86 protein-coding genes, 4 pseudogenes and 2 riboswitches are annotated in these 94,493 nt (G+C 66.7%); of the genes and pseudogenes, 54 read left to right on the top strand and 36 right to left on the bottom strand.

Annotated features, from left to right (window positions below; all coding sequences use genetic code 11):
• Window positions 1–176: 176 nt before the first annotated feature.
• The 8 genes and pseudogenes from C5F75_RS29360 (at window position 177) to C5F75_RS29330 (ending at window position 12,381) form a co-directional block, all read left to right on the top strand.
• Window positions 177–1,193, top strand: coding sequence for a hypothetical protein (locus tag C5F75_RS29360; protein WP_059579650.1), 1,017 nt, complete (start codon window positions 177–179; stop codon window positions 1,191–1,193).
• 380 nt (window positions 1,194–1,573) lie between these two features.
• Window positions 1,574–4,648, top strand: coding sequence for an ATP-binding protein (locus C5F75_RS29355; protein WP_059579835.1), 3,075 nt, complete (start codon window positions 1,574–1,576; stop codon window positions 4,646–4,648).
• A gap of 120 nt (window positions 4,649–4,768) precedes the next feature.
• A complete protein-coding gene (locus C5F75_RS37415) occupies window positions 4,769–4,957 on the top strand; it encodes a hypothetical protein (RefSeq protein WP_081059181.1) in 189 nt (62 codons plus the stop codon).
• A 350-nt stretch (window positions 4,958–5,307) separates the two neighbouring features.
• A complete protein-coding gene (locus tag C5F75_RS29345) occupies window positions 5,308–5,967 on the top strand; it encodes a response regulator (protein WP_060316165.1) in 660 nt (219 codons plus the stop codon).
• Window positions 5,968–6,065: 98 nt separating this feature from the next.
• Window positions 6,066–6,296, top strand: a pseudogene (locus C5F75_RS37410) (transposase); the annotation flags it as partial.
• Window positions 6,281–9,286 (top strand): ATP-binding protein, encoded by a 3,006-nt coding sequence (locus C5F75_RS29340; RefSeq protein WP_104013148.1) that lies wholly within the window; start codon window positions 6,281–6,283, stop codon window positions 9,284–9,286. The pseudogene C5F75_RS37410 and the gene C5F75_RS29340, both read left to right, overlap by 16 nt.
• Before the next feature lie 282 nt (window positions 9,287–9,568).
• The gene (poxB, locus tag C5F75_RS29335) at window positions 9,569–11,290 is read left to right on the top strand and encodes a ubiquinone-dependent pyruvate dehydrogenase (RefSeq protein ID WP_059579660.1); all 1,722 of its coding nucleotides are present in this window, start codon (window positions 9,569–9,571) and stop codon (window positions 11,288–11,290) included.
• A gap of 500 nt (window positions 11,291–11,790) precedes the next feature.
• Entirely contained in the window at window positions 11,791–12,381 is a 591-nt protein-coding gene (locus C5F75_RS29330) for a class I SAM-dependent methyltransferase (protein WP_059608813.1), read from the top strand.
• A 173-nt stretch (window positions 12,382–12,554) separates the two neighbouring features.
• Here C5F75_RS29330 and C5F75_RS29325 read toward each other — a convergent pair whose 3' ends face one another.
• From C5F75_RS29325 to C5F75_RS29310, 4 genes are all read right to left on the bottom strand, one after another.
• The gene (locus tag C5F75_RS29325) at window positions 12,555–13,694 is read right to left on the bottom strand and encodes an acyltransferase family protein (protein WP_104013147.1); all 1,140 of its coding nucleotides are present in this window, start codon (window positions 13,692–13,694) and stop codon (window positions 12,555–12,557) included.
• Window positions 13,691–14,497, bottom strand: coding sequence for an OXA-1043 family class D beta-lactamase (blaOXA, locus tag C5F75_RS29320; protein WP_099317018.1), 807 nt, complete (start codon window positions 14,495–14,497; stop codon window positions 13,691–13,693). Before blaOXA ends, C5F75_RS29325 begins: the two co-directional genes overlap by 4 nt.
• 336 nt (window positions 14,498–14,833) lie before the next feature.
• Window positions 14,834–15,187 (bottom strand): hypothetical protein, encoded by a 354-nt coding sequence (locus C5F75_RS29315; protein ID WP_089465323.1) that lies wholly within the window; start codon window positions 15,185–15,187, stop codon window positions 14,834–14,836.
• Entirely contained in the window at window positions 15,184–15,861 is a 678-nt protein-coding gene (locus tag C5F75_RS29310; protein ID WP_258048615.1) for a hypothetical protein, read from the bottom strand. The genes C5F75_RS29315 and C5F75_RS29310 overlap by 4 nt, the downstream gene beginning before the upstream one ends.
• 334 nt (window positions 15,862–16,195) lie before the next feature.
• On the opposite strand from C5F75_RS29310, the gene C5F75_RS29305 reads away from it, so the two are divergent.
• Window positions 16,196–16,546, top strand: a complete 351-nt coding sequence (locus tag C5F75_RS29305) for a hypothetical protein (RefSeq protein WP_099317020.1) — start codon at window positions 16,196–16,198, stop codon at window positions 16,544–16,546.
• Between the two features lie 128 nt (window positions 16,547–16,674).
• The gene (locus C5F75_RS29300; RefSeq protein WP_059579673.1) at window positions 16,675–17,247 is read left to right on the top strand and encodes a hypothetical protein; all 573 of its coding nucleotides are present in this window, start codon (window positions 16,675–16,677) and stop codon (window positions 17,245–17,247) included.
• A 27-nt stretch (window positions 17,248–17,274) separates the two neighbouring features.
• On the opposite strand, the gene C5F75_RS29295 is transcribed toward C5F75_RS29300, so the two are convergent.
• Window positions 17,275–18,150: a LysR family transcriptional regulator gene (locus tag C5F75_RS29295; RefSeq protein ID WP_006485479.1), complete on the bottom strand. Its 876-nt coding sequence runs from the start codon at window positions 18,148–18,150 to the stop codon at window positions 17,275–17,277.
• Between the two features lie 161 nt (window positions 18,151–18,311).
• Here C5F75_RS29295 and C5F75_RS29290 point away from each other — a divergent pair.
• The 3 genes and pseudogenes from C5F75_RS29290 to C5F75_RS29280 all read left to right on the top strand — a co-directional run bounded on the left by C5F75_RS29290 (window position 18,312) and on the right by C5F75_RS29280 (window position 19,981).
• A pseudogene (locus tag C5F75_RS29290) lies at window positions 18,312–19,200 on the top strand (DUF3422 family protein).
• A 34-nt stretch (window positions 19,201–19,234) separates the two neighbouring features.
• Window positions 19,235–19,438, top strand: a complete 204-nt coding sequence (locus C5F75_RS29285; protein ID WP_059579677.1) for a hypothetical protein — start codon at window positions 19,235–19,237, stop codon at window positions 19,436–19,438.
• 108 nt (window positions 19,439–19,546) lie between these two features.
• Complete coding sequence (locus C5F75_RS29280) at window positions 19,547–19,981, top strand: GNAT family N-acetyltransferase (RefSeq protein ID WP_104013146.1); 435 nt, start codon at window positions 19,547–19,549, stop codon at window positions 19,979–19,981.
• Window positions 19,982–20,052: 71 nt separating this feature from the next.
• Here the strand turns inward: C5F75_RS29280 and C5F75_RS29275 are convergent, their stop codons facing one another.
• Window positions 20,053–20,949, bottom strand: a complete 897-nt coding sequence (locus C5F75_RS29275) for a LysR family transcriptional regulator (RefSeq protein ID WP_104013145.1) — start codon at window positions 20,947–20,949, stop codon at window positions 20,053–20,055.
• A gap of 138 nt (window positions 20,950–21,087) precedes the next feature.
• Here C5F75_RS29275 and tam point away from each other — a divergent pair, with 138 nt between their 5' ends.
• On the top strand, window positions 21,088–21,873 hold the full coding sequence (tam, locus tag C5F75_RS29270; protein ID WP_104013144.1) for a trans-aconitate 2-methyltransferase: 786 nt from the start codon (window positions 21,088–21,090) through the stop codon (window positions 21,871–21,873).
• 90 nt (window positions 21,874–21,963) lie between these two features.
• On the opposite strand, the gene C5F75_RS29265 is transcribed toward tam, so the two are convergent.
• From C5F75_RS29265 to C5F75_RS29250, 4 genes and pseudogenes are all read right to left on the bottom strand, one after another.
• Complete coding sequence (locus C5F75_RS29265; protein WP_104013143.1) at window positions 21,964–22,848, bottom strand: helix-turn-helix transcriptional regulator; 885 nt, start codon at window positions 22,846–22,848, stop codon at window positions 21,964–21,966.
• A gap of 503 nt (window positions 22,849–23,351) precedes the next feature.
• Window positions 23,352–24,215: an XAC2610-related protein gene (locus tag C5F75_RS29260; RefSeq protein WP_099317026.1), complete on the bottom strand. Its 864-nt coding sequence runs from the start codon at window positions 24,213–24,215 to the stop codon at window positions 23,352–23,354.
• Window positions 24,216–24,255: 40 nt separating this feature from the next.
• The gene (locus C5F75_RS29255; protein ID WP_104013142.1) at window positions 24,256–24,624 is read right to left on the bottom strand and encodes a hypothetical protein; all 369 of its coding nucleotides are present in this window, start codon (window positions 24,622–24,624) and stop codon (window positions 24,256–24,258) included.
• Window positions 24,625–24,646: 22 nt separating this feature from the next.
• A pseudogene (locus C5F75_RS29250) lies at window positions 24,647–24,862 on the bottom strand (winged helix-turn-helix transcriptional regulator); the annotation flags it as partial.
• A 44-nt stretch (window positions 24,863–24,906) separates the two neighbouring features.
• Between C5F75_RS29250 and gstA the strand changes: the two are divergent.
• From gstA to C5F75_RS29220, 6 genes are all read left to right on the top strand, one after another.
• Complete coding sequence (gstA, locus tag C5F75_RS29245) at window positions 24,907–25,563, top strand: glutathione transferase GstA (RefSeq protein ID WP_104013141.1); 657 nt, start codon at window positions 24,907–24,909, stop codon at window positions 25,561–25,563.
• An 87-nt stretch (window positions 25,564–25,650) separates the two neighbouring features.
• Window positions 25,651–26,037: a hypothetical protein gene (locus C5F75_RS29240; protein ID WP_059579699.1), complete on the top strand. Its 387-nt coding sequence runs from the start codon at window positions 25,651–25,653 to the stop codon at window positions 26,035–26,037.
• Window positions 26,038–26,129: 92 nt separating this feature from the next.
• Complete coding sequence (locus tag C5F75_RS29235) at window positions 26,130–27,422, top strand: TolC family protein (protein WP_104013140.1); 1,293 nt, start codon at window positions 26,130–26,132, stop codon at window positions 27,420–27,422.
• A gap of 11 nt (window positions 27,423–27,433) precedes the next feature.
• Window positions 27,434–28,957 (top strand): efflux RND transporter periplasmic adaptor subunit, encoded by a 1,524-nt coding sequence (locus tag C5F75_RS29230; RefSeq protein ID WP_104013153.1) that lies wholly within the window; start codon window positions 27,434–27,436, stop codon window positions 28,955–28,957.
• Window positions 28,954–32,160, top strand: coding sequence for an efflux RND transporter permease subunit (locus tag C5F75_RS29225; RefSeq protein ID WP_104013139.1), 3,207 nt, complete (start codon window positions 28,954–28,956; stop codon window positions 32,158–32,160). Before C5F75_RS29230 ends, C5F75_RS29225 begins: the two co-directional genes overlap by 4 nt.
• Complete coding sequence (locus tag C5F75_RS29220) at window positions 32,157–32,525, top strand: copper-binding protein (RefSeq protein WP_059579708.1); 369 nt, start codon at window positions 32,157–32,159, stop codon at window positions 32,523–32,525. Before C5F75_RS29225 ends, C5F75_RS29220 begins: the two co-directional genes overlap by 4 nt.
• A 94-nt stretch (window positions 32,526–32,619) precedes the next feature.
• On the opposite strand, the gene C5F75_RS29215 is transcribed toward C5F75_RS29220, so the two are convergent.
• Window positions 32,620–33,630, bottom strand: coding sequence for a sodium:calcium antiporter (locus tag C5F75_RS29215; RefSeq protein ID WP_059579712.1), 1,011 nt, complete (start codon window positions 33,628–33,630; stop codon window positions 32,620–32,622).
• A gap of 64 nt (window positions 33,631–33,694) precedes the next feature.
• A riboswitch (yybP-ykoY riboswitch) is annotated at window positions 33,695–33,868 on the bottom strand.
• Window positions 33,869–33,983: 115 nt separating this feature from the next.
• Here C5F75_RS29215 and C5F75_RS29210 point away from each other — a divergent pair.
• From C5F75_RS29210 to C5F75_RS29195, 4 genes are all read left to right on the top strand, one after another.
• Window positions 33,984–34,259 (top strand): metal/formaldehyde-sensitive transcriptional repressor, encoded by a 276-nt coding sequence (locus tag C5F75_RS29210; RefSeq protein ID WP_059579714.1) that lies wholly within the window; start codon window positions 33,984–33,986, stop codon window positions 34,257–34,259.
• A gap of 12 nt (window positions 34,260–34,271) precedes the next feature.
• The gene (dmeF, locus tag C5F75_RS29205; protein WP_059579718.1) at window positions 34,272–35,279 is read left to right on the top strand and encodes a CDF family Co(II)/Ni(II) efflux transporter DmeF; all 1,008 of its coding nucleotides are present in this window, start codon (window positions 34,272–34,274) and stop codon (window positions 35,277–35,279) included.
• A gap of 2 nt (window positions 35,280–35,281) precedes the next feature.
• The gene (locus C5F75_RS29200) at window positions 35,282–35,467 is read left to right on the top strand and encodes a DUF1289 domain-containing protein (protein ID WP_059579721.1); all 186 of its coding nucleotides are present in this window, start codon (window positions 35,282–35,284) and stop codon (window positions 35,465–35,467) included.
• A 90-nt stretch (window positions 35,468–35,557) separates the two neighbouring features.
• Window positions 35,558–36,766 carry an MFS transporter gene (locus C5F75_RS29195; RefSeq protein ID WP_060011780.1) on the top strand — a complete coding sequence of 403 codons (1,209 nt, stop codon included), beginning with the start codon at window positions 35,558–35,560 and terminating at the stop codon, window positions 36,764–36,766.
• Window positions 36,767–36,789: 23 nt separating this feature from the next.
• Here C5F75_RS29195 and C5F75_RS29190 read toward each other — a convergent pair whose 3' ends face one another.
• Both C5F75_RS29190 and C5F75_RS29185 read right to left on the bottom strand, forming a co-directional pair.
• Window positions 36,790–38,199, bottom strand: coding sequence for a heavy metal sensor histidine kinase (locus C5F75_RS29190; protein WP_059579727.1), 1,410 nt, complete (start codon window positions 38,197–38,199; stop codon window positions 36,790–36,792).
• The gene (locus C5F75_RS29185) at window positions 38,196–38,867 is read right to left on the bottom strand and encodes a heavy metal response regulator transcription factor (RefSeq protein ID WP_059579730.1); all 672 of its coding nucleotides are present in this window, start codon (window positions 38,865–38,867) and stop codon (window positions 38,196–38,198) included. The genes C5F75_RS29190 and C5F75_RS29185 overlap by 4 nt, the downstream gene beginning before the upstream one ends.
• Before the next feature lie 228 nt (window positions 38,868–39,095).
• Here C5F75_RS29185 and C5F75_RS29180 point away from each other — a divergent pair, with 228 nt between their 5' ends.
• The 6 genes from C5F75_RS29180 (at window position 39,096) to copC (ending at window position 43,423) form a co-directional block, all read left to right on the top strand.
• Window positions 39,096–39,452 carry a hypothetical protein gene (locus C5F75_RS29180; protein WP_060011782.1) on the top strand — a complete coding sequence of 119 codons (357 nt, stop codon included), beginning with the start codon at window positions 39,096–39,098 and terminating at the stop codon, window positions 39,450–39,452.
• Window positions 39,453–39,542: 90 nt separating this feature from the next.
• On the top strand, window positions 39,543–39,824 hold the full coding sequence (locus C5F75_RS29175) for a hypothetical protein (protein ID WP_059579842.1): 282 nt from the start codon (window positions 39,543–39,545) through the stop codon (window positions 39,822–39,824).
• The gene (locus C5F75_RS29170) at window positions 39,821–41,317 is read left to right on the top strand and encodes a TolC family protein (RefSeq protein ID WP_060011784.1); all 1,497 of its coding nucleotides are present in this window, start codon (window positions 39,821–39,823) and stop codon (window positions 41,315–41,317) included. The genes C5F75_RS29175 and C5F75_RS29170 overlap by 4 nt, the downstream gene beginning before the upstream one ends.
• A gap of 1 nt (window position 41,318) precedes the next feature.
• On the top strand, window positions 41,319–42,614 hold the full coding sequence (locus C5F75_RS29165; RefSeq protein WP_104013138.1) for a multicopper oxidase family protein: 1,296 nt from the start codon (window positions 41,319–41,321) through the stop codon (window positions 42,612–42,614).
• Window positions 42,615–42,680: 66 nt separating this feature from the next.
• Entirely contained in the window at window positions 42,681–43,028 is a 348-nt protein-coding gene (locus C5F75_RS29160) for a copper-binding protein (protein ID WP_060011799.1), read from the top strand.
• 14 nt (window positions 43,029–43,042) lie between these two features.
• Window positions 43,043–43,423, top strand: a complete 381-nt coding sequence (copC, locus tag C5F75_RS29155; RefSeq protein ID WP_059579847.1) for a copper homeostasis periplasmic binding protein CopC — start codon at window positions 43,043–43,045, stop codon at window positions 43,421–43,423.
• 13 nt (window positions 43,424–43,436) lie between these two features.
• Here the strand turns inward: copC and C5F75_RS37770 are convergent, their stop codons facing one another.
• Window positions 43,437–43,553 (bottom strand): zinc ribbon domain-containing protein, encoded by a 117-nt coding sequence (locus C5F75_RS37770; RefSeq protein WP_456151270.1) that lies wholly within the window; start codon window positions 43,551–43,553, stop codon window positions 43,437–43,439.
• Window positions 43,554–43,589: 36 nt separating this feature from the next.
• Window positions 43,590–43,862 (bottom strand): annotated as a pseudogene (locus tag C5F75_RS37765) (RNA-guided endonuclease InsQ/TnpB family protein); the annotation flags it as partial.
• Window positions 43,863–43,951: 89 nt separating this feature from the next.
• Between C5F75_RS37765 and C5F75_RS29145 the strand changes: the two are divergent.
• The 5 genes from C5F75_RS29145 to C5F75_RS29115 all read left to right on the top strand — a co-directional run bounded on the left by C5F75_RS29145 (window position 43,952) and on the right by C5F75_RS29115 (window position 50,263).
• Window positions 43,952–44,893, top strand: a complete 942-nt coding sequence (locus tag C5F75_RS29145; protein ID WP_060011788.1) for a CopD family protein — start codon at window positions 43,952–43,954, stop codon at window positions 44,891–44,893.
• Window positions 44,894–45,120: 227 nt separating this feature from the next.
• Window positions 45,121–46,935, top strand: a complete 1,815-nt coding sequence (locus tag C5F75_RS29140; RefSeq protein ID WP_060011790.1) for an ExeM/NucH family extracellular endonuclease — start codon at window positions 45,121–45,123, stop codon at window positions 46,933–46,935.
• A 702-nt stretch (window positions 46,936–47,637) separates the two neighbouring features.
• Window positions 47,638–49,485 (top strand): S10 family serine carboxypeptidase-like protein, encoded by a 1,848-nt coding sequence (locus C5F75_RS29125; RefSeq protein ID WP_060011793.1) that lies wholly within the window; start codon window positions 47,638–47,640, stop codon window positions 49,483–49,485.
• 43 nt (window positions 49,486–49,528) lie between these two features.
• Complete coding sequence (locus tag C5F75_RS29120) at window positions 49,529–49,960, top strand: hypothetical protein (protein WP_059579750.1); 432 nt, start codon at window positions 49,529–49,531, stop codon at window positions 49,958–49,960.
• Window positions 49,961–50,095: 135 nt separating this feature from the next.
• Window positions 50,096–50,263, top strand: coding sequence for a hypothetical protein (locus tag C5F75_RS29115; RefSeq protein ID WP_226094112.1), 168 nt, complete (start codon window positions 50,096–50,098; stop codon window positions 50,261–50,263).
• 97 nt (window positions 50,264–50,360) lie between these two features.
• On the opposite strand, the gene C5F75_RS29110 is transcribed toward C5F75_RS29115, so the two are convergent.
• The 6 genes from C5F75_RS29110 to C5F75_RS29085 form a co-directional block, all read right to left on the bottom strand.
• A complete protein-coding gene (locus tag C5F75_RS29110) occupies window positions 50,361–51,839 on the bottom strand; it encodes an aminotransferase class V-fold PLP-dependent enzyme (protein ID WP_059579753.1) in 1,479 nt (492 codons plus the stop codon).
• 155 nt (window positions 51,840–51,994) lie between these two features.
• A complete protein-coding gene (locus C5F75_RS29105; RefSeq protein WP_059579849.1) occupies window positions 51,995–52,309 on the bottom strand; it encodes a TrfB-related DNA-binding protein in 315 nt (104 codons plus the stop codon).
• Between the two features lie 18 nt (window positions 52,310–52,327).
• Window positions 52,328–52,585 (bottom strand): PAAR domain-containing protein, encoded by a 258-nt coding sequence (locus tag C5F75_RS29100; RefSeq protein ID WP_059579755.1) that lies wholly within the window; start codon window positions 52,583–52,585, stop codon window positions 52,328–52,330.
• Window positions 52,586–52,664: 79 nt separating this feature from the next.
• Complete coding sequence (locus C5F75_RS29095) at window positions 52,665–54,146, bottom strand: virulence factor (RefSeq protein ID WP_258048614.1); 1,482 nt, start codon at window positions 54,144–54,146, stop codon at window positions 52,665–52,667.
• Window positions 54,143–56,455, bottom strand: a complete 2,313-nt coding sequence (locus C5F75_RS29090; RefSeq protein ID WP_081075379.1) for a T6SS effector phospholipase Tle3 domain-containing protein — start codon at window positions 56,453–56,455, stop codon at window positions 54,143–54,145. The genes C5F75_RS29095 and C5F75_RS29090 overlap by 4 nt, the downstream gene beginning before the upstream one ends.
• Window positions 56,456–56,474: 19 nt before the next feature.
• Window positions 56,475–59,093 carry a type VI secretion system Vgr family protein gene (locus C5F75_RS29085; protein ID WP_258048613.1) on the bottom strand — a complete coding sequence of 873 codons (2,619 nt, stop codon included), beginning with the start codon at window positions 59,091–59,093 and terminating at the stop codon, window positions 56,475–56,477.
• A gap of 21 nt (window positions 59,094–59,114) precedes the next feature.
• On the opposite strand from C5F75_RS29085, the gene C5F75_RS37405 reads away from it, so the two are divergent.
• From C5F75_RS37405 to C5F75_RS29075, 3 genes are all read left to right on the top strand, one after another.
• Window positions 59,115–59,300, top strand: a complete 186-nt coding sequence (locus C5F75_RS37405; RefSeq protein WP_230971922.1) for a hypothetical protein — start codon at window positions 59,115–59,117, stop codon at window positions 59,298–59,300.
• Window positions 59,301–60,115: 815 nt separating this feature from the next.
• The gene (locus C5F75_RS29080; RefSeq protein ID WP_316252121.1) at window positions 60,116–60,865 is read left to right on the top strand and encodes a hypothetical protein; all 750 of its coding nucleotides are present in this window, start codon (window positions 60,116–60,118) and stop codon (window positions 60,863–60,865) included.
• Between the two features lie 151 nt (window positions 60,866–61,016).
• Window positions 61,017–61,120: riboswitch (SAM-I-IV-variant riboswitch) on the top strand.
• Between the two features lie 42 nt (window positions 61,121–61,162).
• Window positions 61,163–61,519, top strand: coding sequence for a hypothetical protein (locus tag C5F75_RS29075; protein WP_155634581.1), 357 nt, complete (start codon window positions 61,163–61,165; stop codon window positions 61,517–61,519).
• Window positions 61,520–61,567: 48 nt separating this feature from the next.
• Here C5F75_RS29075 and glmS read toward each other — a convergent pair whose 3' ends face one another.
• Window positions 61,568–63,397, bottom strand: a complete 1,830-nt coding sequence (glmS, locus tag C5F75_RS29070; protein ID WP_104013136.1) for a glutamine--fructose-6-phosphate transaminase (isomerizing) — start codon at window positions 63,395–63,397, stop codon at window positions 61,568–61,570.
• Between the two features lie 157 nt (window positions 63,398–63,554).
• Here glmS and C5F75_RS29065 point away from each other — a divergent pair, with 157 nt between their 5' ends.
• Window positions 63,555–64,046 carry an Lrp/AsnC family transcriptional regulator gene (locus tag C5F75_RS29065; RefSeq protein ID WP_104013135.1) on the top strand — a complete coding sequence of 164 codons (492 nt, stop codon included), beginning with the start codon at window positions 63,555–63,557 and terminating at the stop codon, window positions 64,044–64,046.
• A 68-nt stretch (window positions 64,047–64,114) separates the two neighbouring features.
• Here the strand turns inward: C5F75_RS29065 and C5F75_RS29060 are convergent, their stop codons facing one another.
• The gene (locus C5F75_RS29060) at window positions 64,115–64,648 is read right to left on the bottom strand and encodes a methylated-DNA--[protein]-cysteine S-methyltransferase (RefSeq protein ID WP_060316027.1); all 534 of its coding nucleotides are present in this window, start codon (window positions 64,646–64,648) and stop codon (window positions 64,115–64,117) included.
• Window positions 64,649–65,061: 413 nt separating this feature from the next.
• Between C5F75_RS29060 and C5F75_RS29055 the strand changes: the two genes are divergently transcribed.
• On the top strand, window positions 65,062–66,354 hold the full coding sequence (locus C5F75_RS29055) for an MFS transporter (RefSeq protein WP_059579857.1): 1,293 nt from the start codon (window positions 65,062–65,064) through the stop codon (window positions 66,352–66,354).
• Window positions 66,355–66,434: 80 nt separating this feature from the next.
• Here the strand turns inward: C5F75_RS29055 and C5F75_RS29050 are convergent, their stop codons facing one another.
• On the bottom strand, window positions 66,435–67,538 hold the full coding sequence (locus C5F75_RS29050) for a LacI family DNA-binding transcriptional regulator (RefSeq protein ID WP_081083332.1): 1,104 nt from the start codon (window positions 67,536–67,538) through the stop codon (window positions 66,435–66,437).
• Between the two features lie 71 nt (window positions 67,539–67,609).
• Here C5F75_RS29050 and C5F75_RS29045 point away from each other — a divergent pair, with 71 nt between their 5' ends.
• Entirely contained in the window at window positions 67,610–68,446 is an 837-nt protein-coding gene (locus C5F75_RS29045) for an NAD-dependent epimerase/dehydratase family protein (RefSeq protein WP_060316022.1), read from the top strand.
• A gap of 28 nt (window positions 68,447–68,474) precedes the next feature.
• On the opposite strand, the gene C5F75_RS29040 is transcribed toward C5F75_RS29045, so the two are convergent.
• A complete protein-coding gene (locus C5F75_RS29040) occupies window positions 68,475–68,795 on the bottom strand; it encodes a DUF1330 domain-containing protein (RefSeq protein WP_059579788.1) in 321 nt (106 codons plus the stop codon).
• 189 nt (window positions 68,796–68,984) lie between these two features.
• The gene (locus C5F75_RS29035) at window positions 68,985–69,443 is read right to left on the bottom strand and encodes a MerR family transcriptional regulator (protein WP_059579790.1); all 459 of its coding nucleotides are present in this window, start codon (window positions 69,441–69,443) and stop codon (window positions 68,985–68,987) included.
• 77 nt (window positions 69,444–69,520) lie between these two features.
• Between C5F75_RS29035 and C5F75_RS29030 the strand changes: the two genes are divergently transcribed.
• Window positions 69,521–70,753, top strand: coding sequence for an NADH:flavin oxidoreductase/NADH oxidase family protein (locus C5F75_RS29030; protein WP_104013151.1), 1,233 nt, complete (start codon window positions 69,521–69,523; stop codon window positions 70,751–70,753).
• A gap of 94 nt (window positions 70,754–70,847) precedes the next feature.
• Here the strand turns inward: C5F75_RS29030 and C5F75_RS29025 are convergent, their stop codons facing one another.
• The 4 genes from C5F75_RS29025 to C5F75_RS29010 all read right to left on the bottom strand — a co-directional run bounded on the left by C5F75_RS29025 (window position 70,848) and on the right by C5F75_RS29010 (window position 75,652).
• On the bottom strand, window positions 70,848–72,965 hold the full coding sequence (locus C5F75_RS29025) for a TonB-dependent receptor (RefSeq protein WP_104013134.1): 2,118 nt from the start codon (window positions 72,963–72,965) through the stop codon (window positions 70,848–70,850).
• 40 nt (window positions 72,966–73,005) lie between these two features.
• Window positions 73,006–74,475, bottom strand: a complete 1,470-nt coding sequence (locus tag C5F75_RS29020; protein ID WP_104013133.1) for a PepSY-associated TM helix domain-containing protein — start codon at window positions 74,473–74,475, stop codon at window positions 73,006–73,008.
• A gap of 243 nt (window positions 74,476–74,718) precedes the next feature.
• Window positions 74,719–75,204 (bottom strand): hypothetical protein, encoded by a 486-nt coding sequence (locus C5F75_RS29015; RefSeq protein WP_059579802.1) that lies wholly within the window; start codon window positions 75,202–75,204, stop codon window positions 74,719–74,721.
• Window positions 75,205–75,328: 124 nt separating this feature from the next.
• Window positions 75,329–75,652 (bottom strand): hypothetical protein, encoded by a 324-nt coding sequence (locus C5F75_RS29010; RefSeq protein ID WP_034205546.1) that lies wholly within the window; start codon window positions 75,650–75,652, stop codon window positions 75,329–75,331.
• A gap of 588 nt (window positions 75,653–76,240) precedes the next feature.
• Between C5F75_RS29010 and C5F75_RS29005 the strand changes: the two genes are divergently transcribed.
• On the top strand, window positions 76,241–76,873 hold the full coding sequence (locus C5F75_RS29005; protein WP_104013132.1) for a LysE family translocator: 633 nt from the start codon (window positions 76,241–76,243) through the stop codon (window positions 76,871–76,873).
• Window positions 76,874–76,944: 71 nt separating this feature from the next.
• Here the strand turns inward: C5F75_RS29005 and C5F75_RS29000 are convergent, their stop codons facing one another.
• Window positions 76,945–78,573 (bottom strand): NADP-dependent glyceraldehyde-3-phosphate dehydrogenase, encoded by a 1,629-nt coding sequence (locus tag C5F75_RS29000; RefSeq protein ID WP_059579806.1) that lies wholly within the window; start codon window positions 78,571–78,573, stop codon window positions 76,945–76,947.
• 133 nt (window positions 78,574–78,706) lie between these two features.
• Between C5F75_RS29000 and C5F75_RS36945 the strand changes: the two genes are divergently transcribed.
• The 3 genes from C5F75_RS36945 to C5F75_RS28990 all read left to right on the top strand — a co-directional run bounded on the left by C5F75_RS36945 (window position 78,707) and on the right by C5F75_RS28990 (window position 82,060).
• Window positions 78,707–79,249 carry a hypothetical protein gene (locus C5F75_RS36945; protein WP_181035490.1) on the top strand — a complete coding sequence of 181 codons (543 nt, stop codon included), beginning with the start codon at window positions 78,707–78,709 and terminating at the stop codon, window positions 79,247–79,249.
• Window positions 79,250–79,379: 130 nt separating this feature from the next.
• Complete coding sequence (locus tag C5F75_RS28995; protein ID WP_059579808.1) at window positions 79,380–81,509, top strand: TonB-dependent receptor; 2,130 nt, start codon at window positions 79,380–79,382, stop codon at window positions 81,507–81,509.
• 59 nt (window positions 81,510–81,568) lie between these two features.
• On the top strand, window positions 81,569–82,060 hold the full coding sequence (locus C5F75_RS28990; protein ID WP_258048612.1) for a hypothetical protein: 492 nt from the start codon (window positions 81,569–81,571) through the stop codon (window positions 82,058–82,060).
• Between the two features lie 19 nt (window positions 82,061–82,079).
• Here the strand turns inward: C5F75_RS28990 and C5F75_RS28985 are convergent, their stop codons facing one another.
• A complete protein-coding gene (locus tag C5F75_RS28985) occupies window positions 82,080–83,027 on the bottom strand; it encodes a LysR family transcriptional regulator (RefSeq protein WP_060315994.1) in 948 nt (315 codons plus the stop codon).
• Window positions 83,028–83,253: 226 nt separating this feature from the next.
• Between C5F75_RS28985 and C5F75_RS28980 the strand changes: the two genes are divergently transcribed.
• Complete coding sequence (locus tag C5F75_RS28980; protein WP_059579813.1) at window positions 83,254–84,282, top strand: DUF1338 domain-containing protein; 1,029 nt, start codon at window positions 83,254–83,256, stop codon at window positions 84,280–84,282.
• Between the two features lie 239 nt (window positions 84,283–84,521).
• Here the strand turns inward: C5F75_RS28980 and C5F75_RS28975 are convergent, their stop codons facing one another.
• The 3 genes from C5F75_RS28975 to C5F75_RS36940 form a co-directional block, all read right to left on the bottom strand.
• Entirely contained in the window at window positions 84,522–84,719 is a 198-nt protein-coding gene (locus C5F75_RS28975) for a CsbD family protein (RefSeq protein WP_059579817.1), read from the bottom strand.
• A gap of 53 nt (window positions 84,720–84,772) precedes the next feature.
• Window positions 84,773–85,123 carry a BON domain-containing protein gene (locus C5F75_RS28970; protein ID WP_059579819.1) on the bottom strand — a complete coding sequence of 117 codons (351 nt, stop codon included), beginning with the start codon at window positions 85,121–85,123 and terminating at the stop codon, window positions 84,773–84,775.
• 87 nt (window positions 85,124–85,210) lie between these two features.
• Window positions 85,211–85,375 (bottom strand): hypothetical protein, encoded by a 165-nt coding sequence (locus C5F75_RS36940; RefSeq protein ID WP_006484627.1) that lies wholly within the window; start codon window positions 85,373–85,375, stop codon window positions 85,211–85,213.
• 398 nt (window positions 85,376–85,773) lie between these two features.
• Between C5F75_RS36940 and C5F75_RS28965 the strand changes: the two genes are divergently transcribed.
• The 4 genes from C5F75_RS28965 (at window position 85,774) to C5F75_RS28950 (ending at window position 90,534) form a co-directional block, all read left to right on the top strand.
• Window positions 85,774–87,306, top strand: a complete 1,533-nt coding sequence (locus C5F75_RS28965; RefSeq protein ID WP_059640572.1) for a helix-turn-helix transcriptional regulator — start codon at window positions 85,774–85,776, stop codon at window positions 87,304–87,306.
• Window positions 87,307–87,446: 140 nt separating this feature from the next.
• On the top strand, window positions 87,447–87,638 hold the full coding sequence (locus C5F75_RS28960) for a CsbD family protein (RefSeq protein WP_059579825.1): 192 nt from the start codon (window positions 87,447–87,449) through the stop codon (window positions 87,636–87,638).
• Between the two features lie 421 nt (window positions 87,639–88,059).
• Entirely contained in the window at window positions 88,060–89,211 is a 1,152-nt protein-coding gene (locus tag C5F75_RS28955; RefSeq protein ID WP_059640455.1) for a branched-chain amino acid ABC transporter substrate-binding protein, read from the top strand.
• A gap of 150 nt (window positions 89,212–89,361) precedes the next feature.
• Window positions 89,362–90,534 (top strand): NAD(P)/FAD-dependent oxidoreductase, encoded by a 1,173-nt coding sequence (locus C5F75_RS28950; protein WP_059579830.1) that lies wholly within the window; start codon window positions 89,362–89,364, stop codon window positions 90,532–90,534.
• Window positions 90,535–90,628: 94 nt separating this feature from the next.
• Here C5F75_RS28950 and C5F75_RS28945 read toward each other — a convergent pair whose 3' ends face one another.
• Entirely contained in the window at window positions 90,629–91,810 is a 1,182-nt protein-coding gene (locus tag C5F75_RS28945; RefSeq protein ID WP_104013149.1) for a serine hydrolase domain-containing protein, read from the bottom strand.
• Window positions 91,811–92,086: 276 nt separating this feature from the next.
• Between C5F75_RS28945 and C5F75_RS28940 the strand changes: the two genes are divergently transcribed.
• The 3 genes from C5F75_RS28940 to C5F75_RS28930 all read left to right on the top strand — a co-directional run bounded on the left by C5F75_RS28940 (window position 92,087) and on the right by C5F75_RS28930 (window position 94,409).
• A complete protein-coding gene (locus C5F75_RS28940) occupies window positions 92,087–93,214 on the top strand; it encodes an aminotransferase class V-fold PLP-dependent enzyme (RefSeq protein WP_104013131.1) in 1,128 nt (375 codons plus the stop codon).
• Window positions 93,215–93,310: 96 nt separating this feature from the next.
• Complete coding sequence (locus C5F75_RS28935) at window positions 93,311–93,880, top strand: YdeI/OmpD-associated family protein (protein WP_104013130.1); 570 nt, start codon at window positions 93,311–93,313, stop codon at window positions 93,878–93,880.
• Window positions 93,881–93,974: 94 nt separating this feature from the next.
• Window positions 93,975–94,409 carry a lysozyme inhibitor LprI family protein gene (locus C5F75_RS28930; RefSeq protein WP_258048611.1) on the top strand — a complete coding sequence of 145 codons (435 nt, stop codon included), beginning with the start codon at window positions 93,975–93,977 and terminating at the stop codon, window positions 94,407–94,409.
• Window positions 94,410–94,493: the final 84 nt, after the last annotated feature.

The raw sequence follows: 94,493 nt of genomic DNA, 5'->3' as shown, positions 1-94,493 counted from the left end.
GGCGGCCTGGGCCGCGGTGGCCAGCTTCAGGTCAACTGACGCTGACGGGCCGGCGGGATGCCGCCGGCCGCTTGTCGGGCCCCGATTCCTGATTCCTGATTCGTGATGGTCGGTGCGTGCGGTGTGATCCGCGCGTACGGGCGTCGTTCGTCCTGCTCGTTTGAAAGGTGATTCCGATGAAAGCCGTTGCACTGATCGCATTGACCTGCCTCGCGCTGACCGCTTGCGGCGGCGACGACAATTCATCGCCCGCGTCGTCCGGCGGTTCGGGGACGACCAACAACGGCGGCAGCGGCGGCAGCGGCGGGACGGGCGGCGCGGGTTCCGGCGGCAACGGCGGCTCGGGCGGCTCGGGCGGCGGCACGCTGACCTGGCGCTACGAGGCGCAGCCTGTCGCGGCCGATCGGGCCAGTTTCCTGACGCTGGTCAACAACGAAGGCGCGAAGGGCTATCGTTATCTGGGCGACTACTTCTACGCTGCGGGCAATGGCGGCACGCAGTCGATCTTCGTGAATGACGGCACCGCGCAGACCTACACGTATCAGTTGCAGACGGCGCCGGCCGACATGACGTCCTTCGTCAATACGGCCAACGCGCAAGGGGCGAGCGGCTACCGCTACGAAGGGCCGCTCACGTACGGCGATCTCTATCGCAAGGACGGCGGCTCGTCGGCCACCTACACGTACACGACGACCGGGCTGCCGGCCGATGCGAACGCGTTCCTCACACAGGCGAACGGCCAGGGCCAGTCGGGCTACTGGTTCGTCGGCCCGCTGATGGTCGGGGCCGTGCAGGCGAACGTCTACATGAAGAACGACGCGTCGAACGCAACCTATACGTACGACGCGCTGGCGCCGACGTCGACGGTCGGCGACTTCATCGCGCAGGCCAACAGCGAAGGCGCGAAAGGCTACCGCGCGAAGGGCGCGATGGCGTTCGGCACGGCGATCTCGTGGGTCTACGTGAAGGACCAGACGCAGTCGCCGACCTTCACGTACCAGTCGGCCGCGATCCAGTCGACCGGCGCGAACTTCGTGCAGCAGGCGAACACGTTCGGCGCGCAGGGCTCGGCGTATCTGAGCGACATCGCGCTCGGCACCACCGTGCCGCCGGTGATGGCGTCGTTCTATTTCGCGCCGAAGAACTGCACGGGCTTCCTGTGCACGACGCTGAATCCGCTCACGCAGAACTGAGCGGGCGCGCCGCGCGGGGCGTTCATTCGAGAATGATCCGCGCGCACCTCATCGAGTGCCTCAGGTGCGACACGCGATGCGTGGGCGCATCTTTTGCCGCCGGCTTGCCGGCGGTATTTCGTTTCTGCATACGCCGCGCTTTGCCGTTCTCCGCGTGACGCCGCGGCCCGGATCGGTCGAAATGTCGCATCAAAGACTCGGTCAAGTTCAAAACAATTATTCAAATTATTCAGACGAGTACTAAATCGGCCTGACTCGACTGATTTCCCCCGAGTCGTTTGGCATGATCGGGACAACTCCATCCCTTTCATTCCATCGTGACGTCCGTCCGGGCCGAGCATCCGCTCACCGCCGAACCCGACGTGCCGTCGCGCCAGGCCATGCCGTACAGCACGCTTCAGTCCATTCGCCGCTATCAGAGCATTTCGATGTTCGGCGGCGCCATTGTCGTGACGATCCTGATTCTCGTTGCCTGCGGGCTCGGGATCGTGTCGATCGTATACGGCTATCTGGACGGCGAGCGGCGCAATTTCCTGAACGGCGTCGAGGAAACCGTCGACGAGATTCAGGTGAGCGAGACGTCGTTCCGCAACGGCGTCGCGAATACGCAGCTGATCTGGCGAGAGCTCGATGCGGCGCCGGCGTCCGTCGTCGACGCATTCTTCGCCGACGGCGAGAAACTCGCGATCAAGCCGTATCCGTCGCTGGTGGTCGGCGTGCCGGGCCAGACGACGCGGCGCGACGAGGTGGCGCGCTACCTCGCGCTGTCGTTCATGCTGTCGCGTATCTGCGCGGCGAGTTCGCTCAATCGCGGACGCACCTTGGAGGGTTACCACTACAGCACGCGCACGGGGCTGTTCGGTCTGGTGCCGCACCTGTCGGGCGACAACCCGGCGCTGGCCACGGCCGAGGCGCGCGCGCATGTGCTCGACGCGTTGCGCATCGATTTCACACCCACGCCCGAAGTCGGCGCGGACGGTCGCCCGCACGTGCATTGGTTGCCGCCCTACGTCAACCCGGTGACGGGGCAGGCCCGCATCCGGATCGCCGCGCAGGCGCGCGCCGACGGCCAGCCGTTCGCGGTGCTCGTGACGGAGTACGCGCCTGAATATCTGCTGTCGTGGCTGCAGGATCGCCACGCGGCGGGCGTGTTCTTCATCACGACCGCGGACAACCGGCTCATCACGATCGATCCCGGGGTCGAGCGCACGCCGGCGCTCGACGCGCGCCTGCTCGCGCTGGACGTCGCGCACGGGCACGCGGCGCCGGCCGAGGCGATGTTTCGCGACGGCACGATCGTGTTCCGCGGCCCGCTCGCCGCAACCGGCTGGACGATCGCCTATGCGCTGTCGCTGGCCGATGTCGCGGCCGCGATCGGCGTGCAGGCCGGGGCGCTCGTCGCGACGTCGCTGCTGGCGATCGCGGTGATGTGGCTGCTGCTGGTGCGCTTCTACCGGCGCGTGCTCGTGCCCGTCTACTCGCGCTCGGCACGCGTGTTCGACAGCGAGGATCTGTGCCGCAGCGTGATCGGAATGGCGCCCGTCGGCATCGGGCTCGTGTCACGATCCGATCGCCGCGTGATACTGGCGAGCGACGTGCTGGCGCAGATGCTCGTGCCGTACGGCGGCGACCCGCAGGCGCTGGCGGCGCAGGTCCTCGCGCAATACGAGGGGTTCGTCGCGGACGAAGGCGCTGGCCGAACGATGACGACCGAACTCGTGCTCGACGCATCCGGCGCCGCGCCGCTGCATCTCGAGGTCATCGCGCACGGCGCGCGCTATCAGGGCGAGGACGTGATGATCGCGTCCTTCGCCGACACGAGTGCCCAGCGCCGGCTCGTGCATCAGCTCGAGGAAGCCGTGCGCGCGGCCGATTCGGCGAATGCCGCCAAGTCGTCGTTTCTCGCCGCGACGAGCCACGAGATCCGGACCCCGCTCAACGTGATCCTCGGCAACCTCGAATTGCTCGAGCGCACGGCGCTCGATGCATCGCAGCAGAGCCGCGTGCAGACGTTGCGCGCATCGGCGGAGGGCCTCCTCGCGATCGTCAGCGATATCCTCGATTTCTCGAAGATCGAGGCCGGCGCGATGTCGGTCGAGTCGATCGAGTTCGACGTGATCGCGGTGATCGAGCGCGAACTGGCGGCATTTTCCTCCATCGCGAAGGCGAAGGGATTGCCGCTGTTCGCCGACATCGACGCGAGCGGCGCGCAGCGCATGCGCGGCGATCCGACGCGGCTCGCGCAGGTGGTCGGCAACCTGCTGGGCAACGCGATCAAGTTCACCCGCGAAGGCCGCGTCGTCGCCCGTGTGGTGGCGGGGCGAGGCACGGGCGGCGTACCGGAACTCGCGATCGGCATCGAGGACACGGGCATCGGCATCGATCCCGCGCAGCGGGCCCGGCTGTTCAAGCCGTTTTCCCAGGTCGACGCGTCGATCACCCGGCGCTATGGCGGCACGGGGCTCGGCCTCGCGCTGTGCGATCGGCTCGTCGCGGCGATGGGCGGGACGATTTCGGTCGACAGCGCGCCGGGCGTCGGCAGCCGGTTTACCGTTCGGTTGCCGCTGCGCATGGAGATTGCGCCGAAATCCCGGGCCGTGACAGGCGAGCGCCGGACACTGATCGTCGTGTCGCCCGACGACGCGTGGCGCGCGTTCGCCTTTCCGCATCTGCGTGCATGGGGTTTCGATGTCGCGATGCATCCGAGTCCGATCGGGATTGCCGCCGGGTGCCTCGAGCGTGCTCACGCGATCGTACTCTTCGGCGATTCGGAGCAGTGGCGGCGCGACGAGCTCGACAGTCTCGGCGGCGGTACGCCGGTCGTACTCGCGACACCGGACGGCCCGCTGCAGCCGAACGTCGCGGGCCGCACGATCCGCGTGTCGAGCTATTCGTTGAACGGGTTGTGCACGGCGATCGAGCAGGCGCGCGTCGCGACGGCCGAGCAGCGGCGGCCGCCGGCGCGGGAAGGGAGTGACGATCGGCCCGCGGGAACTTCCGGCGCGCGTGTGCCTCGCGTGCTGGTTGCCGACGACGCGTCGGTCAACGGGTCGATTTTCCGCGAGCAGCTCGAGGTGCTCGGTTGCGCGGTCCGGTGCGTGTCGTCCGGCGGCGCCGCGCTCGACACGCTCGCGAGCGGTGCGTGGGACGTGTTGCTGCTCGGCGCCGACCTGCCCGACATGTCGGCATGCGAACTCGCGGAAGCCGTCCATGCGCGCATGTTGCCTGGCGACATGGTCGCGGTCGCATCGCATTTGACGCCCGAGGACGCGCGTCGTTACGCGGCGTCGAACATCGACTGCGTATTGACCAAGCCGGTGACGCTGGCCGACCTGCGTCGCAGCCTGGCCCGTATCGCACGACAGCGCGGAATACGGTTTCCCGCCGTCGCCGCGGACGAACGGCCGACGTCGAGAGCAGCCGTGGCTGCGGCGGCGCACTGGCCAGGACGATAAAAATGAACGATGCGACTGCGGCGTAGATCGCCCGTATCCAGACTGGGAAGGCAGACACGCGGCATCGCCCGGATGCCGCGTGATTTCGATTGAACAAGGAGGGCGAAGGCCGTGCGCTATATGGGGAAGGTGTTCGGGCTGCTGCTTGGATTCGCGACGCTACCGGAGAAATCCAGACGGGATTTTCTCACGAGGCTGAACGAGTTCATGATGATGTCGCCGTCGCAGAAGCGGCGGGCGATCACTGAGTGGCAGCATGCTGCGGACGACAGGATGGATGAACCGGACAAGACCGTGGCCAGGCGTTAGGCAACGGGCCAAGGCGCTTTGCGGGACGGGATGGATCGACGGTGTGGGGGCCGTCGATCGGGTGTGCGTGGGCGTCCGATTGCCGAACGTGCGTGCCGTCGCGGCGCCGTGGTCCAGCCGGCGGCCGGCGCGTCGGCGGTGGCGTCGAAGCTCGACGGGCGCGGACCGGCGGAAGCGCCGCCCGTCCCGATTCTCGGTGGCGACGCCGAACCCGTCTATTATCCTAAAATTACGCTGCGCACCGCCCGGTTCGCTGAACGTCGCAATCCAACCGTTGCGAGATCGATTCGAATCCCGGCGCGTCGCGCAACATGGCACGTCGGGCCGCGTGTATCGGGAGAAGAATAAAGATGGATGAATTTTTTGTGCGAGTGATGGTGGCGGACGATCATCCGTCGTCCGCACTCGGGATGTCGCAGGCACTCGCGGGCAGCAGCACGATCAAGCTGCTCGGCACTGTCTCGAATTCGACCGATCTGGTGGCGATGCTCGACGAGCAGCAGAGCGACGTGCTCGTCGTCGATTACGTGATGCCGGGCGGCAAGTATGGCGACGGCCTCACGTTGTTGTCGTTTCTGCAGCGCCGCTATCCCGCGCTTCATCTCGTCACGATCACGATGATCGACAATCCCAGTGTGCTGCATGCGATCCAGCGGCAGGGCGTGGGGTGCATCCTCAGCAAGTCCGATGCGATTTCGCATCTGGTCGGCGCGGTTCACGCGGCCTATGTCGGCGCGAACTATCTGTCGCCGTTCGTCAAGCAGTTGCTCGAGGGCACCGAGAAATCGACGGGCACGCGTGCGCTGACGGCCCGCGAAATCGAGGTCGTGCGGCTTTACGGGGCCGGCATGACGGTCGGCGAGATCGCCATTCAGCTTCACCGGAGCAAGCAGACGATCAGCTCGCAGAAGTCGAGCGCGATGAAGAAGCTCGGCATTGTCCGCGACGCGGATCTGATCCGCTATGCAAGCGAGGGCCATCTGCCCGACATGCCTGGGACCGATGCGTAGACGGGCAACCGGCGGGCGGTAACCGTGACCCGGGCGGCGCGGGCGGCTGCACCGGCGCCGACGCGACTTCCACGACACCTGGAAAATCCAACAAAAGTATCGCTGCGCAGACCGCCCGTCGACGTGAGCCGCACGGCGGTGGCCTCGGACAAACCCGCTGGGGCGTCGAGCGCCCCTTCGCATGGCTGCGCAACTTCGGGCGCTTGCGTATCCGGTTCGAACGCCTCGCTGCCACACGCGAGGCGTTCATGAAAATCGCCGCATGCATCATCTGCTGGCGGCAACTTCAAAAATCATTCTGCCAGCGTCTCTTATGCCCACCAAACTGAAAGCGCTGATTGCGCACGCTACCGCCCCGGGCCGCAAGCCGTTCGAGCCCGGGCGCGTGCGGCGCCAGCAGCAATGGCTGCTGTACGGAAGCGGTGTGGCGATCACGGTGTTCGTGCTGGTTTGCGCGGCACTTGTCGTGCGACTCGACCTGCAGGAATCGCTTACGCAGTACCGTTCGGAGTTTCTGGTGCGCAAGGCCGACCTGCTCACGGAGATGGAGGTGGTCAGGGCGCTGCAGAACCGCTATGTCGAGAACATCGAGTTGATCGCCAGGAACCGCACGGCCGTGGCGCCCGATACGCTCGGGCGCTTCGCCGACGATCGCGGCAGGCTGGTCGTCGTTGGCGAGGCGGGGCGGGTGGCCTTTGCCGCGTTCGCGGTCGCTTCGTCATCGCAGTCGGCAAAGGCCTACGCTCCGTGGCTGGGCAGGCTGCTCGCGCAGAGCGAGGTCACGGGCACCATGCCGGCACAACAGCCCGGCGATCCGGGAATGGGCGGATATCTGATCGATCCGGAAGGCAATTTCGTCATTGTCGCCGGGTATCCGTTGGTCAAGCAGGTGCTGGCGCTGCCCGCGGGCTTCGACATCAAGGCATTGATCCGGCAGTTGCAGCCGCCGCCCGAGTTCATATCGGCGGCGGCCGAATCGGATTACCGGAAGATCCTGCTGGACCGGCGACAAGACCCGCTCGTCGGGCGTTCGGTGCTGCGGTTCGTGCAGGCAGTACGCGACGCGCAGGGCAAGCCGATCGCCTGGTTTGCCCTTGTCACGCGACCTGCGATCGACGATTTTCTGCGTTCGTCGTCCGTCGGCAAGGATTACGCGCTGGTCGCCCCGGGCGCGCATGTCCTGACGGGGCGCGAAGCGGATCCGGCGCTGACTGCCCGCGCACTCGACTTTGCGCAAGGGGCGCGCGATGAAAGGGCGGCGCTCCATCGCGTCGGCATGAATATCGTCATCGGCGACCAGATGGCGGGGTTCCGCGCGGCGTTGATCGCGACCATCTCGTGGCGCAGCCTGTTCGACGACGTGGCTGCCCGCCTCGGAATCGCGATCGGTCTCGCGGTGCTGGCGATCGGCATGGTGTGGTTCGCGATCGTGATGTTCGACCGACGCGCGCTGCGCCCGATGAACCGTCGTGCAATCCGGCTGATCGAAAGCGAGGCGCTGAACCGCACGCTGATTCGCACGGCGCCGGCCGGGCTCATGCTGCTGTCGCTCGCCAACGGCGACACCATGGTGCGCAACGAGGCCGCGCAGGCATTTGACGACACCCGAACCGAGCCGCCGCTCGGCAAGCGCATCTGGCAGGCCTATCACGACAGTATGGCGGGTGGGCGGACGCCACGTGTCGTCACGCACGAATTGCCGGTCAGTCTCGCCGGCGACGGGACGGCCTTTCTCGCCGCGCACATCGTCCGTACGCGCTATCGCGGCGTCGATGTGTTGCTCTGTACGCTGACCGACATCACCGCGCACAAGCAGATGGAGGGCATGCTGCGCGAGGCCCGGCAGGCGGCGGACGATGCGAACAAGGCGAAGTCGACGTTCCTCGCGACGATGAGCCACGAGATCCGCACGCCGCTGAACGCGATCGTCGGCAATCTGGAGTTGATGGAGCGCGCGCCGTTGCCGGCCGACGAGCGGCGACGCCTGCAGACGGTGATGTCGTCGTCGGATGCGTTGCTGCGCGTGATCAACGACGTGCTCGATCTGTCGAAGGTCGAATCGAACCAGATGGTGCTGGAGGCCGTGCCGTTCGATTTGCGTGCGGTTGTGCGCGACGTCGCGGCGATTTTCCGTCCGCTCGCCGCCGCCCGGCACCTCGCGCTCGAATGCAGGATCGATCCGCGGCTGGCCGACGGTCATGTCGGCGACCCCACTCGCCTGCGTCAGATCGTGTCGAATCTCGTCAGCAACGCAATCAAGTTCACCGAGCGCGGCAGCGTGACGATCGACGCGCGACCGACGGGCGCCGACGGTCGAGCGCATGGCGTCGAGGTGGTGGTACGCGACACCGGTATCGGTATCGCGCCGGAGAGTCTGCCGACGTTGTTCGACGTGTATGTCCAGACCGATGCGTCGATCTACCGGCGCTTCGGCGGCACGGGGCTCGGCCTGCCGTTGTGCCGGCGCCTCGCGCGGCTGATGCATGGCGACCTGGCGGTCGAGACCCGGCCGGGCCAGGGCGCGACGTTCATCGTGTCGCTGCCGTTGCGCGACGCCCCGTCCGGATTGCGCGCCGAGTTCGACGAGACGGATTCCGCCGCGTCGTCGTTGCCGGCATACGCGGCGGGCGAGACGCCGCTGCGCGTGCTCGTTGCGGAGGATCATCCGGCGAGCCGCGCGCTGCTGCGCGATCAGCTCGATGCGCTGCATTGCGACGCCATGCTCGTCGCGAACGGTGTCGAGGCGATGCGCGCGTTCTTCGCGCATCCGTTCGACGTGGTGCTGACCGATCTCGGCATGCCGGAACTCGATGGCTTCGCGCTCGCGAACTTCCTGCGCGAGCAGGGCGCGAAGGTGCCGGTGATCGCGATGACCGCGCATGCGACCGAGGAGGATCGGCGGCGCTGCGCGCAGACCGGCGTCGCGGAGGTCGTGCTCAAGCCGCTGTCGATCGATGCGCTCGGCGCGGTGTTGCGGCGCCACGGAGGGCGCGGCGCTGCGGCGTCGCATCAGGCCGATCGTGCCGCCCGGCCGGTGCCGCCCATGACGGACGAGATACGCGAAAAATTGCGTGCCTCGACGCTGCATTCGCTGGCGACGATCGATGCCGCGCTGCTGCGCGGGGACGTCGCATGCCTTCGCGGCGAACTGCATTCGATGCGAGGCGGTTTCGCGCTGGCCGGCGATGGGGAGTCGAGCGAAGCATGCGCGAAAGGCGAGCGCATGCTGGCTGCGGGCGGTCTCGACGCGCTCAAGCGGGAATGGCCGGAGATACGCGCGGCGATGGAGGCCGCGCTGGCGAGATTGGCCGGCATCTGAACCGAATGGCGCCGCGCCGGGCTGCGCCTCCTGCGCGCGAACTTCGTCCGCGAAACCGATGAAGCCGAGCCCGCCGAGCGGATGCGCGTTCATGGTGCTCGCGGAGATCCTGTCCACGCACGCGTTGCCGCTGTCGCGCGGCGTGACGGCCGGTTTCGCGCGGGTGTTCCGCGCGCAACGGGCCGCGATTGCACCGATCAGACGTCAGTTTGCGTCCTTGACTATCATGCGCCCATGCGGGGCAGATGCCGCATATCGCGATAACCTAACTGTGAGGGCATCATGGCAAGACAGACGATGGCGGAATACCTGGCGAAGACGCTGGCGGCAGCGGGCGTCGAGCGCATCTGGGGCGTGACGGGCGACAGCCTGAACGGCCTGTCGTTCAGCCTGAGCCAGATCGGCTCGATTCGCTGGATGCATACGCGGCACGAGGAAAGCGCGGCGTTCGCGGCCGGCGCGGATGCCGCGTCGACCGGGCGGCTCGCCGTTTGCGCGGGCAGCTGCGGCCCCGGCAACCTGCACCTGATCAACGGCCTGTACGACTGCCACCGCAATCACCAGCCGGTGCTCGCGATCGCCGCGCACATCCCGTCGACCGAGATCGGCCTCGGCTATTTCCAGGAAACCCATCCGCAGGATCTGTTTCGCGAGTGCAGCCACTTCGCCGAACTCGTGACGAACGCGTCGCAGTTTCCGCGCGTGCTGGCGCGGGCGATGCGCACCGCGATCGAGGAACGCGGCGTCGCGGTGATCGTGCTGCCGGGCGACATCGCGCTCGGCGACGGCCCGGACGAGGCGCCTGCCTGGAGCGAATCGGCGCCGCCGTCGATCGTGCCGGCCGATGCCGATCTCGACCGGCTCGCGGCGCTGCTCAACGGGTCCGACGCCGTCACGCTGCTGTGCGGCAGCGGCACGCAGGGCGCGCACGACGAAGTGGTCGCGCTGGCCGACACGCTCGGCGCGCCGGTCGTGCATGCGCTGCGCGGCAAGCAATTCGTCGAATGGGACAACCCGTTCGACGTCGGGATGACGGGGCTGATCGGTTTCAGCTCCGGGTATCACGCGATGGAATCGTGCGACACGCTGCTGATGCTCGGCACGGATTTCCCGTACCGGCCGTTCTATCCGGCGAACGCGAAGGTCGTGCAGATCGACTGGAAAGGCTCGCAGCTCGGCCACCGCGCGCCGCTCGCGCTCGGGCTCGTCGGCACGGTGAAGGAGACGATCGCGGCGTTGCTGCCGCGCTTGACGCGCAAGACGCAGCGGCGCTTCCTCGAGAATGCGCTGAAGCACTATGCGGCCGCGCGCAAGGGGCTCGACGATCTCGCGGTGGCCGAGCCGCCGGGCCGCGCGATTCATCCGCAGTACCTGACGAAAATCATCGACGAAGTCGCGGCCGACGATGCGATCTTCACGGCCGACGTCGGCACGCCGACGCTGTGGGCGGCGCGCTACCTGACGATGAACGGCAAGCGGCAACTGCACGGCTCGTTCAACCACGGGTCGATGGCGAATGCGATGCCGCAGGCGCTCGGCGCGCAGGGCGCGCATCCGGGGCGGCAGGTCGTGTCGCTGTCGGGCGACGGCGGGCTGTCGATGCTGCTCGGCGATCTGCTGAGTGCCCGCCAGCTCAAGCTGCCGATCAAGATCGTCGTGTACAACAACAGCCTGCTCGGCTTCGTGTCGATGGAGTTGAAGGCGGCCGGCTATCTCGACACGAACGTCGACCTGAGCCCGACCGACTTCGCGGCGATCGCGAAAGGCGCCGGCATTTTCAGCGTGCGCGTCGAGCATTCGGAGAACGTCGAGCACGCGTTGCGTACGGCATTCGCGCATGACGGGCCCGCGGTGGTCGACGTCGTCACGTCGAAGTACGAGCTCGCGATGCCGCCGAAGATCGAGCTCGCGCATGCGAAGGGCTTCAGCCTGTTCATGCTGCGCGCGATCCTCAGCGGGCGCGGCGACGAGATCGTCGAACTCGCGAGAACCAACTTGCGGTGACGTGTGCTGCGCGTCGTGCAATCAGCATGGCGCGCGGTGCACAGCGCCGGCAGTGCCGCCTGCTCGCACATGGCATCGAAGACCACCGTCGACGCCGTCGGCGGGTGGGGCGCGGGCGAATGGCACTCCGCATCAATGCCCCCGACCCCATTTCGACCGCCGCCGTGGGGTCGCGGGCCGACGATCTCGCCGCGATCGAGAGACGATGCTGCGGCAGGTCCGGATCGCTGGCGAGCGTTGCGCCGCGCGCTTGCCGCGGCGCGTCGATCGCCGACCGTGGAACGGGCGGGTGGCCAGGCACGAATTGGTCAGGCGAATCAGGGTCAATCTTCACGTCGCCTTAAGTTTGCGTTTCCTAGAATCGATTGATCGTCGCGCGTCCTGCGGCGGACAGATTCGCCGAGGAGGATACGCATGAACCTTGTCCGTGTCGCCGTAACCCTGTTCCGCGCAGTCGTCGGCACGCCGCGGCTCACCGCACAAGCGCTGGAGGCGCGCCTATGACGTGGCCGAACGCGTGGCGTGTCTCGGCACTGTTCGTGCGCGAGTGGGTCGGCCGGCCGGCCTCGGTCGGTGCGTTGTGCCCGAGTTCGCGGCATCTGGCGCGCGAGATGGCCGACGCGGTGCCGGGCGGCGACGGGCTGGTCGTCGAGCTCGGCGGCGGCACTGGCGCGATCACCGCGGCGCTGCTCGAACGCGGCGTCGCGCCGCGGCGCCTCGTCGTGGTCGAACGCTCGCCGGCGTTCGTGCAGCATCTGCGGCGTCGCTTTCCCGGCATCTCGATCGTGTCGGGCGACGCGCGGCAGCTCGAGCGGCTGCTGCCGCCGGGCGCCACGGTCGACGCGATCGTGTCGTGCCTGCCGCTGCGCACGCTGCCGCGTGAGGACGTGGCGGCGATCCTCGGTCAATGTCAACGCGCGCTGTCGGCCGACGGCGTGATGATTCAGTTCACATACGATCTGCGCCCGCCCGGCCGTCATCCGCTCGGCGATCCGGGATTCGTCGCGTGCGACAGCCGGATCGTCTGGGCCAATCTGCCGCCGGCGCGTATCGTCACCGTGCGCTGCGCCGCCGCCGAATACGCCGGCTGAGCTGGCCGCGGCGCGCTGCCGCATCCTAGCAGCGGCCATACCGACTCTTCCAGATTCCATCCATCGTGCCGTCATGTCCGATTCTTGCCGCTGGATGGGTCGACGCGTCGTGAGCAATGCTTGCGATCAGGTCGCCGGTGTCGTGTCGGCGATACCGGCGATACGGTCACGCGCTAGACACGCGCGCTGTCCGTTACCTGCACCCCGGGCCGCGACGCGACCCGCTTGATGAAGCGATCGAGCGGCGTCGCGTAGCCGCGTGCGATGACCGCGCTCACGCCGGCCGACAGCGCCAGATAGGTGACGAGCAGCGCCAGCTTGCCGTTGCCGTGCGTGGCAGACGGCGGCCAGAACGTGCGCAGCGCGCCGAGCACGATCAGGTGCAACAGATACAGCTCATAGCTGAGCCGGCCGCTCCAGCGCAGCGGCGCGAGCGTGCGACCGCGAGCGGCGCCGCATTCCGCATGCGCGCCGATCAGCAGTATGGCCGTGCCGAGCGCCATCGCGGACACGCCGAACACATGGCTTTCGGCGATCGGCCACGCGAGATAGAGCGCGGTCATCAATGCGGCGGCGAGCCATTGCACGGACGCGGCCGCAAGCGACCGCCATCGCGCGCGTGCGGCCAGCAGCGCGGTGCAGCAGCCGATCGCGATGCCGTCGAAGCATGCGAAGTACGCATAGAGGAAGCCGCCTTCGTCACCCTGGTGCGTGTAGCGGTACACGGGACCGATCGCGGCAATCAGCAGCCAGAACGCGAACAACCGCGTGTCGCGGCGCAGCGCGATGCACAGCAGCGGGAACGACAGATAGAACACCTCTTCGACCGACAGCGACCACAGCACGCCGAGCGCGTAGTTGACCCATCCGTACGCGCCGATCAGCACGTTCATCCAGAACGTGAGCGACGCCAGATTCACGAGCCAGTACGACACGGCGATGCCCTGCGGCGCATGGTTCGTGAAGATCGGCACGCCGGCCGCTGCGAGACCGTTGACGAGCGCGAGCAGCAGAAGCAGGCATGGGACGATCCGGGCGACCCGTGACACGTAGAACGCGCGCACGTCGAGCGCGCCGAGGCTGCCCCAGCGGCGGCGCGCGTTCGACGTGATCAGGTAGCCCGAGATCGTGAAGAACATCGTCACGCCGTAGTTACCGTTGCGCACGATCGCATGGATCGTGTCCCAGCCGAGCACGCGCGCGAGCGCGGTGTCGCGCAGCGAATACGCGATGTTGAAGTGATGCAGCAGGACGAGCAGGATCGAGACGCCGCGCAGCAGGTCGATGCGGGCGTTGCGGGGGGCGGTGCTCATTGCGGCCGGGCCGGTTCGGCAAGCGTCGGCAGCGCCGCGAGGAACGTGTCGCGCGAGCGCAGGCCGGCATTCGGCGTCTGCCGCTCGTCGTCCTGGATCAGGTTCGCGAACACCAGCGTGCGCGCGCCCTTCGTCGCCCAGCCGACAAACCAGCCGTATGCGTGCGCGGCGTCGTACTTGATACCCGGCGAGCCGGTGCCGGTCTTGCCGTGCACCGTCCAGCCGCCCGGCTGCGTGTCGATCAGCGTGATGCGTGCGGTCATGTCGTACGCGTGCGCGCTGACGGGCAGCGTCCGTCGCGCGATCCCGCGCATGAACGCGACTTGTTCGAGCGGCGAAATGCGTAGCGACGAATTGACCCACGCGCCCATCACGCCGGGGCGTTCGCCGTCGTTGCTGGTGACGTCGGCGTTGCCGTAGCCGAACGCGCTCGTGTACTGCTGGAAGCGTGCCTGCCCGAGCGCCTGCGCGACCTGCTGCGAATACCAGAAGATCGACAGCTTCATCCAGCGTGCCGGGTCGGTCGGCTCGCGCCACGGCGCACCGCCCCAGTCGGGGTAGCCGGTGTGGAAGTCGAGCGTGGGCGTGTGCTCGTCCTTCAGCACGCCGGCGTCGAAGCCCATCAGGCTGATTGCGACCTTGAACGTCGATGCAGGCGTCACGCGGGTCGTGCAGTCGCCCTGCTGCACGAGCACCGTGCCGGTGTCGGCGTCGGCGACGACGGTGCAAACCGGATGGGCGTGAGACGGCGCGGCGGCCGCGAGGCCGGCGAAGGCGAACAGCGCATGGCGCCAGGGCTTCAAGTGCAACTCCTTGGAAAGCGTGCGGAAGGTGCGCGGGCGGGAAGCGGGAGGGCCGTGCGCAATGGAAGCCGACGGTCGGCATGGGTTAGCGCGATCGAGGCCGTCGGCGTGGCTCACAGTGTATCGGCGGATCGCCGGCTGTCGACCTGTCATGGTTGACGGGGCGCGCATGGCGACGCTCGCCGGGCCCAGCGGCTCGTGTCGATCACACGCATTGTCACGCCGATGAAAGGCTCGCGGCCGTCCTGTGCCTGCGGGCGGACAAAGACACCTCGCGCAGACCGGTGCGGTTATCGCGTGGTGGCAGGGGAGGCGGCGGCCCGGGCTTGCGACGCGTTACAGGTCCGGATCCAACCCGAAGTGCAGGAGCGTTTCGCGGCGGCAACGCGCTTCGGCGTCGGCTATCGAGATGACGCTCAGCGTGCTCTTCGATCGGTCGATCGGCCCCACGTCGAAGACTTTTCGTTGCGGTGGCGCGGGCGAGTGGAGGGCCGGCAGTGTATCGGGCGCGACGGTAGCCGTATTTGACGCCTGCGAGTGTCCGTCATGACGTTCGTGCGTGATGAGCGCGTCGATGAACTGCTTGAACTGCGAGAAGCGAATGGGAAGATGGGTGTTCGGCGCGCGACCGCGTCCGGCCGTGGGCTTCACGATCCGAAAGCCGGCAATTGGACGGTGTTTCCGAGTCATCCGTATATCCCTTTTTCGATCAGGTATCGTTGCAGTGCCAGTACTGACGCGCCATGAGGCGCAACGTTGAATGTCATCACGCGATGCGATCCGGCCGCCCGCCAGAAGTCTCGTCCGGATCGCGTCGCGTAAAGCGCATGCAGAGACCGAAGCGATCCGTCGGCCAAGCCGACCGGATATCCCTGGAAGTACTGGAACAGTGCAGCCTCGTCGCCATGCGTGCCGGGAATGGGCGCATCGAAACCAAACCGCGGCCACGCGTAATATCCGCAGAGCCGAGGCCCGCCGGGTTCGGGTGGTGCTTTGCGGCCGCCTATTGCGAATGCGCTGATCCGCGCGATCTTCAACCTATCACATGCCCTGACGATTCGCCACAGCATCGCCGCGCCGAGCCCGACGACAGCGTTATCGACGAGATCGATGATCCCAAGTTCCAGTATGGACGCTTCGTGGGTTTGAAGCACGGATACGCGGTTCTCGGATCGGATGAGTCCTGGATGCGTCACGGAGAACGTCAGTCGATTCGTGCTATCGAGATACACCTGAACGTCCGACCCGGCAGGCGCACCACACAGCGAAACCAGCAGTTCGTCCGGCACGTCGCCGTCCACGCCGAGGCACGCGGAGATATCCAGATCGTTTCGATCGACCGTGAGCCGATCGTCGAAGTACATCGTCTCGTATGGGAGGACGTGACTGAGATCGACACGCTGAACGGTCATGGCTGCGGGCGACGAGTGGAAAGCGCCCAGCATATCGCCGCGCCCCCGGCGGGCCGAGTCCGCCAAACGGCCGATCGGATGTCGACTCGATTGCCCGTCGTATCCGCCTTGCCCCTGTCGAACGTCGGCAGCGCCACGCGGCAGCTCGGCTCGTAAAACAGCAGGATCCGTCCGTCGCGCGGCATGCCGTTTTTTGCACGACCGCCCCGTTTTTTTGCACGGCTTTTATACGGTCGCTTCTAAGCTGGGGACGTGTCGAACAGCCGGGACGGCTTCCGTCCGCGCCATGACCTTCATTCATCCCTTTCCCGCGCTCGATGTCGCCAGCCGACGGTTACGCGCCGGCGCACCCGACGACGTCGCACCGTTTCCGCCGCCGCGCCCGCGCCTGCAACTGCCCGTCACGCTGACGGCCGACTCCGCCGAGGCCGCGCACGCCCGGCTCGCCGGGTTGCTGCACTCCCCGCTCGGTGTGTATGTCGTCAGCGCGCGCGCCGTGTGCAACGTGATCCACGTGCATGTCGACATCGCACCGGAAGACCTGGATTTCACGCTGCACACGCTGATCGCGCAGCAAGTCGACGCGGTGATCGGGCCGGTCGCGCGCCGCTTGCGCATTCCGCCCGCCGCCCGCTGAGCCGGGAACGCCGATTGCTCGGTTAATCCGCCGCCGATTCGCCGGCCGGCGTGCTGTCCGCCGGCTGGCAACGGCGGCCGTTTGTGCGCTGCGTCGAACGCGGCGCTACCCCTGAACAGGGAGGGCCCATGTACCTTACGGAAGAAGTGCGTATCGCGCGCCCGGCCGCCCGCCGCGCGCACGCCGCGGCGTTGCCGTCGGGCAGGCAGCTTGCCCGGCAATTGATGGTGACGGTTCGCGCGGCGGACGTGCTGCTGCGCCAGGCGATTCGCGTGCCCGATCGCCATCAGTGGTCGGTCGACGCCGAGCGCGTCGATGCGGCCGGCGGGCCGCTCGCCGCGTGGGATTCCCACGTGACGTTCCGCATCGTCAAGTCACTCGCACCGGCGTTCGATGCGGACGGGGATGCGAATGCGGCCGACCCCGATCAAGTCGCGGTCGAGATCCGGTTGTTTCTTCCCGAACAGGCTTATGTGGCCGAGCGGCGCATCGGCATCTTCGGCCGGCGACACGGCCAGCGGTTCAGCGCGACGCTGTCGGTCACGGCCGGCTCGCAGTGGGGCGGCCGGCGCGGCGAGCATGTTCCGCCGGCAGGGCGGCACGTGCACGGCGACACGCTCGAAGCGCTCGTGGACACGGTGGCCGGCATCGTCAACGCGGCGTTGCGCGCGGCCGGACATGGCGCGACGGGCCACGGGTGAGCCCGCGGCGAGCGAGCGCCGGCGGGCTCACGCGTCGCCGGTCTGCCCGGTCTGCCGTTGCAGGTCTTCCATCAATTGTTCCGCGAGGAAGTCGCACGGCGGCCGTTTCGACTTGGTGCTGCGCGCGAGGATCAGCTCGAGCGGCGGCAGGTCGGGCAGCCCGTGCGAGCGGCCGAGCATCGACAGTTGCGCGGGGATCGCGCAGCGGGCGAGCGGCGCGACCGCGAGGCCGGCTTCGACCATGCTGAGCAGCCCGAGCAGGCTCGGGCTTTCATACGACGTGCGGTACGGCACTTTCGCGCGTTCGAGGCTGCGGATGGCGTTCTCGCGCGCGACGCTGCCCGGCATGAACACCGCGATCGGCAGCGGCCGCTCCTCCCACACGCGCGGCCCGTTCGTCATCGCGGCCCACGCCATCGGCTCGTGGCGGATGAAATCGCCCGACAGCCCCTTGATGCGCGTCCCGCACACGAGATCGACGGTGCCCTCCTTGATCAGCGGCGCGAGCGCGCTGCTCGGCAGCCCCATCACCTGAATCTCGACCTTCGGGTAGGTCGCGGAGAATTTCTTCAGCACCGATGGCAGCAGCGACGACGCATAGTCGTCCGGCACGCCGATCACGACCTTGCCGGTCACTTCCGGCCGCACCACGGCCGCCCATGCCTCGTCACGCAGCGCCAGCATGCGTCTGGCGAATCCCAGCAGCACCTCGCCTTCGCGCGTCAGCACGATGCTGCGCGGCTTGCGCACGAACAGCGGCCGGCCGATCGCGTCTTCCAGGCTCTTGATCTGCATGCTCACGGCCGACTGCGAGCGGTTCACGGCCTCGGCCGCGCGGGTCATGTTGCCGGTTTCCGCGACGGCGACGACGGTGGCCAGCACGTCGTGATCGAGCATCTTCATGGGGTATCAGGAAAACTGAACGTAACGATCAGCATTATGCGTTTTTATTGTTGCTGTGTGTCTGCCATAGTGCGATCACGCTGGCGCTTCGCCCGACGAGGCGCGGCACTCGGGCCGGACGATCCGGCGTGCGGGACCGAACAGGGAAGCGTGGTGAATCGATGATGGACCATCCGTTGCGCGCCGCACTGGCCGCGGAATTGCATGCGCGGCCGTTCCTGCGGCTCGCCGAAGCCGTATCGCTCACGCATTACGCGATCTATGCGGACGGCCAGCCCGACATCCACGAAACGCTGCTGCACGCGCTGTGCCGCGACACGGGCATCGACGCGCCGCATGAAGGCGCGACGCACTACGCGGTGCAGTCGCCGTGCGGCTGGCACCTGAAGTGGGAGCGTCACACCGAATTCTCGACCTTCACGTTCGTCGCGCCGCGTCGCGACACCGGTTATTTCGACGATCTCGCGATCACCGGCATTCCGGCTGCGTGGTTCGCGCGGCTGGCCGGCATCCGCTTCGTCGCGGTGCGGATGGAACTGCTGTCGGGCGATGCCGCGCAGCGTGTGTGCGGCGACCTGCGGCGCTGGATCGACGGGCCCGCGCTCGTCGGTAGCCACGTGCTCGGCGGCGGCAAGGTGTTCTGCGACTGGCACGTACGCGACGACGGCTTCATGCGCTTTCTCGTCGTCGACGAGGATTTCCGCGAGGAGCAGGGCGGCCGCCTGCTGCAGCGCCTGTACGAAATCGAAACCTACCGGATGATGGCGCTGCTCGCGTTGCCCGTCGCGCGCCGGATGAGTCGCGAGCTCGACGAGATCCACGCGGCGCTGCACGCGCTGATGCAGCGAATGGCTCGCGACGGCGGCGTTCAAGGCGCTGCACGTGATGAACCTGCCGGTCGATCCCGAACTGGCGGAAGGGCTGCTGATCGCGCCGGTCGTGTTCGCGGTGATCCACATCACGCGACGCACGCGTGCGCAGCTTGCGCGTTCGGAGGCGGCGCATGACGGTGCGCCCGTGCATGCGGCGGCGTTGAAGCGGGCCAGCTAAAACATCAACGACCTATCAAGGCAAAGGAGTGGAGATGACTTTTTCGCAGAAGCAAGCGGCGTTCTATAGCGGTTTCGATGCCGCGTTCGACGAGCCGGCCGCGGATGACGCGGGTATGCCGGAAGAAATGCGCGTGACGTCGTATCAGGCCGTGCTGCAGGAACCGATGACGTCGCTCGTCGGGAATACGCTCGACCGGCCGGAGGTCGCGGCGGTGGCGATTCTCGGGTACAACTGACGCGCGTTTCGTTCGCCGCGATCGTTGTGACCTGACGCGCTATAGTCGTGCGATATCCGCCGCGTGTGCTGCGCAGCCGGCGGCCTATTCACGTACGCGTTCGCTTCCATGACAGCCCATCCCGACGTTACCCTTCAACTGACCGACACCGAGCAGCCGGCCGCCCGAGACTTCATCAGCCGCAAGCTCGGCGAATTCAACCACGCGATGACGGGGTGTGCCGATACAGCCGCGCTCGACGTCTACGTGACCGATCCCGCGACCGGCGAGGTATTGGGCGGCCTCACCGGCCGGACGTCGCTGGGCCTGTTCTTCATCGACCTGTTCTATCTGCCCGAATCGCTGCGCGGCGGCGGCTTCGGCAGCCGGCTGCTACGCGAGGCCGAAGCGGAAGCGAAGCGACGCGGGTGCGCGCGTGCGGTGCTGTACACGATCTCGTTCCAGGCACCGGACTTCTACCGGAAGCACGGTTACGAGACGTTCGGCGAAGTGCCGTGCGAGCCGGAAGGCGCGGCGCGCGTGTTCATGGTCAAAGTGCTCTGAGCGTGAAGGAGCGGCAACGGGCCGCTTCCCGACATCCCATGACACACCGGTTGCCCCGCATCGCTCACGGATCATCGCCCGGGCGCCGCCCGCTCGACGATCATGTCGTACAGCGCGCGTGCCGCGGGTGACAGTTGTGCGTTCCGGCGCATGACGAGCACGAGCGTGCGCGACACCGACGGCTCGATGAGCTCGATCGTGCGGACCATCGGATACGCATTCTTCTGGATCGCGAGCTTCGGCACGACGGCCGCGCCGAGCCCTTCCGCGACGAGCCCGAGCGCCGTCGAACTACGCTGCACCTCGTAGAACGAATGCAGCGACACGCCGCTCGTTTTCAGCGCGCCTTCGAGCAGCCCGCGATTGCCGCTCACTTCGCCGGCGAAGATCAGCGGATGCGGCTGCAGCGTCGCCCAGCGGATGCGCCGCCGCTTCGCGAGCGGGTGATCGTCGCGGCACACGAGTACGTAAGGGTCATGCGTGAGCGGCACGCTGACGAGTTCCGGGTGCTGGTCGCCGGCGATGCCGATGCCGAATTCCGCCTCGCGCCGCAGCACGGCCTGCAGCACCGACGCCGACGCGTGATCGAGAATCTTCACGCGATCGTGCGGACGGTGCCCGGAAAACGCGCGCAGGATGCGCGGCAGGTACTGCACGCCGACCGTCGGCACGCACGCGATCGTGACGTCGCCGCGCTGGCTCAGGCCCGTCTCGCGGATTTCGGTCAGCGCGTCGGAGAGCTCGTTCAGCAGCCGGCGCGCCTGCGGCAGGAAACGCCGGCCGATCTCGGTCAGCGTGGTGCGGCGCGTCGTGCGTTCGACCAGCGCGACGCCGAGATACGCCTCGAGCTTGCGCAGCCGCTGCGTGATCGCCGTTTGCGTGACATGGAGCGTATCGGCTGCCTGCCTGAAGCTGCCGCCGTCGGCAATCGCGACGAAAGCCTGGACACCGAGCGTATCGATTTTCATCAGAATTTTGAATCAATCACGATATTAAATTCATTTTACTGAAGGCCGGCGGCAGTCGCAGAATGCGCTGGACCGATGGCCAGCCGCTTCCCCCGCGCGGATGCGCGGCGGCCGCTCATGCCGACAAGGAGATCTATCGTGACGACCCCGCTCGATCAATACGCGAATCAGTACGTGCAGTTCGAGGACGAACGGACACGGCCGGTGCGCGACCTGCTGGCCGCCGTGCCGAACACACCGATCCATACGGCGATTGATATCGGCTGTGGGCCCGGCAATTCGACGGAAGCGCTGATCGCGCGCGCGCCGGACGCGACGATCCACGGGATCGATGCGTCGGCGGACATGATCGCGGCCGCGCGCAAGCGCCTGCCGGCGCTGCGTTTCGACGTGGCCGATGTTTCCACCTGGGACGATCCGGGCGGCTATGACCTGATCCTGTCGAACGCGGTGCTGCAATGGGTGCCCGCGCACGACGCGCTGTTCCCGATGCTCGTCGGCCGGCTCGCGCGAGGCGGCCACCTCGCGGTGCAGATGCCCGACAATCTCGACGAACCCGCGCACCGGCTGATGCGCGAAGTCGCGGCGGCCGGGCCGTGGGCCGACAAGCTGAAAGGCGCGGCGCGCACCGAGCGGTTCGATGCGCGTTATTACCATGCGCTACTCGCGCCGCTGTGCTCGCGCGTGGACGTGTGGCGCACGACCTATTACCACCCGCTGCGCGGCGGCGCGGATGCGGTCGTCGAATGGTTCAAGGGCAGCGCGCTGCGGCCGTTCCTTGCGGCGCTCGACGCGTCCGAACAGCGCGCGTTTCTCGCGCGCTATCGCGACGCGCTGGCCGGGCCGGACGGTTATCCGGCGCAAGGCGACGGCACGGTGCTGCTGCCGTTTCCGCGCCTGTTCATCGTGGCGACGCGCAAGTAACGTGGCAACGACGCGGCATCGATTAGACCGATGGCCGTGCGTCAGCGCACCGCCTCCACCGATGCCGGTACGCCGACGCGGTGGCGCAGGTCAGCGCAAGATGGCCGGCGGTGCGCCGCCGTCGCGCGCTTCGGCGGCGGGGCGCGCGGCGGTGACCGAACCCCACGCGGCGAGTTCGCGCTTCGTGCGTACGCCGAGCTTCGCGAAAGCACGCTTCACGTAAGACTCGGCCGACGCGACCCGCACGCCGAGAATCCCGGCGGTTTCCGGCACGGTTTTGCCGGAGAGCAGGTGCTTGCAGGTTTCGTATTCGCGCTTCGACAGCTTCACGCCGTCGGCCGCGAGCCGCGCATCGAATTGCGCGAGCGGATGGACGTCGGGCGTCGCGTGCGCGATGCGCCGCGCGGCGGTGGTCGACGCATGCAGTTCGAGCAGCGGGAACAGCATGTCGCTGATGCTGCGGAAGCGGTTCATCTCGGCGAGCGTGAACGGCGGGCGGTCGCGGCCGCGCTCCAGCGCGATCGAATGCTGCGAATAGCGCGTGCCGCGTGCGAGCACGCATTCATGCCCGATATGCACGTCGTCGAACAGGCGCTGGCGGAACTCGCCAGGCGGGATCGCCGCGATGTCGCGCACGACGAGCATCGTGCCCGTCTTGCCGCGCAGCCCCGCGAACAGCGGGTCGCTGTCGAGAAAGCGCTCGTAGTAGAGCGTCATCACGTCGGAGATTTCGGTGGACGCGGCGCCGATGCCGCTGCTGCCGATCCATTCGCAACGGTAGCCGGTCGGCATCGTCGCGTCGACGCGCGAGCGTTCGACGTGTGCGACGTCGAGCGGCACGATATCGTTCAGCAGTTGCATGAGGCGCGGCACGAAGTGCGGCGTGCCGACCGTCTCGATCAGCTCGCCCAATGCCTTGAACGATACGTTGAAGCGGTCGTTGTCGCGGTGGAAGGAATTCACGTTGAGCAGCATGCGGTTCCGAAGGGCCTGTTCCGCCCATGACCCGCGTTCCCCTGATACGAAAAAAACAGGTGTCGGGCCGGCCCTCGGCGGGGCCGACCGCCCGCCCGTCATCCGCGGGAGCACGCCCTTGACGCGGCTGGATTCTAGCGCTTGCCGTTCGCCCCGTAAAACGTCGCGCGTCACCCCGAAGAGGGCATACCGGGGCAGTGTAAACGAGTCACTGCATCTCCACCTTTTTTCTTGCGCGGCTACGCGTCGATGCGTGCCACCTCGCCGACGAGCAGCCCGTACGATGGCTGCCCGCGAGCGCCATCGCGGCGATGCAGGTGGGCCACGGTCGTCTCCTGTGTTCTATGCGCCGGCCGGCGCGCGCGAACGAGGCGGCCGGATCGAATGGCGTTGGAGCGAACGTTGGAGCCGTGGCGCGGCGTGCGTGACATTTGGGCAGGCATCCCGTTAATGGGATGTTCAGCGCCACGATATGTGGCAGCGGGGGAGCACTGCATCGTGCCTCAGTTTCCCATCGCCTCCTTCGCACTGACCCAGCCCTGCACGGCGCCGGCTTGCGGATTGCGATACCGCACCTTCAACCACCGGAAATCGTCGCTCGCGTCGATCACCTCCACCGTGTCGCCCGCGACGACATAGCGGCGCGTGGGTGCGTCGGCCATCGCGACGTGCAGCGGCAGGCGCGCCGGCCGCACCTTGAACGTGACCGTGCCGCCATCATGATCCTGCGGGCGGCGCGACACGCGCCCGCCGTGCTCGTCGTAGGTGAGCAGCATCGACGACGGGCCCGAGTCGCCGTCGAGCAGATCGCGCAGATCGTCGGGGATCGCTTCGCTGGTTTGATACAGATACATCTTGCCGTTGCCGTCGAAGCGGTACGCATCGGTGTACCAGATCGGGCCGCCGCGGCACGAGCTGTACAGCGTGCGCGTTTTCGGCTTCGCTTGGACGTTGATCAGGTCGTCGCAATTGCCGTGCGGCCCGTTGCCCGCCGGCATCTTCAGCGGTTCGAACCGCTGGCGCGCGGGGTCGTACAGGTAGATGCCGTAGTTCTCGTTGACCATGCCGAGCACCGCGCGCATCGCGAGATCGCGATGGCCGTCGAAGTTGTAGTCGTCGGTCGCGAGGTGGTAGCGGCCTTCCTCGTCGGCGGCGGTGACGGCCAGCGTCTGGGTCGTTCCGCTCGGCAGGAAGCGGACCGTGACGTGCGCGCCGTCGGTGCGCTCGACGCGTGCCGTGACGGCATCGTCGACCTTGAACTCGAGCAGCGGCCGGGCGGCGTGCGCGGCGGGTGCGATCGACGCACACGTGGCGAACAGCAGCGCGGCGACACGGGCAAGCGGGTGGAATCGCGGAAATCGTGTCATGGGCGGTTGTCGTGGCGAGGAAGAGCGTGCAGGCGACCGATCAACCACGCGTGCTGTCGTCGCGATAGCCGTCCTTGCCGACGAAGATTTCATTCAACGCGGCGCGCAGCGTGACCGGATCGTACTGACCGGGCGCGAGATGGATCACGTAGCGCGTGTGGCCGTCGAGACGCGCGGCGACGCCCGGTTCGATCTCGACGTCGATCGTGTCGTCGGTCGGCCGCACCGACAGATCCTTGACGCGCAGGTTGAGCTGGTCGCGCACCATCACTTCGATCAGCGTGTCGTCCGGAAAGCGCGACAGCGCGAAGCAATAGTCCTGCTCCGCGTCGTGACAGTAGATGTTGGCGAAGCTTTCGTCGTCGTCGAGGTCGGACGTGGCCGCGCCGACGGTAGCGTGAAGTTCCATGAACGTGGGTTCCTGCGTGGGGTTAGCGGGGGGCATGCGCCGTCGGCTCGATTGCGGCCGGGGCGTTGGGTGTCGCGTCGGCGTGCGCGTCGCGTGCCTTCAGCCACAGCCCGAGTTCGCGCATCACGTCGACCACCGGCCGCAGCCGGTCGCCGTCCGCGGTGAGATCGTACTCGACGCGCACCGGCACTTCCGGATAGACGGTGCGCCGCACGAGGCTCGCGTCTTCCCGGCGCCGTGCCGATGCGAGATATTAGCGCCCGCGTCGCGGCGAATCGATACATGGACAACCCACGAAGGAAACGCACGAAGCTCTATCACGCTCCCGGCAGCTGTTCGCAGGCGATCTGCATCGTGCTGCGCGAAGGCGGGTTCGACGCGGAGATCGTCGAGGTCGACGCGCGCAAGCATGTCGTCGAGGACGGCCGCAATTACTACGACGTGACCGAACTCGGCTACGTGCCGCTGCTCGAACTCGACGACGGCACGATGCTGCGCGAAGGGCCGGTGATCGCGCAGTATCTCGCGGACCAGCGCCCGGAAGCCGCGCTTGCGCCCGCTTACGGCACGCTCGCGCGCTACCGGCTGATGGAATGGCTGAACTTTCTCGGCACCGAGATCCACAAGGGTTTCATCCCGCTGCTGTATGCGGTGCAGGCGGGGAAGTACGTCGAGCCCGTGCGGCAGAAGCTCGACGGTCGCTTCGCGTGGATCGACCGCCAGCTCGACGGCAGGACGTTCGTCACCGGCGACACGTTCACGGTCGCGGATGCGTACCTGTTCGCGCTGACCGGCTGGGGCAAGGCCGACTGGATGCGTTCGGTGTACAACGCGGATATCGACCTGAGCCGGCATGCGCATCTGCGTGCGTGGTACGAGCGGGTGCGCGAGCGGCCGGCCGTGCAGGCCGTGCTGGCGGCGGACGGCCTGCTGCGATGACGCGCGGCGCCCACTGCGGGGAATGCGCATCATTTCGTCGTAGTGACGCAGCGCCATGCCGCGACGGGCCGCGCTATAATCGCCGCCATGAAACTGTTTCGGACTTTCATCCTGCTGCTGCTGTGCGCGGTGCTGCCCATCACTGGGCTGGCAGCCAGCGGCCTGACCGGTGAATGTCCGATGCAGCACACGATGTCGATGGACGCGGATACGGGCATGAACATGGCCATGTCCGCCGACATGAGCAACTGCGATTCGATGCAGCCGCCCTCCGCCGATCACGCGAAGGCCAAAGCCAAGGGCATGGCCTGCAAGGTAACGGCCCAATGCCAGTTCGGCAGTCTCTACCACCCGGCCGCCCGCGTCGACGTCAGCCGTCCCGCTGCCTTCGCCAGCACGATCGTCTTCCACTACACGCAGTCCGTCCCGGCTCGCGACCCGAACGGGTTGTGGCGCCCGCCACGCATCAGCTGATCCCGATTTGACCGGTTCACCGCGCACGCGGTGAGGTTTCGTCCTGTGCGCAGGACGTGGAATCCCTTTGGGTTCCGATTTGGGGTTACACCATGTCATTCGCTTTCCGCACGCCGCGCATGCCGCGTGCATGCCGGCGCGCGCCCGTATCGTGGGCCGCGCTGCTGATGGCGGGCGCGGTTCACGCGCAGCAGTCGCCGCTCACGCTGGACGCCGCGCTGCAGTCCGCCACCGATCGTTCCGCGTCGATGCAGGCCGCCCAGGCTTCCGTGCTCGCGCGTGCCGAAGCGGCCGTCAGGGCCGGCCAGTTGCCGGACCCGATGCTCAAGGCCGGCATCGACAACCTGCCGATCAACGGCGGGCAGCGCCTCACCGTCGGCCAGGACTTCATGACGATGCGCCGCATCGGCATCGAGCAGGAATGGGTGTCCGGCGACAAGCGGCGGCTGCGTACCGCGCTGGCCGACCAACAGGTCGGCCGCGAGCGCGCGGGCTATCTCGTGGAGCTGGCGGCCGTGCGCCGGCAGACCGCGGCCGCGTGGCTCGATGCCGTCTACGCGAAGCAGGCGCTCGCGCTTCAGCAGGCGTTGCTCGGTCACATGAACCATGAACTCGACGCGACGCAGGCGTCGTATCGCGGCGCGAAGGCGAGCGCGGGTGACGTCGTGCAGGCGCGCGCGATGCTCGCGCAGACGCAGGACCAGGTGCTCAAGGCGCAGCAGACGTATCGCACCGCGCTCGTCGCGCTGGCCCGCTGGACGGCGGCGCCCGTGACGGACGTGACGGGTACGCCGCCCGCGCCCGAATCCGTCGTATCGGCATTACCGCCGGACGAGCTGCGCGTGTCGCAGCCGGCGCTCGTCGCCGCCGCGGACGATATCGCGGTGGCCGAAGCCGACGCCGCGGTCGCGAACAGCGAGCGCAGCCCCAACTGGACGTGGGAAATCGCGTACCAGCAGCGCGGCGGCGCGTATTCGAACATGGTGTCGGTGGGCGTCTCGATCCCGCTGCCGCTCAATCGCAAGAATCGCCAGAACCGCGACGTGGCCGAAAAGGCGGCGCTCGCGACGAAGGCGCGCCTGATGTACGAGGACACGCTGCGTCAGGTACAGGCCGACATCCGCACGCAATCCGACACGCTGGCGAGCGGCCGCGAACGTATCGCGAACCTGAGCGCCGCGCTGTTGCCGGCCGCCGATCAGCGCGTGCAGCTCGCGACGGCCGCGTACCGGGCCGGCACGGGGTCGCTCGCCGACACGTTCGCCGCGCGGCGTGCGCAACTCGAAGCGCAGTTGCAGGTGCTCGACCTCAGGCGCGACGTGTCGCAGACCTGGGCGCAGCTCGAATATCAGGTCGTGCCGTCGGCGATGGCCGCCGCTCAGTGAAGGAGACGCTCATGACAAGGCAATCACTGATGCGTGCGGCGCTGATCGCATCCGCCGGCGCGATACTCGTCGGCGCCGGCTATGTCGTCGGCGTCCGCCATGCGATGAACGGCGCGGCGGCGTCCGCCGTGCCCGCTGCCGCGCCGTCGGGCGCGCCGGCGCCGCAGGCCGCGCGCAAGGTCCTGTACTGGCACGACCCGATGGTGCCGAACCAGCACTTCGACAAACCGGGCAAATCGCCGTTCATGGACATGCAGTTGCAGCCCGTCTATGCGGACGAAGGCGGCGACGCACCGGGCGTCCGGATCGATCCGGGCCTGCAGCAGAACCTGGGCATTCGCTATGCGACCGTGCGCCGGCAGCAGACGGCGGCCGGCTTCGACGCGGTGGGCGCCACGCAGTTCGACGAAGCGCGCGCGGCGGTCGTGCAGTCGCGCGTGACCGGCTACATCGACCATCTGTATGCACGCGCGCCGATGCAGCGCATCGCGAAGGGCGCGCCGGTCGCATCGCTGTTCGTGCCCGACTGGCTCGCGCCGCAGGAGGAATATCTCGCGCTGAAGCGCGGCGGGATGGACGGCAGCCTGCTCGACGCGGCGCGCGCGCGGATGCGGGCGCTGTCGATTCCGGACGGCATGATCGCGGCCCTCGACCGCACCGGCCGCGCGCAGACGCACGTCGTGCTGAGTGCGCCGGAGGCCGGCGTCGTCAGCGAGCTGAACGTGCGCGACGGCGCGATGGTCGCGCCCGGCCAGACGCTTGCGAAGATCGCCGGCTTGTCGACGCTGTGGCTGATCGTCGAGGTGCCCGAGGCGCTCGCGCTGAACGTGCAGCCGGGGATGTCGGTCGACGCGACGTTCGCGGGCGATCCGGCGCGGCATTTCAGCGGACGCATCCGCGAAGTGCTGCCCGGCATCAGCACGGGCAGCCGCACGCTGCAGGCGCGCGTGGAGATCGACAACGCATCGCTGAAGCTCACGCCCGGCATGCTGATGCGCGTGCGGGTCGCGGAGAAGGAGACGGTGTCGCGCCTGCTCGTGCCATCCGAGGCCGTGATCGCGACCGGCCGGCGCACGATCGTCATCGCGAAGCTCGGCGACGGCCGGCTCCAGCCGGTGTCGGTGACGGTCGGCAACGACGTCGGCGGCGACACGGAAGTGCTCGACGGGCTGAACGAGGGCGACACGGTCGTCGCGTCGGGGCAGTTCCTGATCGATTCGGAAGCCAGCCTGAAAAGCGTGTTGCCGCGGCTGGAGCGGGCGGCCGGGGCAAGCGCGGCCGCATCGTCCGTGCCGGCAACCGCGCCGGTCTACGAAACCACCGGCAAGGTGGAGAAAGTCACGGCCGACGACATCACGTTCTCGCATCAGCCGGTGCCGGCGCTTGGCTGGGGCGAGATGACGATGGCGTTCGGCAAGCCGTCGGCGCACGCGTTTTCCGACGTGAAGCCGGGCCAGACCGTGCGTTTCGCGTTCACGCAGACCGACGACGGCTACCGGCTGACGAAGGTCGAGCCGCAGCGAGGTGAGCGATGATCGCGCGCATCATTCACTGGTCCGTCCACCACCGGTTTCTGGTGCTGCTGGCCACCGTGCTGCTCGCGGCATGGGGCGTGCATTCGCTGCGACAGACGCCGCTCGACGCATTGCCCGACCTGTCGGATACCCAGGTGATCGTGAAGGCGTCGTATCCGGGCAAGGCGCCGCAGATCGTCGAGGATCAGGTGACCTATCCGCTGACGACGACGCTGCTCGGCGTGCCGGGCGCGAAAACCGTGCGCGCGTATTCGTCGTTCGGCGACGCGTTCGTCTACGTGCTGTTCGACGACCGCACCGATCCGTACTGGGCGCGCTCGCGCGTGCTCGAATACCTGAGCCAGGTGCAGAGCCGCCTGCCGGCCGGCGCGACCGTGTCGCTCGGCCCGGATGCGACCGGCGTCGGCTGGGTCTACGAGTACGCGCTCGTCGATCGCACCGGCCGTCACGATCCCGGCCAGCTGCGCGCGCTCAACGACTGGTTCCTGAAGTTCGAGCTGAAGGCCGTGCCGGACGTATCGGAAGTCGCGAGCATCGGCGGCATGGTGCGCCAGTACCAGGTCGTGCTCGATCCCGACAGGCTGCGCGCGTACGGCATCACGCAGGCGGCGGTCGCGGAGGCGCTCGGCAAGGCCAACCAGGCATCCGGCGGCTCGGTCGTCGAGCTGGCCGAGTCGGAGTACATGGTGCGGTCGTCCGGCTACCTGCGCACGCTCGACGATTTCCGTCGCGTCGTGCTGCGCACCGACGACGCCGGCACGCCGGTCCTGCTCGGCGACGTCGCGCGCATCCAGGTCGGCCCGGCGATGCGGCGCGGCATCGCGGAGCTGAACGGGCAGGGCGAGGTGACGGGCGGCGTCGTCGTGATGCGCTCGGGCAAGAACGCGCTGACGACGATCGACGCGGTGAAGGCGAAGCTCGCCGAGCTCAAGCGTTCGCTGCCGGCCGGCGTCGAGATCGTCACGACCTACGATCGTTCGCAACTGATCGCGCGCGCGGTCGACAACCTGACGGACAAGCTGGTCGAGGAATTCGTCATCGTCGGCGTCGTCTGCGCGGTGTTCCTGTTCCATCTGCGCAGCGCGCTGGTCGCGATCCTGTCGCTGCCGCTCGGCGTATTGGCCGCGTTCATCGTGATGCGCTATCAGGGCGTGAACGCGAACCTGATGTCGCTCGGCGGGATCGCGATCGCGATCGGCGCGATGATCGACGCGGCGATCGTGATGATCGAGAACGCGCACAAGCATCTGGAAGCGTACGACCGCGCGCATCCCGGCGAGCCGATCACGGCCGCGCGCCGCTGGGAACTCGTCGCGGCCTCGGCCGCGGAGGTGGGGCCCGCGCTGTTCTTCTCGCTGCTGATCATCACGCTGTCGTTCGTTCCAGTGTTTTCGCTGGAAGGGCAGGAGGGCAAACTGTTCGCGCCGCTGGCGTTCACGAAGACCTATACGATCGCGGCCGCCGCGGGGCTGTCGGTGACGCTGGTGCCGGTGCTGATGGGCTATCTGGTGCGCGGCCGCATTCCGCCCGAGCACGCGAACCCGATCAACCGCGTGCTGATCCGCCTGTACCGGCCGCTGCTCGACGCGACGCTGCGGCGCCCGTGGGCCGCGATCGGCGTCGCGGTCGTCGCGCTCGTGGTGACGGCCGTGCCGTTGTCGCGCCTCGGCGGCGAATTCATGCCGCCGCTCGACGAAGGCGATCTGCTGTACATGCCGACCGCGCTGCCGGGCATCTCGGCCGACAAGGCGAGCGAGCTGCTGCAGCAGACCGACCGGCTGATCAAGACCGTGCCCGAGGTCGACACGGTGTTCGGCAAGTCGGGCCGCGCCGATACGGCGACCGACCCGGCGCCGCTCGAGATGTTCGAGACGACGATCCGCTTCAAGCCGCGCAGCGCGTGGCGGCCGGGCATGACGCCGGAGAAGCTGATCGACGAACTCGACCGGACGGTGAAGGTGCCGGGCCTGTCGAACGTGTGGGTGCCGCCGATCCGCAACCGGCTCGACATGCTGTCCACCGGGATCAAGACGCCGGTCGGCGTGAAGATTTCCGGGCCGGACCTCGCGGGGATCGACGCGATCGCGACGCAGGTCGAGGCCGCCGTGAAGCGCGTGCCGGGCGTGACGTCCGCGCTCGCGGAGCGGCTGAACGGCGGCCGCTACATCGACGTCGACATCGACCGGCTCGCCGCCGCGCGTTACGGGCTGTCGGTGGCCGATATCCAGTCGGTCGTGTCGTCGGCGATCGGCGGCGAGGACGTCGGCGAAGTGATCGCGGGACGCGAGCGCTTCCCGATCAACATCCGCTATCCGCGCGAGATCCGCGATTCGCTCGAGAACCTGCGGCAGTTGCCGATCGTCACCGCGCGCGGCGCGCAGATCCGCCTCGGCGACGTCGCGCGTATCGCGATCGCCGACGGGCCGCCGATGATCCGCAGCGAGAACGCGCGGCTGTCCGGCTACGTGTACGTCGATCTCCGCGGTACCGACCTCAGCACGGCCGTGCGCGCGATGCAGCAGACCGTCGCGCGGCAGGTTGCGTTGCCGCCCGGCTATTCGATCGCATGGTCGGGGCAGTTCGAGTATCTCGAACGCGCGGCGGCGACGCTGCGCACCGTCGTGCCCGTCACGCTCGTCGTGATCTTCGTGCTGCTGTTCGTCACGTTCGAGTCGGCGGCCGACGCGCTGCTGCTGATGTCGACGGTGCCGTTCGCGCTGGTCGGCGGGTTCTGGCTCGTGTGGGCGCTCGGCCATGCGGTGTCCGTCGCGACGTCGGTGGGTTTCATCGCGCTGGCGGGCGTGGCCGCGGAATTCGGCGTCGTGATGCTGCTGTACCTGAAGGGTGCGCTGCAGCGCCGGCTCGACGCAGGCGAACCGCCGACCGATGCGTTGCTGCTCGATGCGATCCGCGAAGGCGCGGTGCTGCGCGTGCGGCCGAAGGCGATGACGGTCGCCGTCGTGCTCGCCGGGCTCGTGCCGATCATGATCGGCCACGGCGCCGGTTCCGAAGTCATGCAGCGGATCGCCGCGCCGATGGTCGGCGGCATGGTCACGGCGCCGCTGCTGTCGATGTTCGTCATTCCCGCCGCGTGGCTTCTGCTTCAGCGCCGTCGTGCGCGAAGCGCGGGCCGCGCGCGGCATTCCGATGCAGTTCCTTCCGGCACGAACGTGCCATCCCTTCCCACCGGAGAATCACGATGAAGATGAATCAACTGATCGCCACTGCAACCGCTGTCGTCGCGCTGACCGCTTTCGCGGTACCGGCGTCCGCCGCCGGCGACATGTCGGGCATGGACATGCCCGGCATGAAGATGTCGTCGGGCGGCGCGACGGATTCGAACGCCGCGCTGACCGACGCCGAAGTGAAGAAGGTCGATGCCGCGAGCGGCAAGATCACGCTGAAGCACGGCGCGCTGGAGAATGTCGGGATGCCGCCGATGACGATGGCGTTCAAGGCTAAGGATGCGGCGATGCTCGCGCACGCGCGTGCGGGCGACAAGGTCAAGGTGCGGATCGAGAAGGTCGACGGCACGTTGACGATCGTCAAGCTCGTCAAGGCTTCCTGAGCGTCCGGATGCGGATGGCGCCGCCGCCCGCGACCGGCGCCATGAAACGCGCCGCGCCGACGTGTCCGTCGGCCGGCGCGCCCGCCCGGCGCATTCAGCGCGTGAGCGTCAGCACCAGATATCCCGCATAACCGGCACCGTTCGCCAGCAGCGCCCAGATCGCAAGCCCGCGCGTGCGCGCGTTGATGCGCAGCCACGCGGCCGCGGCGAGCGTGATGATCACGCCGGTCAGCACTTCGGGGCGCGGCTCCCACGGCGTCAGCATGATGCCGATCGCGGGCAGCAGCGTGCCCTGGAACACCATCGCGCCGGTGATGTTGCCGAACGCGAGCGTGTCCTTCCCGCGGCGGATCCACAGCACGCTGTTGACTTTCTCCGGCAGTTCCGTCGCGATCGGCACGATGATCAGCGACAGCAGCAGCGCCGAGATGCCGAGCGCATGCGACACGCCTTCCACGCCGTGGATGAAGCCCTTCGCGCCGCCGACCAGCAGCGCGACGCCGATCAGCAGTTGCAGCACGATCGTCGCCAGGTTGGCCGGCAGACCGACGCGCGACAGGAACATCGCGTGCGGCGCCTCGGTGCCATGCCCGGCATCGACGAGCCCGGTCGACGCGCGCAACGTCAGCACGACGTACATCACGTAGAGGCCGACCAGCATCGCGGCGAGCAGCGCGCGCACGGCCCAGTTGTGATGCGGGACGAACATCGCGGCGGCCGCCAGCGAGAACGCGGCGAGGAAGGTGTTCATGTCGCGCGCGAAGCCCGTGCGTTCGGGCGCGAGCGTGCCGCGCAGCCCGCGCGAGCGGATCACGGCGAGCGTCATCAGGAACGTGGTGAGCGTCGCGAGCATCAGCGGCGCGCCCAGGATCGCGCCGACGCCGATCTCCTCGTTCACGGCCTGGTTCGATGTGCCGCCGGCCAGCGCGAGCAGCGGCACCATCGTTTCGGGCAGCGCGGTGCCGACGGCCGCGAACAGCGAGCCGGTCACGCCTTCGGAAATCTTCAGGCGTTCGCCGAGATGTTCGAGCGCATTGGTGAAGAGTTCGGCCGCGACGAGGATGACGATCAGCATGAACGCCAGTTCGACGAACATGAACGTCATGCGGCACCTCCGCAGGCAGCGGTGGCGTGGGGGAGGTGAGCAGGGAGGGACATGGGGACTCCGTGGTCGGACGCTGACGAACCATGACACATCCGCCGCCGTCCGACCAGGAACGACGCGACGTGCCGATGGTCTCGCCAGGCCGATCAGGCTGAACGCGCCACGGCCGCAGGCCGAGTGTGTTGACGCGTTCGCTTTCCGGCGGACGGAAAGCAGGCTACTCCCCAAAGACGGAAATCAGTCTAGCCGAGCGGTTTTCCTTCGACAAGCCTTCGTCTCGAAAAATATACCCCTCCACCCTATAGGGTCAGCCTTCCGGATATATACTCCCCTACCCTATACCGGAGCCGCCGATGAGTCATACCGTTCGCGAAAAACAGAAGCTGCTGAACCGCGTGCGCCGTATCAAGGGGCAGGTCGAGGCGATCGAGCGGGCGCTGGAAGAAGAGCGCGGCTGCAACGACGTGCTGCAATTGATCACGAGTTGCCGCGGCGCGATGAACGGCTTGCTGGCCGTCGTGCTGGAAGACCACATCCGGTCGCATCTCGTCGATGCGGACACGGCCGACGCGCACGAGGGCAGCGCGACCGAGCAACTGATCGACGTCGTGCACAGCTATTTCAAGTAACCGGGCCGGAACATGAACGAATTCAATGGCTCGCCGGCCGGCGGTGCGCACAGCCACGCGTTTCTGGGCGCCGCGCACACGCGCAATGAGCGAAAGACGTGGATGGTCATCGGCCTGTGCACGGCGATGATGATCGCCGAGATCGTCGGCGGCACGTTGTTCGGCTCGCTCGCGCTGGTCGCCGACGGGCTGCACATGTCGACGCACGCGGGCGCGATGCTGATCGCCGCGCTGGCCTACACCTATGCGCGCCGGTACGCCGACGATCCGCGCTTCGTGTTCGGCACCGGCAAGCTCGGCGACCTGGCCGGCTTCACGAGCGCGATCGTGCTGGCGATGATTGCGTTGCTGATCGGCTACGAGGCGATCGCGCGCCTGCTGGCGCCGGTGCCGATCCATTTCGACGAAGCGATTCCGATCGCCGTGCTGGGGCTCGCCGTGAACCTCGCCAGCGTGTGGCTGCTGAGCGGCGACCACCATCACGGGCATGGTCACGGCCATCACCACGCGCACGCGCATGACCACCACGATGACCATGACCACGACGACCACGCGCACCATGATCGCGGTTCGCACTCGGCCGCGCATCGCGACCACAACATCCGGTCGGCCTACGTTCACGTGATCGCCGACGCGGCCGTGTCGGTGCTGGCGATCGTCGGCCTGCTGCTCGCGCGTGCGTTCGGATGGGGCTGGATGGACCCGCTCGCGGGCATCGTCGGCGCGCTGGTGATCGCCAACTGGTCGTACGGGCTGATGCGCGATACGGGCGAGATCCTGCTCGACGTCAACGTCGATCGCCCGCTGACGGACAACGTGCGTCGCGCGATCGAGGCGCTCGGCGACACGGTCAACGATCTCCATGTGTGGCGCGTGGGCCCCGGGCACATGAGTGCGATCGTGTCGGTCGAATCGGGCGACGCCGCGCGCGATGCGCGTTTCTACCATGCGCTGCTCGCGGGCTTCGACGGCATGTCGCACGTGACGGTCGAAGTGATGACACCTGCGAAGGCGGCCTGATCGTGGCCGTGAAATCGCCGTGTATCGACCTGTGCGCGTTCGACGGCCGCACGGGTTTTTGTGTCGGCTGCCTGCGCACGCGCGACGAGGCGCGCGACTGGAAGAAGCTGACCGATCATCGCCGGCATCAGATACTGAACGATCGTAAGCGCCGGCAGGCGAAGCTCCAGCGCGATACGGCGGAATAGCAAGGGCACGCGTTCCCCGGCTCGGCATCGCGGGCGTGCGGTAGCATCACGGGCATTCAGCTTCAGGATTCCTGAACCGGGGAGCGACCCATGCAGACCGACTCATCGACCGGCATTCTTCGGCAGATTCCCCGCAGCGTGTGGGTGCTCGGCTGTGTCAGCCTGCTGATGGACGTGTCGTCCGAAATCATCCACAGCCTGTTGCCGATGTTCCTGATGGCGGGCCTTGGCGCGAGCGCGACGACGATCGGCCTGATCGAAGGGATCGCCGAGGCGACGTCGCCGGTCGTCAAGGTGTTCTCCGGCACGCTGAGCGACTACCTGCGCAATCGCAAATGGCTCGCGGTAGCCGGCTATGCGCTCGGCGCGCTCAGCAAGCCGCTGTTCGCGATCGCGCCGACGATCGGCGTCGTGGTGACCGCGCGGATCGTCGACCGCGTCGGCAAGGGGGTTCGCGGCGCGCCGCGCGATGCGCTCGTCGCCGACGTCACGCCCGTTCACCTGCGCGGCGCCGCGTACGGACTGCGCCAGGCGCTCGACACGGTGGGCGCGTTCCTCGGGCCGCTGCTGGCCGTCGTCATCATGCTGGCGTGGCGCGACGATTTCCGCCTCGCGTTCTGGCTCGCCGTGATCCCCGGCGTGCTGGCCGTGGCGCTGCTCGCGTTCGGCATCGACGAGCCGGCGCGTGTACCCGGCGAGAAGCGCGTGAACCCGATCCGCCGTGCGGTCGTCGCGCAACTCGGCACCCGCTACTGGTGGGTCGTGGCCGTGGGCGGCGTGTTCGCGCTCGCGCGTTTCAGCGAGGCATTCCTGGTGCTGCGCGCGATGGGCAGCCGCGTGCCCGTCGCACTCGTGCCGCTCGTGATGGTCGCGATGAACGTCGTGTATGCGTTGTCCGCTTACCCGTTCGGCAAGCTCGCCGATACGACGAGCCACACGAAACTGATGGTGATCGGGCTGGTGCTGCTGATCGCCGCCGATGTCGTGCTGGCGCACGGCGCGCACTGGCCGACCGTGCTCGTCGGCGTCGCGCTGTGGGGGCTTCATATGGGGATGACGCAAGGGCTGCTCGCGACGATGGTCGCGCAGGCCGCGCCGGCCGAACTGAGAGGGACCGCGTTCGGCGTGTTCAACCTGATCAGCGGGGTCGTGACGCTCGTATCGAGCGTCGTCGCGGGCGCGCTGTGGGACCGGGCAGGCGCCGCCGCCACGTTCTACGCGGGAGCCGTATTCAGCGCGGCGACCATCGTGCTGCTCGTGTGCGTTCGCACGTCGTTCGGCGTGGTGCGGGATCGCTAGCGCTGAACGCGGTGGCGCACGATCTAACCATCGGCGCCGTGCGGAAAGTACAGCGCGAACGTCGTGCGCCCGTCGCGGCTTGCAACCTCCACCTTGCCGCGGTGCAGTTCCATGATCGACTTCACGATCGCGAGCCCGAGCCCCGCGTTGCGCGCCGCACCGTGCCGCGACGAATCGATCCGGTAGAAGCGCTCGAAGATCCGCTCGATCTGTTCGGGCGGGATCGCCGCGCCGCGATTCGTGACTTCGACGACCGCGTAATCGCCCTGGGTCGACACCGCCAGCTCGATCGTCGACGTGGCTTGCGCGTGTTCGAGCGCATTCGACGCGAGGTTGCTCACCGCGCGCCGGAACAGCGTCGCGTCCGCGACGACCGGCGCTTCGCCGCGCACGTCGATGCGCACGCCGGCTTCGTCGGCCAGCGCCTGGAAATACGACGCGAGCCGGCGCAATTCGCCACCCGCGTCGAGTTTGGCGGCCTTCAGATGCTGCGTTGCATTGTCGGTGCGCGCGAGAAACAGCATGTTCTCGATCATCCGCTGCAGCCGTTCGCATTCCTCGATGTTTGATTCGATCAGCGTCTCGTATTCGTCCGTCGAGCGGGCGCGCGACAGCGTGATCTGCGACGAGCTGATCACGTTCGCGAGCGGCGTGCGCATGTCGTGCGCGAGATCGGACGAGAACTGCGACAGCCGCACGAACGCGCGTTCGAGCCGGTCGAGCATCCGGTTCACCGACGTGGCGAGCTCGCGCAATTCGACCGGGCCGCCGCGCGCGTCGAGGCGCGCGTTCAGGTTGTGCGCCTCGATGCGCGACGTCTGCCGGCCGAGGCTTTCGACCGGGCGCAGGCCGCGCGACGCGACCGCGTAGCCGAGCGCGCCGACGAGCAGCGCGCCGACGGCTGCCGCGAGCCAGATATCGACCCGATAGCTTTCGAGCAGCGACTGCCGATCGGCCGCGGTGCGCGCGAGCGCGACGTGGATCGTTTCGCCGGATGGCAGCGTTTCGCGTGCAACCACGCAGCGCGACGTGCCGATGCCGGGCGGCGCGCATGTGAACGGGCCGTCGGCGCCGCCAGCCGGATGTGGCGCGGCGATCACCGACGCGAGCGTATTGCCGGCTGCGTCGGAATGCTCGACGAGCGGGCGGTTCCCTGCGTCGTAGATGCCGAGATAGACGCCCGGATGCGACAGCAGCACGTCATGGAACACGGCCGGATCGGCGCGCAGCGCGGCCGTCGATCCGCTGGCGCGCGCGAGTTGCAGGAACTGGTTGAGCTTGCCGGAGATCTCGATGTCGTCGCGCCGCGTCAGCTCCGCGGACAGCGAGCGGTACAGATACGCGCCGGTCAGCGCGAACACGAGCGCCGCGACGGCGGCGAACGCGAGCGTGAGGCGCCGCAGCAGCGAATACGAAGCGGAGCGCGCGGTCACGAACGATCCTCGAGCACGTAGCCCATGCCGCGAATCGTGTGGATCAGCTTGTTCTCGTACGCGTTGTCGATCTTCGCACGCAGGCGCTTGATCGCTGCATCGACGACGTTCGTGTCGCTGTCGAAATTCATGTCCCAGATCTGCGACGTGATGAAGGTGCGCGTCAGCACCTCGCCCTCTCGTTCGGCGAGCAGTTGCAGCAGCGCGAATTCCTGCGCGGTCAGGTCGATGCGGGCATCGGCGCGCCGCACGCGGCGCTTGAGCAGGTCAATTTCGAGATCGGCGACGTGCAGGACGTCGCGCACGTTGCGCGGCGCGCGCCGCAGCAGCGAGCGGATGCGCGCCAGGAATTCGGCATACGCGAACGGCTTGAGCAGGTAATCGTCGGCGCCGAGCTCGAGCCCGGCGACCTTGTCCTCGATCGCGTCGCGCGCCGTGAGCAGCAGCACGGGCGTCTGCTTTTGCGCGCGCAGCCGCTTCAGCACCTCGAAGCCGTCCAGCTCCGGCAGCATCACGTCGAGCACGACCAGGTCGAAATCCTCGTGCAGCGCGAGGAACAGCCCGTCCTGGCCGTTTTCCGCGACGTCGACCGTATAGCTCGCCTCCATCAACCCCTTCCGGAGGTAGGACGCCATCTTCGGTTCGTCTTCGACTATCAGTATCCGCATGGTGAGGCAGGCTGTCCGTGATTCCAGCCGGTCAGTGTAACGCCAGAGCGTACGGCGTCGCGCGTGCGCGAAGGATGACCGGCGGATGACGGAATTGTCATGAAAAACCGGTCATGGTTCGGCCATCTCGTCGTCACCGCGGCGGCGCTAAGCTGCGGCCGTCTTGTCCCCGGAGCGCGCCGTCGTGCGCCGCGCCGGCCCAACGGTCGCTGTCCCGATTTCGCTTCCATGTCGTACTGGCGCACATTCGTTCTCGTCGTGTTGCTCGCGCTGAGCCTGCCGATCCAGTCGTTCGCGGCTGTGTCGATGCCATGCGCGGGCGCCGCCGTGTCGCATGGGGACAGCGCGCCGCACACGCTATCGGCCGCGCAGGACGGGCATCACGATCACGGCGACCACGCGCGGCATGCGACGTCGTGCGCCGCGTGCGTGTCCTGCTGCTTCGGCGCGGCCATGTCGGGCACGCCCGCGGTGCCCGCCGCGGCGAGCGTCGGCGTCGCGATCGTCGCGCCGCCGCGCTCGGCCGGGGACGTGTCGTTCCTGACCGGCGGCATCGACCGGCCGCCTCGCCGAATGCCCGTCTAGCTCCTGCCCGCGGCGGACCCGCCGCGATCCCGCTATTTGCTCCGGCCGACGCATCGCGCCACGCCGGACGACTGACGACGAGACATGTTCATGCGATTGATCATTGCGGCGCTCTGGAGCGCGGCGGCCCTCGCGCCGTCGCTCGTGCCGGCGCAAACCCGGTTTCCCGATCCGGCCGACGCCGCCGCGTCGGTGCCGGACGTCACCGTGACGTCCGCGTTCGACGGCTACCGGCCGTATCGGGACGACGCAGGCCCGGGCTGGCAGCAACTGAACCGGGACGTGGCGGAGCGGCCCGCGAAAGGGCGCACGAGCGGCGCCGCGGCCGGCAACGGCGCCGCCCATTCGACACACGGCGGGGCCGCGCGATGACGACGCTCGCGATATCGCCGAGGATCGGCGCGGCTGCGGTCGTGCTGGCGATCCTCGCGGGCTGCACGACGTTTTCGAAGGACGGCGGCTTCGACGCCGTGTCGTCCGTCGCATCCGAGCGCATCGGCAAGGAGGCGGTGGCTGTGCGGACCGACGCCGACCGCGAAGCCGTCGACCGGCGGACGACGGAATTGCTCGCGAAACCGCTGTCGATGGACGATGCGGTGCAAATCGCGCTGCTGAACAACCGCGGCCTGCAGGCGTCGTACGCAGAACTCGGGCTGTCGGAGGCCGACCTCGTGCAGGCCGGCCGGCTGCCGAACCCGCGCTTCGCATTCAGCCGCACGCGTGCCGGCGACGGCGAGCTGACGCTCGGCCGCACGTTCTCGGCGAACGTGTTCGCGCTGCTGACGATGCCGCTCTCGACGCATATCGAACGCCGCCGCTTCGAGCAGACCAAGCTCGAAACGGCCGACGCGATGCTGAAGGTCGCGGCCGACGCGCGCCGCGCGTATGTCGAGGCCGTCGCCGCCGAGCAGGCCGCGAACTATGCGCAGCAGGTGCGCGAGGCCGCCAGCGCGGCCGCCGAACTCGCGCTGCGCATGCGGCAGGCCGGCAACTTCAGCCGGCTCGACCATGCACGCGAACAGGCGTTTCACGCCGACGCGGTCGCGCAGCAGGCGAAGGCGCGCCAGCAGGCCGTCGCCGCACGCGAGAGGCTCACGCGCGCGATGGGGCTGTGGGGCGAACGCACGCGGTACACGCTGCCCGAACGCTTGCCGGATTTGCCGAAGGCGCGCCCGGACCTGCCCGATCTCGAACGCTTCGCGATGAGCAACCGCCTCGACATCCAGGCGGCGAAATTGCAGACGCAAGGCGTCGCGTCTTCGCTTGGCCTCAGCAAGGCCACGCGCTTCGTCAACGCGGTCGAGCTCGGCTACGTGAACGACTACGAAACCGGCAAGGGCCACGAGCACGGCTACGAGATCAGCGTCGAGATTCCGCTGTTCGACTGGGGCGGCGCGAAGGTCGCGCGCGCCGAGGCGATCTACATGCAGTCCGCGAACCGGCTCGCGAAAACCGCCATCGATGCCCGCTCCGAAGTGCGCGAATCGTACGCGGCGTACGTGACGAGCTACGACGTCGCCACGCACTACCGCGATGAAGTCGTGCCGCTGCGCAAGACGATCTCCGACGAACTGCTGCTGCGCTACAACGGGATGCTCGCGAGCGTGTTCGAGCTGCTGACCGATGCGCGCGAACAGGTCGGCGCGATCAACGGCTACATCGATGCGCTGAAGGACTACTGGCTCGCCGAAACCGATCTGCAGATGGCCGTCGGCGGCCGGTTGCCGTCGTCGGATGCCGTGCCGCGCGCGACGCATTCCGCCGCATCCGCATCCGCTGCAAAACCCGACGCCGCGCCGCAGCCGGCTTCCACTCCCGCGGCGCCGTCGGCGCCCGCCACGCAACCGCATCCGGAAGGTCATTGACATGGTGTCCCGTCGACAATTTCTCAGCGGCTCGGGCGCCGCGCTGCTCGGTGCGGCGATGGTCAGCCGGGCCGGCGCCGCGTCGCTGCCCGAAGCGCGCACGATGGCGAAAGCCGGCACGCAGCCGCCGCTCGTGCCGCCCAACGGCCGCCCGTACACGCCCGTCGCGACGCTGAACGGCTGGTCGCTGCCGTGGCGGATGAAGAACGGCTGGAAGGAGTTCCACCTGACGGCCGAGCCCGTCGTGCGCGAGATGGCGCCCGGCATGAACGCGAACCTGTGGGGCTACAACGGCCAGTCGCCGGGCCCGACGATCGAGGCCGTCGAAGGCGACAAGGTCCGCGTCTTCGTGACCAACCGGCTGCCCGAGCACACGACGATCCACTGGCACGGGCTGCGGCTGCCGAACGGGATGGACGGCGTCGGCGGCCTCACGCAGCCGCATATCCCGCCGGGCAAGACGTTCGTCTACGAGTTCCGGCTCGAAGCGCACGGCACGTTCATGTATCACCCGCACGCCGACGAGATGGTACAGATGGCGATGGGGATGATGGGCATGTTCATCGTACATCCGAAGGATCGCGGCACGATGCCGGTCGACCGCGATTTCGTGTTCCTGCTCGCCGCGTACGACATCGACCCGGGCAGCTACACGCCGCGCGTAAACGAGATGACCGACTTCAACATGTGGACCTTCAACTCGCGCGTGTTCCCCGGCATCGATCCATTGCCGGTGCGCGCGGGCGACCGCGTGCGGATTCGTTTCGGCAACCTGACGATGACGAATCATCCGATCCACCTGCACGGCTACAGCTTCGAAGTCGCGGGCACCGACGGCGGCTGGATTCCGCCGGCCGCACGCTGGCCGGAAGTGACGGCCGACGTCGCGGTGGGCCAGATGCGCGCGATCGAGTTCACCGCCGATCGTCCGGGCGACTGGGCGTTCCATTGCCACAAGTCGCACCACACGATGAATGCGATGGGCCACCAGGTGCCGAACCTGATCGGCGTGCCGCAGAAGGATCTCGCGAAGCGGATCGGCAAGCTCGTGCCCGACTACATGGCGATGGGCAGCACGGGCGGCGCGATGGGCGGCATGGAAATGCCGCTGCCCGACAACACGCTGCCGATGATGACCGGCACGGGCCCGTTCGGGCCGCTGGAGATGGGCGGCATGTTCACGGTGCTCAAGGTGCGACAGGGGCTTGGGCGCAACGACTATCGCGATCCGGGCTGGTTCCGGCATCCGAAGGGCACCGTCGCGTACGAATACACCGGCGAATTGCCGGACGGCTGAAGCAGCACGCGGCGGCCGCGCCGATGCGGCCGCCGGTTTCCATTCACTCACACGGGAGTCGACATGATGAAGAAGGGACTGGTTTTGATGGCGACGGGTTGCGCGCTGGCGTTCCCGGCCGCGTCGTACGCGGCCGGCGACATGGCCGGCATGGACATGGGCGCGAGCGCGAAGCAGGGCGCCGCCGCGGCGGCGCGCATGTCGCACGGCGAGATCCGCAAGGTCGACACGGCGGCCGGCAAGCTGACGATAAAGCACGGCCCGCTGGAGAACCTCCGGATGGACGCGATGACGATGGTGTTCAAGGTGAAGGACCCGGCGATGCTGTCGCAGGTGAAGGCGGGCGATACGGTCGACTTCGTCGCCGAGGACGTGAACGGCGCGCTGACCGTCGTCGAACTGAAGAAGCCGTGATGCGGAGCGCGAACATGAAGATCTCGATGCTCAACCGGCTGGCCGGCTTCACCGCGGCCGCCGCCCTTTTCGCGGTCGCACCGGGTGCGGCGTCGGCGCACGGCAAGCTGGAAAGCGCCGTACCGGCGGCCGGCGGCACGGTCGACACCGCGCCCGACACGGTGCGGCTCACGTTCAACGAAGATCTCGAACCGGCATTCAGCTCGGTGAAGGTGTCCGACGCGAACGGCAACGCCGCCACGCAGGACAAGGCGAAGGTCGATGCGTCGAACCCGCGCGTGATGACCGTCGCGATACCGAAGCTCGCGGCGGGCGCGTACAGGGTGCAGTGGGCGGCGATGACGGCCGACGCGCATCGTACGAAGGGTAGCTACACATTCCGGGTGAAGGATTGACGTCCTCCTCTCCCTAAAGGGAGAGGATTCCCACACCTGGCGATGCACGTCCGCATCGAAGAATGTTCAACGCAGCGTTGGTATCTCGATCATGCTCGACACCACAGTCACTGTAGGCCCACTCTCTTATTCTCAGTCCCGCGATACCTTTCGGCCGCGTCGTGCTGCCGCGATAGCGCAGGTAGGGCCGACGGTGCTGGCTGCGCGACTTCGCATATTGCTCGCACGTCGCGTTGATCGTGCCGGAGTGGATGCCGAGCGCCTTGCTGCTGCCAGTGGTGAGCATGTTCAGGTCAAAGCCCGTCGGCCACTTCTTGCTCCACTTGAGCGCGTGCTTCTGCGTGTCGTTGCAGAAGTTCCAGACGTAGTTCACCGCACGGCTCTGCTGGTTGAGCAGTCCGTTGAGCGACTTCACGCGGTAGCGGTAGACAAGGATCATGTCGGTGATCCCAACCCGTGGAAGAAGCTGTCCGTCAACGGCGATCCTTTCCTTCCCGTCCTGAAGGACGGGGTTTCTCGGAGCAACTGATGAACGACGGTATCGTCGGCCTGCTGCGGCTCGTGGGGGTGGCGATCCAGAACGCCGGGTTTGCGGTCGTCGTCGGTGCGCTGCTGGCGCGCCACTGGCTCGCGCGCGGCGCGTCCGCGTGGCAGCACGGCGTCGGGCGGCGGCTCGTCGCGACGCTGCGCATCGCGTCCGTCGTATCGCTGCTCGCGAGCGTCACCGCGTTCTGGGCGCATTGCGCGCTGATGAGCGAGGTGTCGTTGCTCGAAGCGGGGCCGGCCGTCCGCGCGATGCTCGCGGGTACGGGGTTCGGTCATGCGTGGCTGGTCGGGGCGGTGTTCATGCTCGTCGTCGTGGTGCTGTCGTTTATCCGGCGCGCGAACGATACGCGCTTGCCGTTCGCGATGTGGGCCGCGCTCGCCTGCGTCGCGCTCGCACGCAGCAACGGCGGGCATCCGGTGGACGCAGGCCTGTTCAGCGTACCGGTGTGGATCGACTGGCTGCATCTGCTGGCGATCAGCGCATGGGTCGGGCTCGTGCTCGTGACGGCATTCGGCGTGATGCCGGGGCTTGCCGCGATGCCCGCGAGCGAACGCACGACCGGCGCATCGTTCGTGCAGTCGCTGTCCGATACGTCGACCTACACGTTGATCGTGCTGTTCGTGACCGGCGCGTACAACGGCTGGCGAGGCGTCGATACGCCCGCCAATCTGCTCGCGTCGACGTACGGGCAGATCCTGCTGTTGAAGCTCGCGCTCGTGCTGATCGCGGCGGCGCTCGGCGGACATAACCGCTTCTTCGGGATGCCGAATCTGTTGGCCGCACTGAAGGATCCGGCAGCCCCGATGCCGGCCAGTTCGTTGAAACGGTTCGGCGCCGTGTTGCGGATCGAGGCGGTGGTGCTCGGCGGCGTGCTGATGGTTGCGGCCGTGCTCGTGGCGAGCGCGCTGCCGGGCACGGTGTAGTGCGACGGCGCGACGCTGCGCTGTCGTGGCAGCGAAGGCGTGCGGGGCAATCGTCATGGGCGCGGCGAACTTTCGTCAGACGAACCCCCGCTTTTTCCGGGGTAAACGCGCGGTCGGTGGCGATCTCAGCGCGATAGCGATAATTACATATACCTGTCTCTCGATTACCAAAAACTGTCATTGAGCGCCGCTAAGCTTTCGCCACCCTCACAACCGGGATTCCCGCCATGCGCTCGACAATCCGCCTGTTTGCCCCGCTATTGCTGCTCCCGACGCTCGCCGCGCCGGTATTCGGCGCCACCGCCGCGCCCGTCAGCCCGAACTGCGGCGGCAGCACGACGCCGATCGCCGATATCCAGGGGCCGGGCGCGCCGTCGCCGCTCGCCGGTCAGAACGCGTCGATCGAGGCCGTCGTCACCGCCGATTTCGGCGGCACGGACGGCTTTGGCGGCTTCTTCGTCCAGCAGGCCGACGCGCAGCGCCGCAACCAGCCGGGCGTGTCCGAAGGCCTGTTCGTCTATGCGCCGAAGGTGCGTGCGAAGGCCGGCGATCTCGTGCACGTGACGGGCAAGGTCGAGGAGAAATACGGGCAGACGCAGCTCACGCTGTCGGGCGCGATCGCGGTGTGCGCGAACGGCCAGACTGTGACGCCCGCGACGCTCACGCTGCCGGTCGACGGCCCGAACGCGTTCGCCGCATACGAAGGGATGCGCGTGCGCCTGCCGCAGACGCTGAGCGTCACCGACAACTACGAGCTTGGCCGCTACGGCAGCGTGATGCTCAGCAACGGCCGCCTGCGTACGCCGACGAGCGTCGTGCCGCCCGCGCAGGCGCAGACGCAGATCGACGCGAATGCGCGCAACCGTCTGATCCTCGACGACGGCTCGAACAAGCAGAACCCCGCGACCGTACCGTATCCGGCGCCGGGCCTGTCGGCCGCGAACACGCTGCGCGCGGGCTACACCGTGCGCGACGTCGAGGGCGTGCTCGAAGTGCGTTACGGCGCATGGCGCGTGCAGCCGCTGCCGGGCGCGGCCGTGCCGGCGTTCGACAAGCGCGAGAACCCGCGCACCAACGCGCCCGCGCGCGACCCGAAATCGAACCTGCGCGTCGCGTCGTTCAACGTGCTCAACTACTTCAACGGCAACGGTCTCGGCGGCGGCTTCGACGATCCAAACAACCGCGGCGCGAAGACGTTCCAGGAATTCCAGCGCCAGGAAGCGAAGATCGTCAGCGCGCTGAAGGCCATCGACGCCGACGTGATCGGCCTGATGGAAATCCAGAACAACGGCTACGGCGAATTGAGCGCGGTGCGCCAGCTCGCGGCGAAGCTCGGCAATCAGTGGCGCGTGGTCGATCCGGGCACGTCGCGGCTCGGCGGCGATGCGATCGCGGTCGCGGTGATCTACGACAGCCGCAAGGTCGAACCGGTCGGTCGCGCGGCGACGCTCGCGATCGACGACAAGAACCGCCAGCCGCTCGCGCAGTCGTTCCGGCTGGTCGGCGGCAACAAGCAGGCGCTGACGGTGGCCGTGAACCACCTGAAGTCGAAGAACTGCCCGGACGCCGCGAACGACGATCTCGACCAGGGCGATGGGCAGGGCTGCTGGAACCCGACGCGCACGCGCGCGGCGGCGAAGGTGGCCGACTGGTTGGCCGGCAACCCGACGGGCGTCAAGAGCCAGGGCGTGCTGCTGATCGGCGACTTCAACAGCTACACGTACGAAGACCCGATCCGCACGCTCGAATCGCGCGGCTACCGCAACCTCGTCGCGCGCTGGATCGGCGCCAACGCGTACAGCTACGTGTACAACGGCGAAGCCGGCTATCTCGACCACGCGCTCGCGACGCTGCCGCTCGCGTCGCACGTGAAGGCCGTGCACGAATGGCACATCAACGCGGACGAGCCGCTCGCGCTGCAATACACGCTCGCGTACAAGTCGGCCGAGCAGCAGAAGACGTTCTACGCGGCCGATGCGTATCGTTCGTCGGATCACGATCCGGTGCTGATCGATATCGCGCTGCCGGGCGGCGGGAAGTAATCGTGGTTTGAGTCTTGCGACGACGGGCGCGATGTGCGGCAATGCCGCGCGTCGCGCCCGTCCCGGAAAGCCGTTCGAATACCGGGTAAATAATGCCGCGAATAATTAGTCGAGCCGGTATTTTATGGATGACGCAGTGCACATCGGCACTTCGATTGAAACGCGATTGAAGTGGAAAGAATCATCGAATGGCGTGTGCATGATGCTGCATCGTCTTAATCGATTGGCGATAATAAAATTGAAAGAATGATCCTGTCGATATGAAGGCTTTCGATACGTTGCGCCAATACGGGAAGCGGCTTCTGCGCCGTGCTGAAAAAGTAAAATAGTCGGCGCGACCTAGCTGATAAAGCCTACCTTGCACGAATAATTCCGTTTTCTTTCAAATCCCAGACACTATCTGCCCTTCGCATCATCGCGGGATTTTTAATATCCGAATGATCTTTGACAACGCGGCGCAGCACCGCCTATTTTTGTCATGTCGTAAATTTCGGTAATACAAAAGTTGGCCAAACTGCAGGGGGCGCGTCCGGGCATCATTCTCGCCAGCAGTTTGCTGTGTCTGTATCAAGTTCAGTCTCTGAGAAGTCCCATTCCCAACCGCCGACTGCCGACCTTGCAACGCGAGTCGCGGGGTAGGCCTGCGCGTGTCGCGGGCGTTGGCGGCCTTTGTGATGCGGTATCCGAAGCCGAAGGAAAGAGATGAAACCAGACAAGAGCAATACCGGCAGCCGCCGTGTCCGTCGCGGCCGGCTGGCCGGGCTAGGCGCAATGACCGCCATGACGCTGGCGCTCGCGGCATGCGGCGGCGACGATTCGTCGTCCGTCGGCGCGTCCAGCCTCGCGCAGGCCACCGCGAGCCAGCAGGCCAGCGCGCAGGCGGCCGGCACCCAGGCGTCGGCGGCCAACCAGCCGTACGTCGACCCGGTCGCGTACTCGATGAACGCGACCGATGGCCTCGCGCCGTCGCAGGTGTCCGAGAAAGCGGCCGTCATGCATTACCAGTGGAAAGGCGGCGGCAAGACGATCGACTACACGACGACCACCGGCCACCTGACCGCGCAGGATGCGAACGGCAATCCGGAAGCGTCGATGTCGTATGTCGCGTACACGGCGCCCAGCACCAACGGCAAGCCGCGCCCGGTCACGTTCGTCTACAACGGCGGGCCCGGCTCGTCGTCGATCTGGCTGCGGCTCGGCTCGTTCGCGCCGACCCGCGTGGCCACGCCCGATCCGCTGTTCGGCACCAACTGGCCGAACTATCCGCTCGTCGACAATGCGGACAGCCTGATCGACACCACCGACCTCGTGTTCATCGACCCGCCCGGCACCGGGCTGTCGGAAGCCGTGTTGCCGAACACCAACCAGAAGTACTGGGGCTCCGACGTGGACGTGAACATCATGCGCGACTTCATCCAGCGCTACCTGAACGTCAACGGCCGCGGCACGTCGCCGATCTACCTGTACGGCGAATCGTACGGCACACCGCGTACCGACATGCTCGCGCTCGCGCTCGAATCGGCCGGCGTGCACTTGACGGGCATCGTGCTGCAGTCGTCGATCCTCAACTACTTCGCGGACGCGGTGGAAGCGGTGGCGATCACGCAGTCGACCGAAGGGCTGCTGCTCGATACCGATACGGTGGCCGGCTACCTGCCCGGCTACGCGGCGGTCGCGGCGTACTTCAACCAGGTGTCGCCGGCGCCGGTGAACCAGGATCTGTACGCACTGCAGACGGAACTGTTCACGACGCTGATCTACAGCCAGTTGCAGAAGTATTCGCAGTCGTGGGTGTTGAGCCAGCTCGGCATTCCGGATGCGCTCGGCACGCCGGTGTTCCCGAGCGATGCGACGCTCAGGCTGTGGTCGATTCCGTCGAGCCTCACGCAGCGGGCGCTGCGCGACTACTTCAACGCGAATCCGTTCGGCACGAGCCTGGTGCCCGGCGCGACGATCGGCCGCTACGACGGGCGCGTGTCGCTGCCGAATTCGGACCCGCGGCTGCAGACCGACGGCGATCCGTCCGACATCCTGATCTCGCAGCCGTTCACGAACGCGCTCGCGACGCAGATGCCGGACTATCTCGGCTATACGGCCCCGAACGCGACGTACCTGCCGCTGAACGACGACATCATCGGCGTCTGGGATTTCTCGCACGACGGCCAGCCGATGCCCGACACGATCCCCGATCTGCTCGGTGCGCTGCAGCTCAACCCGAAGCTGCGCGTGCTCGCGGAGAACGGCTACCACGATCTCGCGACGCCGTTCTTCAACACCGAGAAGCAACTCGCGCGGCTGCAGACGGTGAAGGGCCTGAATCCGAAGCTGCAGGTGAACTTCTTCCAGGGCGGCCACATGATCTATCTGGACGACGTTGCCCGTCCGCAGATGAAGCGGGACTTGCAGACGTTCTACAAGGGCGCGCGGATTCCGACGGCGCTGACGCTGCATACGCTGCCGCCGCCGTGGCCGGACGAAAACCCGCCGGGCGTACCGACCGGCAGCGCGCCGGGCGCGACAGCGGCGACGACGCTGGCGGCCGCCCCCTGAGCGACGGACTCCTTGTCAAAGGAACCCTCTATTCATCCATTGAATGCGAGCGATCATGTCCCTAATCCAATTGATGCGGCGTATGTCCCCGTTGATCGTGCTCGGTGCCGTGATGAGCAGTGCCTACGCGTTGCCGCCGCAGGCGGTGGCGCCGGTGAAGCTGCCGCACGGCGGGCGCGGCGTCGACGGCCCGTTCTTCCCGGCCACGCGGGCGGCGCCGGTGCTGCCGTCGACCGGTGCGGCCCTGCAGCAGCAGGCGCAGCAGCGCGTCGACGCGCGGCTCGGCGGCAATACCGTGCTGAGCAACGGCGCGGCCGTGACGAAGGCGCAGGCGCAGAGCAGCGGGCTCGGCTTCGTGTCGCAGCACTTCGACGAGATCGATGCGAAGCACACCGGCCGCGTGACGATGAGCGATGTACGGCAGTTCATCCGGCAGCGACAGGTGCAGGCGCAGCAGGAACAGCAAGACGAGTGACGTAGCAACGCAGGGCGGCGGCCGGCGCGGCTTTCCCTCGCGCGGGCCGCGGATCATCGCGCAGGTCGTCGCGCATTTTCGGCGGCGTGCCTACGTGACGGGCCGGCGCCAGTCGATCGCAACATCCTTGTCTACATGTTCGAGGCGCCGCACGCGCGTGCGCTGTTCGCCGCGAGCCGGGCCGACGAGGCGCCGCGGATGATCGCGCTGTTTCACACGAGCCACGATCTCTATGCGAAGAATGACGATCCCGCGCTGAAGCTGGCGATCCATACGCCGGTAAACGGCGATGACGAGGCGTGATGCGGATGTGAAGGGCGCCCGCCGACGGCCACGCAGCGAAGCATCGGCTTCGTGCGTGAACGCGGGTCGTCACGCGTCATGGCGGGACAGCGGCGACTCAGGCCGTGCGCCGAGCGGACAGCCGATTCCACAGCAGGCCGGAGCGGCTGCCGCTGCGGCAATACGCGAGCACGGGCTTCGGCAGCGTGTCGACCAGTGCGCCGAACGCGTCGACTTCCGCTTCGCCGATGCGGTCGCGCTCGACCGGCAGGTAACGCGCATCCATGCCCAGTTCGCGCGCCGCGGCGGCGATCTCCTCGAACGCCGGTTGATCCGCGCCTTCGCCGTCGGGCCGGTTGCAGATCACCGCGCGAAAGCCGGCATTACGGATCGCCTTCAGGTCGGCCGGCGTGATCTGCCGCGACGCGGTGAAGCCGGTCGCCGCCGCCGCCCGGCATTGCTCGATCGCCCGCGTGAAACAGGCGATCGCGAAGTCGACGTCCTCTTCCGTCGTGAAACGGCCGAAACTGATGCGTACGGTACGCCCGGCCGTTTCGGCATCGAGGCCGATCGCGGTCAGCACGTGCGACGGTGCGCCGCTGGTCGAATTGCATGCGGAGGTGGACGACACGGCAAGCGCTTCACCGAGCATGAACGGGAAGAAGCCCGGCGCATGCACCGTCAGGCTCAGCGTGTGCGGGATACGACGGGCGGCGGCCGCGTTCTGCGTGACGTCGCCGAGCGCGAACAGCGCGCCGGTGAGCCGCGCGCCGAGCGCCGCGATCCGCGCGGCCTCGCCGTCGAGCTTTTCAGCGGCGAGTTCGCAGGCTACCCCCATGCCGACGATCTGATGCGTGGCGAGCGTGCCCGAGCGCAGCCCGCGCTCGTGGCCGCCGCCATGAATCTGCGGCGCGATGCGGCTCGCGATCTCGCGACGGACGAACAGCGCGCCGATGCCCTTGGGGCCATACACCTTGTGGGCGGACATCGACATCATGTCGATGCCGAGCGCGCGCACGTCGATCGGCGTCTTGCCGAGCGCCTGCGCGGCGTCCACGTGAAGCAGCGCGCCGGCGGCGTGGACGACGCGGGCGATCGCGCCGATGTCGGTCAGCGTGCCGATCTCGTTGTTCACGAGCATCAGCGACACGAGGCCCGTGTCGGGGCCGATCGCGGCCGCCACTGCGTCGGCGGTGATTTCGCCGTTGGCGTCGGGCGCCAGGAAGGTGACCTGCGCGCCGTGCTTCGACAGGTTCGCCATCGTGTCGAGAATGGCCTTGTGCTCGAGGCGGCTCGTGATCAGGTGGCGCTTGCCGGTCGCGTTTTCCGCATACCCCTTCAGCGCGAGGTTGTTCGATTCGGTGGCGCCCGAGGTCCAGACGATCTCGTCGGCATCCGCGCCGATCAGCGCGGCGACCTGCGCACGGGCATGCTCGACCTTGTCTTTCGCCCGTCGGCCGGCCGCGTGCGAGCTGGACGCGGGATTGCCGAAGATGCCGTCGAAGCCGAGGCAGGCCGTCATCGCTTCGATCACACGGGGGTCGGCAGGGGTCGTGGCTGCGTAGTCGAGGTAGTGCAGCGGGGGGATGTCGCTCATGTCCGTTTCTTGCTCATTGCGTGGTGACGGAATGATACGGGGGACAGAAGGGAAAAAGGATCCAAAGTTGGCTGACGATTCGATCTAACGTGGAATAACGTTTTATTTATTTGCGGAATTGGGGAATTTGTTTTTATATGAGCACGCCGGCCCGATCACGTCGCCGTATCGGGGCCGGATTGGGTCGACAACCGGTGTGCATCCCGCACCCACGCCAGCAGCGCGTGCTCGTACTTCGACGGGATCGTGACCGTGAGCGTCGTGAGGCGGGTGGCGCTGCTGGGCAATTCCAGATAGCGCCGCCAGGTTTTTCGCACCAGTTGCGACATCGCGGAGTCCGTCATGCCGAGTTCGGCGGCCAGCGCCCGTTGGGATCTGCCTTTCACGAAAATCTCGTGCAAGGCCCACTGGTTCAGCGGCTTGGTCCGCGTATCCTGAAGCCGCAACAGCCGGAACTGTTCGGCAGTCATGCGTCGGGTCGTTTGCATTCAGATCCGCCCCGAATGTTGAAGTGACGAGATCAATTCCGCGCCGCACGAAGTCTTGTGGCCGTCGAACGCGGCGGCCCGGCCTTCGATGTCGAAGCTCGGGTCGCCTTCGGCGATCTCGCAGGCGCCATGAATCGGACACGAGCACGCGTCGCCGATACGCGCGACCGCGCGCCCCATCACCGTGCTTGTTTGGGCGCCGGATTCGACCCGGCCGCCGTGGGTGTGCGTATCTTCTACCCGGATAATTCCCCGCATGGGATTTCCTCCTCCAAATGGTTTGAGGTCTGACGCGGCGATCACGTTCGGACGAAGCGATTTGCCGTGCCGGTGTGCTTCACCATGAATAGCCTTGCATGCCGTAATTCGTATCGTGTCGGCGGCCCCACCACGGCAGGTAGGCATTGTTGCCGCCGCGTGCGCGGAACCAGTCCTTGTCGGGATCGATCGGCGTGAGCTTCGACGGTGGCCGGACAACGACCGCGACCGGATGATCCGGGTCGGTCGTGCCGGCGACGAGCGCGTTGCCGCCGAAGTGATTGATCCGGCCGATGGCGAGCGCGACATCGGTCAATGCGCTGCCTGTTCCCATGTCGCCGAGCAGGGCGGCCGTGTTGAAGGTCTGTTTGCGGTGGTCGTATTCGGGAAGCATTTCCGTCAACGTCTGCGCGAGCGCGGCAAGACGTGCCGACGATGCGTCGCTGCCTTTACCTGCGTCGTGAACGATGTAGTTGAGGTCGGGGGCCGAGATGCCGGCGTTGCGTGCGGCTTGGTCGATGGTTGCCTTCCACGCCTGCACGATTCGCGTCGTACCGGTCTTCTTCGGAAAATCATGCGTGTTGCCGGTTGCTGCCTTGCCGATCCAGGCGAGCGGTTCACGCTCGGTGTTGAAGGTCGGGCCGGCGAGGAACAGCACGACAAGATTCTCGTTGATCTGTGCGTCCGTGGGCGGGAAGTTGGGTGCGTCCCAGTTCATCGCCCAGACGCTCTTGTCGGGGTTCGCCTGCAAGTAGTCCAACGCATTGTTCAGCGATGTGAATCCGGCGTTTGCACCGCCTTGCGTGACTTGTACGTCGGGGAGCGCATTGCGGCTCCACATCGTCGGAAAATGTGGGTTGCCGATCGAGAACGTCTTTCGGATCGAGTCCTGCAAGTAGCTTTGCGATTCGGCTGCGTCGAGTCGCTCCGGAATCGCGAGCTCGACACGGATGCCGGCTAACTCGCGCCAGTTCTTTTTATCGTCAGGATTGACCGTGTAGAAATACTTCGCGTTGCTCGCATAGCGTGAGTGAAGCAGCAGCGGGAACTTGGTCATGTACTTGCGATAGAACCCTCTAAATGTTTCTGCTCCGCGGTTGCCATATGCGATGCCTGCTACCGATTGGAGAGTAGTAAAGGACTGCGGGTCGGTGCGAACCATATCGTCATTCTTGTTCGGCCCGGAAAGCCCTTGCGTCCACAACAACTGCCATTCGGTCGGGTAATCCATGCGTTGCAATGGATTCAACCAAATCAGACCGACAACTTGGGCAACAAATGGCTTCGCCGGCTCTGCGGCGGCCGGAGCTGAGTTCGCTACGAACTCAGGGGTTGGCGCGGAATGCGCGGAACGGGTCATGGCCGTAGTAAACAGAAAAACCATGAGCGCTACCAAACTGGGTACAACTACCAATCGCTTCATCCAATCTCCAAATTCCAACTGTGTCGGGTCCGGTTGTTCTACGTGTGCCATCAGCGAGGCCATGAGTACGGCTGCGATGATCCATGCTCCGACCGAAACGGCAACACGTCGCGGCCATGTAACGATCAGCACCTTCATACCGAACCCCCAACCTTCAGATAAAACTGTCCTTCGCGTTCGTCCGTGATCGCGGTCGGCATTCTGCCTTCGCTGTTCTCCTCATGGATCCAACTTTGTATCGATAGATCGTCAAACTTTCCGCGTATAAAGTACTCCGTGTATTTCTTGTTCGGGCTGTCGTCGGGAATACCGTCTCCCATTCGCCAATCCGCCTCAATCCGCAAGTCGTAGAGTTGATCCGGCGTCAGATAGCAAACCCCGATCGCCACGTCGTACGCAAGCGCCTTTTCGGCATGCTTCGGATTCGTCATCGTCGTGGAGTGATTCGTCGGGCTGTTGGTCGCGCCACGATCGAGCCAATCGACAATCTGCTGATCTCGCCATTCCTTGTAGCCCTCCGGCATTTCGCTCTTGCCGTCCTCGCCGATTACGTGGCCATCACCATCGAGCCATTCCGTATTCAGCGTTCGCCGCGCTTCCATCCGCATCAACGCGCGATCCTCATAACGCTGTCCGGCTTCGCTCTCTGCCGTCCCTTGCGCGACACTGTCCGCGTTCTTCGCCTTGTACTGATCGTAGGGATCGTCCGCGCGCTTGTCTGCCTCGCTTTTGCCTGCGTCGCGCCATGCGGCCGGCGGATCGTTGCCTTCGTTGAAGTCGCTTGTCGCATTGCCGTCCTTCGTTTCGATGGGCTTGCCGAACCGAAACGCCTTCGGCGCGAACGGTTCGTCGAGTGCCGGCGCGTCCGCCACCACGGTCCAGCCCTGCGGCGGAACGGCGTTCACGCGGAACATATTCAATGCCGAGCTGATCTGGGTGACGAAAAACATGATCGGCGCGGATGCAAGCGTGGCCGCCACCCCGAACACAGACTCGTTTCCCTTGAGTGCACCGATGAGATTGAACTTGGCAGGTGGCGAAGGCGGATACCAGAAGCCCGAAGTCGTTCCCTTTTTGCCATGCCGCCAGTCGTCTTCCCAATACCGATAGTGCTTCTGCACGCCAACCCGGAAGCCGGAGGCAAAGACGCGCTGCGTCAGCACGCCGGGCACGCCGATATCGTTCAGCTCGTTCTTGTCGATGCCGCGCCAGCCGATGCCTTGAACCGTGACCGCCGAGATCACCTGATCATGCGGACAGCAATACGCGGTGACGCGACCATACGTCGATCCGTTCAGGCCGTGGCGTACCCGATCCTCTTGTGCTGCATAAGATTTCTTGCTGGTCGGCGATACCCGTTCGTTCGCCATGTCTTCATCGATCTTGTCGGCGGGCAGTTCGTAGGCCTTCCGCGTGCCGATGATCGACAGAAACTTGCCGAACGTTTTCGTGCGGGCGGTGTAGGTCTGTCGTCCGCGACGGCCGCCACCGTCTCGGGTCGCGCGTTGCGACCAGGTATCCATGAACGTATCGGATGGATTTGGGCCGTCCGCACGCGCAAGGCTGTACGGCGCATTCGCCAGTACATAGGCATCCGCCACGCAATGCCCGCTACGTCCCCACGGATCTTCGACATCGGGCAGTGCATCGCCGAAGAAGGCCGCGGTAAGGCCCACGATGTTGCCCTGGCTATGGCACACGACGGTGATCGGCACGTCGGCCTGCATGCGGCGAATCGACTCGATCAACCTCGCAAGGCGCAACGCCGCGAGCACGCCATATGCGCGGGGTGGCGCGCGATACAGCGGCCGATTGGTCGGGTTGATCCCCTGGACGGTCAACCACCCGGCCGCGCGGTCGTCGAGGCCGCCGTGCCAGAGATCGGGCAGGCTCGCGCAACCGTTCGTGAACGGGCCGCCGCCCCAGTAGTCCTTCTCGTTCAGGAAGATCTTGTCGCCGTACTCTTTCAGCTCAGCGGCGGTCGCCCGATAGCCCCATCGGAAATGAATGACGGGAGAGTAGGACGGGTCGGATTTGATGTAGTTGCCGGACCAAAGCTTCGGATTCAAAAACCCGTCCGGCGTCACGCTTTCCGTGTACTTCGCCGGCACCAGTTGCCCGGCATCGATGCCGTGATACTTCAACTGATCGTCCAGCCGCCCGAGCCGGCGATTCAGGCCATCGCACAGCCCCTGCTCGGCGGCCTCGAACCATTCGCCTTCGGAGTTCACGCCATGCACGAAGATGACGACACCCGGCAACGGCATTTGCTTGACGCAGATCAGGCGGGTGTCTTTCGTCCACATCGCAACCCCGTCGGTCCGGCCGACGACGATCTGCGGCGGCTCCGGCCGCGACGCGGCCGCGTCGCGCACGTCGGCCTTCGCAGCGTGCTCGTTGGTGCGGATGTCCTCTTCCGGTCGAGGATCGAGAGATGACTGATTCATCCGGAATCCTGCGCTTTCGTTAAACATTCTTCTTGGTGAACTGCACCGTCAGCCTCTCGAACCGGTCGGTGTCGACCGCCGGCAGTTCCCCGGCCGTGTCGGTCGTCAAATTCGACAGCGTTCCCGAAGCCTTTCGAACTTGCCCTTCGAACCCCGGCGCCGCGTTGCCGTCCGTGGGGCGGATCAGCTTCGGGACACGGCCGAGCGTATGTCGATCGAAGGCCGGCAGATCGGCGCTCATGCTGGCGGGGCCGTCCCATGCGTGACCGTTGGATTTCACGGTGAACTTGCCGGGGCATCCGAGTTCGATATCGCTCCCATGCAGCTTCAGATACGCGCCGCCCGCTGTGACGAATACGACTTCGTCGCTCGCCGTGCCGGCAAGCTTGCCGCCCGCCGCGGTCAACTGAATGCTTTTGCCGGACTCGATTTGCGTGTCGTCGTGCTGCGATTGAATGGCCACTTTTCCCTGATGCGCGATCGCCGATACGCCATTGCCGTGCGCGAACATCGCGACGCCATGCCCGGCATGCAGATTGATTCGCTCGCCGCTCGTGATTTGCACGTGTTGCTGCGCGATCTGATCGATGTTCTCGCCCGCATACGTGACGTGCGTTTTCGGCGTGACGTTCAGCGAACCCGCTTGCGCGCCGAACGCCATGAATGCGCGGGCGTCGCCGGTAGCGCCGGATTCGGAACTGCCGGGTTTCCAGTGACGGAACGCATCGGCGAGGGTGTCCTGGCCGGCCGTGTCGGGGGAATGCCCGCCATGCTGGCCGGCATGATCGCCGAGCGACTTGAACAGCGCCGTGCATTGATCGAGCAAGCGGAGCAGCTCGTCGCGATCGAGCTGACCGCCGGTTGCGTGCGAACGCGCATAGGTCGTCAACAGCATGCCTTGGGCGGCGCGTAACGCCGCGGCGGCGTCGGTGCGCAGCTCCGCGCCTTCGCCCCGATCGTCCCCGTGGCCGTCGATGCGCGGCTGCGTCAGGTAGCCGAGATTCAACTGCGTGTGCGCATGTTCGCTTGCCAACTGCGCGGAGATCTGCGACGACGTATCGTCGAGGCGAAGCTGGTTGTGCCGGCGACCCCTGATTTCCCGCGTCTTGATCCCGGACACGTAGCGATTGCCCGGAAGCGCGCCGGTATCGCTGAAGGTCGCCGGCGGGTTCGCACCGTTGCTCAACACGCCGATGATCACCAGACGGTCCGGATCGCCCGGCAGGCTCCCCAGCAGGACTTCCATCCCGACACGCGGCAGGAACAGCGCGCCGAAGCATTCGCCGGCGAGACTCGCCGCGACGCGAATCGGTGCGCTGTCGCCGGCCAGGCCGTTCGTACCGGCGCCTTGCGCATGAGCATGGTCCGCCGGATCGAGACCGTGAAGCTGCACACGCACGCGGCCGGCCTTGTCGCAAAACACCTGCTCGCCCTGCGTGCCGACGATCGTGCCGGTCAGCAGGTGAACCGGCGGCACGTCGATCGTCGGATCGTAGGCCGGCTTGAGCGGTACACCGCGTTGCACGCACGTGAAGCTGTTTTCGTAGCGCGTGTCCGTTTGTCCCGATGCATCGGGCGGCGGAACGGTTGGCCTCAGGTTGCGGCTTGCCGAGAACAGCCCGCTTGCGCGGCCCGACAGGTCTTTCGGCAGGTTGTTCCAGATGACGTGTCGAATCGACGTGACGACGAACCGACGACGATCGATGGGCTTCATATCCAGTTCGGGGTCGCCCGCCAGCGTGAATCCGTATCCGACCAGCATGTCGCGCACGGTGCCGATGCCTTCGAAGCGCGCGGCTTCGAACTGATGGGCCAGCATCCGGTCGTGGGCGATGCGTGCGTGATCGTTCCACGAGTCGCCGACGTGCGGGATGTCGATCGCGACGTCGGTCAGCAAACGCGCGAGATCGTTCCCCGACTCGCCCTGATCGATGTCGATGAAGGCCTCGAAATCGTCCACGCGCGCGGTCTTGTAATCCCACGACGGGCGGCGGACCTTGCCCGCGGACAGACGCTGGCCGTACGCGAAGAGGGTCACGGTGTCGCGTTGCTCGACGCCGGCGTCGCGCGGGTGAAGGCGTACCGTGCCCGCCGGCGCGTCCGGAAGACGATGCGGATCGTCGCAGAACACGAGCGTGTGAATCGGCCGCTCGTCGGTCACGCCGCGTCTGCCGTCGACCGGGGCGGCCTTCGCAAAGACCGTGATGCCTTCCCGGCGCAGCAGACGCCGGATGAAGCGTGCGTCGGATTCGTTGACCTGCCGCGTCAGCTCGCGTGCCGGATAGCGATCGGCCTGCAAGGTCGACAGGTCGAAATCGAACGCTCGCGCGAGCGCGGGGCTGCGCTGTTTCCACTCGTTCATCAGCGTCGCCAGGATGTCCGGCACGCTGCGCGAGCGGAACAGGCGCGCGTTCGTGCGACGATCCATCAGCGACAGGGCGTCGCATACATGCAACTGATAGACGGTCAGTTCGCCGTCGGATTGACCGGCCCGCACTTCGTGCACGATTGCGTTGATGGCCCGGATGTCGCCTCGATCGGTCGTCAGCCGGACCGATACGGGCAAACCGAGAAACAGCGCAGGCGGCAGATGATCGTAGGTGGACACGCAGGTCAATTGCCCTTCGATGCCCGACATGAGCCCCTCGCGGATATCGGCATGATGGAGCGCCAGCAGATGACCGACTGCGCGTTGCGCCTGACCGAAATGAAGGGCGACCGGTCGCTTGTTCCGGTCGACCAGACCCGACGCAAAGTTTCGCAAAGTTGCTGCAATCGACATAACGACAATCTCGTTATTTATTGTTCCGGATTCGGATGGGTTCGAATCCGCCTCTCAGAGTGATAAGGCGATGGTCTTTGGGATTTCGGTGCGAAGAATAGCAAGCTATTTCTATCTTTAACTGATATTTTTATTTTGAGATGGAAGATAAGTTCTTTTGAAACAATGGTTAATGTTTGTTTGGTTTAGGCGGGGATTTTGTTTGAATGAGGATATGTCGATTCGACTATTCGGGATTGGTATTTGTCTCGACTCGTTTTCCAATATCGCTGAAGTAAGGATTTTTTTGCCCGGACATGATTGAGTGGGAGTTTGAAAAATCGGAATTGTCCCGACTCAATGCGAGCAGCGACATGTCATGTCTTTGAGATCGATGCGAGCGGGCTTGCGCTCTGGCGCGCGATATGCGCACCCGCCGATCGAATGTCGAAAATGCAGGATGATTTGATCAGCACCGCGCTTCACTACCGGTTGTCGAAGCGGGCGATACGGGTATGCGTCGCCGGACTATCGGCGGGCGAGTCGCGGCGCGAATGCGCGCGTGAATGGCGAGCCGGATCCGAACGCGTTTCGCGAGTCAGGCGATGGCGCGGGATGCGTTTGCGGATGCTTCACGGGCGCCGCCGCGCGCTTTGCGTCGGTTGTTGTCGCCAAGGCAACACGGTAGTGTTGCCCATTGACGTGCCGCCGGGCCGACAATGAACCTGTGGCGACGCGTGCCGGCATCGGCCAATTCCAAATGGCGGGTGCGTGGCCGATCATTCCACCCTATAGTGCTCGTCGTTGATCGATCTGGACGCGTTCGGGAGTTCGTCGTGTTTCACCGGAGATTCAAATTGGGTTGTTCACGCTTCGCGTGCATCGTCGCCGTGACGACGATGCTGGCGCCAGTCGCGGCGCATGCACAAGTGGAGGCTGGCGACGGCGCGACGCACGTCGCGGCGGCTGTCGATCACGGCACGTCCGCGGCACGACCGATCGTCGGCGACGACCCGGTTGCCATCCGCGAAGCGTTGCAGAAGCTGCACGTCGATACGCTCCCCCCTTCGTTGCGTGACCGGATTCGCGGTGCGGTCTCCGGCGCCGCCGGCCGGCACGGCCCGGATCCCGACCTGGCGGCCGTCGGTCTGGATCGTGACGTGACATTCGTGGTGCCGGTGCGGTACGGGCTGAGATACCGGTCACGGCCGCACCTGCTGACGCTGGATGTCGACCTGTTCGATGCGGAGCGCGACGGCCGGGCAGGCATCCTGCTCAGAAGGGTGACGACGGGGCCGCGAGGGCGCGGGCTCGTGATTGCGCCGGAAGCGAAGGCAAAAGGGTACATCCAGCACGTCGACATCATCGAACTCGACGCCGGACAAGGCAAAAAGACCACGGTCAGGAGCCGCATGCGGCTTTCGGCCGCCGAGTACGCGCGGACGCAAGGCGACTTCGCGCTCGTTTTTTCCGGGCGCCTGGTTCGGCCTTACCTGACCGAACAAACCGAACACGCCGATCCGAGTATCGAGGAGCCGACGGACATTTCGACGAGGATCTCCACGTTGCACATGGATCTCCGCGATATCTGGCTGGTGAGTCCGTCGAGCGGCGTCGTGGTGTCGAAGAAGCTGCGGTTGTCGAAGTAGCGGTTTCCGGCGGGCCGGTCATGCAGGCGCACGGATAGGGAAGGGCCGGATCAGCGGAGCCATCCGGCCGAAGCGGCGCGTTCCGAGGCCGCTTGTTCAACGCCGGGCTTTCGGTATAATGGAACCACGTTCGGAATGTCGAACGTGAGAATTCAAGCATCCAGAGTCGGGTCTTCCGACGCCAACCTGCCCTCCCGGGCAAGGTGGACGCCCTCGAGGCGATGCGGCCGATTGACGGCAACGAAACGGGAGCAGCATGGCTGGCACCGGTTCGATAACCATTCATCCGGAGCAACCATGAGCCAAGTTTCCTCCGCTTCCCATCCGACGGTCTGTGAAGACTGGTCGCGTTTTCTTCCCGGTTTTACGTTGACGCATACGGTTCATCTCGTTTCGAGACGGAATCCGGGCATTGTTTCGACCGCGGCTGCCGTACTCCAAGGTGAAACGGCGACGGTCGACCGGTGGGCCATCACCCGATGTGGCGACGTGCTCGAACAAAAGATCGTGCTCGGCGAGATGACGGAAGGGCAAGCGGTTCGGCTGCGTGAACGGCTCGCCGCGCTCGATGGCGTGCTCCGGACGAGGGTCGAGCATCATTTCGTTCGGGTGGGGGCGGCGGCCGCCGGACATGGGTCGAAGAGCGGCCATTAGACGATGCGTGCGCGTCGTGGCTTCATCGGGTGACGAGGGGAAACCCCCTCACTCCACCGTCACCGACTTAGCCAGATTCCTGGGCTTATCGATATCCGTCCCCCGCGCGAGCGCCGCGTGATACGCGAGCAATTGCATCGGCACCGTATGCAGGATCGGCGACAAAGGCCCGTAGTACTCGTTCAGCCGAATCACCTCGATCCCCTCGCTCGGCACCAACCCGCAGTCCACATCCGCGAACACGAACAGCCGCCCATTGCGCGCACTGACCTCATGCATGTTCGACCTGAGCTTCTCGAGCAGCATGTCGTTCGGCGCGACCGCGATCACCGGCATTTCGTTGCTGACGAGCGCCAGCGGCCCATGCTTCAGCTCGCCGGCCGGATAAGCCTCCGCATGAATATAGGAAATCTCCTTCATCTTCAGCGCGCCTTCGAGCGCGATCGGATAATGCATCCCGCGCCCGAGAAACAGCATGTTGTCGCGTCGCGCGAGCAATTCCGACCACGCCATGATCTGCGGTTCCAGCGCGAGCACCTTCGACATCGCGTCGGGCAGGTGCCGCAGCGCACGCAGATGTTCCTTTTCTTCGTCGTCGCTCAGCCGCCCGCGCACCTGCGCCAGTGACAGCGTCAGCAGGAACAGCGCGACGAGCTGCGTCGTAAATGCCTTCGTCGAAGCCACCCCGATCTCGATTCCCGCACGCGTCACGAACTGCAACGCACATTCGCGCATCAGCGCACTCGTCGCGACGTTGCAGATCGCGAGCGTGTGCATCATCCCGCTGCGTTTCGCGACATGCACGGCCCCGAGCACATCGGCCGTCTCGCCGCTCTGCGACACCGCAACCACCAGCGTGCGCGAATTCGGCACGCTGTCGCGATAACGGAACTCGCTGGCAATCTCGACGCTGGCCGGCAGCTTCGCAATGCTCTCGATCCAGTACTTCGCGGTTAGCGCCGCGTGATAGCTGCCGCCGCACGCGAGCAGCAGCACCGAATCGACGTCATTGAACACGCGCCACGCGCCGTCGCCGAACAGCTCGGGCATGATCGACGAAACGTCGAGCAGCGTATCGGCCACGGCCTGCGGCTGTTCGAAGATTTCCTTCTGCATGTAGTAGCGGTACGACCCGAGATCGGCCGCGCCGCTATGCGCGGCGACGCGTTGCACCGCGCGCTCGACGCGCTGGCCGGCCGCATCGACGATCCAGTAGCGATGCAGTTGGATATCGGCGACGTCGCCGTTCTCCAGGTACGCAATGCGATCGGTGATGCCCGACAGCGCCATCGCATCGGACGCCAGAAAATTCTCGCCTTCGCCGACCCCGACGACGAGCGGCATCCCGTCGCGCGCGCCGACGATCCGGTGCGGCTCGTCGCGGCACATCACCGCGATCGCATAGCTGCCGCGCAGTCGCGCGACCGCAAGCCGCACGGCCTCGAACAGATCGCCGTCGTACAGGTGGTCGATCAGGTGCGCGATCGCCTCGCTGTCGGTCTGGCTGGCAAACACGTAGCCGTGCGCCTGCAGTTCCGCGCGCAGTTGATCGCAGTTCTCGATGATCCCGTTGTGCGACAGCGCGATGCGCGCATTCGCGTCGCTCGGTGAGAAGTGCGGATGCGCGTTGAGCGTGACGGGCGCGCCATGCGTGGCCCAGCGCGTATGCGCGATGCCGGTGTAACCGGACAACGCCTGCGCGGCGATCTCGCGCTGCAGATTCGCGACACGATCGACGCTGCGGGCGCGCGCCAGCGCGCGGTCGCGGTAGACCACGACGCCGCACGAATCGTAGCCGCGGTATTCGAGCCGCGTCAGGCCGTCGACGAGGTTCGGCAGGATGTCCCGCTGGGCTACCGCCCCGACAATTCCACACATATCGCGCTCCGTAAATGTCCTGTCTGGATCAGTGAGAGCGATGGTAGAGCCAGCGAAATGGAATTAAATTTCAAAAAATCATGACTTATGAAATCGACAGTTGACGGGCTATCATGTTGAAATTAAATTTCATCCCGCTAACCGGAAGGAGCAGCCGATGCCCGGCATCACCCTCGACGATCTCGACCTGCGCATCCTCGCGATCCTGCAGGAGGATGCGTCGGTGTCGAACCTGCAACTGGCCGAGCGCGCGCTGTCGTCGCCGCCCACCTGCATGCGCCGCGTGCGGCGGCTGACCGAGGCCGGCGTGATTCGCCGGCAGGTGGCGGTGCTCGACCCGGTCGCGATCGGCACGGCCGTCACCGCGCTGATCGAGATCAGCCTCGACCGGCAGACGGCCGAGGACTACGACGCGTTCGAAGCGTACGTGTGCGCGGAGCCGGCCGTCACGCAGTGCTACCGCGTGTCGCCGGGGCCGGATTTCGTCGTGATCGCCGATCTGGCCGACGTGGCCGAATACGACGAATTCGCGCGGCGGCTGTTCACCGGCGCGTCGAACGTCCGCAACGTGCGGACGTTTTTCTCGACGCATCGCGCGAAATTCGAGGCGAACGCGCGGGTCGCGCATGCGTTGCGCAAGCGCACATAGCGTGGGTGACCGGCAGCGCTGTCGCGGCTGTTCCGGCAGGACACGGGGCTGTCGTTCACCGAATGGCGTCAGAACGCGAGCGCCTGCTGCATCGGTTGATGCATGCCGCGCGAAAACCCGGCGCCTTCGAGCGACAGCAGCGCACGTTTGCGCTCGATGCCGCCCGCATAGCCGGTCAGGCTGCCCGATGCGCCGACCACGCGGTGGCACGGCACGATGATCGATATCGGATTGCGGCCGACCGCGCCGCCCACGGCGCGCGCGCCGCTCATCGGCAGCCCGACGCGCTCGGTGATGTCGCCGTACGACACGAGTTCGCCGAACGGAATCGCGAGCAGTTCCTTCCATACGCGTTGCTGAAACGCGGTGCCGCGCAGGTGGATCGGCACCGAGAACGTGTCGCGCGCGCCGGTGAAGTACTCGGCGATTTCTTCCGCGACCTGGCGCGCGATGGGCGACATCGCGTGCGCGTCCGCTTCGGTCGCGATCGCAAGCGACGGAAAGTATTTCTGGCCGACGAAGTACAGGCCGGTCAGCGCATCGTCCTCGATGCGTACGGCGATGTCGCCCAGCGGGCTCGGAATCAGGTGAGCGGGAGTCATCGCGACACATCTCCATGAAGGCGCCGCACATGCAGTGCGGCATACGCGCGTCACGGCGCCCGGGGCGCCGCATGTGACGACTGTAAACCATCCTCGACGTCGATTCCGGCCGGAATCGGTCGTGCGTTTCGGCGGCCGCGCGGCCGCCACGCCGCGGCGGGAAAATCGGCGGAAAAACGATTAATACCACTCTGCGAAACAGTCGTCTCTTTTCTCGCGACCAATTTGAGATGACTCATCGAAATCCCCGACTGACACGGTGCCGGTAGGCGGCCTATCCTTTGAAAAACGTTTTCCAGATTGGTTGGTGAAAGGGCCTGTGCGCGAGCGCGCGGGCCGTTCGCCCCGGCGCCGGTCGCCGGTCAACGAACTTGGTGCGGCGCGACGGGCGCGACCGCGCATCGGAGACATTCATGCCCTCTGCCGTCGTCGGCGCCGTGCGCGCGGCCGCGAGCCGCTACCGCTGGACCGTCTGTGCGCTGCTGTTTTTCGCGACCGTGATCAACTACATGGATCGGCAGATCCTCGGCCTGCTCGCGCCGATGCTCCAGCACGACATCGGCTGGAGCCAGGTGCAGTACGGCCGCATCGTGATGGCGTTTTCCGCGTTCTATGCGCTGGGCCTGCTCGGTTTCGGGCGCATCGTCGACTGGCTCGGCACGCGCGTGTCGTACGCGGTCGCGATGCTGGTGTGGAGCATCGCCGCGATGCTGCACGCGGCCGTCGGCTCGGTGGCGGGCTTCGCGTTCGTGCGCGCGCTGCTCGGGATCGGCGAGGGCGGCAACTTCCCGGCCGCGATCAAGACGACGGCCGAATGGTTCCCGCGCCGCGAACGCGCGCTCGCCACCGGCATCTTCAACTCGGGCGCGAACATCGGCGCGGTGTTCGCGCCGGCGATCATCCCGGCGATCGCGGTGGCCTACGGCTGGCGCGCGGCGTTCGTGATCATCGGTGCGATCGGTATCGTGTGGCTCGCGGTGTGGCTGGTGATGTATCGCACGGCCGACACGCGCGCGCTCGCCGCGGAATACGACGAGCCGCGCGACGAAGCCGAAGCGCTCGACGCGGCGAACGCGAACGCCGGCGCGCCGCGCTGGGGCGAGCTGATCCGCAAGCGCGAGACGTGGGCCTTTCTGGTCGGCAAGTTCCTGACCGATCCGGTGTGGTGGTTCTACCTGTTCTGGCTGCCGAAGTGGCTCAACGAGTCGCGCGGGATGGACATGCAGCACATCGGCTTGCCGCTCGTCTGCATCTATGCGCTGACGACGGTCGGCAGCATCGGCGGCGGCTGGCTGTCGTCGATGCTGCTGCGCGCGGGCTGGAGCGTGAACCGTGCGCGCAAGACGGCGATGCTGATCTGCGCATGCTGCGTGCTGCCGATCGCGTTCGTGTCGCAGGTGCAGAGCCTGTGGATCGCGGTGCTGATCGTCGGCCTTGCCGCCGCCGCGCACCAGGGCTGGTCGGCGAACCTGTTCACGACGGCCTCCGACCTGTTCCCGCGCCGCGCGGTCGCGTCGGTGGTTGGTATCGGCGGGATGGCCGGCTCGATCGGCGGCGTGCTGTTCTCGGAAGTGATCGGCCAGGTGCTGCAGCGCACCGGCCACTACTGGGTGCTGTTCGCGATCGGCGCATCGGCCTATCTGATCGCGCTGGCCGTGATGCATGTGCTCACGCCGAAGATGAAGCCCGCGAAACTCGACGCGTAAGCGCATTCCGGCAAACGAATGCGCCGCCCTTGGGCGGCGCTTCCTTTTTGCGTTGGGGGAAAGGGCGCGTCGCGACCGCGTCAGCTCGCCGCGGCCGTCGACGCGCGCATGATCAGCCGCGGCTCGAACGTCGAATAGCTCGCGTCGGTGCGCCCGGCGAGCGCGTCGATCAGCTTCTGCATCGCGAGCTCGCCCATGTTCTCGCTCTGGATGTCGACGGTCGTCAGCGCGGGCGCCGCGTATGCGCCGTACGGCACGTTGTCGATGCCGGCGACGGACACGTCCTGCGGCAGCCGGAAGCCGAGCGACGCGGCTTCCTTCATGAAGCCGAGCGCGATCAGGTCGTTGTAGCAGATCACGGCCTGCGGGCGCTGCGGCCCGAGCATCACGCGCGAGCACGCGCGCTCGCCGGCCTCGGCGGTCGGCGCGTGTGCGTCGTGCACGTCGAGCGTGAGCCCCGCTTCGGCGAGGCAGTCGCGCGCGCCCTGGATCCGTTCGTCGTTCACGCGCGCGGTGCCGAAGCCGAGATACGCGATGCGCGTGTGGCCGAGGTTGAGCAGGTGACGCGCGAGCATGTAGGTCGACAGCCGGTTGTCGATGCCGACGCTCGGAATCGGCAGGCCGGGGCTGCGACGCAGCAGCACGAGCGGCTTGTTGAGGTCGAGCATCCAGCCGGCTTCCTCGTCGGGCATCCGCGTGCTGACGATCAGCCCGTCGACGCGCTGCGCGAGCGCCTCGATCAGCGAGCGTTCGCGCGTCTGGTTCTCCTCGGTGTCGACGAGCAGCAGCGTGTAGTCGTGCTGCAGCGCGACGCGGTTCGCGCCTTTCACGACGTTCGTGAAGTGCGGGTTGCTGATGTCGAGGATCACGAGGCCGATGGTGCGCGTGCGGCCGGTGATCATCGAACGCGCGAGCGGGTTCGATCGGTAGCCGAGCCGCTCGATGGCTTCCTTCAGCCGTGCCTCGACGGTCGGCGAGAAGCGCTGCGTGCCGTTCACGTACTTCGATACCGTCGCGACCGACACGCCGGCTTCCGCGGCCACGTCGCGGATCGTCGGGGAAACTTTTTTCATCCGAAGGGTAACGTTTTCGTTCGATAACGCCGGATTGTGGCAGAAAAAGCCCGCGCACGGCCGGCCGTCGATATCGGGAAAATGCGGATGGCCGCGAACAGGTCCGACCATTGACGTTCGGCGCGGCGTCCGCGTATAGTTGGAAAACGTTTTCCGGTTTAGATCAGATCCAAGGAGATTCGATGAACGCCTCATCCACCGCCGCGCGCAAACCGTTCGGCCGCCTGCTGCTGACGGGCGCGGCCGGCAACCTCGGCCGCCAGTTGCGCGGCGCGCTCGCCGACTGGGCCGACGTCGTGCGCGTCAGCGACATCGCGGCGCTCGGCGACGCGGCCGCCCATGAAGAGCTCCGCGTCGTCGATCTGGCCGATCGGCCGGCCGTGATGCAGCTCGTCGAAGGTGTCGACGCGATCGTCCATCTCGGCGGCATTTCCGTCGATGCGCCGTTCGACGATCTGGTCGGCGCGAACATCACCGGCACGTACAACCTGTACGAAGCCGCGCGCAAGCATGGCGTGAAGCGCGTCGTGTTCGCGAGCTCGAACCATGCGATCGGCTTCCATCCGGTCACCGAAGTGCTCGATGCCGATGCGCCGCTGCGCCCGGACAGCCTGTACGGCGTGACGAAATGCTTCGGCGAATCGCTGTCGCGCTACTACTTCGACCGCTTCGGGATCGAAACCGTATGCCTGCGGATTGGCTCGTCGTTCGAGGTGCCGAAGAATCCGCGCATGCTCGTCACGTTCCTCAGCTATCGCGATTTCATCGAGCTCGTGCGCTGCTCGCTGCTGACGAACCGCGTCGGGCACGCGATCGTCTACGGTGCGTCGGACAACCCGGTGAAGTGGTGGGACAACACGAAGGTCGGCTTCCTCGGCTTCCGCCCGCGCGACAGCTCCGAGCAGTTCGCCGGGCTGTTCCCGGTGACGGCGCCGACCGCCGAGTACGACGATCCCGCGCAGCGGTTCCAGGGCGGCGGGTTCGTCGTCGGCGAGCCGATGGAGCGGAAGGTGTCGTAAGCGCTGCCGGCGTCGCCGGCGTCAATCGTCAACGCAGGATATCGGTCGCCTTGTGCCGTTCGTCGACGCCGTCGATCAGGATCAACGGGCCGCTCGCGTGGCGTGCGCGCAGCGGCTGGATTTGCCGGTACGCATCCGAGTCATACCACGCGCGCGCCGCGTCGAGATCGGGAAACGCGATCGCGATCAGGTCGCCGCGCCACACGCCTTCGCGCACTTCGGGCCGTGCGCCGTGAATCACGAAATGGCCGTCGTACGGCGCGAGCGTGCCGTCGATCCGTTCGAGGTATTCGACGATGTCGTCGCACATCTCGACGTCGTGCAGGTGGGCGATGGCGTAGGCGGTCATGGCGGGCTCCTTGGCGGGATGCGGTGCGTGAGTCGATGGGGCCATGATCGCGGCGCGGGCAGCGCGCGTCGATTACCTGCGACGTAAGCAAATCGCGACAACCGCGCCGCGTCGCGCTTCCGGCCGCGAGCGCATCGATCGACGGACGACGCGACGCAATCCCGCGATGCAATCCCGCAGCACACGCCATCACGCCCGCTTGCGCGCCGGCCGCACGACGGGCGCCGGTTCCAGCGGCTCGCTGGCCTGCTCGCACAGCCGGTCGAGCATCCGCTGCGCGGCGCCCGTGCAATCCTCGCCGGCCGGCTTGTTTTCGATCGCGTCGATCAGCGTTTCCAGATGCTGCCGGTTCTGCGCGAGACGCCGTTCGAGCAGCGCGATTTCATCGACCTTGTGCCGCAGCGCGACCAGCAGTTCGTCGTGCGGCCATGCGCCGAGATCCGGCGGCAGCACCGCGCGAATCTCGTCGAGCGAGAAGCCCGCGCATTGCGCGCGGTCGATGATCGCGAGCCGCGTCAACGCTTCCGGCCCGTATTCCCGATAACCGTTCGCCTGCCGGCGGGCCGGTTCGAGCAGGCCGCTCGCTTCGTAGAAGCGGATGCGCGACGCCGCGAGGCCGCTCGCCTTCGCCAGTTCGCCGATTTTCATGGTGGGCTCCAAAAGGGCTTGACCTTAAAGTTGACTTTAAAGTTATCGTTGGGCATCGTCAATCGAGGATGCTCACCATGAATCTGTTTGCGCCCCTCACACTGCCCAACGGGGCGGTGATTCCGAACCGTCTGGCCAAGGCCGCGATGGAAGAAAACATGGCCGACGCGGACCACGCGCCGTCCGACGCGTTGCTGCGCCTGTACCAGGCGTGGGCCGACGGTCAGGTCGGCCTGATCCTGACCGGCAACGTGATGGTGGACGGCCGCGCGATGACGGGGCCGAACGGCGTCGTGCTCGAAAGCGACGCGCATCTCGATCGCTTCCGCCGCTGGGCGCAGATCGCGCGCTCGGGCGGTGGACACGTGTGGATGCAGATCAATCACCCTGGGCGCCAGATGCAGGCGGCGCTCGGCCAGACGACGCTCGCGCCGTCGGCCGTGCCGCTCGCGCTCGGCGCGCTGTCGAAGCAGTTTCCGGTGCCGAAGGAAATGACCGCAGCCGATATCGCCGACGTGCGGCAGCGCTTCGTGCGCGCCGCGCAGCTCGCCGAGCAAAGCGGCTTCACCGGCGTGCAAGTGCACGCGGCGCACGGCTATCTGCTGAGCCAGTTCCTGTCGCCGCTGACGAACCGCCGGCAAGACCAATGGGGCGGCAGCATCGAGAATCGCGCGCGCCTGCTGCTCGACATCGTGAAGGCGGTGCGCGCGGCGGTGTCGCCGGCATTCGTCGTCGCGGTGAAGCTGAACTCGGCGGATTTCCAGCGCGGCGGCTTCAGCGCGGACGACGCGAAGCGCGTGGTCGAACTGCTGAATCCGCTCGGCGTCGATCTCGTCGAACTGTCGGGCGGCAGCTATGAAGTGCCGGCGATGCAGGGCGAGGCACGCGATGGGCGCACGCTCGCGCGCGAAGCGTATTTCCTCGAATTCGCGCGCGACATCACCGCCGTCGCGCGGATGCCGCTGATGGTCACGGGCGGGATCCGCCGCCGTGCGGTGGCCGAGCAGGTGGTGGACAGCGGCGTGGCGATGGTCGGCATCGCGACCGCGCTGTCGATCGACCCGAACCTGCCGCGCGACTGGCGCGCCGGCAAGGACAGCGCGCCGGTGTTGCAGCCGATCCGCTGGAAGAACAAGGCGCTGGGCGCGCTGGCGAACATGGCCGTCGTCAAGTTCCAGCTCGCGCGGCTCAGCGAAGGGCGCCGCACGCACCCGCGGGTGTCGCCGTTGCGCGCGCTGGTGCGGGAGCAACTGGCCGCGCAGTGCCAGACGCGGCGCTACCGGAAGTGGATGGCGGGCCCGCGTGCGTGACGGGCGCCTCCGGATTGGCGGCGGCGATGCCGAAGGCTGACCGGCACACCGCCGCGCCCGTGCCGCCTTGCACGTTGCGCGGCGGCGTGCGCGCTCAGAAGCGGTAGTTCGCCAGCACCTCGAACCGCCGGTCATTGCCGAGCAGATACTGCGTCTCGTTGTAGTACGCGGATTGCACGTAGCGGCGATTGAACACGTTGTACGCGCGCGCGGTGATCGTCGTGTCCTTGCGCGGCTTCCACGCGAGGCCGAGATCGACGGTCGTGTACGACGGCATCACGAGCTGGTTCGCGGTATCGGCGAACCGCTTGCCCACGTACTTGACGCCCGCGATGCCCGTCCAGTCTGGCGCGAAGCGCCAGCTCACCCACAGGTTCGCGAGCCGCTGCGGCACCGACACCGGCACGTTGCCTGCGCGCGACACGGTCGCGCCGCCTGACGACTGCTGGAAATCGTCGTATTTCGCGCGCAGGATCGACACGTTCGCATCGACGCGCCAGTCCTTCGCGATCTCCGCGCCGACCGTCGCCTCCAGCCCGCGCGACGACTGCTGGCCGACCTGGATCGACTGGTTCGGGTTCACCGGGTCGGCCGTCAGCAGGTTGCTCTTGACGATCCGGTACGCGGCGAGCGTCCATTCGGCCTTGCCGTCGAGGAACAACTGCTTGACGCCGATCTCGATCTGCCGGCCGGTCGCGAGCGTGAAGTTCGCCTTCGATGCATTCAGCGACAGCAGCGAGCTGACCGGATCGGCCGCGACCGAATACTGGCCGTACACGGCGAGGCCGGGCCGCACGTCGTACACGGTGCCGATGCGCCAGCCGGTATTCGCGAACACCTTCGTGAATGCGCCGCCGTTCACGAGATCGTCGCGGTTCACGCTTGCATGGTCGTAGCGCAGCCCGCCGATCACCGACCAGCGCGGCGTGATCTCGAGCCGGTTCTCCGCGAACATCGCGTACTGGTTCGACTGGCTGCGGTACTTCGGAAACGTGCCGGCCGTATTGATGAAACGGCCCGGATCGAAGTCGAACGGATCGACCGTCGACGTGCCCGCATACGGCGAGTTGTTGTCGTGCTGGAACGTCGTGTGGTTGAACTCGACGCCCGCCGAAAACGTGTTGCGCATCCCGAGCAGCACACTGCCGACGGTGGCCGTCGTCACGTTGCCGTACTGCTCCTGGTCGTGAAAGATCTCGGTGTAGCTGCTGCGCCGGACTTGCGCGCTCGACGGCAGATACGTGTAGTACTCCGCATCCTTCCAGTGACGGTTGCTCTTCATCCGGTACAGCGTGCTCGTCACGTTCAGGCCGTCGCTCGGCTGCCAGTTCGCCGATACGGTGGCCCAGCTGTCGCGGAACGCGATGTCGGCGTCGCCGACGTTGTAGTTCTTCTTGTCGAGCGCACGATCGCGCGCACCGTTGACGAGCGGCACGCCGAAATACTGCATCGGATGCATGAAGCCCTGCGCGTACGATGCCGTCACGGACAGGTCGGGCGTCACGTCGTAGCGCAGCGCGCCGGAGACCGACAGGTTGCGCGAATTGCCGCGATCGACCCAGTTGGACGATCGGTTGCCGCTGATGTCGAAGCGGTACGACAGCTTGTCGTTGATCGCGCCGCCGCTGCCGAACGCGGCGCGCGCCGTACCCTCGGTGCCGCCGCCGATTTGCAGTTCGTTGCGGATCGGCGTGCGCGTCGGCTTCTTCGGGACGATGTTGACCACGCCGCCGATCGCGCCTTCGCCGTAGATCACCGAGGCGGGGCCGCGCAGCACGTCGATATGGTCGACCGACCACGTGTCGAACGGGAACGTGACGCCAATCGCGCCGTACGGGCGCACGCCGTCGTACAGCTGCGTGACCGACGACGCGCCGACGAAGCCGCGCGCGGCGAGCTCCGAGTTGCCGTTGCCCGGATGCGGCGACGCGCTGATGCCGGCGGCGCGGCTCACGGCGTCGATGATCGAGCTGTCGCCGCGCGTGTCGAGTGTCGCGCGGCTGATCTGTTCGACGCTCGCGGGCGTTTCGAGCGGCGACAGCCCGAGATGGCTGCCCGTGTCGAGCGGTTGCGTCAGGGCGGGCGCCTTCTGCGCGTCGACGCGAATCGGTGCGAGCGTGGCGCCGGTGCCGTCAACGCCACTTTCCTGTGCCTGCCCGGCCGGCGACAGCGCCGCGAGCACGGCAGCAGGCAGCATCAATCTGAACTTCATTGTTTCGGGTTCCTTCGAATGGGGGAAGCGCTTGCATCGATCACGCCGCGGCGGCAGCCGCGCGGCCGAACAGCAGCCGGTCGATCAACCAGACCGCGACGATCGTCAGCCCCATCAACGGGAAAACGATGCCGAGCAGCACGAGCCCGGCGATCCAGCCGCGCATCGGCGGCGTGCCGCGTTCGCGCGACGGTGCGCCCAGCGTCCCGGCCGGGCGGCGCTTCCACCACATCACGGTACCCGTGACGGCCATCGCGGCCAGCCCGAGCGACAGCACCGCGCAGATGATCTGGTTCGCGAGCCCGAAATATCGGCCCATGTGCAGCGACGTGCCGTACGACACGGCTCGCGCTACCGCGCCGTAGTCGTCATAGCGGATGTCCTTCAAGACGGCGCCGCTGTACTGGTCGACGTAGATCGTGCGTTCGGCCTTCGGGTCGGCCGGAAAGTACGACGCGGTGAACACGCCGTCCGGGCCGGACGGCAGCGCGAGCGTGTAGCCGCTCGTCACGCCGAGCCCGGCGACGATCGCGATCGCGCGGGCCAGCGGCAGCGGCGCGGGCGTCGGCGCGGACGGCGAATGCGGCACGGGCACGTTGCCGACGGCCCACGGCGTCTGCGGCAACGGCAGGTCGTCCATCACCATTCCCGGCATCGCTTCGCCGGAATCGTGGTGATGGCCGGACGGCGCGGCCGCCTGCGCACGCGCAGTCTCGGGCGTCGCTGCGGCGCCGGGGCGCGTCGAGCGTACCGACGCACCGCCCCACGCGCCTTCCGGCGCGCCGAGGTTCACGGTCGCGGCGAGCGCCTTGAAGTTCTTGCCCCACGAGCCCGACCACGGCAGCCCGGACAGGATGAACGCGATCGTGCCGGCCGCGAGCCAGATACCGGCCGTCGCGTGAAGGCTCTTCCACAGCGGCCGGCCGCGCAGCGACAGGTCGGGCCGCAGCGCGCGCCCGACGCGTGCCGCGCCGCGCGGCCACCACAGCGCGATGCCGGTGCCGATCATCACGAAGGTCCAGCACGCGGCGAGTTCCATCAGCAACTCGCCGGTCTTGCCGAGCAGCAGCTTGCGATGCAGCATCCGGTCGACCTGCATGAAGCGGTTCTCGACGCTGAGCGTGCCGAGCACGCTGCCGTCGTACGGGTTCACGTACACGCTCTCGCGGCTGCCGTCGCGCAGCCGGAAAACGTACTCGGCGCTGCGATCCGGCGCGGTGGCGATCTGCACGGAAATCGGCGTCGCGCCGGCCGGCATCGCGGTGCGGGCGCGGGCGAGCAGCGTGTCGGCATCGAGTCGCGGCGTCGCGCGTGGCTCGACGATCAGCCGGTGCGGATACAGCAGCGGCTCGATCTGCGGCTGGAAGCAATAGAGCGTGCCCGTGATCGCGAGGATTACGAGAAACGGCATCACGAACAGGCCGGCATAGAAATGCCAGCGCCAGAGTGTGCGGTAACCGGCGCTGGCGGAACGGGCGGGCGAGATGGCCCGATCGACGGTGGTCGACATGGTGTGAACTCCTCGGGTTCGTCGAGCGGCGGGAGCGGCGCGGGCCGGCCGCCGTCGACGTGCGTCACACCCGCGTGCGTGCATCGCCGCAGGCAGGCGGCGCGGCACGCTGCGCAAACGGTGCGCAGGGCGGCGTCGCCCGCGCGAGGCGGGCATGCGAGTGAACGCGTGAATCAGGTCGGGTGAAACGAACGGCGTGAACGCGCTTGCACGTCGACGTGCACGCGCCACGGGGCGGAACGTTCAGCAGAACAGAGGAGGCGCGCGGGAGGGTGGGCGATCGTCGAATATCGATCGCACGAAAGGAAGGCTGTCGAATTGAACGCGGAAGCGCCGCGGCGGCGCCGCGGGGAACAGCAGCACCAGCAGCGCGAACGATGCGAGCGCGGTGAACAGCGCGGCGCCGAACGCGCACAGGCCGTCGCCGTGGCCGGAGGGCGCGGCCTTGTCGGCGTGTGCGTCATGCTCGAGCGCGTCGACGAGCGCGCGCGCATCGTTGGCCGGCGTGATCGGCGCGCTCGCGTCGAAGCGGGCGGCCAGCGCGGCGCTCGTGACGATCAGCGGGCCTTGGCCGGAACACAGCACCACCGAGCCCGCATCCGGACCGTCCGGATCGAGCATCACGGCGCCCGACATCAGCGCGCGGGACAGCAGCGTCACGAGGAGGAACCCCCACAGCAACTGTCGCGCGACGCCTGGCCGGAGCAGGAAGCGGCGAAGTGCGTTCATGGCGCGCGATTGTACCTCCGTTTGCGCGGAGGGGCAGGCGGGCCGTGCGTGTGCCGTGGGGCGAATCACGCATGGCCGGCGTGGCCGCGCCGGTCCTGCGCGACCTCCGGTCGGTTGCGCCCGCTCACACCGGATACGCGTCGTCGACCTTCAGGTTCGCGAGCCGGAACAGCGTGCGCAGCGTCTGCGGATGGATGTCGCGGTGCGCGGCGAGCGACGTCAGCATGAAGTCGAGCACCTTCGCGTAGCGGAGCAGCACGAGGCAGCGCGCGAGATCGGGCGCGCGGCCGCGCATGTCTTCGGCGAGCGTGACCATTTGCGTCGACAGCGTGCGCGCCATCTCGAGTTCCATCTGCTGTTTTTCGGTCCAGTCGGGCAGCGGCTGTTCGAGCACCTTCGCGAGGAAGAGCTGGAACGACGAATCGGACGAGTTGGGCTGCGCATCCATGAAGAGCCTCGTTGCGTGTGCATATCGTACGGGCGGATCCGTGGAGCGCCCGAGGGTGAATCATGTCCGCGCGGTATGGGGCGCGGCTTCTGCCCGAACGGAATGCAGATTCCGTACCAGCGCCGCCGGACGATTGTTGAGCAATGTTGAGACGCGATCCGGCATCGGTCGGCGAGTCCCGCCGGGACTGGATCGCGCAGGCGATCGAGGCGGGTGTCTACGGGCGGGAGGTGGGCAGCGTCGGGCGCCCGAAGCGACTCGACGACGCGAAATGCTTCACGGATGTAACGTAACGCGCGCGTCCGGCATGTCGCGCATTCGCGCCGGCGAACGGCCGACCCGGCGCGTGCCGGGCGGTTCGCCATGCCCGCCGTGCGTTCGCCGACGGGAAACGGCTGCATGGAGCGCGCGCCGCCGCATCGCGCGAACCGGCGGCGAATGCGCCGGTTGTTTCAAAACAGAGACGGTCCGGCGCGCGGCGATCGGTTGCATGGTCACGCAACTGGCCCAGCGAATCGCCGCGCAATTGTCCATGGGCACACGGTGCGGGTTTGCCGACAATCTCCCGATCATCTCCCGAGGTGCGACATGAACGCCCACGCCTTCTTCTCCGCCAACCTGCTGCTTGCCTACACCGCCTATTTCATCGGCACGGCCAGCCCCGGCCCCAGCAATCTCGCGATCATGTCAGTCGCCGCGAACCAGGGCCGCAAGGCGGCGCTCGCGTTCGCGCTCGGCGTGATTTCGGGGTCGATGTTCTGGGCAACGGTGGCGGCGCTCGGCGTCTCGGCCGCGCTGCTCGCGTGGTCGAAGCTGCTGGTCGCGATCAAGGTGTTCGGCGGGCTGTACCTGCTGTGGCTCGCGTTCAAGTCGGGGCGCATGGCGCTGTCGGGCCCGCCGGCTGCAACCGCGAACGCGGCGCGCGAGCAGCGGCTGTCGCGTTTCTACGTGCGCGGCGCGATGCTGCACCTGACCAATCCGAAGGCGATCCTCGTGTGGGTGTCGATCGTCGCGCTGTCGTCGAACGGCGCGGGCGGGGCGCACGGCGCCGTCGTGCCGGGCTGCCTCGCGATCGGCTGCGTGGTGTTCGGCGGCTACGCGCTGGCGTTCTCGATGGACGGTGCGCGCCGGCTGTACGTGCGCGGGCGGCGTGCGATGGAAGCGTGTCTGGCCGTCGTGTTCGGCGTGGCGGGCGTTCGGCTGCTGGCGACGAACGTTTAGCCGTGCAGCGTGTGCCGGAGCCTGCGCCGCACCGGCGTGCGACGGAGGTTCCGGCATCGATCAAGCCGGCTTCAGAAAATGAAGCCCGTATTGATGAACTTCGAGTGGTGATCCGACACGATCGAGTCGAGCAACTGCTTGCTGCTGTCGGTCTGCTTCGCCGCGACCATCGAGCGAATCGAGAACGCGCGCAGCGCGTCGCTCACCGACAGCGTGCCTTCCGCCGAATCCTTGCGCCCCGCGAACGGGAACACGTCGGGCCCGCGCTGGCACTGACAGTTGATGTTCACGCGGCACACCTGGTTCACGAGCGGATCGACGAGCGCGCCGATCTGCGCCGGATCGGAACCGAAGATGCTGACCTGCTGGCCGTGCTCCGACGTCGTCACGTAGTCGAGCGCGGTATCGACGTCGTCGAACGGCGCGACCGGAATGATCGGCCCGAATTGCTCCTCGCGGTACAGCTTCATTCCTTCGGACACCGGATACACGACGGCCGGGTAGAACAGCGTCTTGCTGAACTCGCCGCCCTGGTGGTTGACGACCTGCGCGCCCTTCGCCTTCGCGTCGTCGATCGCGTCGGTCATGTACGCGGTGCGATGCATGCCCGGCAGCGGCGTGATGCTGACGCCCTTTTCCCACGGCATGCCGATCTTCAGCTGTTCGAGCGCGGCGGTGAAGCGCTTCAGGAATTCGTCGACGATCGAGCGATGCACGAGCAGCATCTTCAGCGCGGTGCAGCGCTGGCCGTTGAACGACAGCGCGCCGAGCAGGCACTCCTTCACGGTGAGGTCGAGATCGGCGTCGGGCAGCACGATCGCCGCGTTCTTCGCGTCGAGGCCGAGGATCGCGCGCAGCCGGTGCGACTTCGGGTGCTGCTTCTTCAGGTGATCGGCGACCTTGCTCGAGCCGATCAGCGCGAGCACGTTGATCTTGCCCGACGCGAGCATGTGCGGCACGACCACCGCGCCCGGTGCGTAGATCGTGTTGATCACGCCCTTCGGGAACGCGTCGCGGAACGCCTCGAGCAGCGGTTCGAACAGCAGCGTGCCGTACTGCGGCGGCTTGAACACCACGGTGTTGCCCATCAGCAGCGCGGGGATCAGCGTCGCGAAGGTTTCGTTCAGCGGATAGTTGTACGGGCCCATGCACAGCACGACGCCGAGCGGCGTGCGGCGGATCTGGCCGATCGTGCCTTCCGCGATCACGAAGCGCGAGTTCGCGTTGTCGAGCTCCTTCAGCGCGTCGATCGTCTGCGTCATGTAGGTGACGGTGCGGTCGAACTCCTTCTGCGAATCGGCGAGGCTCTTGCCGATCTCCCACATGATCAGGTTCACGACGAGTTCGCGCTGCGCGACCATCCGTTTGATGAAGTCCTGCATGCACGCGATGCGCTGCTCGACCTTCATCGTCGGCCACTCGCCGCGGCCGGCGTCGTACGCGCGCACCGCGGCGTCGAGCGCCGCGTCGCTTTCCGTTTCGCCCATCACCGGGTAGCTGCCGATCTCGACCTGCTCGACGCTGCCGTCCGCCTGCCGCACGCATACCGGCGACAGCACGGTCTTGGTGGCGCCGTCCCACGGTCGCAATTCGCCGTCGACGAGCGACACGCGCTGGTGGATCGGCGAAGCCAGCCGGAATTCGGCGGGAATCTCTTGTAACGCGGGAAACAGGTGCTGCAGGGAGGCGGAATCGGGCATGACGGTCTCGTTTGACGGGGTGTCCGGGAAGGACGGGCGATGCGAATCCTGAGCGGAATGATCCTCGATCCTGAATCGGCATCATGACGCGCACGCGGCTGCACGTCACGCGCGAATGTGGCCGATCCGGCGAATGGAACCAGTTCCATTTAAAAGGAACGCCGCAGCGAATGCAACAACGCGGAATCACGTCGCAATTACCGTAAGTATTTCGAAAGACTGTTTCCGAATCGCCGGTATAGCCATGCGGGTGCAATCGCAAACGTTTTACTTCGGCCGAATTGAGCGGATAATGGCGCGACGCGGTGAGGAAAAAAAATGCAGTGAACCTGAGAGCAGACGCAGTGAAGAACAGAAGAAGATCCGCCGCGCCGCCGATACGAGGTCGGCTGCCCGGAGCGCCGGGTCGGGGTTGCCCGGTCCGGCGCGCACCGGACGATTGAATCGGTCGCGCCTGCTTGTCTCGATCCTTCGTGATCCTCTCCAGCTTCTCCATCGCCGTATCCCGAATCCTGCCTTTTACCGATCGTCGCCACATGAGACGATCGATTCAATTCTTTCGTTTACATTACGAATCAAGCCGCTCGACGGCCTGAAACAGAAAGGTATTCGTCAGGAATACAGAGCGCGCTCCACGTCCGCGTTGCGGGCAGGCGACATGCCGCAAATTAATTAAAAACACGAATCATTCTCGTTTATTATTTCGCCGCATTACGAGCCGTGACCGGACGTCACGGCTTTTTTCGTGCCGGGTGCGCGGCCGGCGTGCCCCGTTCGCCGCTTTCTTCACTACCTCTACGTTCACGATGAAACTCAACAAGAGCGCGTGCCATGCGCTTCTGATCGCCACGTCGCTGGCTGGCGCCCGCACTTCGTTTGCGCAGGCGAGCGACGCCGCGGCGACACTGCCCGCGATTTCCGTCAACGCGGCCGCCGAGCACGCGTCGTACGACGGCGGCCATTCGCGCGCGGCGACCAAGACCGACATGTCGCTGATGGACGTGCCGCAGACCGTGAACGTCGTGCCGCACGCGGTGATCGAGGATCAGAACGCGACGTCGCTGCAGGACGCGTTGCGCAACGTGCCGGGCGTCGGCTTCTCGGTCGGCGACGGCCAGCGCGACCAGATCACGATCCGCGGCTTCAACAGCATCACGGACCAGTACGTCGACGGCATTCGCGACGACGCGCTCTACTACCGCGACCTGTCGAACGTCGACCGCGTGGAGGTGCTGAAGGGGCCGGCGGCCGTGCTGTACGGGCGCGGCTCGGCGGGCGGCATCGTGAACCGCGTGCTGAAGCGGCCGCAGGCGAACCCGGTGAACGACGTGGGCGTGACGCTCGGCACGCGCGGCGAGCGGCGCGGCGAGTTCGACCTCGGCTGGAACGCGAACGACGCGGCGCGCTTTCGCATGACCGGCGCGGCCGAGAATTCGAACAGCTTCCGCGACAAATTCCAGCTCAACCGGCAGGCGATCGCGCCGTCCGCGCAGTTCAAGCTCGACAGCGACACGGTGCTGAACGTCGAATTCGACTACCTGCACGACCGCCGCACGTCCGACCAGGGGATTCCCGCGTATCGCGGCCGGCCGGTCGACGTGCCGATCAACACGTACTACGGGTCGGCCGACGGCGGGAACAGTTCGTACAACGACGTCTCCGCGAAAAGCGCGACGGTGTCGCTCGATCACCGCTTCAACGATTCGCTGTCGTTTCACGGCGCGATCCGCGCGTACGACTTCTCGCTCGAGCGGAAGAACTACGTGACGTACGAGCCGATCAAGACCGCTGCACACCCGGTCGTCACGCTCGACCAGTCGACGCGCCAGCGCACCGACCACGGCATCGACGGGCTGTTCGAGCTCACGCAGAAGACGTCGCTGTTCGGCATGCGCCACGAGCTGCTGTACGGGCTGGAGCTGTCGCAGCAGCAGAAGTTCGACACGATCTACAGCGTGACGAAGGTCGCGAACTACGATCTCTTCAATCCGCAGCCGGTCGTCCTGCCCGGCGTGCCGATCGGCGCGCGTGCGAAGACGAACGCGTCGACCGTCGTCGGGCTCGCGGGCGTGTACGCGCAGGACCTGATCTCGCTGACCGAACACTGGAAGGTGCTCGCCGGCCTGCGCTTCGACTACCTGAACCAGATCCGCCACGACTACACGTCGTCGAACGTCAATCTCGACCGCACCGATCACGCGTGGAGCCCGCGTGTCGGCCTGATCTACGAACCGCTCGACTGGCTCACGCTGTACGGGTCGTTCAGCCAGTCGTTCTCGCCGCTGGCCGACACGCTGATCAGTTCCGGCGCGTTCTCGAACGGCGCCGCGCTCGCGCCGCAGAAGACCACCGCGTATGAAGTCGGCTCGCGCTTCGACCTTGGCGGCAAGGCGACGGCCAGCGTCGCGCTGTTCGACATGCGCCAGACCAACCAGCAGATCGGCGACCCGGCGAATCCCGGCTATGCGCTGCCGATCGGCACGCAGCACGTGCGCGGGATGGAGCTCGGCTTCACCGGCGAGATCGCGCCGAAGTGGTCGGTGTATGCGGGTTACGCGTACCTGAACGGCACGGTGGACGGTTCCGCGCAATCGACGGCGGCCGGCCTCTCGCTGTCGAGCAACACGCCGGGGCTGATGCCGCGCCACAGCGCGAGCCTGTGGCTCAAGCGCGAGCTGCCGTACGGCTTCTATGCGGCGGCCGGCATGCAGTTCCAGTCGGCGCGCTATACGTCGGCGAGCGATCTCGTCACGCTGCCGTCGTTCACGGTGTTCAACCTGGGCGCCGGCTATCGCAGCAAGAAGGTCGACGTGACGCTCACGCTCGACAACCTGTTCAATCGCCGCTACTTCATCGCCGCGCACGGCAACGCGGACCTGTACAACATGCCGGGCGATCCGCGCACGCTGACCGCCACGGTGAAGTGGCACATGTAACGCACGCGGTGCGCGACAATGCGGGTCTTCGTCACGACGACCCGCGCCCCTGACTGCCCATGATCCGCCACACGATCGATGTATCGAGCCTGACCGGCCGCGCCCGCGCGCTGTTTCTATCGTTGCTGGTATGCGGCCCGGTCGCGGCCGGTGCGCAGACGATCGCGGCGGATGCCGAGCCGGGGTGCCACGCGATGCATGTCGACCGGACGATCACGCTGTCGGGGCGCTACGCGCTCGACTACGGCGACGAATCGCTCGGGTCGGACGTGTGGTTCGAAGAGGACGATGCGTCCGCCCGGCGCTTGCCTGATCGCTCGCAACGCGCGGGCGTGATCGTTTTCACGAACCAGCGCGAGGCGGCCCGCGGGCTGCGGCTGCCCGCGGCGCAGCCGCGCGGCGTATGCCGGTTCGACGGGCGCGCAACGCTCGTGATTCGCGATCTGGAGACCGCGTGCCCGGGGCTGGAAACGCCCGATCGCGCGCGGCTGCTGAGGGTCGTGGCAGCCGACGTGCCGGCGCGGCACGCCTGCGGCGCCACCGCGCGATGACGCCGGCGCGGCGGCGCCCTTACTCGACGTCCTCGTCGTCCGCCTCGTCGGCGTCGTGCGCGTCGCGCTCGGGCGCCGCATACGCGCTTGCCTGTTCGAGCAGCCACCCGCGGAACGATTCCAGCGGCTTGCTGTGGCTGAACTCCGTCGGATACACGAGGTAGTACGCCGAATCGCCGACGGTGGCCGCATCGCACGGCACGACGAGGCCGAGCTGCTGCAACTGTTCCTCGACGAAGAACTTCGGCACGAGCGCGACGCCGAGCCCGGCCGCCGCCGCGCTGATCAGCATCGTATGCAATTCGTAGCGCACGCCCTGCATCGTGCGGATGTCCTCGACGCCGTGCGTCTCGAACCACTGCGCCCACGCGCCGGGGCGCGTGGTCGAGTGCAGCAGCGGATACGCGAGCAGATCCTCGACGCGCTCGACGGGCCCCTTCAGCAGCGCGGGGGAGCAGATCGGCACGACTTCCTCGCCGAACAGGTAGTCGGACGACGTGCCGGGCCAGGTCGGCTTGCCGTAGTGGATCGCGGCTTCGAAGTGCGTGTCCTCGAACGAGAACAGGTCGGTGCGGCTGCCCATGTTCACGCGCACGTCGGGCGTGCGGTCGTAGAAGCTCTTGATGCGCGGGATCAGCCAGTGCGACGCGAAGGTCGGCAGCACCGCGAGTTCCAGGTAGCCGCCGCCGCTGCCGTGCGCGATGATCGACAGCGTGTCGCGGTCGAGCGCCTCCAGCGCGCGCCGCACCTGCGTGCCGTACAGCTTGCCGGCGCGCGTCAGCACGACGCGCTGCTTCACGCGCGCGAACAGCCGCACGCCGAGGCTCGCTTCGAGCGTCGCGATCTGCCGCGACACGGCGCTTTCGGTCAGGAACAGCTCCTTGGCCGCGTGCGTGAAGCTCTCATGGCGGGCGGCGGCTTCGAAGGCCACGAGCGCACCCATGTTGGGGATCTTGAATTTGCGCATGATGCTCGTTTTGTCTGATGGACGGAGCCGCCCGCCGCCGGGGAGAAATGCCGGCGAAGAGCGATCGATAATTCCAAAAACTCATCACATATCAATTTAATCTCGCTTTACGCGCCGCTGCAACCCTTTGAATAATGCTTGCCATGCAAGGTCAGGCGCCCGTGGGCGGCCGGCCGACGAGTGGCCGGCGCGCTTGCCGGCGGGTCCCCCCGAGACGAGAATCCCGATGCGCAATCCGAATATCGACAGCTTGCTGACGAAGCTGCTGGGACAGGCGAAGACCGACGCCCTGTTCTCGACCCTGAACATGCCGGCCATCCTCGAGGAATGGGAGGACGGCGTCGTGACCCGCGCGGAAATCGCGCAGGCGATGAACATGGCGCTGTTCGAGGGGCTGCTCGAGCGTTCGGCGAACGGCCGCGCGTACACGGCCGACGCGATCGAAAGCGGCGGCTCGGTCTATTTCGACCACGGCGCGCTGCGAACGGTGCGTTGGCCGCATACGGGCGCGCTGCCGCCGGGCGAAGCCGCATTCACGCGTATCCTGCGTCCGCTCGGCTTCCGGCTGAACGGCCGTTATCCGCTCGACAAGCTCGGCATGACGGGCCGCGCGTACGCGCACGAAGACGCGCCGGACGAAATCGCGCAGTTCTTCGTCAGCGAACTGCATCCGGAGCGCTTTTCGAAGGAATTCCAGCAGGCCGTGACGAACGTGGTCAGCTCGTCGCGCGACCCGCTGTCGCCGGCGGCCGTCGCGCTGCTGTGGGAGGTCGAGCGCGAAGGCTGGCTGCCGCTGGAAGCCGCGCACGCGCTGCTGCCGGAGATCGTCGGCGCGTTCGCGCGCCAGCACGACGTGCCGAACGAACTCGACTATGAGACGCTGCTGATGGAATCGGCGGAAATGGCGTGGATCGCGACCGAGGGCAATGCGTTCAATCACGCGACCGATCGCGTCCCGGACGTGTTCAAGCTGTCCGACGACGAGAAGGCGAAGGGCCGGCCGATGAAGCCGGAAGTCGAGCGCTCGCGCTCGGGCCGCGTGTTCCAGACGGCCTATCGCGCGGATACCGTCGAGCGCGAGTTCCGCACGCGCGACGGCGGCACCGTGAAGCGCAACGTGCCCGGTTCGTTCTACGAGTTCATCACGCGCAAGCGCACGTTCGACCAGGCGTCGCGTCGCTGGGTGACCGACCTGCGCTTCGATGCGGGCAACGCGCAGGGCATCTTCAAGATGACGGCGAACGCGGCGAAGTAAGCGCTTCGCGTCGCGCGGCAGGGAGGAAAGCAGAAGGGCCGGCGGCTGGTTTCAGCCGCCGGCCCGTTTGCGTCGACGGGGCGTCGCGTGCGTCAGAACAGGTGCGTGACCAGATAAAACAGCACCAGCAGCCCGATCGGTACGCCGAGCAGCCATGCGATCAGATATTTGCCCATGTCGTTGTCCTCCTCGTGGCCGCGACGCGGCGTGCGTCGCGGCAGGGTGAGACGACTGGCGCGTTACAGCTCGCGGTCGAATTCCTTCAATTGCTTCTCGGCTTCGTCGCGGGCGATCCCGTAACGCTCCTGGATCTTGCCGGCCAGATAGTCGCGGTTGCCTTCCGCGACCGCGAGATCGTCGTCGGTCAGCTTGCCCCACTTGGCCTTCAGCTTGCCGGTGAGCTGCTTCCACTGGCCCTGGATCTTGTCCTCGTTCATCGTGTACTCCTTTCGTAAGGGGAGAAAAGTGCGGCGCTCGGCCGCGGGGTAGCTCAGGCCTTGGCCTTCAGGCCGGACGCGTCGACGTGCTTCACGCCCTTGATCGCGCGGGTGACGGCGATGGCCTTCTTCACGGCGGTCTTCGTCTGCAGCACACCCGTCAGCGTGACGACGCCGTCCACCGTCTTCACGCTGATGTCAGTGCTTTCCACGCCCTTGGTGGTCGCGAGTTCACTCTTTACCTTGGTCGTGATCCACGTGTCGGTGACAGGCTGGTTCGATTCGGTCGCCATGCCGCTGTCGGTCGACGATGCCTGGGCATGCGCGTTCGTGAGCGGGGCCGCGGAAAGCAGGAACGCCGCGCTGACGGCGAGCAGGGTCGAAAGGTGCGAGGTCTTGTTCATTGATGTCCTCCTTCGATTGGCGGGTTGAATCAATCGGTGGGCGAGCACGGAGCGTTCCCGTGCGTTCCTACGCATGCATGGCGAGACTCAGCGCGCGATCGGCGTGTCGTAGCCGGGCTCGCGCGGCGGCATGTCCGGGCGCGGCACGTCGGGCGGCAGCGGCACCGGCGGATCGGTGCCGGGCGCCGGTTCGGGCGGATTGTCCGGGGCCGGCTCGGGCCGCGTCGGATCGGGTGTCTGATGCAATTTCATCCTGATGTCCTCCCTCTGCGGTATGAAAGGGCAGCGCATGAGCGCCGATGCAGTACCAGCGTACCGACGCGAACGCGAGCGGACATCGCGCAAATTCACCGGGTCGGCTAGTGCGTTTGCACCGGGGGACGGAACACAGGGGCGGGAACGGCAGATGCACCACCACCCGGGCAACCCGGTCTGGCGGGCGCGCGGGCCGTGCCGCCCCGTTCGGCGGGGCACCGCACGATCGGCGGCGGCGTGCGAATGTACTATTCGAGGTAGTGCATCCGCGCCTGTCGCGCCGTTGCCCGGCACACGATCATCGCCGCACGCGGCGGCTGGCATGTGCCGCCGCCACGGGCGCGCGGCCGGCGCGCATGTTGACCGCTCATGTTGACGACAGGGACGACGATTCGATGAACGAACCAGTAGACGAACAGGTGCTCAAGTCGCATACCGACCGGCGCCAGCTGCACCAGATCATCGCGGGCCTCACCGAGGGCGTGATCCTGATCGAGCCGGACCAGCGGATCGTCTGGGCGAACGAGGCCGCGCTCGCGATGCACGGCGTGACCGAACTGAAGGCGCTCGGCGCGGACGTCACCGAATACCGCGAGCGATTCCGGCTGCGCTACCGGAACAACCATCCGGTGCGCGACGGGCACTATCCGATGGATCGCGTGATCGCCGGCGAGGAGTTCAGCGACGTGACGGTCGAGGTCGAATCGGCCGCCGACGAGTCGGTGAGCTGGGTGCATCGCATCCGCAGCCTCGTGCTGACGAACGCGGCCGGCGAACCCGACTGCCTCGCGCTGGTGCTGCACGACGCGACCGAATGGGCGAGCGCCGAGGAGCGCTTCGAGCGCACCTTCAACGCGAATCCGGCGCCGGCCGTGATCTGCCGGCTCGACGACTTGCGTTACGTGAAGGTCAACCAGGGCTTTCTCGACATGACGGGCCACGCACGCGACGACGTGCTCGGCCGCTCGGTGTACGAGGTCGACGTGCTGGACCAGGCCGAGCGGCGCGAGCTCGCGATCGAGCGGCTCGGCGAAGGCGCGACCATCCCGCAGATGGAAGCCGTGCTCAAACTTGCCGACGGCAGCACCAAGGCGGTGGTCGTCGCCGGGCAGCCGATCGACATGAACGGCGAGGCGTGCATGTTGTTCACGTTCATGGATCTCGAGCCGCGCAAGCAGGCCGAGCGCGCGCTGATGCAAAGCGAGGAACGCTTCGCGACGGCCTTCCGGATGGCGCCGGTCGCGACCGCGATCGTCACGGCCGACCGTTTCGAGCTGCTCGACGTGAACGATGCGTTTGCCGCGATGACGGGCCACGCGCAGACCGATCTGCTCGGCAAATCCGCGGACGAGATCGGGCTGTGGGCCGAACGCGGCGCGTGGTCGCGCATCGAAGGCCGGCTCGCGCGCGACGGCCACGTGCGCAACGTGGACGTACAGATCCGCACGCGCGACGGCGACGTGCGCGATTGCGTCGTGTCGGCCGACCCCGTCGCGATTCACGGGCGCGACTGCCTGCTCGTCGCGCTGCTGGACATCAGCGACCGCAAGCGCACGGAGATGGAGCTCGTCTATGCGATCGAGACCGCGATGCAGGACGCGTCGTGGTTCAGCCGCACGCTGATCGAGAAGCTCGCGAACGTGCGGCGCGCGAACGCGCCCGATGCGGGGGCGCAACTGTCCGATCTGACCGCACGCGAGCGCGACGTGTTCGACCTGCTGTGCCACGGCCTCGCCGACAAGGAGATCGCCGGCCGCCTCGGCCTGGCGCCGAACACCGTGCGCAATCACGTCGCGACGATCTACGCGAAGCTCGACGTGCACAGCCGCGCCGAGGCGATCGTCTGGGCGCGCGAGCGCGGCATCGTCGGCGCGGCCGAAGCGAACGGCGCGCGCGCCGACAAGGGCGGCGCGAAAGGCACGGACTGACGGGATCGGTACGAATGCACCATGCGCACTGGTGCATCCGCATCTGCCGCCCGCGGCCGCCGCTTGCGATCCTGTCCGCTCGGCGGTGCCGCGCAGGCCGCTGCATTGCCGGCTTTCCTCAACCATCGCAGGAGACGACCATGGACAGGAATCGCATCGAAGGCAAGCTCAAGCAGGTCAAGGGTTCGGTCAAGGAAGCACTCGGCAAGGTGACGGGCGACCGCGAGACCGAAGCGCAAGGCGTGGCCGAGCAGCAGGCCGGCAAGCTCCAGGAGAAGGCCGGCGAGGCCGCCGATGCGGTGCGCAAGCATACGGGCACCGATCGGCACTGACCGATGACGCGGCGCCGGCCGTGGGCGTCGCGAAGGCCGGCCGGGCCGGCGCCGCGACGATGATGCGCGGCCGGCATGACGACGACCGGCCTTTACCCTGCGGCGCGGCCGCCATTCCCCACGGAATACCGCCATCCACGGCCGCCGCCGGACGGCCGTCGATCGGCCATCAGCACGGAACTTGATGACAAATCCTCACGACATAGTTCCGATATTTCGTTTGCTGCACGGGTATTGGCTACCCACAATCCCTTCACCTCTTTCGCGATGAAAGGTTCTTCGGAGACGGAGCCGCGGTGATCGTCCGGCCGGATCGGCGGGTCGCACGCGCTCCGGCACGGAAAGGCATCACCGGCGCGCAGGAGGTTGCCGACGCGTGCCAGTCTCGCGTTGCATCCCGACCCATAGAAGAAGGATTGCCATGACGTTCCGCATTCGTTCGCTTTCCGGCGTCGCGCTGACCGCCGCGCTTTTCGCATTCCAGACGGGCGCGGCCCATGCGCAGGAGACGATCGTCAAGGTCGGCGTGGCCGGCCCGCTGACGGGCGGCGGCGCGGCATACGGCAAGGACATCGAGAACGGCGTGCGCATGGCCGTCGACGAAGCGAATGCGGCGCGGACGACCGTCGGCGGCAAGCCGGTGAAGTTCGTCGTCGCGTCGCAGGACGACCAGAGCGATCCGCGCACCGGCGTGCAGGCCGCGCAGCAGCTCGCCGATGCGCAGGTGGCCGTCGTGATCGGCCACTTCAATTCCGGCACGACGCTGCCGGCGTCGAAGATCTACGCGAAGGCCGGCATTCCGATGATCACGCCGTCGGCGACCAATCCCGACATCACGCGCGCGGGGCTCGACACCGTGTACCGCGTGATCGCGACCGACACGCAGAACGCCGGCAACGCCGGTGCGTACGCCGCGAGCGTGACGAAGGCGAAGCGCATCGCGATCATCGACGATCGCACCGCGTTCGGCCAGGGCGAAGCCGACGAATTCGAGAAGGCCGTGAAGGCGAACGGCGGCACGATCGTCGCGCGCGAATTCACGAACGACAAGGCCGTCGACTTCAGCGCGCAGCTCACGAAGATCAAGAGCGCCAATGCCGATCTCGTGTTCTTCGGCGGCCTCGACGCGCAGGCCGCGATGCTCGTGAAGCGCATGCGCCAGCTCGGCATCCGCGCGCAGTTCCTCGCGGGCGGCGGCGTGATGAACGCGAACTTCATCAAGCTCGCCGGCAATGCGGCGGAAGGCGCATCGGTATGGGAGTACGGGCAGCCGCTGTCGCGTCTCGCGAAGGGCAAGCTGTTCGAAACGAAATTCAGGCAGAAGTACGGCGTCGACATGCTCGCGTATGCGCCGTTCGCGTACGACGCGACGTGGATCGCGATCAACGCGATGCAGAAGGCGAACTCGACGAAGCCGGGCGATTTCAACGGCGCGCTGAAGGGCACGCGCTACGACGGCATCACGGGCACGATCGCGTTCACGAACACGGGTGACCTGAAGAACCCGAGCTCGACGCTGTACGAAGTGAAGAACGCCGCGTGGCAGCCCGTCACGACGAAATCGGCGGACTGAACGCAGCGCGCGAGCAGGCTTTCGCGGCGATGCCGGACGTGCTGAAATAGCCGGGGCGATCGCCCGCGAAGTTTGCTCGCGGGATGCCCGCGAGTCGCGGCACGCATCATTTTCAGGCCCTGAGCCTTTTACGTGCAACCGGAGTCAGTCGTGAGTTCTCAAGTCGTCATCGTCGGCGGTGGTGTGATCGGCAGCTCGATCGCTTATTTCCTGCGCGCCACCGATCCCACGGTCGCCGTGACCGTGATCGAACGCGACCCCACCTATGCCAAATCGTCGTCGGCGCTGTCGGCCGCGTCGATTCGCCAGCAGTTTTCCACGCCGTTGTCGATCGAGATGTCGCTGTTCGGCATCGACTTCCTGCGCACGATCGGCGAGCGGCTCGAAGTGGACGGCCACCGCCCGTCGATCGACCTGCACGAGGGCGGCTACCTGTTCCTCGCGACGCCGGCTGGCGACGCGACGCTGCGCGAGAACCATGCGCTGCAGACGCGCCTCGGCGCCGATATCCGGCTGATGGACGGCGACGCGCTGCGCGCGAAGTTCCCGTGGCTGAACGTCGACGATCTCGCGTCGGGCGCGTACGGCGTGAGCGGCGAAGGCTGGTTCGACGGCTACGGGCTCGTGCAGGCGCTGCGCAAGAAGGCGCAGGCGCTCGGCGCGCGCTACGTGCCGGCCGACGTGAAGGACGTGGTGCGCGACGGCCGCAGGATCACGCATGTCGTGACGGGCGACGGCGAGCGCTACGCGTGCGACACGCTCGTCAACGCGGCCGGTGCGTGGACGCGCACGCTGTCGTCGATGATGGGCATCGACATCCCCGTGTATGCGCGGCGGCGCAGCATCTTCAACGTATCGTCGCCGGCGAAGCTCGCCGATTGCCCGCTGCTGATCGATCCGACCGGCGTGTATTTCCGGCCGGAAGGGCGCACGTATATCTGCGGCACGTCGCCAAGCCCGGATCGCGACCCGGACGACCTGCCGCTCGACGAAGTCGACCACGACCTGTTCGACGACGTGATCTGGCCGACGCTCGCGCACCGCGTGCCGGAATTCGAGGCGCTGCGCGTCGAGCATTGCTGGTCCGGGTACTACGAGTACAACGTGTTCGATCACAACGCGATCATCGGCTACCACCCCGAACTCGACAACGTCGTGTTCGCGAACGGCTACAGCGGCCACGGGCTGCAGCAAGGGCCGGCGACGGGGCGGGGCGTCAGCGAACTCATTCTGGGCGGGCGTTACGACACGCTCGACCTGTCGTCGCTCGGCTGGGCGCGCGTGCTCGAAAACCGGCCGATCGTCGAAAAGAACGTCGTGTAGTGCGGCGTAACCGCCCGGTATGGGGTGGGCGGGATTCTCCTTGTGTCTCAAACCCGTTGGCCCGACTTTGTCGGGCCTTTTTTCGTTGCGTGCGTCAGCCAACGCCGTAGACGGCATCACGCAGATCGAGCGTGTACTGCCCGTTCATCCCTTCGTAGAGCGTGTTCGACAGCGACACGACGGTGAGCCCGCGTGCGCGATCGACGAACCACGAATGACCGTAGACGCCGCCCCAGCGCCACGTGCCGACGGATTCCGGCGACGCGGCCGCCTGCGGGTCGCGCAGCACCGAGAAGCCGATCCCGAACCCCGCGCCCGGCAGGTCCGGCAATTCGAGATCGCCGGTCTGCACGCGGCCCATCTCGTCGACCAGCTCGGCCGGCAGAATCGCACCGCCGCCTGCGCGCAGCGTGTCGAGCACCGTCAGCACGTCGCCGGCGGTGCCGACCATTCCGGCGCCGCCCGACGGGAACGCATGCGCATCGAGCGCGCGCGACGGCGAGTACGTGACGCCGACGAACCCTTCGTCGATGGGCACCGTCTCGTTCTCGGCGAGCCGGTGCGGCTGCGGCGTGTCGTTGACGTACGGCGTGGCGAGCCGTGCGGGATCGCGTGCGACGAAGCCCGTATCGCGTGCCCCGAGCGGGCGCAGCACGAGCGTATCGATCGCGTCGGCGAGCGGCACGCCGCAGACGGCCTCGATCAGCGCACCGATGACGTCGATCGACAGCGAATAGTTCCAGCTCGTGCCGGGCGTGAATAGCAGCGGCACGCTCGCGATCCGGCGCAGGTTTTCCGCGAGCGTGATCGATGCGCGATCGAGCCCGTCGGAGACGCCCGCACGCGCATAGGGGCCGTTCGCGTCGGTTTCGTTGAAGCGATAGTCGAGGCCGGCGGTATGCACGAGCAACTGGCGCACCGTGATCGTCGGCACGCGGCCGTCGGGCAGCGCCGGACGGAACTCGGGCAGCCAGCGCGTGATGTCTTCGTCGAGCGACAGCTTGCGTTGCGCGACGAGCGCCATCGCTGCTGCCGAGACGATCGGCTTGGTGACCGACGCGAGCCGGAACAGCGTGTCCTCGCGCATCGGCGTGCGCGATTCGCGATCCGCGAATCCGGCCGCGCGGCGATAGACGAGTTCGCCGTCGCGGGCGACGAGCACCACCGCGCCGACGAGGCGCTGCGTGTCGAGCTGGCGGGACAGGACCGCGTCGATGCGCTCGGCGAGCGCGGGATCGGTTGACGACTGCAGTGACGATGCGGGAGAGGAGGTCATCGAAAGTTCCGTCGTGAAGGGGCCGATCGACATGTTAGGCGGCTGCGGCCGCACGCGTCGTTAACCCTTACACGGAACAGGGCGATGTGCGCGGTACCGGCCGGCGTCGACGAGCACCGGGCGCGGCGGCAGGCAAAATAGGCGCCAAGCGGCCGGCAGCGTTCGTTAGAATCTGCTTTCGTCGAGGAAATGACGCAGTTGCATGGTGCAGAGCAGTATCGAATCGAAGACGCTGCTTGTCCTGATTCCATCGTTCATCTTTCGCCGGAGGCGAGCATGCCAGGTTTACTTCCCGATGTTGACCGCGAGGGGCTCCTCGAATATTCGGTGGTGTACACCGATCGCTCGGTCAACCATATGTCGCAGCGCTTCCAGGGTGTCATGCGCGACATCTCCGCCACGCTGAAAAAAGTCTACAACGCGAAGTCGGTCGCGATCGTGCCGGGCAGCGGGACGTTCGGCATGGAAGCCGTGGCGCGACAGTTCGCGACGAACAGGAAGTGTCTCGTGATCCGCAACGGCTGGTTCAGCTTCCGCTGGTCGCAGATCTTCGACATGGGCAGCATTCCGTCGGAGGCGGCGGTGCTGAAGGCGCGCCCCGTCGAAGCCGGCAGGCAGGCCGCCTACGCACCGGCGCCGATCGACGAAGTCGTCGCCGCGATCCGGGAAAACAAGCCCGATCTCGTGTTCGCGCCGCACGTCGAAACCGCGTCCGGGATCATGCTGCCCGATGCGTACCTGCGCGCGGTGGCCGATGCCGTGCATGCGGTCGGCGGCATGTTCGTGCTCGATTGCATCGCGTCGGGCACCGTGTGGGTCGACATGCAGGCGAGCGGCGTCGATATCCTGATCAGTGCGCCGCAAAAGGGCTGGAGTGCGTCGCCGTGTTGCGCGATGGTGATGTTCAGCCCGCTTGCGCGCGAGCGCATCGATTCGACCACCAGCACCAGCTTCGCGTGCGATCTGCGCAAGTGGCTGCAGATCATGGAAGCGTACGAGGGCGGCGGGTTCGCGTATCACGCGACGATGCCCACGGACAGCCTCACGACCCTGCGCGACGTGATGAAGGAAACCGACGCATACGGCTTCGACAAGGTGAAGGCGGAACAGCTCGAACTCGGCGAGCGCATTCGCGCGCTGCTGGCGGAGAAGGGGTTCAGGAGCGTGGCCGCGAAGGGGTTCGAGGCGCCGGGTGTCGTGGTCAGTTACACCGACGATGACGGGATTCGCACCGGGAAGAAGTTTGCCGATGTCGGTTTGCAGATCGCGGCGGGCGTGCCGTTGCAATGCGACGAACCGGAGGACTTCAAGACTTTCCGGCTCGGGTTGTTCGGTCTCGACAAGCTGCATGATGTCGATGGCGCGGTGAAGCGGTTTGCCGATGCGTTGAACCGGATCGTTTGAGGCGGTTTTGCGGCGAGGGTTGCTTCGGTGGTCGCCGCTCGTGTGTTGAGTGGCGGCTTTCGAGTCGTTGAAAACGCAACCATTCTGGATCGTGACATGACAGAAGGCGCACTAACGTTTGCCAGTCAAGCCGAATGGGAAAGCTGGTTGGGGCGGAACGGCGGCACGTCGACCGGAGCATGGCTGCGGCTCGCGAAAAAAGGCGCGGGGCAGCGGACCGTCACCTATGAAGAGGCGGTGGAAAGCGCCCTCTGCCACGGCTGGATCGATGGCCAAAAGAAGGCCGAGAGCGAGCAATACTGGTTACAACGCTTCACCCCGCGCACCGCAAAAAGCATCTGGTCCAAACTCAACAAGGACAAGGCCGAAGCGCTGATCGCCGCAGGCAGGATGCGCGCGGCCGGCATGGGCGAAATCGAGAAGGCGAGGAAGGACGGCCGTTGGGAGGCGGCTTATACGTCGGCCAGCAACTCGATCGTGCCGGACGACTTGCAGGCGGCGTTGGACGCCGATCCGAAAGCCGGGAAGTTTTTTGCGACACTGAACAGCCGTAATCGCTATGCGATCCTGTTTCGGATACAGAACGCCAGGAAGCCGGAATCACGGGCGCGCAAAATCGCGGAATTCATCGACATGCTGAAGCGGGACGAGACTTTTCATCCGTAGAGGGTGGGTTTCCGACGGAGATTTCGTCGAACGCGATCGGCGCGTGAATTGTTCCGATCGCCATATGAATGGGAAAACGGGAATGGGAGCAAGAATGCATATCCGTGCATCGGCGTTCAGCCTTCGTCGCGCTGCGCTGGGCGCCGCCATGGCGCTGACATTGTCGTGGTTCACCGCTGCGCAAGCGCAGGGCTGCGCACCGGATAGCGTAGCTCCCGAGTGCTTGCTGCAACGTAGTCAAGATGAATTTCAGCAAGCAGACGACGAATTGAACCGCACTTACCAAAAGGTATTGAAGTCGCTGTCTCGGCCACGTGACGAGTACGTCGACTATCCAGCACTCAAGGTGAAATTTGTCGCGGCTCAGCGGCAATGGATCCGTTTTCTCGGCGACGAGTGTTCCGCTTGGTATCTGATAAACGAGGTAGGCGCGGATCGTAATCTTGATCTACTGACTTGCGAAATCGACAGAACACGTGATCGTACGCGTCAATTGAACGCGTGGCTCAAACAAGTGAGCCATGGTTAGTGCGGCGCTAGTGTCCTGTTCCGTTGTTAACTGGTCTATCTTCACGTAGCATGTTGACGTCAACGGAACGGGAGACGTCAGCAT

Source organism: Burkholderia anthinoferrum (assembly GCF_002925705.1).
GTDB classification, from domain to species: Bacteria; Pseudomonadota; Gammaproteobacteria; order Burkholderiales; family Burkholderiaceae; genus Burkholderia; species Burkholderia semiarida.
The sequence above is the reverse complement of the archived record's forward strand: the minus strand, read 5'-3'. Positions and strand labels throughout refer to the sequence as shown.

Coding starts and splice junctions, on each gene's coding strand:
- C5F75_RS29175 (WP_059579842.1), top strand. CDS start 39,543: ATGCGATTGATCATTGCGGCGCTCTGGAGCGCGGCGGCCCTCGCGCCG.
- C5F75_RS29045 (WP_060316022.1), top strand. CDS start 67,610: ATGAACGCCTCATCCACCGCCGCGCGCAAACCGTTCGGCCGCCTGCTG.
- C5F75_RS37405 (WP_230971922.1), top strand. CDS start 59,115: ATGATGGAGCGCCAGCAGATGACCGACTGCGCGTTGCGCCTGACCGAA.
- C5F75_RS29265 (WP_104013143.1), bottom strand. CDS start 22,848: ATGCTGCTCAACGTGAATTCCTTCCACCGCGACAACGACCGCTTCAAC.
- C5F75_RS36945 (WP_181035490.1), top strand. CDS start 78,707: ATGGAACCAGTTCCATTTAAAAGGAACGCCGCAGCGAATGCAACAACG.
- C5F75_RS29050 (WP_081083332.1), bottom strand. CDS start 67,538: ATGGTCGGACCTGTTCGCGGCCATCCGCATTTTCCCGATATCGACGGC.
- C5F75_RS29125 (WP_060011793.1), top strand. CDS start 47,638: ATGAAACCAGACAAGAGCAATACCGGCAGCCGCCGTGTCCGTCGCGGC.
- dmeF (WP_059579718.1), top strand. CDS start 34,272: ATGAACGAATTCAATGGCTCGCCGGCCGGCGGTGCGCACAGCCACGCG.
- C5F75_RS29310 (WP_258048615.1), bottom strand. CDS start 15,861: ATGTACTTCGACGATCGGCTCACGGTCGATCGAAACGATCTGGATATC.
- C5F75_RS28930 (WP_258048611.1), top strand. CDS start 93,975: ATGCATATCCGTGCATCGGCGTTCAGCCTTCGTCGCGCTGCGCTGGGC.
- C5F75_RS29340 (WP_104013148.1), top strand. CDS start 6,281: ATGCCCACCAAACTGAAAGCGCTGATTGCGCACGCTACCGCCCCGGGC.
- C5F75_RS29100 (WP_059579755.1), bottom strand. CDS start 52,585: ATGCGGGGAATTATCCGGGTAGAAGATACGCACACCCACGGCGGCCGG.
- C5F75_RS29005 (WP_104013132.1), top strand. CDS start 76,241: ATGAACGCCCACGCCTTCTTCTCCGCCAACCTGCTGCTTGCCTACACC.
- C5F75_RS29285 (WP_059579677.1), top strand. CDS start 19,235: ATGACTTTTTCGCAGAAGCAAGCGGCGTTCTATAGCGGTTTCGATGCC.
- C5F75_RS29355 (WP_059579835.1), top strand. CDS start 1,574: ATGCCGTACAGCACGCTTCAGTCCATTCGCCGCTATCAGAGCATTTCG.
- C5F75_RS28990 (WP_258048612.1), top strand. CDS start 81,569: ATGATCCGCCACACGATCGATGTATCGAGCCTGACCGGCCGCGCCCGC.
- C5F75_RS29075 (WP_155634581.1), top strand. CDS start 61,163: ATGAGCCAAGTTTCCTCCGCTTCCCATCCGACGGTCTGTGAAGACTGG.
- C5F75_RS28955 (WP_059640455.1), top strand. CDS start 88,060: ATGACGTTCCGCATTCGTTCGCTTTCCGGCGTCGCGCTGACCGCCGCG.
- C5F75_RS29325 (WP_104013147.1), bottom strand. CDS start 13,694: ATGAGCACCGCCCCCCGCAACGCCCGCATCGACCTGCTGCGCGGCGTC.
- C5F75_RS29360 (WP_059579650.1), top strand. CDS start 177: ATGAAAGCCGTTGCACTGATCGCATTGACCTGCCTCGCGCTGACCGCT.
- C5F75_RS29225 (WP_104013139.1), top strand. CDS start 28,954: ATGATCGCGCGCATCATTCACTGGTCCGTCCACCACCGGTTTCTGGTG.
- C5F75_RS29000 (WP_059579806.1), bottom strand. CDS start 78,573: ATGCCCGATTCCGCCTCCCTGCAGCACCTGTTTCCCGCGTTACAAGAG.
- C5F75_RS28960 (WP_059579825.1), top strand. CDS start 87,447: ATGGACAGGAATCGCATCGAAGGCAAGCTCAAGCAGGTCAAGGGTTCG.
- C5F75_RS29215 (WP_059579712.1), bottom strand. CDS start 33,630: ATGACGTTCATGTTCGTCGAACTGGCGTTCATGCTGATCGTCATCCTC.
- C5F75_RS28965 (WP_059640572.1), top strand. CDS start 85,774: ATGAACGAACCAGTAGACGAACAGGTGCTCAAGTCGCATACCGACCGG.
- C5F75_RS29120 (WP_059579750.1), top strand. CDS start 49,529: ATGCGAGCGATCATGTCCCTAATCCAATTGATGCGGCGTATGTCCCCG.
- C5F75_RS29090 (WP_081075379.1), bottom strand. CDS start 56,455: ATGAATCAGTCATCTCTCGATCCTCGACCGGAAGAGGACATCCGCACC.
- C5F75_RS29160 (WP_060011799.1), top strand. CDS start 42,681: ATGAAGAAGGGACTGGTTTTGATGGCGACGGGTTGCGCGCTGGCGTTC.
- C5F75_RS28945 (WP_104013149.1), bottom strand. CDS start 91,810: ATGACCTCCTCTCCCGCATCGTCACTGCAGTCGTCAACCGATCCCGCG.
- C5F75_RS29030 (WP_104013151.1), top strand. CDS start 69,521: ATGAATCTGTTTGCGCCCCTCACACTGCCCAACGGGGCGGTGATTCCG.
- C5F75_RS29300 (WP_059579673.1), top strand. CDS start 16,675: ATGTACCTTACGGAAGAAGTGCGTATCGCGCGCCCGGCCGCCCGCCGC.
- C5F75_RS28995 (WP_059579808.1), top strand. CDS start 79,380: ATGAAACTCAACAAGAGCGCGTGCCATGCGCTTCTGATCGCCACGTCG.
- C5F75_RS29105 (WP_059579849.1), bottom strand. CDS start 52,309: ATGACTGCCGAACAGTTCCGGCTGTTGCGGCTTCAGGATACGCGGACC.
- C5F75_RS29010 (WP_034205546.1), bottom strand. CDS start 75,652: ATGGATGCGCAGCCCAACTCGTCCGATTCGTCGTTCCAGCTCTTCCTC.
- C5F75_RS29255 (WP_104013142.1), bottom strand. CDS start 24,624: ATGGAACTTCACGCTACCGTCGGCGCGGCCACGTCCGACCTCGACGAC.
- C5F75_RS29280 (WP_104013146.1), top strand. CDS start 19,547: ATGACAGCCCATCCCGACGTTACCCTTCAACTGACCGACACCGAGCAG.
- C5F75_RS29145 (WP_060011788.1), top strand. CDS start 43,952: ATGAACGACGGTATCGTCGGCCTGCTGCGGCTCGTGGGGGTGGCGATC.
- C5F75_RS29315 (WP_089465323.1), bottom strand. CDS start 15,187: ATGACTCGGAAACACCGTCCAATTGCCGGCTTTCGGATCGTGAAGCCC.
- C5F75_RS29240 (WP_059579699.1), top strand. CDS start 25,651: ATGAAACTGTTTCGGACTTTCATCCTGCTGCTGCTGTGCGCGGTGCTG.
- C5F75_RS29015 (WP_059579802.1), bottom strand. CDS start 75,204: ATGAACGCACTTCGCCGCTTCCTGCTCCGGCCAGGCGTCGCGCGACAG.
- C5F75_RS29115 (WP_226094112.1), top strand. CDS start 50,096: ATGTTCGAGGCGCCGCACGCGCGTGCGCTGTTCGCCGCGAGCCGGGCC.
- C5F75_RS29220 (WP_059579708.1), top strand. CDS start 32,157: ATGAAGATGAATCAACTGATCGCCACTGCAACCGCTGTCGTCGCGCTG.
- C5F75_RS29230 (WP_104013153.1), top strand. CDS start 27,434: ATGACAAGGCAATCACTGATGCGTGCGGCGCTGATCGCATCCGCCGGC.
- C5F75_RS29065 (WP_104013135.1), top strand. CDS start 63,555: ATGCCCGGCATCACCCTCGACGATCTCGACCTGCGCATCCTCGCGATC.
- poxB (WP_059579660.1), top strand. CDS start 9,569: ATGGCAAGACAGACGATGGCGGAATACCTGGCGAAGACGCTGGCGGCA.
- C5F75_RS29170 (WP_060011784.1), top strand. CDS start 39,821: ATGACGACGCTCGCGATATCGCCGAGGATCGGCGCGGCTGCGGTCGTG.
- C5F75_RS29165 (WP_104013138.1), top strand. CDS start 41,319: ATGGTGTCCCGTCGACAATTTCTCAGCGGCTCGGGCGCCGCGCTGCTC.
- C5F75_RS28970 (WP_059579819.1), bottom strand. CDS start 85,123: ATGAACAAGACCTCGCACCTTTCGACCCTGCTCGCCGTCAGCGCGGCG.
- C5F75_RS29035 (WP_059579790.1), bottom strand. CDS start 69,443: ATGAAAATCGGCGAACTGGCGAAGGCGAGCGGCCTCGCGGCGTCGCGC.
- C5F75_RS29095 (WP_258048614.1), bottom strand. CDS start 54,146: ATGAAGGTGCTGATCGTTACATGGCCGCGACGTGTTGCCGTTTCGGTC.
- C5F75_RS29345 (WP_060316165.1), top strand. CDS start 5,308: ATGGATGAATTTTTTGTGCGAGTGATGGTGGCGGACGATCATCCGTCG.
- C5F75_RS37415 (WP_081059181.1), top strand. CDS start 4,769: ATGGGGAAGGTGTTCGGGCTGCTGCTTGGATTCGCGACGCTACCGGAG.
- C5F75_RS28940 (WP_104013131.1), top strand. CDS start 92,087: ATGCCAGGTTTACTTCCCGATGTTGACCGCGAGGGGCTCCTCGAATAT.
- C5F75_RS29305 (WP_099317020.1), top strand. CDS start 16,196: ATGACCTTCATTCATCCCTTTCCCGCGCTCGATGTCGCCAGCCGACGG.
- C5F75_RS29080 (WP_316252121.1), top strand. CDS start 60,116: ATGCTGGCGCCAGTCGCGGCGCATGCACAAGTGGAGGCTGGCGACGGC.
- C5F75_RS29185 (WP_059579730.1), bottom strand. CDS start 38,867: ATGCGGATACTGATAGTCGAAGACGAACCGAAGATGGCGTCCTACCTC.
- C5F75_RS28980 (WP_059579813.1), top strand. CDS start 83,254: ATGCGCAATCCGAATATCGACAGCTTGCTGACGAAGCTGCTGGGACAG.
- C5F75_RS29195 (WP_060011780.1), top strand. CDS start 35,558: ATGCAGACCGACTCATCGACCGGCATTCTTCGGCAGATTCCCCGCAGC.
- C5F75_RS36940 (WP_006484627.1), bottom strand. CDS start 85,375: ATGAAATTGCATCAGACACCCGATCCGACGCGGCCCGAGCCGGCCCCG.
- C5F75_RS29210 (WP_059579714.1), top strand. CDS start 33,984: ATGAGTCATACCGTTCGCGAAAAACAGAAGCTGCTGAACCGCGTGCGC.
- C5F75_RS29235 (WP_104013140.1), top strand. CDS start 26,130: ATGTCATTCGCTTTCCGCACGCCGCGCATGCCGCGTGCATGCCGGCGC.
- C5F75_RS29025 (WP_104013134.1), bottom strand. CDS start 72,965: ATGAAGTTCAGATTGATGCTGCCTGCTGCCGTGCTCGCGGCGCTGTCG.
- C5F75_RS29055 (WP_059579857.1), top strand. CDS start 65,062: ATGCCCTCTGCCGTCGTCGGCGCCGTGCGCGCGGCCGCGAGCCGCTAC.
- C5F75_RS29260 (WP_099317026.1), bottom strand. CDS start 24,215: ATGACACGATTTCCGCGATTCCACCCGCTTGCCCGTGTCGCCGCGCTG.
- C5F75_RS29020 (WP_104013133.1), bottom strand. CDS start 74,475: ATGTCGACCACCGTCGATCGGGCCATCTCGCCCGCCCGTTCCGCCAGC.
- C5F75_RS28985 (WP_060315994.1), bottom strand. CDS start 83,027: ATGCGCAAATTCAAGATCCCCAACATGGGTGCGCTCGTGGCCTTCGAA.
- glmS (WP_104013136.1), bottom strand. CDS start 63,397: ATGTGTGGAATTGTCGGGGCGGTAGCCCAGCGGGACATCCTGCCGAAC.
- C5F75_RS29180 (WP_060011782.1), top strand. CDS start 39,096: ATGTCGTACTGGCGCACATTCGTTCTCGTCGTGTTGCTCGCGCTGAGC.
- C5F75_RS29330 (WP_059608813.1), top strand. CDS start 11,791: ATGACGTGGCCGAACGCGTGGCGTGTCTCGGCACTGTTCGTGCGCGAG.
- C5F75_RS29140 (WP_060011790.1), top strand. CDS start 45,121: ATGCGCTCGACAATCCGCCTGTTTGCCCCGCTATTGCTGCTCCCGACG.
- copC (WP_059579847.1), top strand. CDS start 43,043: ATGAAGATCTCGATGCTCAACCGGCTGGCCGGCTTCACCGCGGCCGCC.
- C5F75_RS29085 (WP_258048613.1), bottom strand. CDS start 59,093: ATGTCGGGCATCGAAGGGCAATTGACCTGCGTGTCCACCTACGATCAT.
- gstA (WP_104013141.1), top strand. CDS start 24,907: ATGGACAACCCACGAAGGAAACGCACGAAGCTCTATCACGCTCCCGGC.
- C5F75_RS29275 (WP_104013145.1), bottom strand. CDS start 20,949: ATGAAAATCGATACGCTCGGTGTCCAGGCTTTCGTCGCGATTGCCGAC.
- C5F75_RS29295 (WP_006485479.1), bottom strand. CDS start 18,150: ATGAAGATGCTCGATCACGACGTGCTGGCCACCGTCGTCGCCGTCGCG.
- C5F75_RS29110 (WP_059579753.1), bottom strand. CDS start 51,839: ATGAGCGACATCCCCCCGCTGCACTACCTCGACTACGCAGCCACGACC.
- C5F75_RS28935 (WP_104013130.1), top strand. CDS start 93,311: ATGACAGAAGGCGCACTAACGTTTGCCAGTCAAGCCGAATGGGAAAGC.
- C5F75_RS29060 (WP_060316027.1), bottom strand. CDS start 64,648: ATGACTCCCGCTCACCTGATTCCGAGCCCGCTGGGCGACATCGCCGTA.
- C5F75_RS28975 (WP_059579817.1), bottom strand. CDS start 84,719: ATGAACGAGGACAAGATCCAGGGCCAGTGGAAGCAGCTCACCGGCAAG.
- C5F75_RS29040 (WP_059579788.1), bottom strand. CDS start 68,795: ATGACCGCCTACGCCATCGCCCACCTGCACGACGTCGAGATGTGCGAC.